Raw genomic sequence first — 98,430 nt, 5'->3', positions numbered from 1 at the left:
CCGGGCACGAGTGAGTTGCGTATGGACGGCGGGCCGCTGCGTTGCTGGGTGGTGGCGGGGACACCGGCGCGCGTGCTGCGGGGCTGGTCCGCGCTCACTGGTGCGCCCGTGCTCCCTCCGTCGTGGGCGCTGGGTCCGCAGGACGCGTGGCGGGGGTCCGGCGGCGAACGGGAGGTGCGGCGGATCGTCGCCGGTTACGGCGAGCGGGGGATGCCCCTGTCCGCACTGCACCTGGATATGGGCATGGGCCGGGGCGGCGGGCAGCAGGGCGCCGTCGCGGGGGATGGGCGGTTTCCCGGGATTGCCCGGCTCGATGCGGATCTCGGTGAGTCGGGGGTGCGGCTGGTCCCGGTCGTCCGTCCCGCTGTCAGAGCCGAGCCGGGGAGCGGGGTGTACGAGAGTGGAAGGGCCGCGGGGGCGTTCGTACGGGACGTACGCGGGAACGAGGTACGCGGAGCTTTCCGGTCCGGGAAGCACGTGTTTCCGGATTTCACCGATCCACGTGCTCGTGCCTGGTGGGGGTCGCTGCACGAAGAGCGCCTCGCTGAGGGTTTCTCGGGAGTCGGGCACGAAATGAACGAGCCGGCGGCCTTCTCCCCCTTCGGCGATCCGTCGTTGCCACGCTCCGCAAGGCACGATCTGGAAGGGCGCGGTGGCGATCACCGGGAGGCCCGCAACGTCTACGGCTTGGGGATGGCGCGTGCCGGTTACGAGGCACTGCGAAACCGGGGTTCCGGGGAACGGCCGTTTCTCTTCGCGGATTCCGGCTGGGCCGGCATACAGAGGTACTGCGGCACCTGTTCCGGGGATGTGCCGACGGGCTGGCCGGGGCTGCGTGCCTCGCTCTCCCTGGTGCTCGGTCTCGGGTTGTGCGGAGTACCGTACTCGGGAACGGATGTCGGAGGGTTCAGCGGCACGCCTTCACCCGAGCTGTATCTGCGCTGGTTTCAACTGGGCGCCCATCTCCCGCTGTTCCGTACGCGTGCGGCTGTCCCCTCGTGCCCCGGTGAGCCGTGGGAGTTCGGTCCGCGGGTGCTCGAACACGCGAAGGCCGCGCTCGCGGAACGGGAGCGGCTACGGCCCTATTTCGTGACGCTGTCCCATCTGGCCCGCCTCACCGGTGCGCCTTATGTGCGTCCCGTGTGGTGGGGTGCGCCTGAAGACCGGGCGTTGCGGGACTGTGAGGATGCCTTCCTGCTGGGGGACGCTCTGTTGGTCGCTCCCGTACTGGAGCGCGGCGCGGACCGCAGAGCGGTGCGCTTGCCGCACGGACGGTGGTACGACACGGCTACCGGCAAGGCCTACGAAGGCCAGGGCCAGGTGTTGCTGGAGGCGCCACTGTCGCGCATCCCTGTGCTGGCGCGGGCCGGCTCCGTGATTCCCGTGCGCGGTGACGACGGCGGGTTGACGCTCGAGGTGTGGGCACCGGCTGCCGGGCGTACCGGAGGAGGGCTGGTCGTGCGGGACGCGGAAGACGGCGGGGAGCGGGCGGAGGTCGAGCGGTTCACGACGCGGGTGAACGGTGGGCGGGTGCTGGTGGAGCGGGAGGGCGGCGGGGAAGTGGGGCTCCCGGTGCGGGTGCGGGGCTGCTGAGGTGAGTGCGGGGCTGCCGGGGTGAATGCGGTCCGCTGAGGTGGGTGCGGTGCGCTGGAGTGTGCGGTGCGCTGGGGCGACGTACCCGGGAACTTTGTTTCGACGTACCCGGGAACGGTTACTTCGTGTGGCTGTAGCTTCCCGCGAACCATCGGCGTACCGCTTCGGTGTGCAGGGGAAAAGCCAGCTCGGCGGGTGCGCGCAGGAGGTGCCGGCCTGTCGTTTCCTCGGTGGGGACGGAAGGCGGCAGGTCGGTGGCGGCGCGTTCGGGGAGCAGCCCGAAGAGGAGCAGGTGGCCGGCCGGGGAGCTCAGCGCGTCGGCGAGGCGCACCTGTCCGGCCGACGCTTGGATTCCCGTCTCCTCGCTCAGTTCGCGTACGACCGCTTGCCGCCAGTCCTCGCCGTGGTCGATGAAGCCGCCGGGCAGCGCGGTCCTGCCGAGCTGCGGTTCGATGGCACGGGTGATGACGACGAGTCCGCCACCCTCTTCGTCGCGTACGGGCAACAGGGCGACAGCGACGGGCAAGGGGTTGCGGTAGGCCGTGTCGCCGCAGACGGTACAGATGCGGGGCCAGTCGCCGGCCGGCCGGTACGGCGCTCCGCAACTGGAGCAGTGGGAGTCCCTGACGGGCTTCTTCGAAGGTGCGGCCACGCGCGGACTGTATCCGATGCCCCTTCCCCCAGGGGCGGTTGACCTGATAGATGGAGGGCCCATGACACGACTTGCCTCCGCACTGCGCGCCCTGGCCACCGCCGCGGTCGCCCTGCTCGCCGTCACCGCCGCCTCCCCCACGGCGCAGGCGAAGCCCGAGCCGAAGGCCCCCAGGGAGTTCGTGTCCCTGCGGTCCGTGGACTCGACGATCATTCAGGAGATGCACTACACGACGGCGCACAATTTCGTGGGTGTGCCCGTGGACGGCTATCGGCAGCCGGTCTGCATCCTGACCAGGCCCGCGGCGAACGCCCTGCACAAGGCGCAGACGAAGCTGTTGCGGCGCGGCTATTCGCTCAAGGTGTACGACTGCTACCGGCCGCAGCGGGCCGTCGACCACTTCGTGCGGTGGGCCAAGGACCTCGACGACGAGGCGATGAAGGCGGAGTTCTATCCGCATGTCGACAAGGCGCGGCTGTTCGCGGACGGTTACATCGCGGAGAAGTCAGGGCACAGCCGTGGCAGCACGGTTGACCTGACGATCGTGAAGCTTCCCGCGAAGGCGACCAGGCCGTACGTCCCCGGTGAGCAGCTCGTAGCCTGCTACGCGCCCAAGGCTGAGCGTTTCCCTGACAATTCAGTCGACATGGGGACCGGATATGACTGCTTCGACACGCTGTCCCATACGGACGACCCGCGTATCCAGGGCACTCAGCGTGCCAACCGGCAACTGCTGAAGGGACTGCTAGCTGAGGTCGGTTTCGTGAATCTCGCCGAGGAGTGGTGGCACTTCACGTACAAGCCCGAGCCCTTCCCGGACACGTACTTCGACTTCCCCGTCGCCCGCCGGTCGGTCGCCGGGCACTGACCTCCGACCTCAGGTGGACGCCTTCTGGCGCCGGTCCGCGGAGCGGGCCAGTGCGTGCTCGACCACCGCGATGAGCACCTCCTTGACCGTCTCGCGGTCCCGCGCGTCGCACAGCAGCAGGGGCACGCCCTCGTCGAGGTCGAGTGCCGCGCGTACCGTCTCCGCCGGATACCGGTCGGCGCCTTCGAAGCAGTTGACGGCCACGGTGAAAGGGATGCCCCGGCGCTCGAAGTAGTCGATGCCGGCGAAGCAGTCCTCCAGGCGGCGGGTGTCGGCGAGTACGACCGCGCCGAGGGCGCCCTGTGCCAGCTCGTCCCACAGAAACCAGAACCGGTCCTGGCCGGGCGTACCGAAGAGGTAGAGCACCAGGTCCTCGCGGAGTGTGATCCGCCCGAAGTCCATGGCCACGGTGGTGGTGTTCTTGTTCTCGACGCCCGCGATGTCGTCGACGGGGCGGCCCGCCTCGGTCAGCGCCTCCTCGGTGCGCAGCGGCCTGATCTCGCTGACCGCGCCCACCAGGGTGGTCTTGCCCACCCCGAAGCCACCCGCGACGAGGATTTTGAGCGTCACCGGTTCGACCAGTCGCTTCTTACGGCTAGAGCGCCCGAAGGCCATTGATTACCTCGCGAAGGATGCTCTCGTCCGGCAGCTCGGCCGGAGGTACGGGTCGGGTCACGTGTACCAGCTCGTCCTCGACGAGGTCGCCGACGAGCACTCTGACCACTCCTACAGGGAGGTCGAGACCCGCGGCGAGTTCGGCGATCGACTGCGGCGTCTCGCTGCACAGTTCGACGATCTCGACGTGCTCGGGAGCGAGCGTCTGGTCACGTCCGGGATCGTCGGCCGCGGGTTCGGGGACGACCAGCGCGATCAGGTCGAGCCGGTGCCGGCTCGCACTGCTCGTACGGCCGCGCGTCATCGCGTACGGGCGTACTACGGGGCCCGCGTCGTCGTCGTACCAGTGCGGCGATCCCTGCTGGCCTGCTTCGCTCATCTCAGCCCACTCACCCTCCGGCGGGCAGACCGGAGCGTGGCGCGGTCGTCAGGTGGACGCCGACCCGCTTGACCATCAACGTCATCTCGTACGCCACCTGTCCGACATCGGAGTCGGAGTCCGACAGCACGGCGAGACAGCTGCCGTCGCCCGCCGCGGTGACGAACAGGAAGGCGTCGTCCAGCTCCACGACGGTCTGCCGGACCCGGCCCGCGTCGAAGTGGCGGCCGACGCCCTTGGCAAGGCTGTGGAAGCCGGAGGCGACGGCGGCGAGGTGTTCGCCGTCCTCGCGCGTCAGGTCCTTGGACGTGCCGGTGGGGAGCCCGTCGCTGGAGAGCACCAAGGCCTTGCGGATGCTGCCGACGCGGTCGACCAGCTCGTCGAGGAGCCAGTTGAGCTCTCCGGAGTCCCGGACTGTGGTGTCGTGTGCTGTGGCGTTCGGTGCGGTCATCGACCGTCCCTCTCTGGTGTGGTTCCTGGTGCTGTTCCGCCGGTGCCCGGCTCGTCCTCGGCGTTCTGCCGGCGGCCGCGCTGCCAGCCGCGCTGGAGCGAAGCCATACGGCTGCGTACTTCCTCCGCCTCACGCTCGGCGTCCTGCTCGGTGGCCGGTACGCCGTTGGCGGGTTCGGTGCGACCGGTGGTGGCCTCGCGCAACTGCGGGGCGAGACTGGCCTGGCGGACACGGCGGGGCAGGCCGCCCAGCGGGAGGCCCTGAGCCTCGTCCGCGGGGGCGGGTTCCCGTGCGGGTGGTGCGTGGGGTGCGGTGCGTGCTGATTCGGACGGTGCTGTGCGCGCGTTGGGGGCGTGCCCGCGGCCGCTGACGCGGCGGCCGTTGTCGGCGACCAGGGTCGGAGCGTTGCGGCGGGGCAGCGGGACAGGGGCGCCGGGGCGTACGTTCTCGCCGCTGCCGGGAACGTGGTCGGACGCCTGCTGGTGTTGTTCACCGGCGGCTTCACGGGCACGGTCGCGGGAGCGTTCCCGGGAACGGTCGCGGGCCCGGAACAGTCCGCCGCGCTCGCTCTCTGTGTCCTCGATGTCGGCGATGTCCGCGACGCCGCCGAGCGGGCCCGCGAGGCCCAGTGCGCTCAGTGGCGGTTCGAGTTCGACGGGACCGTCCAGCACGGCCTGGGCGGCAAGTTCGGCGGGCAGGCGCGAAACCGTCGTCAGGGACTTGCGGCGTCCGCTCTGCCCCGCCTCCCCGGTGCCTCGTTCTCCGGTGGCGTACTTGCGGTCGAGCCGGAAGCCGGTGCCGTTCGTCTCGGGTGCGTCCGTGAGCAGGGCGGCCGGGATGAAGACGACCGCGGTGGTTCCGCCGTACGGCGACTGCTGGAGCGAAACGCGGACATTCTGGCGCTGGGCCAGCCGGCTGACCACGAACAGACCGAGCCGGTCGGTGTCCGACAGCTCGAACTCGGGGGTCTCGGCGAGCCGCAGATTGGCGTCGAGGAGGGCTTCGGGTGTCATGCCGAGGCCACGGTCGTGGATTTCGAGGGTGAAGCCGTTGGCGACCCGCTCGCCGTGCACCTGGACGGCGGTGTGCGGGGGCGAGAACACCGTGGCGTTCTCCAGGAGTTCGGCGATCAGGTGCGTGACGTCGGCGACGGCCGGGCCTCCGACGCCGACGCGCGGAAGGCGGCGTACCTCGATGCGCTCGTAGTCCTCGACCTCGGCGACGGCCGCCCGTACGACGTCCATGAGCTGGACGGGCTTGCGCCACTGCCGGGACGGAGCCGCGCCCGAGAGGATCACCAGGCCCTCGGCGTGGCGTCGCATTCGCGTGGTCAGGTGGTCGAGCCGGAACAGGTCGGCGAGCTCGTCGGTGTCCTCGGTACGGCGTTCCATGGTGTCGAGGAGTGTGAGCTGGCGGTGGAGCAGGACCTGGTTGCGGCGGGCCAGGTTGACGAAGACCTCGGAGACGCCGCGGCGCATGTCGGCCTGTTTGACGGCCGATTCGACGGCGGCGCGCTGAAGGGTGTTGAGGGCCTGGCCGACCTGGCCGATCTCGTTCTTTTCGTACTCCAGCCGGGGAGCCTCGGTCTCCACGTCGACCTCCTCGCCCGCGGCGAGCCGGCGCATGACGCTGGGCAGCCGGACGCCGGAGATCTCGTGGGCCTCCTTGCGCAGGCGGGAGAGGTCGCGGATGAGGCTGCGGCCGATCCGTACGGAGAGGAACAGCGAGACGATCAGGGCGAGGAAGCCGAGTACACCCGCGGCGCCGGCTTTGATAAGAACGCCGAAGGCGACGGGCTCGACGTTGTCCTGGTAGCGCTCCCCCGCTTCCTTGCCCTCGCGGGCGAGGTGGTCGAGCACGCCGGTCGCGGCCTCGTTCCAGCTCTTGGCGGTGACGGCGCGCGGGTCCCGGGTGGCGCCCGCGGTGATGAGGCGTTCCTCGGCGGTACGCAGTGGCTCGGTGGCCGGGCTGTCCCAGTAGTCCGCGAACGCGTGGCGCTCGGTGGCGGGGAGGACTTCGAGGTTGACGTCGTACAGCAGCTCGCGGTTGGCGGCCAGTGCCGAGATCTCACGGAGTTCGGGCGCGTTGAACTGCCCGGCGACGAGGCCGGACGCGATGAGTGCGTCTTCGCGGGAGAGCATCTCGCGGGCGCGGGTGAGGCCGACCAGCGCGCGCCCCTGCTTGTCCATCTCCACGTCTTCGAGGGCGTGGAGGGTGGTGAGGAAGGAGTAGCAGGGGTCGATGAGCCGGTTGTAGCGGTCGAGTGCCTGGCGTCGGGTGACGGTGCTGTTCTCGACGGAGCCGCGCAGTGTCTGGATGTCCTCGAAGGCTTCGAGGAGTGAGGCCAGGCGCTTCGCCGCCGAAGGGCGCAGGTCGTCGCGTACTCCGGACTCCTGTGCGCGGGCCTTGATCTTCGCGACGGACTCGTCGGTGGCGGCGCGCTCGCGGCGGAGGGTGGCGAGGGCGTCGGAGGCGCGGGGATCCGCCAGGTAGATCAGTGTCTGCCGGCGCTCGCGCTGGATGACCTCGACCGTGTCCTGGATCGGATAGCCGACCTGCTCGACGATGTAGGCGACATCCAGCAGCTGGTTTGCCTCACGGCCGGTGATCACGGTGGCGAATCCCCACAGCGAGGTGAGGGACACGAGCGGCACCAGCAGCAACGCCACGATCTTCCTGCGGATGGACTTTCCGCGAAAGCGCATGGCCTCCCCCAGCTCGACCCCCGCCGGGCGGGGATGGTGTTCCGTCAATAAACGGCGCGAGCCTACTACTGTCACTCGCGCAACTCGAAGACACGTCCGGACGATTTTCAGCCTTACCGAGGTGCGTTGATCACCAGTTGTCATGGAATTCCGGGAGTTGACGGGCGCCGTTGTGGCAAAGGACACCTGCGCGTACGCCCGTCGGCCAATCGGGGCAGATGGCTGGGATTCTCCTTTTCGCGGGAATCTTCGAAGCCGCCCATTCGTCCAGCTGTACGGGGAGCGGACCGGATGAGGCCGTAGGCATCACATCCGGCTCGCGGGGCACAGCGTAAAAGGGCGCAAGGCGGGCAGCCACTCCTGAAAGGCGATGTCCGCGCCCGAGTTGAGGGGCACGCAGGCGGCGGTGGGGAGTGAAGGTTCGATGGACACGGAAGAGCGCGGTACGGCGTCGCCCGTGGCGCCCGTAGCGTTCGAGGTTGCCGGCGATTCGCGGGAGCGGGCGACGGCCGGAGCTCAGCGGCAGTTGTGGGTCGAGGAGCCCGCGGTACGGCCACGGTTGCCCGATCCGGTCCGTACAGCCGCCGTCCGCGCCGTCATCCTCACGTCGCTGACGATGATCCAGGCGATAGTGGCCTACCTCTGCACGCTCGCGGGGTCGTGGCTGGCGTTCCCGATGGTGCTGAGCAGCGTGGGCAGCACGGTGGTCGCGACCTGGGGGGTGCTGGACGTATGGGTGACCCGCCAGGTGTGGAACCAGCGCCACGGCGTGGTGTCCGTCCCGAGCAGTACGGCGCGCCAACTGCGCCGCGAGCGGCGGAAGGCGCGCCGGGCGGCCCGCAGGTCGGCCCGGGCACGGCAACGGGAGGAGCGGACCCGGCGGGGCACGGGCCGGCTCTCCCAGGCCTGAGGCCGCTCGCCCCCGCAGGTGGTCGCCGCTACTCGGCAGGCGACGCCGGCGTGCGCTTGAACATCCGCGTCGCGGTGATCTCGCCGTGTACCGTCTCGCCGTCCGGGTCCTGTTGCGGCAGGCCCGGCCGCAAGTGCTCCTCCACGCTGATGTACTTCAGGCCCGCCCGGAGGTCGGCGTCATTGCGCAGCCGGATGACCAGCGGGAACTCCGCGAGTGCGGTCGTGTCGAACAGTCCGGTCGTATAGAGCAGCTGTACGCCGAGGGCGTCGGCCACCGCACGCTGGAGCTCCAGCAGATACGTGGCGTTGGCGCGGCCGATGGGGTTGTCGAGGAACAGCGTGCCCGCGTGCCGGTGCTTGTCGCGGCCCCGGTCGTTGCTGCGCAGCGCGGCCATTGTGCAGTACAGCGCGATCGCGGCGGTGAGCAGCTGGCCGCCCGAGAAGACGTCGCCCATCTGCCCGACCGGCACCCGCTCGGCGCGCAGCACGGCGTCCGGCTTGAGGATCTCGACCGAGATGCCCTTCGGCTGCAGCGCGGCCTGAACGCCCCTCAGCAGCAAGGACATTCCGTCCCTGCGCAGGTCGGAGTTCTTCTTGACAGCGGCGCTGGTCGCCTCGTCGATGACCTCGCCGAGCCGCTCGACGAGCGTCGCCTGGTCCGGCTCCTCGAAACGGATCCGCAGGAACTCCTGCCCTGACCACTCCCCGAGGCCTTCCGGCAGCTGGGACAGGCGCTGGGCGGAGCGGAGCGTCGCCAGGGCCGACTCCACGAGGCCCCGGAGCCGGTCGACGATGCTGTCGCGGTTGCGTTCCAGCTGCGCCAGCTCGTCGGTCAGTACGCGCAGCCGGGGCTCGAACGCCGCCGCCCACGCCGCCGCGTGCTCGGGCAGTGCGGCGGCCGGCAGCTCGCGGATCTGCTGGCGCGCGGGGGTGCGTACCTGCTCGTACCGCGTGGAGTTGGCATGCCGTACGAGTACGTCGCTCGCCTCGCGCACCGACGCCTCGGCGGCGGACAGCTCGGCCGCGCACCCGCGCAGCAGGCGGCGGGACTCGGCGGCGGACTGCCGAGCCTCTTCCAGGCTGCCGGGGTACGGGCCGAGCTCCTCCGTACCCTCGTCGTCCTGGTGGTGGTCCCTGAGCAGGTCGCGCAGGAGCGCCGCCGTCTCGTCGAAGCCGCCCGCCGCGTCCTCCGCCGCGCGGTGTGCCCGCAGCAGCTCGGCGTGGGCGGCGCGGGCCGAGTCCAGCGCGTCGGTGCGGGAGGCGAGTTGGGAGGTGGCGGTGCGCAGGAGCGTCTGCGCGTGCTCCGCGTCGGCGGGCACGAGGTCGTCGGGCAGCTCCGTGTGCGCCGTGCCGTCCTCGGGTGCGAGGCGCTCGGCCTCACCGCGCAGCCTGCCGAGCTGCTCGCTCGCGGCGGACGCCCGCGACTCCAGCATCTGTACGAGCGACTCGGCGCGGGCGACGGCGGCCTGGCGGGACGGACCGTCGGCGCCATCCGTGCCCTCCAGCAGCAGGGCGGCCCTGGTGCGCACCTTGTTGCTGAGCCGGTTGAGCTCGGTCAGGGCGGCGCTCTCATCGCTCTCCGCCCTGGCCTGTTCGGCGCGCAGGTCGGCGCCGACACCGACCTTCTCGTACAGCTGGGACGCGGCGCGGTACGCCTCGCGCAGCGCGGGCAGCGCGACGCGCGGTGCGTCCTCGTCCGGCTCCGGCAGGGTCTCGGGAGCCCCGGCGATCTCGGCCCGCTCGGCGCGCAGGGTGCGCGCGGTCCGGTGGGCGTCGTCAGCGGTGCGCTGAGCGGCCCGGCGGTCCTCGTCGGCCGCCTTGGCACGCTCCAGGCACACCGCGGCCCTGGCCTCCAGCTCTGCGGCCTCTTCGGTCAGTTCACGTACCTTGACCAGCCAGCCGGCGCGTTCTCTCAGGCGGTGGGCCAGGCCTGCGAGGGCGTCGGCGACGCGGCGGGCACGCTGGGCGGCGTCCTGCCGCTCGTCCCTGATGCGGGCGGCGTCGGCCGCCGCCTCGTCGGCCTCGGCGCGGACCGTACGGGCCTCGGCGAGCACGGCTTCGGCCGCTTCGGCCGCTTCACCTGCCGCCTCGGCTGCCTCCGCCAGTTCGGCGAGCATGCCGGGCGGGCAGTCGGCGCGCCAGGATCCGAGGCGGGCCGCGAGCGTACGGTCAGCGGTCAGCCGGGCGGCGAGCCTGCGAATCTCCTCGTCACGGGCGGTCGCCCTGGCACGCAGCGCCTGACGCTCCTCGTCGGCCGCGTGTTCGTCGTGCATCGCCGGGTTCGGCGGTACGAGGAAGACGTCGGCGCGGTCGGACGGGGCGTCACCCGGCGCCGGTACGGGCGCCAGGAGCGCGGCGGCGGTACCGACGGCGACGGCCGAGCGGGGCAGCAGCGCGGCGCCTGCGAGCGCTTCGCGGGCCCTGACATGCGCGTCGGGGTCGGTGATGACGACGCCGTCGACCAGCTCGGGGCGGGCGGCGAGCACGGCGGCGTGGTCGGCGGGGGCGACGGCCTGCGCGAGGTAACGCCAGCCGGGGAGGGCGGGGATGCCGTGCTCGCCGAGGAACTCGACGGTGGCCAGGACATCGGGGCCGGGGGGCAGCAGCCCTCCGTCGCCGAGCGCGCCGAGGATGCGCGCGTCGTCGGCGGCGGCGGTACGCAGCTCGAAGAGCTGCCGCTCGGCGGAGGTGACGGCCTGGTCGAGGAGGACGAGGAGGTCCTCCGCGTTACGGTCCAGCTCCTCGACGGTGAGCGGTCCTTCGGCGGTGCGCCGGGGCGTGCGGAGGGAGTGCGCGGACGCGGTGGCTGTGCCGTCCGCCGTGTTGCTCTGCTCGGGGGGGCCGGCGTGGGCGGTGTCCGTGCGGTCACCCGTACGCGCGTCTGTCGCGTCGGCCGCGCCGCCCTGGCCCGTTCCGCTGCTGGGGCCGGGGACGGTCGCGCCGCCGGATCCGTCCATCGGCCGGTCGTCCGCCAGGCGGTCGCCCCCGTCCTCCGTACGCGCCGCGTCCGTGTCCTCCGCCGGGTTCCCGACGGTGACGTGCACGCCTTGGCGCGCGGGACGGCCGTCTGCGCCGACGGCTCGCGCGGCGGACGCGCTGTCCGTCGCGGCCGTGCCCCGGCGGGGCTGCGGTACGGACACGGTGGTGACCGGTGCCGACGGCAGGCTGAGCAGTTCCGCCAGGCGGTCCTCCGCCGCCAGCGATTCCGCGGCCCGGCGCTCGGCTGCGTACGCGTGCTCGGCGCCCTGCGCGGCGTCCGCCGCGCGGGCCGCCGCCAGTTCGGCGCGCGCCTCCGCGCCCGCGGCCTCCTTCGCCCGGTCGGCCGTCGCACGGGCGGCTTCGCGCGCCGTCTCCCAGGCCGCGACCGCCGTCTTCTCCGCGTCGGTCGCCGCCAGCGCCGCCCGTGCCGGGTCGGCGTCCGGGGCCGTGTCGTCGAGCCAGCCGGCGCGTACCGCCTCCGCCGTCTCCTGTTCGACCTCGGACAGGCGCTGACGCAGGTGCCCGGCCTCACTGCGGGCGCGCTGTGCCTGGGTCGCGGCCGTGGTGGCGTCGCGGTGCGCCGCCTCGCCCGCCTCCTGGAGAGCGGCCGAGCGCTCTTCCTCCTCGGCGGCTACCCGCTCGCCGTCCTCGGCCGCCGCGTGCAGCGCCCGTACGAGCTCACCTGCGGCCGTGGCGCGGGCCGCCAGCGCCGGGGCGGCGTCCCGCTCCGCCTCGCGGATGGCGACGGCCACGCGCGCGGCCCGGTCGGCGGCGGCGCGGTGGCGCAGTACGGCCTCGGCGGCCTGCCAGGCGGCGTGCAGCGTACGGGCGTCGGCGAGCTCGCGGCGCTGGGCGCCTGCCGCCTTCTCGGCGGCGGCCAGGGCCAGCGAGGCGTGCCGGTAGGCGAGTTCGCCGGCGATCAGGGAGCTGCGGCTGCGTTCCTGTTCGGCCTCGGCGACGGTCTGCGCGGTGGCGGTGACCTGCTGGGCGAGCTCGGCGGTGCGGCCGCGCTCCTCGCCGGCCCGGGCGGAGAGCCTGCGGGCGAGCGTACGGGTCCTGCGCTCGGCGCCGGCGTGGACGTCGCGGGCGCGCACGCGTGTCTCCGCGGCGTCGACGATGCGGCCGAGCAGGTCGACGGAGCCTGCCGTGAAGTCGCGCTCGGCGGTGAGCTCGGCGCGGCGGCCGAGCTTGTTGCCGAAACCGTGGACGAGGTCGGCGAGGCCGTCGGTGTCCCTGGTGTCGGTGACGGCGCGCAGCAGCAGATCCGTGAAATCGGAGTCCTTCTTGACCGCGAAGAGGCCGGCCGCCTCGCCCTCGTCGGCGTTCATCTCCCGCTGGTAGCGGAAGAGCTCGGGGTCGAGTCCGAGGTCGCCGAGGTGTTCGTTCCAGCGGTCGTGGATCTCTTCCCAGTGGACGTCGAGGTGCGGGTAGGCCTTGCCGGCGTCGGTGATCGCGTCGCGGAAGCCCTTCATGGTGCGACGACGGCCCTGCGCGCCGGAAACGCCCTCGCCGTACGGGCGGACGGCGGTGGACTCGGCGACAGGCAGCGAGTCGAGGCTGAGCCCGGGGCCGGGGCGGAAGGAGTACCAGGCCTCGGCGAACTTCCGCGGGTCGTTGGACACCTGCCGCCCGCGCCACTCGCTCACCTTGCCGACGACCACACACTCGCCGGTGAGCGTGTGCTGCCATTCGAGCGCGACGTGGCCGCAGTCGTCGGCGAGCAGGAACTTGCGCAGTACGCCGGAACTCGCGCCGCCGAGCGTGTTGCGGTGGCCGGGGAGCATCACCGAGAAGATCAGCTTGAGCAGGACGGACTTGCCGCCGCCGTTCTCCAGGAAGAGCACGCCGGCGGGCGCGGGCCTGCGCGGCGGGCCGACCGGCTCCTCCTGGAAGAACTCCGCCTGCGTGGGGGCGGGGTTGGGCACTGGCTCACCGACTCCGCGCAGGTCAAGCACGGTGTCGGCGTAGCGCGCACCGGCGGGTCCGATGGAGTAGAGGCGGACCCGGGACAACTCGTACATGGCGGCGGACTCTCGTCGTAAGTCGTGAAGCGGCAGGTGTGCGGCGGCAGGTGCGGCGGCTGGGGTGCGGCGGCCGGGTGCGGCCGTCGGTCTTCGGCGGCCGGCCGGGTGTCAGGCGTGGAAGGGCAGGCCGGCCTCGGCGGTCAGTTCGAGGTCGTCGGCGTCCGAAGGCGGCACCAGCGTCGGGGTGCCGTCGGTCACCGGCACCACGCCCAGTTCCAGCAGCTCGGCCATGGCCGCGCTGCCCGCCATGTCGCGGACCTGCAACTGGTAGCGGGCGGTGGTGCGGTACGCCCCTCCCGCGTCGTCACCCGTGCGGTGCAGGAAGCCGGATTCGGTGAGGAAGGCGACGGCCTTGCCGACGATGCCGGTGGTGGAACCGGCCAGCCGTCGCGCGTCCTTGGTGGCGCCGGTCGCGCTGCGGCGGGCGTAGATCCGCCAGGCCGCTTCGAGGCCGGGGGCCTCGGTGGCCGGGTCGGTGTTCTCACCCTGCTCGTCGGCGCGCTCCTCCAGGCGGCGGCATGCCTGGCGCACGAAAGCGTCGACGCCGTTGACCGTTATGCGGCCGATGTACCCGTCGTCGGCGAGGTCTTCGGGGCGGGGGAACGCCAGCGCGGCGACGGCGAGGTGGGCGAGGCCGTGCAGGAACCGGTCGGCGGAGTCGGCCGAGGCCCGCCGGGCGTAGTCGCCCATGCGTACGGCGAAGACCGAGTCCTCCCCGGCGGAGACGGCCATGCCCGCGCGCGTGGAGACTTCCAGGACGACGAGCCCCAGGCCGGTCGCGACGGCGTCGGCGAGGCGCGCGAAAGCGGGCTCTTCGCGGTAGCGGCGGAGGAGGTCGGCGTACTCCACGTCGCGGGCAGGCAGCAGCTTGGGCTGGAGCCCGAAGGACACCAGCCGGGCGGCGTCGGCCGCGTCGGCGGGCGTGACGGCGCCGTGCGCGGCGGCAGCGGGAGCGGTCACGGGCAGCTCGCCGGATTCGGCCGCGGCAGTCGCGTCGGTCACCTCGGCCGCGTCGCTGGCGGTTCGCTCGCTCCACGCGTCGGCGTGCTCTGCGCGGTGGTCGCTCACGACTGCTGCTCCTCGGTACGGAAATTCTCGGATTCGGGTACGGACGGGATGGCGCGCCCCGGGCCTGGCGCGCCCGGAGTTCCGGCCGGTGCCCGCCCGGAGCCTCGCGCGGCCGGTGTCGCCATGGCCGGGTGCCGCGCAATCGCCGCACCGGTTGTGCTGGAGAGGGAACCGACGCCGTGTCTCTTCGTCATGCCGCCTCCGTCCGGTCCGCGGTCATCCCGGCGGCGTCCAGCAGTGCGATGCCCACTATCAGGTCGGCGCCGCCGAACTCCGGGTCGTCGAGTTCGGTGCCGTCGTCCACAGCGAACAGCAGCTGCTTCTCGCCCTGCCGGTAAGCGGTGCCGACCGGCGGGCTCGCCGCGTGCACGGCGAGCAGCGCGACGAGGTACGGGAGCTCGGGGTCACGGCGCCGCGCGTCGGCCAGCAGTCCGGACAGCCTGCGCGGCGCGTCGTGCGGCAGGTCGAGCAGCTCCATGGCGCTCGCCAGCTGCTCCTCGCTGAACCGGCTGTCGTCCGGGGTGGCGATCAGGTCCGGCTCCGGCATCTCGGCGCCCAGGTGCTCCCGCTCCAGCGGCGGTGTCAGCAGTATGTCGACCAGGTCCCCGACCCGTACGGCCACGGGCGTGCGCAGCCCGGCGCCGTGCGCGAAGAACGCGTCGGTGACGCGGATCGCCTGCTCCACCGGCAGGGGCAGCAGTGGCGCGACCAGCTGGCCGTACAGGTCGAGTCCGGCCCGCGCCGTGGGCGTGGCGAACGCCTGGCGGTCCTGCTCGGCGCGGAACAGCGGTCCGGCGTCCAGCAGCCGGGACTGCAACTGCGTGTGCCTGCGGATGCAGTCCTTGACGATGTCGACGAGCTCGGCCGCGCGCCGCTTGTGCTCGGGCTCCACGGCTTCGTCCCGCGCCTTGCGGATGTTGGTGAGGATCGCGTTCTCGTGCCGGTAGCGGTCGGCGACGTGGTCGAGCGCCTCGGCGATCATGTCGGGCACCGCGTTGAGCCAGTCGACGGCGCGCACGTTGCGCCGGGTCGCCTCCAGCGTCCTGCGGAGCGTCTCGGCGTACTGCACGGTCCGGTACCGGGCCTGCTCGGCGGCGAGCTGGGCGTCGGCGAGCCGGCCGCGGCTGATCAGCACTTCGAGCTTGACCTCGGCGGCGATCTGCGCGCTGGTGACGTCCGTGTCGAGGGCGCCGACAAGGACGTTGACCGCCTCGTCGGTGGTCCGCAGGTAGACGCTGCCGCCGCACCCGGGGACCTCCTCGATGAGCTTGAAGTCGTAATCCCTGCGCACATAAGCCCCATCAGGGCCGAATGTGCCATAAACCGCACGGAAGCCGCGGTCCACGCTTCCGACGTTGATCAGGTTCTCCAGGACCCAGCGCGCGACGCGCTCGTGGTCGGCGAGCGGGCGGTCGGGGGCCTGGGCCGCGACACGCGGAAGCAGCCTGGCCACTATCTGCTCGTGGTCGGCGCCCGTGTCGAAGTCCATGTTGAGAGTGACGAGGTCGATCGCGGCGAGCGCGATCTCCGCCATCGCGTAGACCGAGTATTCGCCCGCGAGATTCGCCTTGCGTACGTCGAGATCGTGCAGCGGCGCGGTGCAGGCGAGCGCGCGGAGCCGCCGCGCGAGCCCCTCGTCGGCGGCCGGGCCCTGTGCGGGCCGCGGCCCCGCGCTGAGCTGGGGCGGAACGAATTCCGTCGATGCAGGCGAAGTCACGTGGCACAGATTAGGTCCTCGCACTGACAACGGTCGAAACGGCGCAGAAGCGACCCCTCACTCAGGACCGGATCAGCGGGTGACGGCCATGGGCCAAAAGCCTCTCATGTACCCCAGTTCCCGGCCTCGATGTGGCGTGCGTACACCTCGACGAGCTGGGTTCGCGAGTCGTCCAGATAGTCGGCGAGGAGCTGTTCGCCGGCCGCGTTGTCGCCCGCCCGCAGGCGTTCCAGAATCTCCCGGTTCCGTACGAGATAAGGCTCGTGCAGCCGACGCGGATCGGCCACCACGTGGAAGGCGAGGCGCAGTTCGGCCAGGACACTGCGCATCAGCTCGTCGGTGCGGGGGCTGGCGGCGAGGGCGACGAGTTCCCGGTGGAAGTGGATGTTGGCGGTCGATACGCCTTTCCACTCCCGCCGGCCGGCCGCCCGCTCACCGTCGCTGACGGCCTTGTCGAGGCCGTCGAGGGGGAAGGGCGGCGCGCCGAGCCCGCGGACGACTGCACACTCGATCAGCCGCCGAATGCGGTAAATGTCCTCTACGTCCTCAACGGCCAGGACTCGGACGAAGACTCCGCGGTTGAGCTGGTGGACGAGCAGCCGCTCATGGGTCAGCAGCCGGAACGCCTCGCGCAGCGTGTTGCGCGAGACGCCGAGCGCCTTGCCGATGCCGTCCTCCGAAAGGCGTTCGCCCGGCGGGAAGTAGCCCTCGGCGATGCGGGTGCGGAGGATGTCCGCGACTCGCTCCGCCGTGCTGGTGCGGCCCAGCAGCGGGCGGTCGTCGGCCAGCCCGCCGGCCTCGGACTCCGTCGTCCTCACAGCGCCTGTCTCCCTACTGCTCTCCCGCCGGCCCACTGGTCGCCGTGCGCGCGCTGTCCATCGTAGAAGCAAGAACGAACCGACATGACTCTTGTCGGATCGTTCAACAATCCCCTACCTTGGCGTCACCGCACGGTCTCCAGCGCACTCCTCCCCTTCCGCGAGGTGCAGATGAGTACCACCCAGACACAGTCGAAGCAGGACGAACTGCCCGACGACAACGGCGCGTTCGCGTGGCTCCGCGCCCTCGGGCCGCGCGGCCGCCGCGCCTTCGGCGGAGCGTTCGGCGGATACGCCCTAGACTCCTACGACTTCTTCACCCTGCCGCTGAGCATGGTCGCGATCTCCGCGTACTTCAGCCTCAGCACCGGGCAGACGGGCCTCCTCACGACCGTCACGCTGGTCGTGTCCGCGATCGGCGGCGCGGTCGCCGGCATCGCGGCCGACCGCATAGGCCGGGTGAAGGCGCTGATGATCACGGTGATCACCTACGCGTTGTTCACCGTCCTGTGCGGGTTCGCCCCCAACTACGAGACGCTGCTCGTCTTCCGCGCTCTCCAGGGCCTCGGTTTCGGCGGCGAGTGGGCGGTCGGCGCGATCCTGGTCGCCGAGTACTCCTCGGCCAGGCATCGCGGCCGTACGCTCGGGGCGATCCAGAGTTCCTGGGCAGTCGGGTGGGCACTCGCGGTCATCGTCTACACGGTGGTCTTCCAGTACCTGGACCCGGACACGGCCTGGCGCGTGATGTTCTGGACCGGTGCGCTTCCCGCGCTTCTGGTGATCTGGGTACGCCGCCATGTCAGCGACGCACCGGAAGCGACGCGACGGCGTCTCGCGAGCAGCGACAAGGGTTCGTTCACGGCGATCTTCAAGAAGGACCTGCTGCGTACCACGCTCTTCGGTGTGCTGCTCTCCACCGGTGTCCAGGGCGGCTATTACACGCTCGCGACCTGGGTGCCCACCTACCTCAAGACGGAGCGGGGCCTCACCGTCGTCGGCACCGGCGGCTATCTGACGTTCCTCATCTCGGGCGCGTTCATCGGGTACCTCACCGGGGGGTATCTCACCGACAAGCTGGGCCGTAAGAAGAACATCGCGCTGTTCGCGTTCCTCTCGGCCGCCTGCATCCTCGCCTACACCAACATCCCCTCCGGGGCGAACAACGTGGTGCTCGTCCTGGGCTTCCCGCTGGGCTTCTGTATGTCGGCCATTTTCAGCGGCTTCGGTTCGTTCCTCAGTGAGCTCTATCCGACGGCTGTACGCGGGACCGGTCAGGGATTCACGTACAACACGGGCCGTGCCGTGGGCGCTTTCTTCCCGACCCTCGTCGGCTTCCTGGCCGGCAGTTGGGGAGTGGGGGGCGCACTGATCTTCGGTGCGGTCGGTTACGGGCTTGCCGTACTGGCACTGTTCGGTCTTCCCGAGACGCGCGGAAAGGAGCTCCGGTGAGGATCGATCTCAACGCCGACCTCGGGGAGGGCTTCGGACGCTGGCACCTGACCGATGACGAACAGCTGCTGTCCGTCGTCACCAGCGCCAACGTCGCCTGCGGCTTCCACGCCGGTGACGCGGCGACCATGCGCCGCGTCTGCGACCTCGCGGCCGAGCGCGGGGTGCGGATCGGAGCCCAGGTCTCGTACCGCGATCTGGCCGGCTTCGGGCGGCGCTCCATGGACGTCCCTTCCGACGAACTCGCCGCCGAAGTCGCCTACCAGATAGGCGCACTGGACGTGTTCGCGCGAGCGGCGGGTTCCCATGTGTCGTACGTCAAGCCGCACGGCGCGCTCTACAACCGTGTGGTGCACGACGAGGAACAGGCAGCCGCCGTGGTCGACGGTGTGCTGCTGGCGGGCGGCGGCCGGCCGGTCCTGGGACTGCCCGGATCACGGTTCCTCGACCTCGCCGCGAAGGCCGGGCTGCCGGTCGTCACCGAGGCGTTCGCGGACCGCGCGTACACGGCGGAAGGAACGCTCGTTCCGCGCGGACACGAGAACGCCGTCGTGACCGACCCGGGAACGGTCGTTGAACGCTCCGTCTCCATGGCCCGGTTCGGCGTCGTCACCTCCCACTGCGGCCGCCCTGTCCCCGTGCGTGCCCGCTCGCTGTGCCTGCACGGGGACACTCCGGGCGCCGTGGGCCTGGCCCGCCGCGTACGGGAACGTCTGGAGGCCGCAGGCGTCCGTGTGGAGGCCTTTGTATGAGCGACATGAGGGCGCTGCCGGTCGGTGACCGCGCCCTGCTGGTCGAACTCGGCAGCGGCGAGGAGGCGGAGGCCCTCCACGCCGAGCTGCTGCGGCGCCGAGCGGAGGGAACGCTCCCCGCCGTACGGGAGATCGTGCCCGCGGCACGCACCGTTCTCCTCGACGGCCTCGACGATCCCGCGCGCTTCGCGGAGCGGCTGGCCGGCTGGGAGATCCCGCCGCTCGCGTCCGGCGCACGGAGCGCGATCGAGATCCCGGTGCGTTACGACGGTCCCGACCTCGCGGCGGTGGCGGAGCTGTGGGGCGTACCGCCGGACGAGGTGGGGCGGATCCACTCCTCGACCGTGTTCCGGGTGGCCTTCTGCGGGTTCGCGCCCGGGTTCGGCTATCTGACGGGTCTCGCCGAGCGGTACGCCGTACCGCGCAGGACCACGCCTCGCACGGCCGTCCCCGCGGGTGCCGTGGCGCTGGCAGGCGCGTACACCGGGGTGTATCCGCGCTCGTCCCCCGGTGGCTGGCAGCTCATCGGTTCGACGCGGGCGGTGCTGTGGGACCACGCGCGCGTGCCCGCCGCGCTGCTCACACCGGGCGCGCGGGTGCGCTTCGTACCGGAGGAGCTGTGACGGACCGGGCTTTCGCGGTGGTACGGGCCGGTGCGCTGACGTCCGTGCAGGACCACGGGCGGTCCGGTCACGCGCATCTCGGGGTGCCGCGCTCCGGTGTGCTGGACCGGCCCGCGAGCGATCTCGCGAACCGGCTGGTGGGCAATCCGGTGGAGGCGGCCGTCCTGGAGACGACTCTGAACGGCTTTGCGGTGCGGCCGCGTTGCGACGTCACCGTGGCGGTCACCGGTGCGCCGTGCCGGGTCACCGTGGACGGACGCCCCGCGGCCTGGGGCGCGCCCGTGCGCGTGGCGGCGGGAGAGGTACTGGAACTGGGACGTGCGACGGGCGGCGTACGGAGCTATCTCGCGTTCGCCGGGGGGATCGCCTGCGAACCCGTGCTGGGCAGCCGCTCCACCGATCTGCTGTCGGGGCTGGGGCCCGCCCCTGTGACCGACGGTGCGGTGCTGCCGCTGGGCGGTGCATCGGGGCCACCGGTGTACGCCGATGCCGTGCCCTGGCAGGGCCCCCCGCGCGAACTGGTGCTGAGGGCCCGTCTGGGCCCGCGTGCGGACTGGTTCACGGCGCGGGCGCTGCACACCCTGGCCACGGCGGTCTACCGCGTCTCGTCCGCGAGCAACCGCATCGGGCTCCGCACGGAGGGTCCCCCTCTGGAACGCGCCGTACACGGCGAACTGCCCAGCGAGGGCATGGTCCTCGGCGCGGTGCAGGTGCCGCCGGACGGCCACCCCCTGGTCTTCCTGGCCGACCACCCCACCACGGGGGGATACCCGGTGATCGCGGTCGTCAGTGAGCGGGATCTCGGCGCGGCGGCGCAGGCCCCACCCGGTACGCCGATCCGTTTCGTTCCCGTGAGGAGGCGCTGAGGCCTCAAGAGGCTCGCAAGCCCGCCAGGAGCGCTCAGGAGCCGTCAGGAGCCGCCTGGGGTTCCGTACCCGCCCCCGCCCGGCGTCCGGATCTCCAGGACGTCCCCGGGACCCACGTCGGCCGTGTCGCAACCTTCCAGCCGCGCGACCGTGCCGTCGGCGCGCTCGACGAGGTTGCTGCCGGTCGCTCCCGGGCCGCCGCCCGCCATGCCGTACGGCGGGACGCGGCGGTGGCCGGAGAGCAGCGCCACCGTCATCGGTTCCAGGAACCGGATTCTGCGTACCACCCCGCAGCCGCCCCTCCACCGGCCCTCTCCCCCGCTGCCCTCGCGTACGGAGAAGCCCTCCAGGCGCACCGGGTAACGCCACTCCAGCACTTCGGGGTCGGTGAGGCGCGAGTTGGTCATATGGGTCTGCACCGCGTCGGCCCCGTCGAATCCGTCGCCCGCTCCGGAACCGCTTGCTACGGTCTCGTAGTACTGCACGCGGTCGTTTCCGAAGGTGACGTTGTTCATGGTTCCCGAGCCCTCGGCCTGGACGCCGAGCGCGGCGTACAGGGCCCCGGTCACCGCCTGCGAGGTCTCGACGTTGCCCGCCACGGTGGCCGCCGGATAGACGGGCGCCAGCATCGAGCCGTCAGGGACCCGCACCTCCAGTGGTGCGAGGCAGCCGCTGTTGAGCGGGATCTCTTCGGCCACGAGCGTCCTGAAGACGTACAGAACGGCTGCCATGACCACCGACTTGGGGGCGTTGAAGTTCCCCGCCTGCTGGGGTGCTGTGCCGGTGAAGTCCAGCACCGCGCCGCGTGCCTCCCGGTCCACGCGCAGGGCGACCCGGATCACGGCTCCGCTGTCCATCTCGTAGCGGTACTCGCCGTCCCGCAGTCCGGCGACGATACGGCGCACGGATTCCTCGGCGTTGTCCTGGACGTGCCGCATGTACGCCTGGACCACATCGAGTCCGAACTGGTCAACCGTGCGGCGCAGTTCGGCGATGCCCCTCTCGTTGGCGGCGATCTGCGCGCGCAGGTCGGCCAGGTTGGTGTCCGGGTCGCGCGACGGATACGCGGCGGCGGCCAGCAGTTCCCGCGTCTCGTCCTCGCGCAGTCTGCCGTCCCTCACCAGAAGCCAGTTGTCGAAAAGGACGCCCTCTTCATGCACGGTGCGGCTGAAGGCCGGCATCGAGCCGGGCGTGATGCCGCCGATCTCGGCATGGTGTCCGCGCGAGGCCACCAGGAAGCGCAACGGCCCGCCGTCGGCGTCGAACACGGGGGTCACCACGGTGATGTCCGGCAGGTGTGTACCGCCGTGGTACGGGTCGTTGATGGCGTACACGTCCCCGGGGCGCATGGCGCCCTCATTGCGCCGCAGTACCTCCTTGATGGACTCGCCCATCGAACCGAGGTGTACGGGAATGTGCGGGGCGTTCGCGATCAGATTGCCGTGCGCGTCGAAGAGCGCGCAGGAGAAGTCGAGCCGTTCCTTGATGTTGACGGAGTGGGCGGTGTTTTCGAGGCGTACGCCCATCTGCTCGGCGATGGCCATGAAGAGGCTGTTGAACACCTCCAGCATGACGGGGTCGACGTCCGTGCCGACCGCCGTTCTGCCGGGACGCGGGCGCACGCGCGTGAGCAGCAAGTGCCCTCGTTCTCCGGCGGCCGCGTGCCAGCCGGGGTCGACCACGGTGGTGGCGTCGTCCTCGGCGATGACGGCGGGGCCTTCGACGGTGCCGGCGGGCCGCAGGTCGTCGCGCCGGTACAGCGGGGTGTCCTGTCTCCGGTCCTCGGTGAACATCCGTACCGTCGCGCGGGGGGTCAGCGTTCCCGTGCGCGGGCGCACCGGGGTGACGTTCCCGGGAACGTCCCCCGCCGTTCCCACGGCCTCGACCGAGACGGCTTCGACGACCAGCGGCTTGTCCATCGTGAAGGCGTACCGCGCGCGGTGGTCCGCTTCGAAGGCGGCAGTCATGTCCCGGACGCTGCCCAGTGCTACCGGCAGGCTCGCGTCCGTACCGGCGTAGCGGATCAGCACGCGCGCGTGCGTGCTGATCGCGGTGTCCGCGATGCCGTCGGCGCGCAGATCGGCGCGGGTACGTCCGGCCAGCCGGTCGCACAGTTCGCGTACGCGCCCGACTGTCCCCTCGTCGAGTTCCGCCTCGACCGACTGCTCGCGCATGGCGGTGGCATCGGCCAGCCCGATGCCGTACGCGGAGAGCACACCGGCCAGCGGCGGCACGATCACCGTGTTGACACCCAGGGCGTCCGCGACAGCACACGCGTGCTGTCCGCCGGCCCCGCCGAAGCTGGTGAGGGCGTACCGGGTGATGTCGTGACCGCGCTGTACGGAGATCTTCTTGACGGCGTTCGCCATGTTGAGCACGGCGATGTCGAGAAAGCCCGACGCGACCTCCTCGGGGCTGCGGCGTACCCCGGTCGCTTCCGCGATGTCGTCGGCGAGCCGCGCGAACCGGTGGTGCACTGTCCGCGCGTCCAGAGGCTGGTCGCCGCGCGGCCCGAAGACGGCGGGGAAGTGTTCCGGCTGGACGCGTCCGAGCATCACGTTGGCGTCGGTGACGGTGAGGGGGCCGCCGCGCCGGTAACACGCGGGCCCGGGGACGGCGCCCGCCGAGTCGGGGCCGACCCGGTAGCGCCTGCCGTCGAAGTGGAGCAGTGAGCCGCCGCCCGCCGCGACGGTGTGGATGTTCATCATCGGAGCGCGCATGCGTACGCCCGCCACCTGGGTGCCGAAGTCCCTTTCGAACGCGCCCGCGTAGTGCGACACATCGGTGGACGTGCCGCCCATGTCGAATCCGATGACGCGCTCGTATCCGGCCTGTTCCGATGTACGGGCCATTCCGACGACGCCGCCCGCGGGGCCGGAAAGTACGGCGTCCTTGCCGCGGAAGTGTGCGGCCTCCCGGAGCCCGCCGTTGGACTGCATGAACATCAGGCGCACGCCCTGGAGTTCCGTGGCGACCTCGTCGACGTACCGGCGAAGGATCGGCGAGAGGTACGCGTCCACGACGGTCGTGTCGCCGCGTGGGACCAGCTTGATCAGCGGACTGACCTCGTGCGAGCAGCTCACCTGGGTGAACCCGAGTTCACGTGCCACGGCCGCGACGGCGGACTCGTGCGCCGGATGACGGTAGCCGTGCATCAGCACGACGGCGGCGCTGCGAAAACCGTCGCTCCGCGCGGCACGCAGTTTGTCGGTGACAGCCGCGAGGTCCAGCGGCCGTACGGTCGCTCCGTGGGCGTCGATCCGTTCCGGGACCTCGACGACGCGCTCGTACATCGCCTCGGGCAGGACGATGTGGCGGTCGAAGAGCCGGGGGCGGTTCTGGTAGGCGATGCGCAGGGCGTCCCTGAAGCCTTCGGTGATGACCAGCACGGTCGGCTCTCCGCGCCGTTCCAGGAGCGCGTTGGTGGCGACCGTCGTACCCATCTTGACGGCGTCGATCCGGTGGGCCGGGACCGGCTCGTCGGGCCTGAGCTCCAGCATCAGCCGGATCCCGGCGACGGCCGCGTCCCGGTAGCGCTCCGGGTTGTGCGAGAGCAGCTTGCGGGTGACGAGCCGCCCGTCGGGCCGTCGGCCCACGACATCGGTGAAGGTGCCGCCACGGTCGATCCAGAACTCCCAGCGCCTGCTCATTCCCCCATTCTGGCAAGGGGCGGGGCCGATACGGCGGCGAGCGCGGCCGAGAGCGCCTGCGCGGCACGCGTATCGAGCCGCGCGGTGGTGCCGCGTGCCCCGTGCCGTACCTCCGCGGCCGCCAGGCCGAGGAGTTGCGGCAGCAGGTCGGTGGAGCGGCGCGCCAGCCAGCCGGTGCCGGCCGTCAGGAGCCACAGGAGAGCGGCCGCGCGGGTGGGCGGGGGCCGCTCGGGTTCGTACCCCGGCGGCGTGCCTGCGGCGAGCCCCTCGGCGGCGAGCAGCGCGTGGAAGCGGGCGGCGATCAGCCGGTGACCGCGCTCGCCGGGGTGCAGCCTGTCCGCGCTCCAGAGGCCTCGGTCGCTCACCCAGCGGCCCTCGGCGACGTGCAGGTGTACGGCGCCGTAGCGGGCGGACAGTGCGTGTACCACGGCGTTGACGGCGCGCTGTCTGCGGGCCAGCGGACGGGCGAGCGGAGGCGGCAGGCCGAGCATGGTCCCGGGATCGGGCAGACACGCCGTCAGCAGCACCGCCCCGCTCTTGGTCAGATCGGCGCACACCGCGTCGAGCAGGACGGTGAAGTCGTGGATGTCGAAGGTGCGGCGGAGAGTGTCGTTGACGCCGACGACGACCGACGCGATGTCGGGGGCGTAGGCCAGGGCTTGGGGTGTTTGGCGGTCGGCGACAACCCGGGTGAGCGCGCCGCTCACGGCGAAGTTCCGGAACTCCGCCGTTTCGCCGCGGGGCGCGAGCCCGTCGGCCAGCAGCGCGGCCCAGCCGCGCCATCCGCCGTCCACGGGGTCTCCGACGCCCTCGGTGAGCGAGTCCCCCAGCGCCGCGAACCGGACCGCCCGGCCGGGGTCCGGGCCGGGGCGTGGCCCGTTGGGTTCTTCCCCACGCCGCCCCTTCCCGCTGTGGCACTTTGCGGCTCCGCCGCGTGCGGGGCTCCGCCCCGGACCCCGGTCGTCAGACGCCGGACAGGCTGCGTGGCCCCGGAGGGGCTCAGAAGGTGGAGCCGTGCGGGGCACATCGACCCCCTCCGGCGCTTGAGGACTCGCCCGAAGGGTGTTGAGGACGCTGGGAGCCTGCCCGCCGGGGCATGCGGCTGCCTGGGCTTCGAGGGTCATGCGGTCACCTCCGGCGACCGCGCCGGCGCCTTCGCGTCGTGCGCGGCCAGGAACGCGGCCACCGCCGCCGGCCACCCGAAGAGTTCCGCACGTGCCCTCGCCGCCGCGCGGCGCGCGTCTTCGGGGCGGGCGAGCAGCTGCCGTACGGCTTCTGCGAATGCCTCACCGGAACCGGCGGCCGCCAGGCCCGCGTCCCCGATGACCTCCGGCAGCGCCGAGGACGTACCGGCGACGACCGGAGTGCCGCAGGCCAGCGCCTCCAGTGCGGACAGTCCGAAGGTTTCGGCGGGTCCGGGCGCCAGACAGAGGTCCGCCGCCGCCTGAAGGTCCGCCAGTTCGCCGCGGTCCGCCAGGTGTCCCAGGAACACGGCGGGCAGCCGCTCCGTACGCACCCTGCGCACCAGCCTGTCCCGCAACGGCCCGTCCCCGGCGACCACCAGTGCCGCCCTCACGCCGTTCCCGCGAAGCGCCGCGAGGGCGTCCAGGGCCGTTGCCGGGTGCTTCTCGACCGACAGACGCGAGCACAGCAGGAGCAGTACGTCGTTCCCCCGCGCGTGCCGGGCGCGCAGCGCCGCGCTGCGGCGTTCCGGGCGGCACGCGTGCAGATCGACGCCCAGGGGAGCGCGCACCACATTGCGCGCGCCGATGCGTACGAACTCGCGCTCCGCCCACTCCGTCGTGCACACGATCCGCGAGTACGCCCACGCACTGCGCAGGTTCAGCCGGTCCGCCGTGCGTCCGGCGACCGTCTGCGGCACTCCCCAGGTCCGCAGTACGCCGTCCGCGGTCTCGTGCGACACCATCACCGACGGCACTCTGCTGCGCCGCGCCCACTCCCCCGTCCAGCGCAGCGACGTACGGTCGGAAACCTCCAGCCGGTCCGGTGCGAGCGTCTCCAGGAGCGCGCGCAGTCTCCGGCGGCCCGCGAGGACGCGATAGCCGCCGGTCCCGGGAAGCACCACGCCCGGCAGCGTGATCACACGCCCCTGTGCGGTGAGTTCGTCGCTCTCGCGCTCGCCCGGTACGACGAGTACCGGCTCGTGGCCGGCGGACAGGTATCCGCGGCCGAGTTCCCGCAGGGCGGTGCGCAGCCCGCCCGACGACGAGGTGACGAAATTGGCCAGCCGTACGATCCGAAGCCCACCACCGTTGCCTCTACCGCTCATGCCGCCACCGCCGCTCATGCCGCCACCGCTCATGCCGCCACCACCGTCCGGTCTCGCAGTACCTCCGTGTAATGGCCGAGCAGCTGATTGCCGACGGCGGCCCAGGTCCTGTTCTCGACGGCCGCCCGGCCCGCCCTCCCGTAGGCCGTTCGCAGTCCCGCGTCGTGGGCGAGCGCCGAGACAGCGGTCCGTACGGCCGTCGCGTCGCGCGGTTCGACGAGCAGCCCGGTGCTCCGGTGACGGACGAGGTCGAGCGGCCCGCCCGCCGCCGGAGCGATCACGGGAACGCCGCTCGCCATGGCCTCCTGCACGGTCTGGCAGAAGGTCTCGTACGGTCCGGTGTGCGCGAAGACGTCCAGGGAGGCGAAGATCCGGGCGAGTTCGTCGCCGGTCCTGCTCCCCATGAAGACCGCACCCGGCAGAGCGGCCCGCAGCGAGGGCTCACTCGGCCCGTCCCCGACGACCACGACGCGTACGCCCGGCAGCCCGCACACACCCGCGAGCAGCTCCACCTGCTTCTCGGGCGCCAGCCGCCCGACGTACCCGACGAGCAGCTCCCCGCCCGGCGCGAGAGCGCGCCGCAACGCCTCGTCCCGCAGGGACGGACTGAAGCGGGCCGTGTCGACCCCGCGCGCCCACAGCCGAACCCGCGGCACTCCGTGCTCCTCCAGGTCGCGCAGCGCCGCCGTGGAGGGCGCGAGGGTGCGGTCGGCCGCGCTGTGCACGGTCCGTATGCGCCGCCAAGCCGTCCCCTCCCCGGCGCCCATGTACGTACGGGCGTAGCCGGCGAGGTCGGTCTGGTAGACCGCGACGGCCGGGATGCCCAGCCGCGCGGCGGCCGCCATTCCGCGCACCCCGAGCACGAAGGGGCTCGCCAGGTGAACGATGTCGGCCCGGTGGGTGGTGAGCGTGGCGGCCACCCTCCGGCTGGGCAGCGCCACCCGTACCTGCGGATAGCCGGGCAGCGGAAGCGAGGGCACGCGCACCACGGGGTACGGCAGTCCACTGTCGGAGCCGGACCAGGAACCGGTGCCGGACCAGGAACGACTGCCGGACCAGGAGCCGGAGCCGGAATCGGCCCCCGCCGTCCCGGCCGCCGCCGGGGCTATGACGAGCGGGTCATGACCGCGGGCGGCGAGGTGCCGGGCGGTCTGCAGGGCGCAATGGGCAACGCCGTTGACGTCGGGCGGGAAGGACTCGGTGACGATGACGACACGCATACGCAGACGCATAACCGTGTTGTCGTCGCGCCACGAGTGTCCCGGCCGACTTGGATCTTTCCGGGCGAGGAACGTCCTATGAGCGTTTGGCCCCCGTCCCCGTCACGCCACCGTCACGCCACCCCCGGCGCCGCCCCCCGCCGGCTCAGACGGCTGGCGCGTCCGGCCCGATCCGGCTCCGTACGGCGGTCTGGACCTCGGCCTCCTCGGCCGGGTCGGCGGCGAGCCGCCGCAGTCGCTCCGCCACGCGCGCGTCGCCGGTCTCGGCGTGCAGGGCGGCCAGTTCCCTGGTGGTTTCCTCGCAGTCCCACAGGCACTCGACAGCGAATCCGGTGGGGAACGAGGGGTCGGTGGCGGCCAGGGCCCGCGCCGCGCGGCCGCGCAGGTGCGAGGAGGCCGTCTCCCGGTAGACGTGGCGCAGTACGGGCGCCGCGGCGCAGATACCGAGCCGCCCCGCGCCGTCCACGAGGGTCCACAGGAGCGGTGCGTCGGGCCCGTCGGCCCGTACGGTCTCGCGCAGCGCACCGAGCACGAGCGGGGCGTCCTGCGCCCCGCCCCGGCACGCGAGCACGCCGGCCGCCGACGCCCCGAGCGCGTCGGGACGGTGCACCCAGCCGCGCGCCCGGTCCACCGCGTCGGCGCCGCACATCCGCTCGAAGGAGGCGACGGCGGCGTCCGCGACGGTACGGGAGGGACCCTGCGCCGCCGCCTCGATGAGGTCGAGCACGACGGGGTCCCGCGATTCGGCGAGGTAGTGCAGTGCCGTGCAGCGCGCGCCGTCCTGACCGCCGCGTGCTGCCTCGACGATCGCGTGGCGGTCGGCGGGTCCCGCGACGGCCGTCAGGCACCTGGCGGCCGGCACATGGAGCGGCGTACCGCGCTCCAGGCCCTGCTGGGCCCAGTCGAACACGGCCTGGACGCTCCATCCGGGGCGCGGCCCCGTCGGCCGCATCTGCCGCTGCCAGCGGGTGAAGGAACCCTGTTCCTGTGCCGCTCGTACGCGGGCACCGACGCTTACGCGCGGGTCCTCGGACCAGAGCCGCCACGGCCGGGGCTCGAAGGCGTCCCGTACTGCGGCGGCCAGCTCGGCCTCGCCCTCGGGGGTGGCGGGGAACCGGGCGAGAACGGGCGCGGCGAGAGAGCGCAGAGCGGCGTCCTCATCCCGCAGGGCGAGCTCGTCGAGGGCCCACGCCCAGTTGGCGCCGGTCCTGGCGTACCGCCGCAGCAGCACGAGAGCGTCGTCCCTGCCGTACGAGGCGAGATGGCCCAGCACGGCGAGGGCGAGGCCGGTCCTGCCCTCGTCGTCGTCGACGAGGTCCTCCGGGTCGAAGAGGTGCTGCTCGATCGCTTCGAGCCCGCCGTCGAGATCCAGGTAAAGGCGCGCGTAGTACAGGGAGCGGTTCTCGACCTGCCAGTCGTGCCGGGGGTCGTCGAGAACGCAGTGGTTGAGGGCCGCGAGCGCTTCGGGGCGGGGCGCGGCGAGCGCGTGCAGCGTGCCGTCGCCGCGGCCCCTCTGCAGGAGGCCGAGCAACGTGCCGCTCGGCGCTATGACTGGATCGAACATGGAAAAAGCCTCACATCAAGCTGTCGACGCAACCGGGATACGTGCCTGTCTAGGCCGCGCGACAACATGCCGGGCCGTCCGCCGTCGACTTTTGCTCGCTGTAGACCATCTTCCTCTGCCTCTCGTCGGTGGGCCCGGAGCGGGCCCGCTCACATTCCCCGTGATCCGGCGACTTCTGCCCGTACCGCGTGCATGTGAATCCGACGTCATGATGACCCAGCCATTTCACCGACGCGACCACATTTACGGCGCCTCGGTCACTGGGCCCCGAAGAGCTCCAGCAGGTCCTTCTTGTCGAACATGCGCGCGGTGTCCACTGCGGACGGTGTTCCGGCGGCCGGGTCGGCGCCGCCCGCGACCAGTGCGCGGACCACCGCTTCCTCCCCCTTGAAGACGGCGCCGGCGAGCGGCGTCTGGCCCCGGTCGTTGGCCCGGTCGGGGTCGGCGCCACGGCTCAACAGGGCCTGCACGGCGGCGGCGTGGCCGTGGTAGGCGGCGAGCATCACGAGGGTGTCGCCCCGGTCGTTGGTGAGGTTCGCGGGCACGCCCGCGTCGACGTACGCGGCGAGCGCCTCGGTCTCTCCCTGGCGCGCCAGGTCGAAGACCTTGCCGGCCAGTTCGACCACCTCGGGATCCGGGGTTTCGCTCATCGGAGGGACCGCCTTCCACTGCCGTTCACTGCTGTGACCTGTGCGTACGGCACCAGCGCCGTACGAGTGAATCGACAGGGTACTGCCCGCTCACCGACATGACGCGGCCTGGCGGCGGCAAAGATCAGGGCGAACCGGACCTCTGGCCCACGCCCATGGGCCACACCAGTGAAAAAGCCGATAAATAACCCATTTGCACCTTTTGCCGTATAGATACATGCTGTGAGCCTGGAAGAACTCATGGTGACTGTCCCCTCAACCAGGGAGAACCTCATGATCCTGTCCATCTCGGGCGTCGTGCTTCTCGGCATCATCGTCTTCCTCTTCTTCCGGAAAGACGGCCTCAAGGCGTCGCACGCCCTCGTCTGCGCACTGTTCGGCTTCTACCTCGCGGGCACAGCCATCGCACCGAGCATCAAGGCCGGAGGCGCGAGCCTCGCCGGCCTTCTGGGCGGGATCAAGTTCTGACCTGCCGTAACCGCCTCAACACCACCCAGGAGACCGAAGTGGCCCGGCTTCCACTCCCCCGCATTCTGAGCAGCGGCAGTACCTCGATCACCCGCAGCCGCGAGATCGCCCGCACCGCAGCCGACAGCGCCACCGACGTCCTCCACCCGCTGATCACGCTCACCCGTGGCCTGCGGCAGCTGGCCGCCGCAGGCCGGCGCAAGTGGACCGATACGCCCAAGGACCGGCGTGGTTCCGTGCTTTTCCTGGTGGCGGCCGTCGTCCTGGTGGTCGCGCTCATCCCGTACGGGCCGCTGCTCGCCCTGATCACGGTGATGGCCGCGGCCGCCTGGAAAGGACGGGACCGCTCTCCCGCCCAGGCCGGCCCCACCGAGGCCGAGGCCGACCGGCTCAGGGCCCTCTACGAGGCTCTGGTGCCGTACTTCTCGGTGGCCGAGGACCCCACCCCGCTGTTCGCCCACGGCGGCGAGTGGGACAAGGCGTTCCCCGAGTACGACTTCGACGACGGCCGGCTCGTCCGCCTCCTGGTGCGCTACCCGGCGTACTTCACCGACGGCGAGGCCGCGTCCCGGGCCCGTGTCGAGCAGCTCCTGCACACCAAGTCGGGCCGCGGCCGCGAGTACCGCTTCGACTGGGACGAAGAGGGCAACCAGCTCGTCATGACCGTGCTCCCGCCGCTGCCCACCTCGCTCGCCGCCCAGCGCTTCGTCACCGCCCCCGGCGAGACCGTGCTGGGCTTCACCGACGCCGACGCCGTCCAGCGGACCGTGCCGGTCACCGAGGGCGACAGGACGTACGACGCTCCTCCGGTGATCTGGCGGACGGGCACCCGTTCCACGGAGCCGCACCTGCTCGTCGTGGGACAGCCGGGAAGCGGTACGAGCAGCCTGCTGCGCTCGATCGCGTTGCAGGCGCTCCAGCAGGGCGACGTGGTGATCGTCGAAGGCAGCGGCACCGGTGAGTACGCGTGCCTCACCGGGCGGGGCGGCGTACTGGCCGTCGAGTGCAGCCTGCCGGGAGCGCTCGCCAGTCTGGAATGGGCCGCGCACGAGACCGAGCGACGGCTGATCGCCGCGAACCGCGCCCGGCAGGCCGGTCACCCGGCCCCGGAGGACACCAGGCGCCCGCTGTGGATTCTGCTGGACCGCCCGAGCGTCTTCGGTCATCTGGCGGCCGCCGAAGGGCGCCCCGATCCGCAGCAACTGCTCCAGGTGCCACTGCGCCACGGCAGGGCGGCGAACGTGACCGTCGTGGTGGCCGAGCAGTTCGACGCCATGGACGCGCTCAGCGAGACCGTACGGTCCCACACACGCGCGCGCGTGGTGCTCGGTGCGGCCGTTCCCGGGCAGGTCGAATCCGTCCTCGGCGAGCCGCCGCACACGACGCCCACGCGCGACACCCCGCCCGGCCGCGGATACGCACGGCTCGGTACGGGTCCCGTGATGCGGCTCCAGGTTCCGGCGACGCCCGATCCGTACGACGACGCGACGAGCGAGGCGCACCGGCAGGCAGTCATTGAGCTGCTTCCCGATCCCGTTCTCCCGCCGGAGACGGCGCCCCCGGCACAGGCCCGGATCCAGCCCCCGGCGCAGGAGCCGGAGCCGGTGCCCGCCGAGGGCTGATCCCGCGGAGAGCGGGGAAGTCCGGTCAGGCGACGAACGTCCGCGGAGCCTCGGTGCCCGAGGTCGCTCCGCTCTCCACCAGCCTCGCCGCCGCGGCCAGCCGCACCGCCGCCTCGTCCGCCACCGGACCGCCGACCGTGAACGGCAGCCGTACGTACCCCTCGAAGGCCCCGTCGACCCCGAAGCGCGGCCCCGAAGGGACCCGTACACCGACGCGCTCGCCCATCTCGGCGAGCCGCGAACCGGACAGCCCTCCGGTACGGACCCACAGCGTGAGCCCACCGCTCGGAACGTCGAACTCCCACTCGGGCAGCTCCCTGCGGACCGCCGCCACGAGCGCGTCGCGGTTGTCGCGCGCCTGCGTGCGGCGGATCTCCACGGCCTCTTCCCAGCCGCCGGTGCTCATCAGCCACGTGATGGCGAGCTGCTCCAGAACGGGCGTACCGAGGTCGGCGTACGCACGGGCCGCCACCAGGCTGCGGATCACATCGGGCGCCGCCCGCACCCAGCCGATGCGCATGCCCGCCCAGAACGCCTTGCTCGCGGAGCCCACCGTCAGGACGGTGCTGCCCGACGGGTCGAAGGCGCAGACCGGCCGCGGCATGACGACGTCCGCGTCCAGGAACAGCTCGGTCATGGTCTCGTCCACGACGAGCACCGTCCCGGCCGAGCGCGCCGCGTCGACGAGCCCGCGCCGCTGGTCCTCGTCGGCCAGGGCGCCGGTCGGGTTGTGGAAGTCGGCGACGACGTACCCGAGTCGCGGGGCGGCGTCGCGCAGGACCTGTCGCCAGCGCGGCAGGTCCCAGCCCGTGAGGCCCTCGGCCATCGCGACGGGCACCAGCCGGGCGCCCGCCTCGCGCATCAGCTGGAGGATGTTGGCGTACGACGGCGACTCGACGGCGATACGTTCGCCGCGCCCCGCGAAGAGATGGCAGATGGCGTCGATCGCTCCCATGGCGCCGGTGGTGACCATGATCTGCTCGGGCATGGTCGGGATGCCGCGTGCGGTGTACCGGTCGGCGAGCATCTGGCGCAGCGCCGGCAGGCCCGCCGGGTAGTCGCCGTGGGTGTGCGCGTACGGCGGCAGCTCCTCCAGCGCGCCCTGCACGGCGCGGGTGAGCCACGGTTCGGGCGCGGGCAGGGAGGCGCAGCCGAGGTCGATCACGGAGCCGAGGGACTCGGGCGGCAGCGGCTCCAGGCCGCGCGCGGGCAGCGGGTTGCCGGCGGGGACGGCGGTCCAGCTGCCGGCTCCCCTGCGCGACTCCAGGAAGCCCTCGGCGCGCAGGGCCTCGTACGCCGCTGCCACGGTGGTACGGCTGACGGCCAGGGCCACCGCGAGTTCGCGCTCGGCGGGCAGCCGCGCGGCGACCGGCACACGCCCTTCGAGGACCAGCAGCCTTACGCCGTCGGCGAGGGCGCGGTAGGCAGGCGGCTTGCGCGTGCCGGGGCCCTGCGGGCGGGTCTGCTGGCCATTGAGCTGCCTGGCGAGCTGCGCCGTACCGACCGCCGAAGTCCACTGCGCCATGATTTCCAGTCCACCTAACTCGAATTGGCCATGGATGACATCTCCTGCCAAGCCACAGGGTGTCATGCGGCGGTCCACTACCGCCACTACCTCTATCCAGGGAGCACCAGTTGTCCAGGGAACTCACTCGTCGGCTGCTGCAGCTCTACATAGGTCTCGCGCTGTACGGAGTGAGTTCGGCGGTGCTGGTGCGCGCGGGCCTCGGTCTCGAACCCTGGGGGGTGCTGCACCAGGGCCTCGCCGGGAAGACCGGGCTGACGATCGGCGTGGTCTCGATCATCGTCGGCGCCGTCGTACTGCTGCTCTGGATCCCGATCCGGCAGCGCCCCGGTCTCGGCACCGTGTCCAATGTCGTGGTGATCGGCGTCGCGATGGACGGCACGCTCGCTCTCGTACCCGACGTACACGGCCTGGCGGGCCAGATCCCGCTGATGCTCGCCGGCATCGTGCTGAACGGCGCGGCGACCGGCCTGTACATCGCCGCCCGGTTCGGTCCTGGCCCGCGCGACGGGCTGATGACCGGGCTGCACCGTGTCACCGGGCGCTCCATCCGGCTCGTACGCACCGCGATCGAAGTGGCCGTCGTCGCCACTGGCTTCGCCCTGGGCGGCTCGCTCGGCGCCGGCACCGTTGTCTACGCCCTGGCCATCGGACCGCTCGCGCAGTTCTTCCTGCGCGTCTTCGCCGTCCCCGCGCCGGAGAACGGCAGTACGGTCGTCGCCGGCCGTATACGGGACCGGGCGATAATCCCCCGGTGAACCGCGACCGCGTACGCCATCCCTATCTGGACCACCCGGCGCCGCTCGCCTTCGCCCATCGCGGCGGGGCGGCCGACGGCCTGGAGAACACCGCGACGGCGTTCCGGCGCGCCGACGCGGCCGGGTACCGCTACTTCGAGACGGACGTGCACGCCACGGCGGACGGCCGCATCGTCGCGTTCCACGACGCGACCCTGGACCGGGTGACGGACCGGCGGGGCAGGATTTCGGCGCTTCCCTGGAACGACGTCAGCCGCGCGCGGGTGGCAGGGAAGGAACCACTGCCTCTCTTCGAGGAACTGCTCGAAGAGTTTCCCGACGCGCGCTGGAACGTCGACATCAAGGCAGAGCCCGCTCTTGCGCCGCTGGTCGGCCTGATCCGCAGGACCGGAGCGTGGGACCGGGTCTGCGTCGGGTCGTTCAACGAGAACCGGGTCGCCCGGGCGCAGCGCCTGGCGGGCCCCCGTCTCGCGACCTCCTTCGGCACCACGGGCGTCCTGGGACTGTGGCTGCGTGCGCGCGCTCTGCCCGCCGCCGTGCGCCGCAGCGCGGTGTGCGCCCAGGTTCCTGAGGTCCAGAACGGCATAAGGGTCGTCGATCACCGTTTCGTACGCACCGCACACGCGCTCGGCCTCCAGGTCCACGTCTGGACGGTCAACGATCCGGGCCGGATGGCAGCGCTTCTCGATCTCGGTGTGGATGGCATCATGACGGATCACATCGAGACGTTGCGCACGGTCCTGACCGAGCGGGGTGCCTGGGCCTGAGTCCACGCCACCCCGCACCGTGACCCGCGACGGCACGGGGACGAGCGAGGGGGCACCCGGTGAGCGCTGGCACCGTGGACCGTACGGACGGCACGGAGGGGGCGGGCGGTCCCGGCGGACCCGCCGGCCGAAGGCGCGAGCAACGCGGCTGGTACTTCTACGACTTCGCGTGCTCCGTCTATTCGACGAGTGTGCTCACCGTGTTCCTCGGCCCGTACCTGACGACGGTCGCGAAGGCCGCGGCGGACGCGAACGGCTTCGTCCATCCGCTGGGCATACCGGTACGGGCCGGCTCGGTGTTCGCGTACGCCGTCTCCGTGTCCGTCGTGGTGGCCGTCCTGGTCATGCCCCTGGTGGGCGCGGCAGCGGACCGTACGGTCCGCAAGAAGCCCCTGCTGGCGGCCGCCGCGTACGTCGGGGCGGGCGCGACGGCGGGCATGTTCTTCCTGGACGGGGACCGCTACCTGCTCGGCGCGTTCCTGCTGATCGTCGCGAACGCCGCGCAGTCCGTCTCGATGGTGCTCTACAACGCGTATCTGCCCCAGATCGCCGAGCCGCACGAGCGCGACAAGGTCTCCTCGCGCGGCTGGGCCTTCGGCTATACGTCCGGCGCCTTCGTTCTCGTCCTCAACCTGATCCTCTACTCGGGCCACGAGAGCTTCGGAATCTCGGAGTCCGCAGCCGTACGGATCTGTCTCGCCTCGGCGGGCCTGTGGTGGGGCGCCTTCACGCTCGTGCCGCTGCGCCGGCTGCGCGACCGGCGGGTGGTGGGCGGCGCGAGCGGCGGCCACGGTCCGGGCAGGGTCGGTGCGGGGTGGCGTCAACTGGTCGCCACCGTCAAGGACATGCGCCGCCATCCGCTGACGCTGTCCTTCCTGCTGGCCTATCTGGTCTACAACGACGGCGTCCAGACGGTGATCTCGCAGGCGTCGGTCTACGGATCCGAGGAGCTTGGCCTCGACCAGACGACCCTCATCACGGCCATCCTGCTGGTCCAGGTGCTCGCGGTCGCCGGGGCGCTCGGCATGGGCCGGCTGGCCCAGCGCTTCGGCGCCAAGCACACCATCCTCGGCTCGCTCGCCGCCTGGACACTGACGATCGGCGCGGGCTACTTCCTGCCGGCCGGGGAGCCGGTCTGGTTCTACGGCCTGGCGGCGACGATCGGGCTGGTTCTCGGCGGCAGCCAGGCCCTGTCCCGCTCCCTCTTCTCGCATCTGGTGCCGCGTGGCAAGGAGGCGGAGTACTTTTCGGTCTACGAGATGAGCGACCGGGGCATGAGCTGGCTGGGACCGCTGGTTTTCGGGCTCGCCTACCAGCTGACCGGCAGCTACCGGGACGCGATCATCTCGCTCGTGGCCTTCTTCGCGCTCGGATTCGTCCTGCTCGTACGGGTGCCCGTACGACGGGCCGTGGAGGCTGCGGGAAACCCCGTACCGGAGCGGATTTAGACCTTGAAGTGAAAGGCCGGTAGTGTACGCCTTTGGCCTGCCAGGCGGACCGTTACTGCGCGCTCGGGAATCGACAACGCTGGGTGACATCTGCTGCCATAAGTGACAAACCGGGCACTGGTGGGTACCCAACTTTTGGGAAAAAGCAGCGGCACGACGGGCGACGCATGACCCGCAACGGGAATCTTTACCGCCGACCGGACGTTGACCGGATGACGACGACAGCGACACCTGTCCTGTGGGCGACAAGCCCGGGAGGCACGATTCATGAGTGAGCGAGCTCTCCGCGGCACGCGACTCGTGGTTACAAGCTACGAGACCGACCGCGGCATCGATCTGGCCCCGCGCCAGGCGGTGGAGTACGCATGCCCGAACGGACATCGATTTGAGATGCCGTTCTCGGTAGAGGCCGAAATTCCGCCGGAGTGGGAGTGCAAGGCGTGCGGCGCCACGGCACTCCTGGTAGACGGCGACGGGCCTGAGGAGAAGAAGGGCAAGCCCGCGCGTACGCACTGGGACATGCTCATGGAAAGGCGCACCCGCGAGGAACTCGAAGAGGTCCTGGCCGAAAGGCTTGCGGTACTGCGATCCGGCGCCATGAACATTGCCGTGCACCCGCGGGACAGCCGCAAGTCCGCGTAACGCCCCGGCGTTGCGCCTGACGGCAGTCAGTACAACAGGCAAGAGCTGCGGGGGTGTGACACAGCGAGTCTGTGTCACACCCCCGCGGCTCTTGTCGTTCCACCGGGCCGGGCGCCCGGTCAGGGCGTCAGCGGCGGCTTCGGGCCGTCGTCGCGCCGAGGCGCGGGCGGCGCGTCCTGCCTGATGACCTCACCCTGCACGACCTTGCCGTCCGGGCGGTGAATGCGGGCCTGCTGGAAGGCGTCGCCCAGGCTGCCGGTACCCGCCGCGCTCATCCTGCGTTCCAGGGAACGCTCGGCGTACCTTCCCAGGGCCGACCGGACGGGCGGTACGAGGAGCAGCAGCCCCGCCACGTCCGAGACCATCCCGGGCAGCATCAGCAGCAGGCCGCCGAGCATCAGGAAGCCGCTGCCGCTGCCCATCCGGCGCTGCGCGGGCGTATCCCCCGCCTGCTGCCGCTGGAGCGTCTCGGTGAGGTTCTTGAACGCACGCCGGCCCGCCCGCTTGATGACCACGGCGCCGAGCACGGCACCCGCGACCAGCAGCAGGAAGACCGTGAAGCCGCCGGCGGCGTCGGCCACGACGGTCAGCAGCCAGATCTCGAGCACCAGCCAGGCGGCGACGCCAAGAGGTACGAACGTGCGTGCGCGTGAACGCTTGGGAACTGTCGGGGGCGGTGAGCCGGTCGTCATGCCCCCAGTGTGCCTGGACGGGCGCCTGGACGGCGTAAAGGGGAGATCAGGAGGGCTTGCGCCCCAGCAGCTTGTTCGCCCGGGAGCCGACGCCCCAGGCCGTTACCCGCCACAGGGCCTCGACGACGATGTCACGGCTCATCTTGCTGTCGCCCAGCTCCCGCTCGACGAAGGTGATGGGCACCTCGACGACGTTGTAGCCGGCCTCGACCGCGCGGCGGGCGAGGTCGACCTGGAAGCAGTACCCCTGCGAGGCGACGTCTTCCAGACCGAGGCCTTCCAGGGTCTGCGCGCGGAAGGCCCGGAAACCGCCCGTGACGTCGCGGATCGGTACGCCGAGGAGCACCCGCGAGTACGTGCTGCCGCCGCGGGAGAGCACCTCGCGGTGCTTGGGCCAGTTGACGACGCGTCCGCCCGGCACCCAGCGCGAGCCGAGCACCAGGTCGGCGCCCTTGAGCGCGGTCAGCAGGCGGGGAAGCTCCTCGGGCTGGTGCGAGCCGTCCGCGTCCATTTCCACGAGTACGCCGTAGTCGTGCTCGATGCCCCAGCGGAAGCCCGCCAGGTAGGCCGCGCCGAGCCCTTCCTTGCCCTTGCGGTGCAGGACGTGGACCTGATCGTCGACGGCAGCGATCTCGTCGGCGATCTTGCCGGTGCCGTCGGGGCTGTTGTCGTCGGCGACCAGGACGTGCGCGTCGGGCACCGCGGCACGCACGCGGGAGACGATCGGCTTGATGTTCTCGGCCTCGTTGTAGGTCGGAATGATCACCAAGGCTCTGCCGAGCGGGCCGTAACGCCTCTGACCGCCGTCGTTCACTGCTTCCCCTTATTGTCCGTACACCATTGCCCCACCGTTGCCCCACCATAGCGAGCGTGGTCAGCGGGCCTGCACGGATGTGGTCCGGAGGAAGCGACACGTCGCTTCTGCGGGTCGGGGCCCGGTGTCCTTCGGGCCGGCCCCGGGCCCGCCGGCTGCGGGTCGGCCGAGAGCCGTTGTCTACTGAACGTCCGGGCCCCACCCGGGTCCCACCTGCCGGTCGGCTGAAACCTTCCCTCGCCCCCGAGGCGCGGGCGCTGAACCTGGCTCCGAGTGCTGGTGCGCCGGTGCGGCACACCACCCCATGACCCAGCGGCGTTCGACGACTGCGTGGAGGTTTGCCGGTCGGACGTCTGCGGTGGACCCGCCGAACCTACCCGCCGGTGGCCGCTTTCTGTCAACAGTCGCTCGACCTGGGGTGTTTGTTCAAATCACCAGGTCAGTGCGGAAGACACGCCGCCGGCACGAGGCTGCGCGCGAACACCGATCGGCGGTACGCGGCCCGCGCACATCACCCGTTCGGCCGCTCGTAAACAGTTTGTCCGAAGACCACGGTCCGCAGGCAGACGGGGAGTTCGGCGCCGGGCGTGAGGTCCGGCAGGCCGGGCGTGCCCGAGCGCGGGTCGGTCGACCAGCGGGCGACCCGGTCGTCGGGCGCCTGCACCACCAGCTCGCCGGTGCGCCAGACCGCGTAGTCGGCGAGTGCGCCGGGGACCAGGGTGCCCGCGTCGTCACGGCCCACCGCCCGCCAGCCGCCGCGCGTGTGGGCGGTGAAGGCGGCGCGTACGGAGACGCGGTGCTCGGGGGTGCGGTGGAAGGCGGCGGCGCGGACCGTGCCCCACGGGTCGAGCGGGGTGACCGGGCTGTCGGAGCCGAAGGCCAGCGGCACACCGGCGCGCAGCAGGGCGGCGTACGGGTTGAGCGTACGGGCCCGTTCGGCGCCCAGGCGCTGCGCGTACATCCCGTCCTCGCCGCCCCAGGCGGCGTCGAAGGCGGGCTGCACCGAGGCGGTCAGGCCGAACTCGGCGAATGCGGCGATGGTGGCGGGCGTGAGCATCTCGGCGTGCTCGACGCGGTGGCGGGCGGCGCGGATCCGGGCGAGGCCGAGCTTCTCGGCGGCGGCGCGCACCCCGTCGACGACCGAGCTGAGCGCGGCGTCGCCGATGGCGTGGAAGCCGGCCTGGAGCCCGGCCTCGGTGCAGGCGGTGACATGGGCGGCGACGGCCGCGGTGTCGAGGTGGGCCGTGCCGGTGTGGGAGGCGTCGGCGTACGGGTCGTGCAGGCAGGCGGTGTGCGAGCCGAGCGATCCGTCGACGAAGAGGTCGCCCGCCGCGCCGGCCGCGCCCAGTTCGCGAATACGTTCGGCGTCCTTCGCACTCGCGACCTGCTCGGCCCAGTAACCGAAGACGCGGGGGCCGGGCCGCTCCGCCGCCAGCTTCAGCAGCCCGGTGAAGTCCTCCTCGGAGGAGATGTCGGGCCCCGCGCACTCGTGGACCGTACCGATGCCGAGCGAGGCGGCGTGCGCGAGGGCCGCGCGCTGCGCCTCGGCGCGCTGCTGAGGAGTGACGGCGCTGTGCGCCGCGGCGCGTACGGCGTGGTGGGCGGCGGCGGTGAGCGGGGCGTCCGGGTGGTAGCCGGCCAGGCCGGTGACGCCGGGAACCAGGTCCAGGAGGGCCGTGGTGACGACGGCCGAGTGGACGTCGATCCGGGGCAGGTACAGCGGTCGGCCGCCGGCCGCCTCGTCGAGTTCGGCGCGGGACGGGGGCCGCTGTTCGGGCCAGCGCGTGGCGTCCCAGCCGTGCCCGAGGAGCATCCGGCCCGCCGGTGCCGCGGCGGCGTGCGCCCGTACGAGCTCCAGCGCGCCGGCGAGACTCCGCGCGCCGCAGAGGTCGAGGCCGGTGAGCGCGAGGCCCGTGGACGTGGTGTGCACGTGTGCGTCCGTGAACGCGGGTGTGACCAGAGCCCCTTCGAGGTCGATCACCTCGTCGACGCCGGTGGCGAAGGCGTCGGCCGCCCCTTCTGAGCCCACCCAGGCGACATGTCCGCGCTCGACGACCATCGCGGTGGCGAAGGGGTCGGCGGGGCTGTGGACCTCTCCGCCACGCAGCAGCACGGTGCGGTGTTCGGCCTGGGGGGCGGGGGCGTTGTGCTCGGTCATGGTGAACAGTCTCGCCCCTCGCGCGGGACGTGCCGTGCGCGGGGGCGGAGCCGGGACGTCAGACCTGCGGCGGGCGGGCTTCGTACGGCGTCGAAAGAACCACCGTCGTACGCGTCGACACACCGGCCAGGGAACGGATCCGGGTCAGCAGGTGCTCCAGTTCGAGCGGGGTCGCGACGCGCACCTTGAGGATGTAGTTCTCTTCGCCCGCCACGCTGTGGCACGCCTCGATCTCGGGAACGCCCGCGAGCCGTTCCGAGATGTCGTCGGGGGCGCTGGGGTCGAACGGTTTCACCGAGATGAAAGCGGTGAGCGGCAGCCCGACGGCCTCGGGGTCGACCACCGCGGCATAGCCCCGGATGACACCCCGCTGCTCCAGCCTGCGCACGCGCTGGTGCACGGCCGAGGTGGACAGGCCCGTGGCCTTGCCCAGGTCGGTGTAGCTCATCCGCCCGTCCTTGACGAGCAAATCCACGATCTGACGATCCAGCTCCTCCATAGCGGATCAACCTATGCCCCGGAGGGGCTCAGGCACAGCCGGGAACCCTCCGGAAGGGCACCTGCGGGGGGCATGTGACGAACACCACAGGCTCGTGGCCGTGTCCGTCGGGCATGCGCGATTACCGCGCGTGCGCGACGGGAAGTGCTTGCTGTGGTCGAGGTCGCAGCGCCTTGTCGGCCCACCCGAGGGGGAGTGTCTCCATGCAGAGCCTGAAGCGCACCGGACGTACTGAACCGGAGCCTGTTGAATCCGTCGACGACGACGATCTCGAAGATTTCGACGCGTACGACACCTTTGAGATGTTCCGGGTGATCTGCCCGGACTGCGCCCAGCCGATCGCGCTGCTGGCGGACGAGAACGTCCTGCCCGAGCACGCCAAGTGCCCTACTCCGTGGAACCCGTTCGGGCTGACGGCGTGCGAGGGCACCGGCCGCCCGGCGGCGGACGCCAGGCCCGCCGACGAGACGCTGGAGGTCCAGGAGCAGGAAACAGCCCTGCTGTTGACGCTCCCTCAGGGACTCGACTGGCGGACGCAGCCGTTCTCGCACGTCGGCGGCCCGGGCTCGCGTCCCCTCAAGGTGTCGCAGCTGCGGCGCGCCGCCTAGGGCCTGTCCGGCGAATCAGGGCCGGGGCCGCGACGCCCACAGTGCGGGATCATCGCGTCCGGGTCCTCAGGGACCCGGACCCAGGGCCGTACGCGCGTCACCGGCCGGGGCGCCGCGGTTCACCGCGCGAACGGACGCCCGAATGGGGTCGGCGATAACCCGGGCGGCCTTGCGGCTGTTGGCCCGATATGACCCTGCAGTACACACAGCTCGGCGACGGACGCCGACGTCTCGCTTCTTCGTCCTCAGCTACCGGAGAATCGGTTCCGCATCCTGCGGATCCGCCCCTCTACCGGGCGCTCATGCACCAGTGGCACAGCCGCGGCCGCACCCTGCCGGGACGCCGCGACCCGGAGTGGTCCCGGCTCGTGGCGTCCCCCGCGTGGCCGGAGGCGGGGCGGCTCAGCGCGTCTCGGGACCCACGAGACGGCGGGCGATGACCATGCGCTGAATCTGGTTCGTACCCTCGACGATCTGGAGCACCTTCGCCTCGCGCATGAAGCGCTCGACGGGGAAGTCCAGCGTGTAGCCGTAGCCGCCGAGCACCTGGACGGCGTCGGTCGTCACGCGCATCGCCGCGTCCGTGCAGAACAGTTTCGCCATCGCGGCCTCCCGCGAGAACGGCCGCCCGGCGTCCCGCAGGCGCGCCGCCGCGAGGTACAGCGACCGGCCGGCCTCGATCTGGGTGGCCATGTCGGCGAGCATGAAGCGCAGCCCCTGGAAGTCGGCGATCGGCCGGCCGAACTGCTGCCGTCCGGTGGCGTACGAGACAGCCTCGTCCAGGGCCGCCTGGGCGACCCCGATCGCGCAGGCGGCGATCCCGAGCCGCCCCGAGTCGAGCGCGGACAGCGCTATGGCGAAGCCCTGCCCCTCCTCGCCGATGCGGCGGGAGTCGGGGACCCGTACGCCGTCGAAGTGGAGCTGAGCCGTGGGCGAGCCCTTCATGCCCATCTTCTTCTCGGGCGCCGCGGCGTTCAGCCCCTCGGCGTCGCCGGGCACCAGGAAGGCCGTGATGCCCCGTGCGCCCTCGCCGCCCGTACGGGCCAGGACGGTGTAGAAGTCGGCGACCCCGCCGTGCGTGATCCATGCCTTCGTACCGGTGATGACCCAGTCGTCGCCGTCGCGCACGGCCTTGGTGCGCAGCGAGGCGGCGTCGGATCCGGAGGAGGGCTCCGAGAGACAGTAGGCGCCGAGCAGGCCGCCGCCGAGCATGGCGGGCAGGTGCGTGGCCTGCTGTTCCTTGGTGCCGTAGCCGGCGAGGGCGTGGCAGGCGAGGCTGTGGACGCTGACGCCGAGGCCGACCGTGAGGCGGGCGGCGGCGAGCTCTTCGAGTACCTGGAGGTAGACCTCGTACGGCTGGTCTCCGCCGCCGTACTCGGCGTCGTACGGCAGACCGAGCAGACCGGATTCCGAGAGCAGCGCGAAGATCTCGCGCGGGAAGTGCCCGGCGTCCTCCTCGGCTGCGGCCCGGGGCGCGATCTCGCGCTGGATCATGTCGCGCACGAGCGCGAGCAGATCCCGGGACTCCTCGGTGGGCAGCTGACGTTCCACCGGCTGCGGGGCGCGGTCGGACATTGCGGCGCTCTCCTCCCTGTCGGGCGCTGCGGCGGTCGCGCGCGCAGGGTGTGGCGGCGCCGCCGGGTCTTGCCGCCTGGCCGCCGGCACTCCTCCGGGTCACGGAAGTCGCTGGCCAGCGGCTGTGGCGCGTTGAGTATGCCCGATGGAATGTCTTCCGTCACGGGGTGGCGGACGGCGCGGGGCAGCTCGGTTCCAGTTCCTCGATCGTACGGAGCGTGGCGCGCAGCAGCCTGGTGAGCAGGGCGCGGACGGTGGCGCGGTCGAGTTCCTGATGTCCCAGCCAGTCCAGCGTGATCCCTTCGACGCCCGTCATCCAGCCGATCAGGGCCAATCGGGCGGTCAGCGGGATGTCACGGCGCCCGTACGCGCCCTCCGCGATGGTGGCGATCAGCTCCTCGCGCACCGCGTCGCGGATGGCCTGCACCTCGGCGTCGAAGCCGACGCCGCCGGTGACGATCGTGCGGTACGCCGCCTGGTGGTGCTGGGCGTAGCGCAGATAGCCGTCGATGGTGCGCCGGACGCGCTCGGCGGTGGGAAGGTCCCGGTCGCTGCCTGCCCGTGCGACCAGTTCGGCGACCGATTCCTCGACGATGGCGAGGTAGTAGCCGCGTTTGCTCTTGAAGTAGTAGTAGATCAAGCCCTTGGCGACGCCCGCGTGCCGGGCGATGTCGTCCATCGACAGGGCGTCGTACGACGTGTCGGCGAACAACTTGCGTCCGGTCGCGATGAGTTCGGCGCGGCGCACCTGCGATCGCTCGCTGGAACCGCGCTGTTGACTAATATTCAATACCCGCCCTAGTCTCCAACTGCCACAGGATGTCCGCAGTATGGCAGACCTGCGCGAACTCCCTTTCCGCGTCAGCCTGTCGGCGGACTTCCACGCACTCCATGTACGGCACATGCACCTCCACGCACTTCCCCTGCGCACTGGAACGACGTACGGGAGGAACAAGTGAACGCAGCCAAGCAGCCGCCTGCCGAGGGCAGAACGGCATGGAAGAAGACAGCGGTCGTCGCGACGCCGGCGGTCCTCGCGGTCGGGGTGATGGCGTCGATGATGGGCCAGGGAGCGCTGGCCGCGTCGTTCGCCGTATCGGGTACGAGCTTCCAGGTGGCGTCGGGGAAGCTGACGAGCCAGGGCCTGTCCAGCTACGTGCAGACGGACCGGTCGGTGGACGGCAAGGGGCATCCCGTCGCGCTGCTCGGCATCGGCGACGCCAGGCTCAGTGACATCTGCCAGGCCGCCGAGGTCGCCACCCCGGTCGGCAAGGTCGTCTTCAGACTGACGGCCGGCGGCAAGGCCGGTGAGGTGACGGCCAGCAGCCTGGTCATCGACGCCGAGGATCTAGTCGGTGACGCCCGCTTCGGCACGGCGCAGATCGGCCGGGACGCGTCGACGCTGGACCAGGTGCCCGGGATCAAGGGCGAGGCCGGGAAGTTCGGCCTCCAGGCCGGGGACATCGAGGTCGCGGGCGTGAAGTCGCACGCCTGGTCCGCGACCGGCGGCAACTTCCGGCTGAAGGGGCTCAGCATCGACGTGAGCCTGGACGGCAAGAAGTGCTTCTGATCCGCGGCCGTCCGGCGAAGGGATGGCCGGCGGAGCGGCTGCCGTACCCGGACGCGCGGCGCAGGCTGCGGGCCTGGCGGCGGACCCGCCCGTTCTGGGGCGGGCTGCTGCTGATACTCGGCGGGACCGAGCTGCTGCTGGTGCCGCTGTCGCCGCTGACGGTGCTGGTGAGCCTCGGGCTCGGCGGTCTGGCGGCGATCGGGATCGGGCTCGCGCTGATCGCGGCGGGCCTGTTCCTGTGGTTCCTGCCGCACACCCGCCACTACGTGAGCGTCAACGCGCTGCTGCTGTCCGTCCTGTCCTTCGCCGCGACCAATCTCGGCGGCTTCGTGGTCGGGATGGGGCTGGGGATCGCGGGCAGCGCGATGGGGTTCGGCTGGACGCCCGTACGGGAGGAGCAGAGGGAGGCCGAGGTCTCGCCGCTGCGGGACGGGCAGGGGCCGCGGACGCTCGCGGCCGCGCTGCCGGTCGTGCTGCTCGCCGCGCTCGGGCAGGGCCCGGCCCCCCTGAAGGCGCCGGATCCCGGCCCGGTCGTCGCGGCCCGTACGCCGCCGACCGTGACCACCACCCTCTTCGCGCCGCACGGTTTCCTGGTCGCGGGGGTGCGGGAGGTGCCGACCGCCGGCGGTCCGGTGAAGGCGATGGTGCTGAAGATGCGGTCCGCCTCCCTCACCGACTACCGCCTCACGACCCGCGACGGCGGCGACGAACTCGCCCTGGGAGCGGACACCCTGGACCTGAGCGGCGATGTGACGCTCTACCTCACCAAGTTCAGCGGCTGCCTGGAGGGCCTTGTCTGCCTCACTTTCACCCCGGACGGCCTGCCCGTGCCGCCCGTGGTGCCGCCGTTCGTCTTCATGACCGATGTCAGCGCCGAACAGGCCCTGGTCACCTCGGACCTGATCGTCACGGACGGGCTGACCCTGGAGGCGTCGTGATCCAGGGCCCCCGCGGCCGTCCGGTGGGATCAGTGGATGCCGACGGCGGCGAGGGCACGCCGCTGGGCAAGTGTGGGATGGGCGGGCCAGTAGAGGTAACAGACGCCGCCGGTGCCGGACACCACTTTCCCGCTCGCGTTGTAGCGCTTCGTACGAAGCCAGATATTTTCCCATTCGCGGCGCTTGTACACACGGCGTACGGCCTCGTTGTCCGGCGAGGCGGGGTCGTTCGCGATCACGTCGCCGTCGGTCGTGAAGCCGATGACGGTCATGAGGTGCCCTGCCGTGCCGTAGCCCGCACCGGTCAGCTCCTCCTTGAGGAAGGACTGCGACGTTATGGCGGGGATACCCGCGCGGATCAGGGTCTCCAGATCGGTGAGCGAGTGGAGGCGGGTGACGACGGCGCTCATGTCCTCGTACGTCGCGGCGTACGCGGCGTTGAAGGGCCAGTTGCCGCACCCGCTGTACTGGTAGTCGAACGTGAACCGCGCCGCGTGGCAGACCTGCGGGTCCTCGAAGGCCGGATCGACCCACGCCAGGTCTTCGGCGGTGGGCCTGCGGCCCCAGTACTCGATGATCATCTGCGAGGAGGTGGGGCTGCACCAGGCCTCGCCGCCGTTGTCGTACTCGGGGTACTGGCCGATGTGGGTGTTCTGCGAGTAGCGCGGTACGGCGAGCTCCCGGGCGACGCGGGGCTGCGAGGCGGGCACGGTGAAGCGGTCGGGGATGTCGGACGCCATCGCGCCGAGGCGCCAGACCGTGGGGGTCAGGTCGGTGCCGGGCTTGCGGTGGAGCGTCAGACGCAGGCGGTACGAGGCCAGGCGCAGGGCCCCGGCTGAGCTGTTCATGGAGAACGTGTCGGTCCAGATGCTGCTGCGGCCGTCGCTCTGGTCGTCGACGGAGGTGCGCTTGATGTCGGCGTCGCCCGCCGCCCAGCGGCCCATCACGTACCAGGGCGTCGTGGTGCCGTCCGAGTAGGTGCCGTGCAGCTCGACCGCGAGCCAGGTGCCGGGCGGGGTGTGGGCGTTCCAGGAGGCGATGACCTCGGTCGCCGGGACGGTGGAGCGGTGGACCGGTGAGGTCCAGGTCGCGCTCTCCCAGGTGGAGGTGGTGCCGGTGTGCGGGTCGGTGTAGTCCGTGCGGCCCGACGGCGTACCGATGACCAGTCCTGGCCTGCGGCCCGCCACGGTTGTGGTGCCGGCGGCGGTGCCGGAGCGCCAGTCCTTGGCGGAGGACCAGAAACGGTTGTCTACGAGGCGGGGCGGGGCGGCGACGCCGGTGGTGACAGCGGCGGCGGGGGACGTGGATGCTGCGGTGGCGCCTACCGCCGCGGCGATCGCGGCGGTCAGGACGGTGCGGCGGGAGGTGGGTCTGGTCATGGTCATGGCCCCCGAGTCGGATGTGGATGCGCGGGCAGGTGCACGACAGTGCGCCAACTATGGCCGGTGGGGGCGGGCTTCTGCCAGCACTTGGGACCGCGTCGCCGCACCAATATTGGTTGGACCGGTGGCGTAGGCCGGGGCCGCTGCGCGGGGCCTTTCCCCACCCCGCCCCTTCCCGAACCGGGGCTCCGCCCCAGACCCCGCTCCTCAAACGCCGGAGGGGCTGGAAGGTGCAGGGCTTGGCCTGCCGGCCCGGCCGGCGTTTGAGGCCTTCGGGAAGGGGCGGGGTGGGGAAAGAAAAGGCCCGCTGCGCCGCCTAGGGTGGAGGCGTGGAACGTCTCGATCAGCTTGCCCGCGGCCTGCGCGCGCTGCCGCCCTCCTGCGGCCCCGTGCGGCTGGTCGCCGTCGACGGGCACGCCGGTTCGGGCAAGAGCACCTTCGCCGCCCGGCTCGCGGCGGCGCTCGGCGGAGCGCCCGTACTACACCTCGACGATCTGGCCACTCACGAGGAGCTCTTCGAGTGGACCGGACGGCTGCGCGAGCAGGTGACGGGTCCCTTCTCGCGCGGGGAGAGCGCGCGGTACGCGACGTACGACTGGAGGCTGCGCCGCTTCGGGCCCGCGTGCCCGCTGGCCCCCGCGCCCGTGGTGCTGATCGAGGGAGTCGGAGCCGGGCGGGCCGCCGTACGGCCGGATCTCGCGCGGCTGCTGTGGATGGATCTCGGCGCCCGGGAGTCGTGGGCGCGCGGGCGGCACAGGGACGGGCCGGCGCAGGCGGAGTTCTGGGACGGATGGACAGCGGCGGAGATGCGCCATTTCGCCACGGATCCCTCGCGGCCGTACGCCGATCTGCTGGTACGGCAGTGTCAGGAGGGGTACGAGTGGCGTCCGGGACCTTTCGCGACAGCGTTGCCGAACCACTCTGTCACGGTAGGTGACTACCTCCCCCCGCCCTCCTGAACGGCCGGAAAACCTCCCCGCTGAGTGCCTCAACTCCGCTTGACCCGGGGGCCGTACAGGTCTTACGTTCTCAATGTGCGGCTTTCCGAAGCCGCCGCAGGCGCGAAGCCCCCGGTTGTTCCCCCGTGATCGGGGGCTTCGTTCTGCCCACAGCGCCCCTCTTCGTGTGCCGGTGACGCCATTCGCTCACCCTCGGTCACCGTCATTCCCGCGCCTGCGGCGCCCTTAAGCCCGGGCCGCCCTCCCAGGTACGATGCCCTTCGGTGCGGTCAATTCCCGTCCGCGACACGGCGGTTCTGAGGCCTGCTGACGGGCGCATGCCCGGTGGCACATCACAGGGGGCACGGTTTCGTGGGGGACGTGACGGAATGCGGCACGCAGGGCGTCAACGCCCCGGCCGACCTAGCCTGGCTGCGTGGTGTCGACGCGTACACGATGGGCGCGTATCCGCAGGCCGAAGAGGAATTCAGGGCTGCCGTACGGATGGATCCCGGCATGGCCGACGGCTGGCTCGGCCTCCACGCGCTGCGCGTCGACACCACCACCGCGCTGCTGCGCATGTACCGCCACCGCGAGCGCTTCGGCGAGCAGCGCGCCCGGCACCGGCGGACCCTCAACTCCTGGTACTGGCTGGGCTGGTGGGTGCAGCCCGTCCTGGAGAAACCGCGCGACCTGCTCCTCGCGCACGCCTCCCACTGGCTCGACGGCCGCCATGTGCCCGAGCTGGACCGGGCGCTGGCCGGGCTGCCGCCGGTGGACGCCGACCCGCAGGTGCGGTTCCTGCACGCCTGCCGGGCGTACCTGGTCAAGGACTGGGAGCAGCTCGTACGCCACACCGATCCGCTCGTCGACGACCCGCTGCTCGGCATCGAGACCGGGCTCTTCGGCGGCATGGCGCGGGTGCGCCTGGAGATGTACGGGCAGGCCGAGCCGATGCTGTCGGCCGCCCTGATGCGCTGCCGCAGCGAGCAGCCGCAGCGCAAGGAGCTGCGCTACTGGCTGGCCAGGGCGCACGAGGGCACCGGGCGCAGCGCGGCCGCGCTGCCGCTCTACCGGGCCGTGCACCGGGTGGATCCGGCCTTCATGGACACCTCGGCGCGGCTCGCGGCGATCGCCGAGGGGGACGGGTACGAGGACTCCGCCGGCTTCGCCGCCGTGTCGCTGGCCGGGATCGGTCAGGACGCGGCGGACGCGGCGGGCGATACGGAGAGCCTGGCCGGACCGGAGGTTCCGGAGGGGGGCCGGGACCTGCTGTTCGGCGACGGGGGCCAGCCGCCGCTCGGCGGCGGTCCGGCGGCGGTGGCCGGGGACAGCGGCGTACGGGAGAAGGCTTCCGTTCCGCCCAGGCCGAAGGCGGGGCAGGCCTTTCCGGCCGGCCCCTCCGATCCCGAGCTGCTGGCCGAGGCGCTGGCGGAGCTGGAGCGCATGGTCGGTCTCGAACCGGTGAAGCGGCAAGTCAAGGCGCTGTCGGCGCAACTGAACATGGCCAGGCTGCGGGCCGGGCAGGGCCTTCCCGTGCAGCCGCCGAAACGCCACTTCGTCTTCTCCGGCCCCTCCGGCACCGGCAAGACCACGGTCGCGCGAATCCTCGGCCGGGTGTTCTACGCGCTCGGGCTGCTCGGCGGCGACCACCTGGTGGAGGCTCAGCGGGCCGACCTGGTGGGTGAGTTCCTCGGCCAGACCGCTGTCAAGGCCAATGAGCTGATCGACTCGGCGATCGGCGGGGTTCTCTTCGTCGACGAGGCGTACTCCCTCTCCAACTCCGGTTACAGCAAGGGCGACGCGTACGGCGACGAGGCCCTCCAGGTGCTGCTGAAGCGCGCCGAGGACAACCGGGACCACCTCGTCGTGATCCTCGCCGGCTACCCGGAGGGCATGGACCGGCTGCTCGCCGTCAACCCGGGCCTCTCCTCCCGCTTCACGACCAGGGTCGACTTCCCCAGCTACCGCCCGCTGGAGCTCACCGCCATCGGCGAGGTGCTGGCCGCCGAGAACGGCGACGCGTGGGACGAGGAGGCGCTGGACGAGCTGCGCAGCATCAGCGGGCACGTCGTCGACCAGGGCTGGATCGACGAGCTGGGCAACGGCCGCTTCCTGCGCACGCTGTACGAGAAGAGCTGCGCGTACCGGGACCTCCGGCTGTCCGGTTACGCCGGCACACCGACCCGCGACGACCTGGCGACGCTGCGCCTGCCGGACCTGATGCAGGCGTACGGTGAGGTCCTTTCGGGGCGCGGCCCGGCGAGTCGCGGGCGGCAGGAACCGCCCGCGCTCTGAGCGCGGACGGTCCGCCCGTCACCCCACCAGCGCCGCCGTTTCGTCCGCCGCCGTCGCCGCGTCGTCCGGCAGCCGGGGTACCACGACCCGGTGAGCGGGGTCGCGTACCTCACCCACCAGCATTTCCAGTACGTTCTCCAGCGCGACCAGGCCGAGCACCCGCCCCGCGCCGTCCGCGACCTGCGCCAGATGTGTCGCGGCACGGCGCATCACGGACAGGGCGTCGTCCAGGGGCAGTTCGGCGCTCAGCGTCGCCATCGGCCGCCAGACCTGCTGCGGAACGGCCCGCTCCCGTTCCTCCAGGTCGAGTACGTCCTTGACGTGCACGTACCCCATGAAGGCGCCGCCGCCGACGCACACCGGGAAGCGGGAGTAGCCGGTCCGTACCGTCAGCTCCTCGATCTCGCGCGGCGTGACCGACGGCTCCACGGTGACCAGGGACGCCCGGTCGAGCAGCACGTCGGTGACCGGCAGGCTGCCCAGCTCCAGTGCGTCCTCCAGCCGCTCCTGCTCCCCCGGCTCGAGCAGCCCGGCCTGGCCCGAGTCCTCGACGAGCCGGTTGAGCTGCTCACTGGTGAACACCGCCTCCACCTCGTCCCTGGCCTCGACGCCGAACAGCCGCAGCACGGCCCGCGCGCACGCGCCGAGCCCCGCCGTCACCGGACGGCACAGCCGGGCGAATCCGACGAGCCCCGGGCTCAGCCACAGCGCCGTCCTCTCGGGCGCGGCCATGGCGAGGTTCTTCGGCACCATCTCGCCGATGACCAGGTGCAGGAAGACGACCACGGCGAGCGCGATCACGTACCCGAGCGGATGGATCAGCCCCTCCGGCAGGTGCACGGCGTGGAAGACCGGCTCAAGGAGGTGCGCCACGGTGGGCTCCGCGACCGCACCGAGTGTCAGCGAGCAGACGGTGATCCCGAACTGCGCCGCCGCCATCATCTGCGGCAGGTTCTCCAGGCCTTGCATGACCTGCCCGGCGCGCGACGAGCCGGCCGCCGCGAGCGGTTCGATCTGGCTGCGGCGTACGGAGACGAGCGCGAACTCGGCGCCGACGAAGAAGCCGTTCGCGAGCACCAGCAGCAGGGCGAACAGCAGTTGGAGAACGCTCATCGCACGGCCTCCGTGACGGCCTGCGCGGTACGGACGAACCGCACCCGCTCGGCGCGGTAGCGGTCCACCTGCCGCACGGAGAGCCGCCAGCCGGGCAGTTCGGCGCGGTCGCCGGGGGCCGGGATGCGCCCCAGCAGGTCGGCGACCAGGCCCGCCACGGTCTCGTACGGTCCCTCGGGCACTTCGAGTCCTATGCGGCGCAGGGTCAGGACCCGGCAGCTGCCGTCCGCCTCCCAGGCGGGGCTGCCGTCCTCGGCGGGCGCGGCGGCCAGTTCGGGCCGCTCGGCGCCCTCGTCGTCGTGCTCGTCCCTGACCTCTCCGACGAGCTCCTCGACGATGTCCTCCAGGGTGACGACCCCGGCCGTGCCGCCGTACTCGTCGACGACTACGGCGATCGGCTGCTCGCTGCGCAGCCGTTCGAGTAGCTGCTGCACGGGGAGGGTCTCCGGGACCATCAGCGGCGGTACGGCGACCCTGGCCACCGGGGTCCGCAGTCGTGCGTGCACCGGAACGGCGAGCGCGTCCTTGAGGTGGACCATGCCCACGACCTCGTCGATGCGGTCCCGGTAGACGGGGAAGCGCGAGAGGCCGGTGGCGCGGGTGAGGTTGAGTACGTCGGCCGCGGTCGCCGTGGACTGCAGGGCGCTCACCTTCACGCGCGGCGTCATGACGTGCTGCGCGGTGAGCCCGCCGAGCGAGAGGCTGCGTACGAACAGGTCGGCGGTGTCCTGTTCGAGGGCGCCGGCCCGCGCGGAGTGGCGGGCGAGCGAGACGAGTTCACCGGGAGTGCGGGCGGAGGCCAGCTCGTCGGTGGGCTCGACGCCCAGCAGGCGTACGAGCCGGTTGGCGACCGCGTTCAGCAGAGAGATCACGGGCCGGAAGACGGTCGAGAAGAGGTGCTGCGGTCCCGCGACGAACCGCGCGACCTGCAACGGCCTGGACACCGCCCAGTTCTTCGGAACGAGCTCACCGATCACCATCTGCACGGCGGACGCGAGCAGCATGCCGACCATGACGGAGACGCCGGGGACGGCTCCTTCGGGTATGCCCGCCGCGGTGAAGGGACCGGACAGGAGGTGGGCCAGCGCGGGCTGGGCCAGCATGCCGACCACGAGCGAGGTGATGGTGATGCCGAGCTGAGTGCCCGAGAGCTGGAAGGACAGCTCGCGCAACGCCGCGACGACGGTGCGGGCGCGCCGGTCGCCTTCGGCGGCTGCGCGCTCGGCGTCCTGCTTCTCGACGGTGACCAGGCCGAATTCGGCGGCCACGAAGAAGCCGTTGGCGAGGATCAGGAGGAATGCTGCGGCGAGCAGCAGGAGGGGGATGGTCATGCCGCCGCCTCAGCAGAAGGGGCGGCGCAGATACTGCCGGACGATCCGTCCATTGCTGGAGGGAGTCACTCCTCGGGTCGCAGGTGCCCCGCGGGCCGGTGGGGGGCCCTGAAACGCGGAGCGGGGCGCACTCGGCGCCACCTCCCACAGAGTAAACGGGACCGGGGCGCGTCGGGCAGGGGCTCAGCCGGTGTGTGTGCCCGTGCCGCGGGATTCCGCGAGGGCGCGCAGGGCGCGGGCGTCGCGGATGGCCTGCTGCTTGGCGACACCGGGCTGGATGCCGAGGGCGGGCAGGCTGGTGCCGTCGCTGAGGTCGAGGAAGACCCACGCGTCACCCGGGCGCAGGTTGACCCGTACGATCTCGGCCCATTCCAGCCGGCGCCTGGTGGTCAGGTTGACCACGGTGACTCCGGCCTCGTCGGCCACGACCTTCGGGCGGCTCAGCAGCACCAGTACGCCGAAGAGCAGCAGCGCGGTGAAGATGAACGCCGCCCGCTCGGCGCCGCTCAGCGTGTCGAGCATCAGCGCGACGGCGGTGATGACGGCGAACATCGCCACCCCGACGGTCAGGAGGACGGCCCGGGTGCGGGTCGGCCGGAAGGTGACCGGCAGGGAGGGGAGCTCGGGCTGTGACACGGCGGTCGCGGTTCCTTAGAGGGGATGCGGGCGGCGGTACGACGGTCAGAGGCGGCAGGCGTGGATGGCCGTGGTGAGGATGGCGCGGGCGCCGAGCTCGTACAGGTCGTCCATGACGCGCTGGGACTCCTTGGCCGGGACCATGGAGCGGACGGCGACCCAGCCCTCGTTGTGCAGCGGCGAGATGGTCGGCGACTCCAGGCCGGGGGTGAGGGCGACGGCCGCTTCGAGGTGCTCGGCGCGGCAGTCGTAGTCCATCATCACGTAGCTGCGGGCGACCAGGACGCCCTGGAGGCGGCGCAGGAACTGGGCCACCTTCGGGTCGACGGCCTCCTCGGCGGACACGCCGGTGCGGCGGATCACGACGGCTTCGGACGTCATGATCGGCTCACCGATCACTTCGAGGCCCGCGTTGCGCAGGCTGGTGCCGGTCTCGACGACGTCGGCGATGACCTGCGCGACGCCCAGCTCGATGGCCGTCTCGACCGCGCCGTCCAGGTGGACGACGGCGGCGTCGATGCCCTCGTCGGCGAGGTGCTTGGCGACGATGCCCTCGTACGAGGTGGCCACCGTCATGCCGCCGAAGTCCTTGACGCCGGTCGCGGTGCCGGGCTTGGTGGCGTAACGGAAGGTCGAGCGGGCGAAGCCGAGCTGGAGGATCTCCTCGGCGTTGGCACCGGAGTCCAGCAGCAGGTCGCGGCCGGTGATGCCGATGTCGAGGCGGCCCGAGCTGACGTAGATCGCGATGTCGCGGGGACGCAGGTAGAAGAACTCGACCTCGTTCTCGGGGTCGACGAGGCGCAGCTCCTTCGACTCCTTGCGCTGCTGGTAACCGGCCTCATGGAGCATCTCCGACGCAGGTCCGGAGAGGGAGCCCTTGTTGGGGATGGCGATGCGCAGCATGAGGTCAGGTCCTTCTGTGCGGTGGGAGTCGTGGCTTTGTACGTACGTGGGGGGGCGTGCGGCTCAGAGGTGGGCGTAGACGTCGTCGAGCGAGATCCCGCGGGCGACCATCATCACCTGGACGTGGTACAGCAGCTGCGAGATCTCCTCGGCGGCGGCTTCCTTGCCCTCGTACTCGGCGGCCATCCAGACCTCGGCGGCCTCCTCGACGACCTTCTTGCCGATGGCATGCACGCCCTTGTCCACCAGCTCGGCGGTGCGGGAGGTGGAGGGGTCGCCGTTGGCGGCCTTGAGCTGGAGCTCGGTGAAGAGCTCTTCGAAGGTTTTGTTGGCCATGATGGTCCTAAGAGTACGGGGTGGCACGCTGCCACTCAGCGCCAGGGTTCGGCGACCGTGCGCAGTGTGGTCGCGGTGGCGACGGCGGCGGTGACCGCCTCGTGGCCCTTGTCCTCGTTCGAGCCTTCGATCCCGGCCCGGTCGAGCGCCTGCTCCTCGGTGTCGCAGGTCAGTACGCCGAAACCGATGGGGACACCGGTGTCGACGGAGACCTGGGTCAGGCCGTTCGTAACGCCCTGGCACACGTACTCGAAGTGCGGGGTGCCGCCCCGGATGACGACGCCCAGCGCGACGATGGCGTCGTAACCGCGGCCCGCGAGGACCTTCGCGACGACCGGGAGCTCGAAGCTGCCGGGGACGCGCAGGAGGGTCGGCTCGTCGATGCCCAGCTCGTGGAGGGCGCGCAGCGCGCCGTCGACGAGGCCGTCCATGACCTTCTCGTGCCACTGCGCCGCGATCACTGCCACCCGGAGGTCTCCGCAGTTCTTCACACTCAGTTCGGGTGCGCCCTTGCCGCTCACGCGTCTCTCCTTCTTACTGACGTACTGAATTGGTGACGTACTGAATTGGTGACGTGGTTACTGGTTGCCGCAGGTGGAGGCGGAGGCGCCGTCCAGCCACGGAAGGTCGTGTCCCATCCGGTCCCGCTTGGTCCGCAGGTACCGCAGGTTGTGCTCGCCGGCCTTGACGGGCATGGGCTCGCGCCCGATGACGGTCAGGCCGTGCCGTACGAGCGCGGCGGTCTTCTCGGGGTTGTTCGTCATCAGCCGCAGGCTCTGTACGCCGAGGTCCTCGAGGATCTGCGCACCGGCCGCGTAGTCGCGGGCGTCGGCGGGCAGGCCCAGCTCCAGGTTGGCGTCGAGGGTGTCGCGGCCGAGCTCCTGGAGTTCGTACGCGCGCAGCTTGGACAGCAGCCCGATGCCGCGCCCCTCGTGGCCGCGCAGGTAGACGACGACGCCGCGGCCGGTCTCGGTGATGCGCTGCATGGACGTTTCCAGCTGCGGCCCGCAGTCGCAGCGCTGCGAGTGGAAGATGTCGCCGGTCAGGCACTCGGAGTGGATCCGCACGAGGACGTCGTCGCCGTCGCCGATCTCACCGTGGACGAGCGCGACGTGCTCGACGCCGTCGACCGTGGAGCGGTAGCCGTACGCCGTGAAGTCCCCGAAGGACGTGGGGAGCTGGACGGTGGCCTCGCGGCGGACCTTGGGGTCCGAGGTGCGGCGGTAGGCGATCAGGTCCTCGATGGAGATGATCGTCAGACCGTGCTTGCGGGCGAACGGGATCAGCTCGGGCAGCCGCAGCATCACGCCGTCCTCGCCGGCGATCTCCACGATCGCGCCGGCCGGGCGCAGGCCCGCGAGCCTGGCGAGGTCCACGGCGGCTTCGGTGTGGCCGTTGCGGACGAGTACGCCGCCGGGCTTGGCACGCAGCGGGAAGATGTGGCCGGGGCGGACGAAGTCGCCCGCGGTGGAGCGGCCGCTCGCGAGGAGCCGGAGCGTGGCGGCGCGGTCGGCGGCCGAGATGCCGGTGGTGACGCCGTGCGCGGCGGAGGCGTCGACGGAGACGGTGAAGGCCGTGCTCATCGACTCGGTGTTGTTCTCGACCATCTGCGGGAGTTCGAGCCGCTCCAGCTCGTCGCCCTCCATGGGCGCGCAGATCAGGCCGCGGCACTCGCTCATCATGAACGCGACGATCTCGGGGGTGGCCATCTCTGCGGCGATCACCAGGTCGCCCTCGTTCTCCCGGTTCTCGTCGTCGACGACGACGACGGGACGGCCGGCCGCGATGTCGCGGATGGCCTGCTCGACGGGGTCGAGGGACAGGTCCTCGGCGTTGTCGGTGCTGTACCAGGTGGGCAGGGCGCTCATGCTGCTGCTCCTTCCATGGCGGGCTTCACGCTCGTACGCGAGCGCTGCCACCAGTCGTAGGCACCCCAGAGGACGAGGGCGAAGTAGACGACGTACACAAGACCGGAGAAGGCGAGACCGCTGCTGAAGGCGAGCGGTACGCCCACGAGGTCGACCAGCAGCCAGGCGAACCAGAACTCGACCAGGCCGCGGGCCTGGGCGACCATCGCGACGAGCGTGCCGACGAAGATGTACGCGTCGGCCCAGGGGCTCCAGGACAGCGAGGGGTACAGCGTGAAGAGGCCGCCGACGGCCAGCGTGCCGAGTACCGCTCCGGCGATCAGCAGTGCGCGCTCGCGCCAGGTGGCGAAGCGGACGGCGATCGAGCCGTCCTGGGCCTGCTGCCGGCCGAGCTGCCACTGCCGCCAGCCCCACAGGGCGACGCCGATGACCAGCAGCTGCTTGCCGACGCCGCCGCTGAGGTCCGCGGAATAGTACGCGGCGACGAGGATGACGCCGGACAGGAACTGGGTCGGCCAGGTCCATATGGAGCGCCGCCAGCCGAGCGCGAGGGCGATCAGGCCGATGGTGTTGCCGATCATGTCGGACCACATGATGTGCTGGTCGAAGGCCGTGAAGGCCTCGCTGTTCAGCCAGGACACGGCGCTCACTTCACGGTCTCCTTCTGGCCGGACTCCTTCTGGCCGGACCGGTCTGCGCCCATGAGCCGCTCGACGTACTTCGCGAGTACGTCCACTTCCAGGTTGACCTGGTCACCGGCCTGCTTGATGCCGAGGGTGGTGAGGTCGAGGGTGGTGGGGATGAGGCTGATGGTGAAGTAGTCGTCTCCGGCCTCGACGACGGTGAGGCTCACGCCGTCGACGGTGATGGAGCCCTTCTCGACGACGTAACGGGCGAGGTCCGCGGGGAGCGAGACCTTGACGATCTCCCAGTGCTCGGACGGCTCGCGGCCGGTGATCGTGCCGGTGCCGTCGACGTGCCCCTGGACGAGGTGTCCGCCGAGGCGGCCGCCGAGTGCCATGGGGCGCTCCAGGTTGACGCGGGAGCCGACGGTGAGGGCGCCGAGGCTGGAGCGCTTCAGCGTTTCGGCCATCACGTCGGCGGTGAACTCACCGTCCCCGCAGTCCACGACGGTGAGGCAGACGCCGTTGACGGCGATCGAGTCGCCGTGCTTGGCGTCCTCGGTGACCAGCGGCCCGCGCAGTCGGAAACGGGAGGCGTCACCGAGGTTCTCGACGGCGGTGACCTCACCCAGCTCTTCGACGATTCCGGTGAACACTCAGTGCTCCTTCGATACGGGGGTGGCGGGGACGGCGGTGATGCGCAGATCGGGGCCGACGCGGACGGTCTCGGTCACGTCGAGCCGCAACGCCTCGGTGATGGTGGTGATTCCGGCGTCGGCGAGGGCGGCGGGGCCCGCGCCGAGCAGTACGGGGGCGAGGTAACCAGTGACCGTGTCGACCGCCCCCGCGGCGACGAAGGCGCCGGCCAGCGTCGGCCCGCCTTCGAGGAGTACGGAGCGCACGCCGCGGGTGTGCAGGGCGGCGAGGAGCGCGTGGATGTCGAGTCCGGTGGCGGCGCGTGGCAGCCGTACGACGTCTGCTCCCGCTTCGGCCAGGTGCGCGGCGTCGGCGTCCTAGGCGACGGCGATCAGGGTGGGCGCGGCGTCGTCGAGGACGCGGGCGCCGGGCTTGACGGCGGTGGCGTTGGTGTCGACGACGACGCGCAGGGGCTGGCTGACGCCGTCCGTGTCCTCGGTACCGCGTACGGCAAGGTGCGGGTCGTCGGCGCGCATCGTGCCGGAGCCGACGATCACGGCGTCGGCCTCGGCGCGCAGCCGGTGGACGTCGGCGCGGGCCTCGGCGGAGGTGATCCAGCGGCTGGTGGAGTCGGCCGCGGCGATACGGCCGTCGAGCGTCGCGGCGTACTTCCACCGGACGTACGGGCGGCCGAGGCGTACGGACGTCAGCCAGGCGGCGTTGCCCGCCTGCGCCTCGTCGGCGAGCAGCCCGTGCTCCACCTGGACTCCGGCCGCGCGCAAGGTGTCCGCGCCGCCGGTGGCCTGCGGGTTCGGGTCGGCGACGGCGTAGACGACGCGGACGATTCCGGCGGCGACCAGGGCCTGGGCGCAGGGACCGGTGCGGCCGGTGTGGTTGCAGGGTTCGAGGGTGACGTACGCCGTACCGCCGCGCGCCCGCTCCCCCGCTTCCCGCAGGGCGTGACACCTCGGCGTGCGGGCCGCCCGCGCGCTGGTGGAATCCGGCGCCGGCGAGCTGCCCGTCGGCGTCCAGGACGACGCATCCGACGACCGGGTTGGGGCTGGTGGAACCGAGTCCACGGGCGGCGAGCGCGACGGCCCGGCGCATGGCGTTCGCGTCGGTCGTGGCTGCTTCGGCTGCGGTGGCCACCGGGTCCTCCTGCCTCTTCGGGCACGGACTCCGGGGCTGTCGATGACGACAGGAGCGGGAACAAACGCCAACGGGTACGGGGGCGCCGTAGCCGGAAAAAGAGGGGTCGCCCCTGGGGGACGAGCCGAACCGCCGACAGCGGCGTACCCATGACCTGTGACGGCCCGCCGCGCACTGCCTCCCATCCGGACTTTCACCGTCGGTACAGGAATTTCACCTGTTCAACCGGCCACTGGAGGTGACCGGGTCGCGGACTGTAACCGCCGGTTCGGAATTACACCGACCCCGGAGTGCGCTGCTGCTGGTACAGGGTCAGTGTGCCACGCCGGTGGAGTGCCATGCACACGATCGCCTGTGGTCCGACTCACAGCAATTGGTCCATACCTATTGACGCTCTGGTCTAGTCCTCTTAGCGTCTGCGTCACACGACGATCACCCCTCGTTCGTTGCGCCAGGCCGACCTCCCCAGGAGGAACAGACCGTGCTGTCCCCCACCCGAGCGAGAACCTCCCTGCTCGCCGCCGGCGCCACCGTCGCCGCACTTCTGATCAGTTCGCTCGCCGGAGGCGTCTCGCACGCCGCCGACCACGAGTCCTGCCGCCCCGACGGCCTGTACAAGACCCCGGGCGTCGACGTCCCGTACTGCGCGGCCTACGACGCCGAGGGCCGCGAGAAGATGGGCGCCGACCACCAGCGCCGCGTCATCGGCTACTTCACCGGCTGGCGTACGGGCAAGAACGGCGAGCCCGCCTACCTCGCCTCCGACATCCCGTGGGACAAGGTCACCCACCTCAACTACGCCTTCGCGCACATCGGGAGCGACCACAAGATCTCGGTCGGCTCCGACGGCGAGAAGAACGCCGCGACCGGGATGACCTGGCCGGGCGTGGCCGGTGCGGAAATGGACCCGGCGTACTCCTACAAGGGTCACTTCAACCTGCTGAGTAAATTCAAGAAGCAGCACCCGGATGTCAAGACGCTTGTCTCGGTGGGCGGTTGGGCCGAGACCGGCGGGTACTTCGCGGACAACGGCGACCGGGTGAATTCCGGCGGCTTCTATTCGATGGCGACGAACGCGGACGGCTCGGTCAACCAGGCGGGCATCGACACCTTCGCGGATTCGACGGTCGCGTTCATCAAGAAGTACGGCTTCAACGGCGTCGACATCGACTACGAGTACCCGACGACGATGAAGGACGCGGGCAACCCGCTGGACTTCTCCTACTCGAACGCGCGCCGGGCCGGGCTGGTCAAGGGCTACGCGGCGCTCATGAAGTCGCTGCGCGAGAAGCTCGACCGGGCGGGCGCCGCCGACGGCAGGCACTATCTGCTGACCGTGGCCGCGCCTTCGTCCGGCTATCTGCTGCGCGGGATGGAGACGTTCCAGGTCCAGAAGTACCTGGATTACGTCAACATCATGTCGTACGACCTCCATGGCGCCTGGAACGAATACGTCGGCCCCAACGCCTCGCTCTTCGACGACGGCAAGGACGCCGAACTGGCGGCGGCGGGCGTGTATTCGACGGCGCAGTACGGCGGGACCGGTTATCTCAATACCGACTGGGCCTATCACTACTTCCGCGGCTCCATGCCGGCCGGACGCATCAATATCGGCCTGCCCTATTACACCCGCGGACACAAGAACGTGCAGGGCGGGACGGACGGACTGTGGGGCAAGGCGCCCTCGACGAACTGTCCGGCCGGCGCGGGGCTGACCAAGTGCGGCGACGGAGCGTCCGGAATCGACAACCTGTGGCACGACAAGGACACGGCGGGCAAGGAGTCGCCGGCCGGGTCCAACCCGATGTGGCACGCGAAGAACCTGGAGAAGGGCGTCGTCGGGGACTACGTCACGCGGTACGGCTTCCCCGCCGACACTAGGCTGACCGGCACGTACGCCCGTAAGTACGACTCGACGCTCGTCGCGCCCTGGCTGTGGAACGCGGAGAAGAAGGTCTTCCTGTCGACCGAGGACGAGCAGTCGGTCAAGGCGAAGGCCGACTACGTGGTCGACAAGGGCATCGGCGGCACGATGGTCTGGGAGCTCGCGGGCGACTACGACTGGAACGCGGCCAAGGGCCAGTACGAGATCGGTGACTCGCTGACGACGGCGATGTACGAGAAGTTCAAGTCGGCCCCGCCGTACGGCGCGAAGCGCTCCACCGTCGAACTGCCGGCGAAGGCGCTGGACATCGGCGTGGACTTCGGACAGTTCCCGCTCGGAGACTCCAATTATCCCATCAGCCCCAAGCTGAAGATCACGAACAACTCGAAGGCGACACTGCCCGGCGGCACGGAGTTCCAGTTCGACTACGCGACCTCCGCACCCGCCAACGCCAAGGACCAGTCCGGCTTCAACACGAAGATCGTCCGCAGCGACCACACCGCCGCCAACAACATCGGCGGCCTCAGGAGCGACTACAACCGCGTCTCGCTGAAGCTGCCCGCCTGGCAGACGCTGGCGCCCGGCGCCTCGGTCGAGCTGGACTTCGTCTACTACCTGCCGACGTCGACCCCGTCCAACTGGACGGTGACCTTCGGCGGCCGGTCGTACGCCCTGACAGGGGACCTGGCGCGCGGTACGACGGTGGTGGACCCGGGGACGGGCCCCGGCCCCGGGCCGGACCCGAGCCCCACGCCGAGCCCGGGCGGGCCGTGCGCCGCGCCCGCGTGGAGCGCTTCGTCCGCGTACGGCAGCGGTACGACGGTCGCCCACAAGTCGCACCACTGGAAGTCCAAGTGGTGGACGAAGGGCGAAGAGCCGGGTACTACCGGTGAGTGGGGTGTCTGGCAGGACCTCGGAGCCTGCTGACCTGACCCCCAGTTGAACGCCCGGCGGCGGTGACCGGCCCTTCCCGCCGCCGGGTCCGTACTTCTCAGCTCTGAGGCGCGAATACGTCGTCCTGGGCCGCGTCCCGCGCCGCGAGCAGCGCGCCCTGGAGCACCGCCGCGTCGCCCAGCTCCCCGGCCCGCACCTCCGTGCGCAGCGGCGACATCGCGGCCAGCCTGTCGGCGACGCGGGCGGCGAGGGCCGCGCCGCCCGCGTGACCGCTCTCGCCGCCCAGGACCACGCAGCCCGGGTCGAGGATCGCGGTGACGGCCGCCGCGCCGACGGCCAGGTGGGCGGCGAGGGCGTCCAGGAACGGCTCGCCCGCCCGCCCCGCCGCGAGGGCCGCCCGTACACCGGCAGCGGCGGACGTGTCTCCTGCCGTCGGGATACCGTGCCGCGCGGCGAGTTCCCCGATCGCGACGGCGCCGGCCAGTGAGTGGAACCCACCGCCGCAGTCCGTCGCCGACGGCAGCCCCGCGGTGCCCGGCACCGGCAGGAAGCCGATCTCGCCCGCGCCGCCCGACGCGCCCCGGCGCAACTTGCCGTCAAGGACGAGCGCCGCGCCGACGCCATGGCCGAGCCGGAGCAGTACGAAGGTGTCGCGGTCGCGGGCCGCGCCGAGCCGCTGCTCCGCGACGGCGGCGAGGTTGGTCTCGTTCTCCACCAGCACCGTGGCGGGGAGCCGCTCCTGGAGGGCGGCGACCAGCCTGCGGTGCCAGGCGGGGAGGCCGGTGGTGGGGCGCAGTTCCCCGGTCGCCGGGTCGATCAGGCCGGGCGCGCCGATGCCGACGCTGTGCAGACGCCGTGCGCCGGCCTCGCGGGCGGTGCGCTCCAGGAGTGCCACCGCCTGCTCGACGGCGGGTTCGGTGCCGGTCGCGTCGCCGTCGATCGGCAGCGTCGCCTCGGCGAGGGTCGTACCGACCAGGTCGGCCACGACGACGGAGACCCCTTGGGTCCGTACGTCGAGCGCGGCGAGGTGCGCGCGGTCCGCGACGATCCCGTACAGCCGGGCATTGGGGCCGCGGCGCTGCGCTCCGGTCTCCCCCACGACGGTGATCAGGCCCGCGCCCTGGAGCCGTTCGACCAGGTCGGCGACGGAGGGGCGGGAGAGTCCGGTCAGTGTCTTGAGCTGTCCTGCCGTCAACGGGCCCTCGTCCTGGAGCAGCTTGAGGGCGAAGCGGTCGTTGATGGCCCGGGCGGTGCTCGGTGAGGCGGGCATGCCACGGATCCTCTCAGATGTGTCGCCCTATTTATCAGGCAGGCTTCCTGATATTTTCCTCCGGCACGCTGGAAGTGAGGGGCGAACGGGGAGGGCGCGACGCATGACGGGCGAAATGGTCTTCGGTCAGCGGGAGTTGAAGCGGGCACGGTACGCCGTGGCCGCCGTCTTCTGTGTGCACGGGGCGGTCACCGGCAGCTTCGCCACCCGTATCCCGTGGATCGTGGACCACACGGGTGTCAGCGCCGGTCAGCTCGGGCTCGCGCTGGCCTTCCCGGCGATCGGCGCGTCGGTGGCGATGCCGCTGGCCGGTGCGATCAGCCACCGGTTCGGGGCGCGGGGCGCTCTGCGCGGGCTGCTGGTGCTGTGGACGCTCGCGCTGACGCTGCCCGCGCTGGCGCCGAACCTGCTGACGCTGTGCGCCGCGCTGTTCGTGTACGGCGCTACGGCGGGGATGTCGGACGTCGCGATGAACGCGCTCGGTGTCGAGGTCGAGAACAGGCTCGACAAGTCGATCATGTCCGGGCTGCACGGCATGTGGAGTGCGGGCGCGCTGATCGGCTCGGCGGCGGGAACGCTCGCCGCGCACCTGGGCAGCGACGCGCGGCTGCACCACGCACTGGCCGCCGTCGCGCTGACCGTGCTCGGGCTCGTCGCCTGCCAGGGGGTCATCGACCTGCGCAGCGCACCGGACGCCGAGGCTCCGCCGCGTTTCGCGCTGCCGCCGAAGTCGGCATTGGTGATCGGCGCGATCGGGTTCTGCGCGGTCTTCGCGGAAGGCGCGAGCCTGGACTGGTCGGCGGTCTACCTGCGGGACGTGCTGGACACCTCGCCGGGCGTCGCGGCCGCGTCGACGACCGCGTTCGCGCTGACGATGGCGGTTGCGCGGCTGGCCGGGGACCGAGTGGTCGACCGGTTCGGTCCGGTGCGTACGGTCCGGGTGGGCGGCGTCGCGGCGACGGCCGGTGGCGTACTGGTCGTCGCCGCGCACCGTCCGGAGCTCGCCATGGCCGGCTTCGCGCTGATCGGGCTCGGCGTCGCGGTGGTCGTACCGCTGGCGTTCGCCGCGGCGGGGCGCTCCGGGCCGAACCCGAGCCAGGCGATCGCGGGCGTCGCGACGATCACGTACACCTCCGGCCTGATCGCCCCGTCGGCGATCGGCGCGGTCGCGGACGCGACGTCGCTGGTGGTGTCCTTCGGGGTGGTGACAGTGCTGGCGGCCGGGCTGGTGGTGGGAGCGGGGGTACTGCGCGGCGCGGGCCGGGTCTCGGCGGGCAGCGGGAGCGACGCCCCTGCCGGGACGACCGCGACGAAGGGCTAGTGGGCGGTTCGCCGCGCGGGCTTCTTTCCCCTACCCGCCCCCTTTCCCGGCAGTGACATTTCGCGGCTCCGCCGCGTGGGGCGCAGCCCCCAGCTGCGCCCACCCCGGCACTCCAGCCCCTCCGGCGTTTGAGGAGCGGGATCTGGGGCGGAGCCCCAGTTCGGGAAGGGGCGGGTAGGGGAAAGCCCCGCGCAGCGGCCGGTCCGTACGTCACCCCGCCTCACCCGCCCCCGCCCGGCCAGAGCGGATTCTTTTCGGCCTTAGCATGGCTTGGATCATTTTTGACCGAATCTGGATGTACTGGAGCCTCAATGAACCTCGGGGTGCGCTGGACCCTGCACGGCGACGGGCGGACCCCCGCCCCCGGAGCCGTCGTACGGCCCGACGAGCGCCTCTCCTGGCCCCGTACGGCCGGGCTCGGCGCCCAGCACGTGGTGGCCATGTTCGGGGCGTCGTTCGTCGCTCCGGTGCTCATGGGGCTCGACCCCAACCTCGCCATCATGATGTCCGGCGTCGCCACGGTCATCTTCCTGCTGGCCACCCGCGGCCGGGTGCCGAGCTACCTCGGCTGCTCGCTCTCCTTCGTCGGCGTGGCCGCCACGATCCGCGCCTCCGGCGGTGACAGCGCCACCGTCACCGGCGCGGTCCTCGTCGTCGGCGCGACGCTCTTCCTCGCCGGTCTCGCCGTACAGAAATTCGGCGCCCGCATCATCCACGCCGCGATGCCACCGGTCGTCACCGGTGCGGTCGTCATGCTGATCGGCTTCAACCTGGCCCCGGTCACGGCGTCGACGTACTGGCCGCAGGACCAGTGGACGGCCCTGCTGGTGATGCTCTTCACCGGGCTGGCCGTGGTCTGCCTGCGCGGTTTCTTCTCCCGCGTCGCGATCTTCCTCGGCCTGCTCTTCGGGTACGCCGTCTCCTGGGTCTTCGACCGGATCTTCGGCAAGATCCACTCGCCCATGGGCGGTCCGGAGGCCGTCGACCACTGGCGGCTCGACCTCTCGGCGGTCGGGCAGGCCGACTGGATCGGCCTCCCCTCCTTCCACGCGCCGAGCTTCGAGTGGTCGGCGATCCTCGTCGCGCTGCCCGTCGTCATCGCTCTGATCGCGGAGAACGCCGGGCACGTCAAGGCCGTCGGCGAGATGACCGGCGACTCCCTCGACGACAAGCTCGGCACCGCCATCGCCGCCGACGGCGCCGCGTCCATGCTGTCCACCGCCGTCGGCGGACCGCCCAACACGACGTACTCCGAGAACATCGGCGTCATGGCGGCCACCCGCGTCTACTCCACCGCCGCCTACTGGGCCGCCGCCGGTTTCGCGCTGCTCTTCGGCCTCTGCCCGAAGTTCGGCGCGGTGGTGGCCGCCATTCCCGGCGGCGTACTCGGCGGGATCACCGTCATCCTGTACGGCATGATCGGCCTGCTCGGCGCCCAGATCTGGCTGAACGCCCGCGTGGACCTGCGCAATCCGCTGAACCTGGTGCCGGCCGCCGCGGGCATCATCATCGGCGTCGGCGGCGTCAGCCTGAAGATCACGGAGAACTTCGAGCTCAGCGGTATCGCGCTCGGCACGATCGTCGTGATCACCGGCTACCACGCGCTCCGCGCTCTCGCCCCCGCCCATCTCAAGGAGCAGGAGCCGCTGCTGGACGCGGGCACGTCGACGTACGACACCACCAAGAGCCGGTAGGCGTCGGCCGGTTGGGCGCCGGCGCGGGCGGTCATCAGCTTCAGCTCAGCGCCTCCGGGCCGGCCCGGCTTCAGTCGCCCCGCGCCAGCTGATAGGCGTAGTCCGGTGTGAACGTACCCGCCGCTCCCTTGCAGCCGTCCGACTCCCCCGGCAGCTTGATCCAGAGGTAGGCGTCGACCCGCGCCTCGCCGGTCCGGGTCGTCGGTGCCCGGCCGAGGGCGCGGCCCGCCGGGTCGCACCACTGCCCCTCGGCCGGCGGGCCGTTGCCGTTCCTGCTGGTGTCGATGACCGCGCCAAGACCCGCCGGGCCGCCGAGCGCGGCCAGCACGCGCCGGGCGTAGGCGGCCTCGTCGGCGGTGCGGTGGAAGTTGGAGACGTTGGTGAAGATGCCGTCGCTGTCCGACCTGGCGCCCGCCGCGCGCAGGGCGGCGGCCTGTTTCCCGGCCGGGTGCCAGCCGGAGTGGCCCGCGTCGAAGTAGACCTTCGCCCGCGGGTTCGCGGCGTGCAGGGTGCGGCCCGCGCGTGCCAGCGAGGCGAAACGCGCCTGCCGTTCACCGTCGGAGAGGCAGTCGGACAGGGCGATCGAGTCGGGCTCCAGGATGACGATGACCTCGCCGCCGCCGAGCCCCGCCGCGAAGTCCCCGATCCAGTCGTCGTACGCCGCCAGGTCCGGCGCACCGCCCTGCGACGCGCCTCCGCAGTCGCGGTCTGGTATCGCGTACGGCACGAGGACCGGGATCCGCCCCGCCGTCGCCGCGGCCGAAGTCACGGACCTCACCTGTGCGGTGACGGCGCCCGGGTTGTACGCCGCGAACCAGACGGCGGCGGGCTGGTCGGCTATCCGGTTCTTGATGAGCGGGTGCCTGGGGTCGTCGCGGTTCGCCCTGACCCAGTCGAGGACCTGGGACTCCGGGTGCCGGTAGAGGGCGGCGGCGCCCGGCGGGGAGGACGGCGGCCGCGCCGAAGGCTCCCGTGCGGGCCTGCCCGACGACGGCTCGGCGCGCTTCGACGCCGGACGCGAGGGCGACGGACGCGAGGGCGAGGGCGTGGCCGTGCGCGACGCGGGCACCGAGGCCTGCGTGGAAGGCGTCGCCGAAGGGCTCGGCCGCGCGGTTAGCGGCCCCGGCACCGGCGTTCTGCTCGTCTGCGGCCTTGCGCTGTTCCTGTGGTCCCCCTCGCCCGTCACCGCGGACAGCACGCCCGTCACCGTACCGACGGCCACGACCGCCGAAGCCGCGAAGGCCATCGCGTTGCGGCGTTTGGCGCGCCGCCGCTCGGCGCGCTCGATCCGGCGCTGCGCACGTAAACCTGACACCCTGGTCTCTCCCCCCGGATGGCCGATCCCCCGGCGCCTGTGACGCGGTTCGTTCCCCCGTTCTGGGGAAGCCCGCATCTACGGCGCCCGGTGAAAAGCCTAGGGCTGCGACGCTGCCCGTATGGCGCAGATCGAGCACTTCCCAGCTCAGACGGACCGCTCCCGGACCTCGGTCGACACTGTCGTGGCGCGGATGCGTTCCTTCCGCTGCGACTGGCCGCCGTCGGACGGTCTCGCGGTCTTCAACCGCGTCTATCTGGCGGTCACCGAGGAGATCGACCGGCGTATCGACGGCGGCCTGTTCCCCGACGCCCGCACCGCCGCCACCCTCGATGTGCTCTTCGCCGAGCGCTACCTGACCGCCGTCGACGCCTCGTCGGCCGGGCGCCGGGGGCCCGCCTGCTGGCGGCCGCTGCTGCAGTACCGGCGCCATCCGGGCGTACGGCCGCTGCAGTTCGCCCTCGCCGGGATCAACGCGCACATCGGGCACGATCTCGCGCTTGCCGTGGTCGACACCTGCCATGCGCTCGGTTGCCGGCCGGCCGACCTGGAGGGGGACTTCGACCGGGTGGGCGACACACTCGTGGCGCTGGAGGAGCGCATCCGCGAGGAGCTGATGCCGGGCCCCGATCTGCTGGAGATCGCCGATCCGCTGACGCATCTGCTCGGCTCGTGGAGCCTGGAACGGGCCCGCGACGCCGCCTGGTCCGCCGCCCGGCTCCTGTGGGGTCTGCGCGAACTGCCCGAGCTGGCCGAGGACTTCACGCAGCGACTGGACGCGGGGGTGGGACTGGTCGGCCGGATGCTGCTGACCCCGCTGCCCGGCGGCGACTGATCCCCGGCCCGTGGCGCGGCCCCCGGTGAAGCCGCGGTGAACAGCGTCCGTCGGCCGGCCCGAGCCCGCGTTCCCGCCCCGCGCCTCGCCCTACCCTGACCCGCACAAGCGCGCGAACAGGCGTGCGCCGGCCGGCTGGGCGAGGACACAGGTGGAGTGGTTGAACCCCGAGAACGTCGTAGCGCTGATCACCGCCGTGGTCGGCGTGGCGGCCGCTGTCGGCCCCTTCTGGTACGAGCGCCGGGTCCCTCGCCGCAAACGCATCGGCTACCGGGTGCAGATGGACACCCCCATAGGCGGCGACGCGCAGGGCGGTCACGACACCGTGCGGCTCGGCCTGTTCGACGACTCCCCCGACATGTCCAACGCCACCCTCGTCCTGCTCCGTATCGAGAACGACGGCGCGCAGGGCATCTCGGCCACCGACTACACCGGACCCGACACCCACGGCCTCACCGTCCACTTCACCGACCACACGGTCCGAGGCGTCGCGGTCACCCAGCCCAACCCCGAACACGCCCACCTGATGGCGCACTTCACTCCCGAAGCCGGCATGCGGCACCACCAGAACCGGGTCCACCTGCCGAAGGTGCCGCTGAACCGGGGCCAGCACTACAAACTCCTCGTACTGCTCGGCGGAGGCGGCGTCGGCAGTACGGTCCGGGTGACGGGCGGCATCCAGGACGGCGCGGTGATGCCCAACGAGAGCACCACGCCGGACGACAAGCCGCCGCTCTTCAGCAGACCGGCCCGCGCCCTCATCCTCGCGCTCGCCGTCTGCGTCATCGCCCTCGCGACCCTCACCGTCGTACGCGACGACCAGGCCCCGCCGCCCATGGGCTGCGCCACCGGAGAGCTGACCGTCACCGGCTCGACCGCCTTCACGCCGGTCGCCGGGGAACTGGCCGAGAAGTACCAGGCGGAATGCCCCGGCTCGAAGATCACCGTGGACACGCACGGCAGCACCGCCGGAATCCGCGCGCTCGACGAGGCGGGCAGCGCCGCCGAGGACGGGTCGCCACCCCTCATCGCGCTCTCCGACGGCCGCAAACCGAACGGTTATCCCCAGTTGCGCGAGAGCCGGGTGGCCGTGTCCGCCTTCGCCCTGGTGCTCAATGACCAAGTACCGCTCAAGGGCCTGACGACCGCGCAGGTACGGAGGCTGTACGCCGGCACCGTCCGCAACTGGAAGGAGCTCGGCGGGCCCGATCTACGGGTCCGCCTCGTCAGCCGGGACGCCAACTCCGGTACCCGGCAGGTCTTCCAGCGCCGAGTGCTGGGCACGGGAGAGCCCGCCAACTCCTCCCAGGACTGCGCCGGCAGGGACGACGGTCGGGCCGGTGTCATCCGCTGCGAGCTCGACTCGACCGAGCAGGTGCTGGCCAAGGTGGCCTCGGTCCCCGGCGCCCTCGGCTACAGCGAACTGCGCTCGGGGTCCGGTGCCGGCCCCAAGGGCCTGCACCGCCTGCGCCTGGACGGCCGCGAGCCGAGCATCGAGGACATCGGGACCAGCGGATACCCGTACCACGAGATCGAGTACGCCTACACGTACGGCAGCCCGCCCGCCGACTCGCTGGTCTCCAGCTTCCTCGTCTACATGACACTCGGCAGCGGCCAGGGCATCATCCGCACGCACGGCCATCTGCCGTGCGCGGCGCCGGAGGCGGCGAAGCCCTGCGCCGGCGGGCAGGCGACAGGGCGGGTGTGATGACCGCCAGAGGCCGGCCGGATCGCGGCCGGCCCCTGGCGGTACGTTCTGCGGTCCCCCTGGTCAGTCCTCCGGCAGCTCGACCGGGGCGATCTCGTCGTAGAGGTCGCCGGGGCCCGGGTTCGTCGGGTCGGTCGTACCGCCGAAGTGGTGCATGACGCCCCACACCGCGTTCAGCGCGGTCTGCACGGCGCCCTCGGCCCACCCGGCCGTCCAGGAGATGTCGTCGCCCGCGAGGAAGATACCGCGCTTGTCCTCGGGGAGGCGGTCCTGCATGAAGTGGGTGAACAGGCGGCGCTGGTAGCGGTAGTGGCCGGGCAGGTTCGCCTTGAACGCGCCCATGAAGTACGGCTCGTTCTCCCACGACACGGTGACCGGGTTGCCGATGATGTGGCGGCGGATGTCGACCTTCGGGTAGATCTCGCCGAGGGACTTCAGCATGACTTCCATCCGCTCGTTCGCGGACAGCGGCAGCCACTTGAGGCTGTCGTCGCACCACGTGTACGAGAGGCAGATGGTGGCCGGCTTGTCCGGGCCGTCGTCCAGCAGGTACGTACCGCGCGTCATCCGGTCGGTGAGCGTCATCGACATGACGTCCCGGCCGGTCTCCTCGTCCTTGTCCAGCCAGAACGGCCGGTCGACCGGCACGAACAGCTTGGACGACTCCATGTAGTGGGTGCGCTCCATCGCCGTCCAGTGGTCGATGGGGAACAGCGAGTCGTCACAGGTGATCTTGGAGAGCAGCATCCAGGACTGCGCGGTGAAGATCGCCGCCGGGTACGTCCGGATGTCGCCGGAGGCGTCGGTGACGGTGATCCGGTTGCCGGCGGTGCGGTGCAGCCGCGTCACGGCGGGCTTGGGCTCGCCCTCGTGGAGGGACTTCAGCGACGTACCGAGCGGCCAGTGCACGAGCTTGACCGGCTCGCGCTCCCAGAGCCGGACGGGGAGCTGCTGGCTGCCGCCGACGATGCCGCGGTGGTGGTCGTCCGCCTCGGTGTAGACGACGCGCAGGATCTCGAGGATCGAGTTGGGGAAGTCGGTGTCCCAGCCACCCGTACCGAAGCCGACCTGGCCGAAGATCTCGCGGTGCCGGAAGGACTTGAAGGCCTCGGACTCGCAGAGAAAGCCGTAGAAGGTCTGGTTGTCGAGCTTCTCGACGAGCTTGGCCCAGATCTCACGGATGCGCGGTACGTCGCGCTCCCGCATGGCCTGGTTCATGTCGGAGAAGTCGGCGCCCTCTTCGAGGCAGGCGTTCCAGGCGTTCATCACGTCGCGGTAGACCTGCGGCAGGTCGTCGACGGTGACGGCGTAGTGCGACTCGCCCTTGAGGTCGACGACGGTCGACGGCGTCTCGGGAGCGAGGGGGTTCGGGAACGCCTTGGTCTCCAGCCCCACCAGGTCGATGTAGTGCTGGAGCGCCGTGGAGGACGGCGGGAAGCGCATCGCGCCCATCTCGGCGGTCAGGGACTCGTCGCAGCCCTCGAAGCCGACGGTGCGCAGCCGGCCGCCGATCTGGTCGGCCTCGTAGACGACGGGCTTGAGGCCCATCTTCATCAGCTCGTACGCCGCGATGATGCCGGACAGGCCGCCGCCGATGACCGCGACCTCGGTGCCGTGCTCGGTCGCCGGTATCTGGCCGAGGCCGGCCGGGTGCGCGAGGAAGTCGTCGTACGCGTAGGGGAAGTCCGGACCGAACATGGTGATCGGCGGCTGCGCGTCGGTGTGCTGGACGGCTGTGGGCACCGTGGACGTCATGGGGTACGGACTCCTTGCAAAGCGGGAAGAAAAGGGGGCGAGGCCGGGGAGGGCGTCAGATCAGCGACGCGTACAGGCCGGGGCGGCGGTCGCGCAGGTACGGGTTGTTCTCGCGCGAGGCCCGCAGGAACTCGGGGTCGGCGTCACCGAACACCAGCTCCTCGCCGCGCCCGGCGCGGGCACGGGAGGCCCCGTCGGGACCGGCCAGGCAGCTCAGCCCGACGAACTCGAACTCGCCTTCGGGGCCGGTCCGGTTCACGTACGCGACGTACATCTGGTTCTCGAAGGCCCGGACGGGCACGACGTTCTCGGCCACGAACTGGAACGGGTGCATCTGTGCGGTGGGCACCAGCAGCAGGTCGGTGCCCGCGAGCGCGTGGGCGCGGACGTTCTCCGGGAATTCGACGTCGTAACAGATCATGAGGCCGATGGTCAGGCCACCGAGCTCGGCCTGGACGACCGCGTCCTTGCCGGGGGTGAACCACTCCTGCTCGAAGCAGCCGAAGAGGTGCGTCTTGCGATAGTTCGCGAGCCGCGCGCCGTCGGGCCCGATGAGCTGGGCGGAGTTGTACACGACGTCCCCGTCGCGCTCCGGGTAGCCGTAGTGGACGGCGAGTCCGTGGCGTACGGCGATGTCCGCGACTGCGTCGGCGGCCTCTCCGTCGGCGGGCTCGGCCAGCCGGTGCACGTCGGCGCCGATGGCGTAGCCGGTCAGGAACATCTCCGGGCAGACCAGCAGCCCGGCCCCGGCAGCCGCCGCACGGCCCGCGGCCTCGTCGAGGGCCTTGAGGTTCTCGTCGACGGACCCGGGACGGCCGGAGCTCTGGAGGAGTGCGGTGCGCAACGGCGGCATGGCTGACCTCGGGCAGGTGGGGAGGGGTGTGCGGGAGACGTAATGACGGTACGTTCCACGCTCGTACCGGGACAAGGCGCGACCGTTGCGGACCGACCGTCGATCCGTTGCGCAATCGGGGCGGGCGACGGTGATTCATTGCGCGTACGCCGATGAGTCCGAGGTCGTACGGTCCGTAAGCCTGCCGGAGCACCCCTGGGCGGGGCCTCCCGCCCCCCTGCGCTCCGTACCCCTACGCCGGCGACCCCGACGAGAAGCGCCTCAGCAGCGGCGAAAGCACCAGCACCGACTTCGTCCGCTCCACAAACGGCTCCCCCGCGATCCGCTCCAGCACCCGCTCGAAGTGCCGCATATCGGAGGCGAAGATCTGAACGACGGCGTCCGCGTCACCGGTGACGGTCGACGCGGACACCACCTCGGGGTAGCGCGACAGGCCACGACGGATGTCCTCGGGGGACGTGTTGTGGCGGCAGTACATCTCGATGAAGCCCTCGGTTTCCCAGCCGAGCGCCGCCGGGTCGACACGGACGGTGAAGCCGGTGATGGCGCCTTCCGCCCGCAGCCTGTCCACGCGCCGCTTCACAGCGGGCGCGGACAGGCCGACCTCGGAGCCGATGTCCGCGTAGGAGCGGCGGGCATCCTCGGCGAGGGCGTGGACGATGCGTTCGTCGAGATCGTTCAGTCGCACGGGGGGTGAATCACTTCTATTCAGCGACCTCCGCGGCCGAAGCGGTCACGGCGGCCACACTGGCCAGACTGGAGCGGCGCAAGCCGTAGAAGAAGTAGAACACGAGCCCCGCGACCATCCAGCCACCGAAGTAGACCCACGTCTTGCCGGGCAGGCTGTACATCATGTATGCGCAGAAGGCGAAGCCCAGGATCGGCGTCACCGGGAACAGCGCCACGCGGAAGGTGCGCGGCATGTCCGGACGCTTGTACCGCAGGATCACCACGGCGACATTCACCAGGGCAAAGGCGAACAGCGTGCCGATGCTGGTGGCGTTGGCCAGCTCGCCGAGCGGGATGAAGGCCGCGAGGACGCCGCAGAAGAGCGACACGATCACCACGTTGGCCTTCGGCGTGCCGGTGCGCGCGTCGACCTTGGCGAAGACCTTGGGGACGAGGCCGTCGCGCGACATCGCGAAGAGGATGCGGGTCTGGCCGTACAGCACGGCGAAGACGACGCTCGCGATGGCCACGACAGCGCCGGCGGCGAGGACGACGCCCCAGAAGCTGTGACCCGTGACGTCCTTCATGATCTGCGCGAGGGCCGCCTCGGTGCCTTCGAAGTCCTGCCACGGCATGGCGCCGACGGCGACCAGGGCGACGAGGCAGTAGAGCACGGTGACGATCAGCAGCGACAGCATGATCGCGCGCGGCAGGTCCTTCTTCGGGTTCTTGGCTTCCTCACCGGCGGTGGAGGCAGCGTCGAAGCCGATGTACGAGAAGAACAGGGTGGCCGCGGCGGCGCTGATTCCGGTGACGCCGAGCGGGGCCAGGGGGGCGTAGTTGCCCGCCTTGATGCCCATGAAGCCAATGGCGCAGAAGAGCACCAGCGTGGCGATCTTGATCATGACCATGATCGTGTTGACGCGGGCGCTCTCCTTGGCGCCACCCATCAGGAAGACCATGGCGAGCAGGATGACGACGAGCGCCGGCAGGTTGATGAAGCCGCCCTCACCGAGCGGGGCGGAGACGGACTCGGGGATGGTGATGCCGATCGTGCCGTCGAGCAGCTCATTGAGGTACTCGCCCCAGCCGACGGCCACGGCCGCGACGGACACGCCATACTCCAGCACCAGACACCAGCCGCAGATCCATGCGATGACTTCGCCCATGGTTGCGTACGAGTAGGAGTACGAGGAGCCGGACACCGGTATGGATCCGGCCAGTTCCGCGTAGGAGAGCGCCGAGAAGAGGGCGGTGAGTCCGGCGATGACGAACGAGATCGCGACGGCGGGGCCGGCCAGCGGGGTGGCCTCACCGAGCACGACGAAGATCCCGGTGCCGAGCGTGGCACCGATGCTGATCATCGTCAGCTGCCACATGGTGAGCGAGCGGCGGAGCGAACCGCCCTCGCCCTGGCCGCCCTCGGCGACGAGCTGCTCAACGGGCTTGCGCCGCATCAGCCGGCTGCCAAGCGGCGGACGCTCAGATTCCGGTTGGGGAGTGACGGGTGGCGCTGCGTCCAACACTGGGGTGGCTCCTTATCGCTGCCGATCGGGAAGGCGGCGACCGCAGCGGTTCACTCGGGGCGTAAGAAATCAGCCCGGAGCTCGGGAACCGCCGAGCAGGCGGTCCCCGCCACTCCACGTACAGCGCGAAGCCTACGAGGTGTGCGTTCACATGCGTAATGCAGCAACCTTGCGTACCGACGGCCGATCATTGCGCACAACTCCGACACGTGACTCTTCGTTGCGCCCGACCTTTCGATATCCCTTTTGTCCGGTACGACGGACATCCTGTGACCGGCGTACGCACACCGGCGACCGGAGGCGATCATGACGACAACAGACCGGGCAGCCGACGCAGACCTGACGGGCTCGTCGGGATGGCTGGATCCCGCCCCCTACCTCCGCGGCGTCGCCTGGCGCGACGACGGCCGCCCCGTGCGCGCCGATCCCGCCGACCTGGACCGGCTGCCGTGGGACACCGCCGAGCGCGCCGCGGTCCCCGTCGGCGTACGGCTGGAGTTCACGGCGCGGGGCGCCACCGCCGTCGACATCCGCTACCGCGCCGCCCTCCCCACCCGCGCCGACGAGCTGCGCGACCTCGCGCACACCTTCGCGCTGTGGCACGACGGCGCCCTCGTGACGGAGGTCACCGAGGCCCCGGAGCGGGAGACGGTCGTACGGATCGGGCTGCCGGACCGGCGCGGACGGTTCACCGTCCACCCGCCGGAGAGCCAGTGCCCCGAGATCCTGGGCCTGCGTGCGGTCGGCGGCTCCATCGCGCCCGCCCCGCCGCAGCCGCGCTGGCTGGTGCACGGCGACTCCATCACCGAGGGCTGGTGGTCCACCCGCCCCGCCCACGCCTGGCCGGCGGCCGCGGGCCGGGCGCTCGCCCTGGACGCGGTGAACCTCGGCCACGCCGGCGCCGGCCGCGGCGAACTGGCCGTCGCCCAGCAGATGGCGGGCCTCCCGGCCGACGTCCTGACCCTCGCCTTCGGCACCAACTGCTGGTCCCGCACCCCGTTCTCGGCGCCCCTGCTGTACGAGACGGTCCGGGCCTTCGTCGGCCTCGTACGCCAGGGTCATCCGGACACCCCGATGCTCGTCCTCTCCCCCGTCCTGCGCCCCGAGGCGGAGCGGACGCCCAACGCCCTGGGCGCCACCCTCGCCGACCTCCGCACAGCCCTGGAGGAGGGCACGCGGGCCCGCGTGGCCGCGGGCGACGACCGGCTGGCGCTGCTCCCCGGCAGGGACATCCTCGGCCCGGAGCACCTGGCGGACGGGCTGCACCCGAACGACACGGGCCACGCCCTCATGGCCGAGGCGGTCACCGCCGCCCTGCGTGGGACGGGCTTCGTCACGCCGTCGGACAGGCCCTAGCCCCGCGCGCTGTTCGCCCACGGCGTGAGTACCGGTGGGGCCAGAGGGTCATGGGACGGCGAAGGGCGGGTAAGTGAGCCATTGCTGACTGAGGAGCCGCCCATGGTTGTCCTGGACTCACCCCTGGAAGACAGCGCGACGGCCCGGGAGGCCGCCGCCGACTACGTCGCCCGGCACTGCCCCTGGGCGGACCTCGACGCTGTGCTGCTCGTGGTCAGCGAGCTGGTGGCCAACGCCGTGCGGCACACCTCCGGCTGGTGGCGGCTCACCCTCCTCGCGGGACGCGAGGAGCTGGTGGTGGAGATCGACGACTCCAGCGACCAGCCGCCCGTGCCCCGGGAACCGGTCGGGGGCGGCGGCGGGTTCGGCTGGCACATGGTGCAGCGGCTCGCGGGCCGGGTCGAGGTCCGCCCCCTGCCCGAGGGCAAGCGGGTACGGGCGATCTGGCCGCGCCCGGCCGAGGCGAAGGCGAAGGCGAACTAGGCGACGCCCACACACGAGCTGGACGCCCACACACCAGCGGCCGGTCCCCGCACGAGCGGGAACCGGCCGGATGGTGACCACTGCCGGAGCGTCAGCTCCAGCTGGCGTGCAGCGGCTTGCCCTCGGCGTAACCGGCGGCGCTCTGCACCCCGACGATCGCCTTCTCGGCGAACTCCTCCAGGGAGCTCGCACCGGCGTACGTGCACGAGGAGCGGACACCCGCGATGATCGAGTCGATCAGGTCCTCGACGCCCGGACGGGTCGGGTCGAGGAACATGCGCGAGGTGGAGATGCCCTCCTCGAAGAGCGCCTTTCGCGCCCGGTCGTACGCCGACTCCTCGCTCGTACGGTTGCGCACGGCGCGCGCGGAGGCCATGCCGAACGACTCCTTGTACGCGCGGCCGTCGGCCGAGTGCTGGAGGTCGCCGGGCGACTCGTACGTACCGGCGAACCAGGAGCCCACCATGACGTTGGACGCGCCCGCGGCGAGCGCCATCGCGACGTCACGCGGGTGACGGACACCGCCGTCGGCCCAGACGTGCTTGCCGAACTTCTTGGCCTCGGCCGCGCACTCCATGACGGCGGAGAACTGCGGGCGGCCCACGCCGGTCATCATGCGGGTGGTGCACATGGCGCCGGGGCCCACACCGACCTTGATGATGTCCGCGCCGGCCTCGATGAGGTCGCGCACGCCCTCGGCGGCGACGATGTTGCCCGCGACGATCGGGACCTGCGGGTCGAGCGCCCGCACGGCCCTGACCGCGGCGATCATCGACTCCTGGTGACCGTGCGCGGTGTCCACGACGAGGGTGTCCACACCGGCGTCGAGGAGCTGCTTGGCCTTGCCCGCGACGTCGCCGTTGATGCCGACCGCGGCCGCGATGCGCAGCTTGCCGTCGGCGTCGGTGGCGGGCGTGTAGAGGGTCGCGCGCAGGGCGCCCTTGCGGGTCAGGACACCGGCGAGGCGGCCGTCCTTGTCGACGGCGGGCGCGTACTTGTGGTTGGCGGCGTCGAGCCGGTTGAAGGCCTCGCGCGGGTCGATGCCGGCGTCCAGCAGGACCAGGTCGCGGGTCATGACCTCGGACAGCTGCGTGAAGCGGTCGACGCCGGTCAGGTCGTGGTCGGTGACGACACCGACGGGACGGCGCTCGGCGTCCACGACGACGCCCGCGCCGTGCGCGCGCTTGGACAGCAGCGACAGCGCGTCGGCGACGGTCTGCGAGGGGGTCAGGACGATCGGGGTGTCGAGCACGAGGTGGCGGGACTTCACCCAGGAGACGACCTCGGTGACGACATCGATCGGAATGTCCTGCGGAATGACGACGAGCCCGCCGCGGCGGGCCACGGTCTCGGCCATCCGGCGGCCGGCGATCGCGGTCATGTTCGCGACGACCAGCGGGATGGTGGTGCCGGAGCCGTCGGGCGACGTGAGGTCCACGGCCTGACGGGAGCCGACGGCCGAACGGCTCGGCACCATGAATACGTCGTCGTACGTGAGGTCGTACGGCGGCTTCAGATCGTTGAGGAAACGCACGTGCTGAACATCCCAGTCGTTCGGAGTTGGCCCCCGGGCATTTCAGCCGGGGAAAAACGCACGTACTTCAGTGTCCCATGCCCATGCCGATACACCCTCCAGGCCGATCGTCCAGGCCACAGGGGGTGCACTCGTCGGATCCTCCGAAGCGAAGGGGCCGTGCTCAGAAGGTGCCGCGCTCAGCGGCCGCCATCGACGCCGCTCAGTCGTCAGGGTCTGCCCGGTCCAGCGCGGGCCGCGGCGCCGTGCCCGTCTCGCTCAGCAGAAAGTCGGCCGCGGCGGTGTCCGTGACCAGGCTGGTGACCAGGCCCGATCTGAGTACGGCGTCGATGGCGGCCGCCTTGCGCAGTCCGCCCGCGATGGCCACCACCTCGGGGATACGCCGCAGCCGGTCCGCCTCGACGGTGATGCACCGCTCGCCCAGGTCGCGCCCGACCCGGCGGCCCTCGGCGTCGAAGAGGTGCGCGGACATCTCGGCGGCGACCCCCAGGGAGGCGTAGTGCGCGCGCTCCTCGTCGGAGAGCATGTCGTGGACGGTCGAGATGCCCGGTTCCCACGAGCCGATGGACACGGCCGCGACGGTGACCTTGTCGAAGTACTCGAAGGCGCGTGCGATGCCGGTCTGGTTGCGCAGCGCCGCCGCGGTCGCCGGGTCGGGCAGCAGCATCGGCGCGTAGATCGGGTGCGCCTCGCCGCCGGACACCTGCGCCGCGCGCCGTACGGCTTCCACGGATCCGCGCTCCGCCGTCCCCGCGTCGTACACACCGGTCAGCTGGACGACCGTGCACGGCGGCAGCTGGTGCAGGGCGGCCGCCATGTGGATCGTGGAGCGGCCCCACGCCAGGCCCAGTACGTCACCCTCGTTCACCAGCTCGCCGAGGAGGTCGGCGGCGACCTCGCCCAGGTTCTCCGGGTCGGTGGGCGCGCTGCCGGCGAAACCGGGAGATCCGGGGAGGGCGTCCTCGGTGGCGTCGGCCGGGGATTCGACGACGACCGCGTGCCGCAGGCCGTAGCGAGCGCGCAGCGCGTCGGAGCGCTCCGCGTCCAGCTCGGCGGGCACCCTGATCTCGATCCGTACGAGATCGCGTTCGAGGGCGGTCTCCAGGACCCTGGCCACCTTGAAGCGGCTGACGCCGAACTCCTCGGCGATCTGGATCTTGGACTTGCCCTCCAGGTAGAAGCGGCGGGCCATGGCCGCCGCCTGGACCAGCTCTGCGGGTCCCATCCGCAGGGCTGACCGGCCCGCCGACATTGCAGACACCGCGATCTCCTCACTGCTGTTCACACTCTGGGCTCGCTGTTCATCCTGTCAGATCAGCAAGACCTTGATCAGCCCCGAAGGGCGGCGTTCACCGAGCCGTGGCTCAGTGGTCGCATGCCCATCCGGCTGCCGTGGTGGCCCCGGTCGCCTGGTCGCGCAGCATGCGTACCGCGGCGGCCGGGTCGTCGGTCCCGTAAACGGCGGAACCCGCGACGAAGACGTCGGCGCCCGCCTCCGCGCAGCGCTCGATCGTCGACGCCGATACGCCGCCGTCGACCTGGAGCCACAGCTCCAGTCCGTGCTTGGAGATCAGCTCACGGGTGCGGCGGATCTTCGGCAGCATGATGTCGAGGAACGCCTGGCCGCCGAAGCCGGGTTCAACGGTCATGATCAGCAGCATGTCGAGCTCGGGGAGCAGGTCCTCGTACGGCTCGATGGGCGTGGCCGGCTTCAGCGCCATGGAGGCGCGGGCGCCCTTGGCGCGGATCTCGCGCGCGGTCCGTACCGGGGCGGCGCACGCCTCGGCGTGGAAGGTGACCGATCCGGCGCCCGCCTCGACGTACTGCGGGGCCCAGCGATCGGCGTCCTCGATCATCAGGTGGCAGTCCAGCGGGATGTCCGTCGCCCGGCTCAGCGACTCCACGATCGGGACGCCCAGCGTGAGGTTGGGGACGAAGTGATTGTCCATCACGTCGACGTGGAGCCAGTCGGCACCTTCGACGGCCTTCGCCTCCTCCGCCAGTCGGGAGAAGTCTGCGGAGAGGATACTGGGATTGATCTGAACAGCCATGGGCCAAGCCTGCCACGTCCCGGGGCCTTTCCACTCCCCGGTAGGTCCCTCGGTACGGACCAGAGGCGCACGGGATGAGCGCAGTCCTCGCAATCCTGGCTATTCGGCCCGCGGCAAGGGTCATTGGGGCGCGGAGCTGCGGGCTCACCACTCGATGTCGTCGCCGGACACGATCTCGGCATGCATGTTGCGGCGCATCATCTCCAGGGCCGCCTCGGCCAGCGGGGAGTGGATGTGCGCCACGGCGTCCTTCGGGACGGTCACCCGCAGATGCCGGATGTGCGCGTCGAGCGCCGAGTACAGGACGCACTGCTCGGTGACCTGGCCGCAGAGCACCACGTGATCGATCTTCAGCGAACTCAGCAGGTAGCCGAGCGGTGTCTCGTAGAAGATCGAATGGCGTGCCCTTGACCACGAAGAGCGAGTCGTCGTCCGGCTGGAGGGGCCGCACCAGCTCCGCGTGCGGCCCCGACAGCGCCGTATCGACGATCTCACCGTGGTGGGAGCGCCATTCGCCGAAGTTGTCGTTGGCGTAGACGACCGGAACGCCGCTCTCCCTGGCGCGCTTGAGCAGCCGGACGATTGCCGGTACGGCCTCGCGCGCCGAGGGGAGCAGCAGGTCCGCGTCGTCATGGTCATAGGTGTTGATCATGTCGATGACGATGAGAGCGGTCTTTCCCATACGCCCCAGGGTTCCCGAAAACCAGCGGTCGCCCCACTCGGGGAGCGCCGCCTACGCGGTCCGGCGCAGGAGTGCGAGGTACATCGCGTCCGTGCCGTGCAGGTGCGGCCACAGCTGTACGTCGGGCCCGTCGCCCAGCGCCGGAACCCCGGGCATCAGCGGCCTGGCGTCGATCCACTCGACCTCGACCGGCTGGTGTCCGCCGCGCCCCTTGGCACCGCGCCCTTTGATCACGTCGTCCACGACGATCCGGGTCTCGGCGAGGTGCGGTGAGCAGGTCGCGTACCCCACCACTCCGCCCACGCGCACCGCGTTCAGCGCCTCGCGCAGCAGCCCGCGCTGGAGCGGGGCGAAACCCTCCAGGTCCTCGGCGCGGCGGCGCCAGCGCGCCTCGGGGCGGCGGCGCAGCGCGCCGAGCCCCGAGCACGGAACGTCCATCAGGACGCGGTCGAAGGAGCCCGGCAGCCAGGGCGGGTTCAGGCCGTCGGCGGCGACGACCTGGTACGGGCCGGGGTTGCCCACGAGTGCCCGCTCCACGAGGCGGGCGCGGTGCGGCTGCTTCTCGGCGGCCAGCAGCGCTGCGCCGCACTGGGCGGCGAGTCCGGCCAGCATGGCCGCCTTGCCGCCGGGCCCGGCGCAGCCGTCGAGCCAGCGCTCGTCCCGCCCCTCCACGGGCGCGTTGGCGAGCGCGACGGCGACCAGCTGACTGCCCTCGTCCTGGACTCCCGCGCGGCCCTCGTGGACGGCGGCGATGGCCCCCGGCTCGCCGCCCTCGGTCAGCCGTACGGCGTACGGGGACCAGCGGCCGGGCAGCCCCGAGTCCTCACCCAGTACGTCCAGCAACTCGTCGGCGGTGGAGCGGCCGGGGCGGGCGACGAGCGTCACCTCGGGCCGCTCGTTGTCGGCCTCCAGCAGATCCTCGATGCCGGCCCGGCCGCCGCCCAGGGCGTCCCACAGCGCGGAGACGATCCAGCGCGGGTGGGAGTGGACGACGGACAGGTGCTGCTCGGCGTCGTCGTCGTACGGCGGAGCGACCTGCTCCACCCAGGCGTCGAGGTCCTTCGCGGAGATCTTCCGCAGCACGGCGTTGACGAACTTCGCGCGCCCCTCGCCGAGCACCACGCGCGCCAGTTCCACGCTCGCCGAGACGGCGGCGTGCGTCGGGATGCGGGTGCCGAGCAGCTGGTGCGCGCCGAGCGCCAGTACGTCCAGGACCGGCGGGTCCACCTCGCGCAGCGGCCGGTCGATGCAGGCGGCGATGACCGCGTCGTACGTGCCCTGGCGGCGCAGCGTCCCGTACACCAGCTCGGTCGCGAGCGCCGCGTCGCGCTCGTCGAAGTTGCCCTTGGCGCGGGCCTTCTTGAGCAGCGGCGGCAGGACGAGGTTCGCGTACGCGTCGCGCTCGTCGACGGCGCGCAGCGCCTCGAAGGCGAGGAAGCGGACCGGGTCCTTCTGGGGGCGCCGGTGCGGCTTGGCGGGACGCTTGGAGGCTCGCTTGGCCGGGCTGCTGCTTGGCTGGTCACTCACGAAAAAGGTGCTCCGCTTGAGAGGGGGACGAACCCTCTCAGCGTACGTCCGCCGGGCCGAGGTGTTCGCCCGGGGCGATCCGCACGCCGCGGGCCCAGTCGGCGGCGAGCATCGGCTTCTTGCCCTGCGGCTGGACCCAGAGCAGCTCGACGGGGTGCGATCCGGTCCCGACGTACACATTCTTCTTCGACGCGGCCAGCTCGCCGGGCGCCAGGCCCAGGTCCGTCCGCTCCGGCAGCGGCTTCACGGCGACCAGCTTGAGCCGCTCGCCGCGCAGCAGCGTCCAGGCGCCCGGTGCGGGCGTGCAGCCGCGCACGACGCGGTCGACACGCAGCGCGGGCGCCGCCCAGTCGATCTTGGCGTCCTCGACGGTGATCTTGGGTGCGAGCGTGATGCCCTCGGCGGGCTGCGGTACGGCGTGCAGCGTGCCGTCCTCGATGCCGTCCATGGTGGCGGCGAGCAGCCCGGAGCCGGCGAAGGCGAGCCGGGTGAGCAGGTCGCCGCTGGTATCGGTGGGCCGCACCTGCTCCGTGAGCACTCCGTACACAGGACCCGAGTCGAGGCCTTCCTCGATCAGGAACGTCGACGCGCCCGTGACCTCGTCGCCCGCGAGGATCGCGTGCTGCACGGGGGCGGCGCCGCGCCAGGCCGGCAGCAGCGAGAAGTGCAGGTTGACCCACCCCTTGGCCGGGATGTCGAGGGCGGCCTTGGGCAGCAGCGCACCGTACGCCACGACAGGGCAGCAGTCCGGCGCGATCTCGCGCAGCCGCGCGAGGAAGTCCTCGTCGCGCGGCCTGGCCGGCTTGAGCACCTCGATCCCGGCCTCTTCGGCGCGCGCGGCGACGGGGCTGGCGACGAGCCTTCGGCCGCGTCCCGCGGGGGCGTCGGGCCGGGTGACGACGGCGACGACTTCATGCCGGTCGGAGGCGATCAGGGCGTCCAGGGCGGGTACGGCGACCTCGGGGGTGCCTGCGAAGACGAGCTTCATCGGTGGCGCGGGCCTCTCGGGCAGGAAGGGCGGAACAGGGTGCGGCGTCAAGAGGCGCACCAGTCTATGGGCCGCCGGGGGCCCCGTCCTCAGGGGGCGTACGCCCATCTGCGCGCCCCGCGCAGAGGCGGACACGCCCCCGCAGCGTGACCCCGGCGCCGGGTGACGCGTTGGTCAAGAGAGATTGACCGAAACGGTCCGCACACGCGGCCCCGACCCCTTTCCACTTCCCTCCTGTTTCCCTTCTTCCGCCCCTTCTTTCACGCCGGTTCGAGAGGCTTGTTCATGGCCGACCACGCAACCCACGACGCCCAAGCACGGGCCAGCCTGCATCTGTTGGTACGGGACATCGAGCGGGTCCGCCGGCAGGTGGACGCACTGCGCACCCTCACCGCCCAGCTCGGCAACGTCTACCGCCCGCGTCGCTCCGGCCCTTCCACGGGCTTCGTCGTCTACGGGCGGGCCCCGGCGCCGACCGTCCGCCTCGCGCAGGAGCTGCGGGACAGCGTCGAGACACTGGTGACCGCCGCCGTGGACTTCGACCGTTCGCTCGGTTTCTCCTGGGACGCGGTCGGTTCGGCGCTCGGAGTGACCAAGCAGGCGGTGCACCGCCGTTACGGCGCGCGGCGGGCCGCGACGCAGGCGAGCTCCCCCGCCGAAGCCGAGCTCACGGTCGAGACGGCGACCGCCACCCGCACGCTGGCTGCCCCACCGTCCCTGCCGTCCGTGCCCGCCGCCCGCTCCATGCCGCCGCAGCCGACGGCCGCCGCGCAATCGCTCCGCGAGGAGATCCGCCCGAACGCCTTCCCGGGCCCCCGCAACGGCTGACCTCCTCGCACACGCCCTACGGGCGTGTCCTCAAACGCCGGACGGGCTGGATTTGTGCACCCCGCACACCCAGCCCCTCCAGCGTTTGAGGAGCGGGGCCTGGGGCGGAGCCCCAGCGCTCCCCCGGCATCATCCAGCCCCTCCGGCGCTTGAGGAGCGGGGTCTGGGGCAGCGCCCCACGCGGCGGAGCCGCACAATGTCGCAGGCGGGAAGGGGGCGGGCAAAGCGCCGCAGGCAACCCGCACGCCCCCCACTCACCCGATGTCCGGCGGATCGATCCTGATCCGCACCGGATCGCCGCCCCCACGGGCCAGCCGCGCCGCCTGCGCCGCCTTCAGCGCCGCAGCCAGTGCCGCCCCGCTCCCCGGCGGCACCCTCAGCAGCGCCCGCTCCCACACCTCACCCACCGGCGGGTCGCCGGGCCTGCGGGGCCGCCCGGGCTCCGCCACCCGCAGCGGCACGGGCCCGAGGACCTCCGCGTCGTCCGGCAGCTCCGCCGCCGCCAGAAACGCGGCGATCGCCTCCGGCCGGCCGCTCACCGCCGCCATCCGCGACACCGGCGGAAAGCCCAGCTCCGCCCGCTCCGCCAGCTCCCGCTGCGCGTGCCCCACCGGGTCCCACCGCACCAGCGCCTGCACCGGCCGCAGCGTCGGCTCGGCGACCACGACCACCGTGCCGCCCTCCCCCTGCCCCCTGACCAGCGCTGCCGCGCTTATCCAGCGCCGCAGCGCCTCCTCCCCGACGCGCAGGTCCTGCCGCCCGAGCATCGCCCAGCCGTCGAGCAGCAGCGCCGCGGCGTAACCGCCTTCGGCCACGGGCTCGGCCCCCGGCGTGCTGACGACGAGCGCGGGCACCCCCGGCACGCTCTCCAGCACGTGGTCGCGCCCGGACGTACGCACCGGCACGGCGGGAAACGCCCGGCCCAGCTCCTCCGCCGTACGCCGCGCCCCGACGACCTGCGCCCGCAGCCGCACGCTCCCGCACTCACCGCACCGCCATCCGGCCGCGTCCCGGCCGCACCACCCGCAGTGCAGTTCCTGCTGGTCGGCGGCTTCGAGCGGCCCGGCGCAGTGCCGGCACCTGGCGGGCGTACGACACCGCTCGCAGGCCAGGCTCGGTACGTACCCGCGCCGGGGCACCTGCACCAGCACCGGACCGGACTTGAGTCCGTCCCGCACGGTCTGCCACGCCAGGCTGGGCAGCCGCGCGGCCCGCGCGGCACCGTCGCGGGCCACCTCCTCGTCCCCCACCGTCCGGATCAGCGGCGCCGCGGCGCGCACCTGCTCACGCCCCGCCCGCAACGGCGCGGCCCACTTGCTCTCGACCAGCTGGGCCGCCTCGACGGTGCAGCTCGTGGCCCCCAGCAGGAACCCGCATTTGCTGTGCTGCGCCCGCAGCTCCAGCACCTCCCGCACATGCGGAAACGGCGCGTGGTCGTCGCTGTGGCTCGAATCCCCGTCGTCCCACACCGCCACGAGCCCCAGATCCGTCACCGGGGCGAACATCGCGGCCCGCGTCCCGATCACCGCCCGGACCGACCCCCGCCGCGCGGCCAGCCACTGCCGGTACCGCTTCTGGGGGCCGGCATCGGCGGTCAGCAGCGTGTGATGTCCCTTCCCCACCAGCGCGGTGAGCGCGGCGTCCACCCGGGCCGCACCGCGCCCGTCCGGCAGCACGACCAGCGCCCCCCGCCCGGAGGCCAGCGTCGCGGCCACCGCACGCGCCAGCTCGTCCGGCCAGTGCGGCCCCGGCAGCGCGTTCCACACGGCTCGCGGCGCCCCGCCCGCGGCCAACTCCCGCAGAAACGCGGGCCCGTGCGCGTACCGCTCCCACGTCCCGGCCTCCGGCGCACCGGGCGGCGGCAGCGGCTCGGGCGAGGGCTTCTGCTCGGCCGAGCCGTTCCTCGGCGGAACAGCCAGCTGCAGTACGTCGGCGAGGCTCCCCGCGTACCGGTCGGCGATCGCCCGCGACAGCGCCAGCAGCTCCGGGCTCAGCACGGGCTCCGGGGACACCACATAGGCGAGCGCCGCCAGCGGCCCGGCGTAGTCCGACTCGGCCCGCCGCTCGATGAGGAAGCCGTCAATCATCCCCCCGCCCTCACGACGCCCCTCGCGTACGTTGTGCGCCCCGGCCCCGAACCGCACCCGGACCCGCACCCCCGGCTGCGCGACAGCGTCCAGCTCCTCGGTCACGGCATAGTCGAAGTACTGGTCGAGATGCAGCACCCCCTTGTTGACCATCACCCGGGCAACGGGCAGCTCCTTCGCCAGCGGCGCCCCACGCCAGGTCCGCGGCTTGGCCTTCAAAACCTTCGCCTTCCGCACGGTCTCCCGAATGAGCGCAAGCTGCTCCGGCACCCCGCCCCCGGGCTCTTCGGGCCGCTCATCGTTCCTGCTCACAGCAAAATTCCTACCAGACGCCACTGACAGTGCGACATGCCGAAGGCCCCGGACCGATACGGTCCGGGGCCTTCGGCCGAGCAGAGAGGCGGGGCCGGTCAGAGACCCGCCGCCGCGCGCAGCGCGTCCACGCGGTCCGTGCGCTCCCACGTGAAGTCGGGAAGCTCGCGGCCGAAGTGGCCGTACGCCGCGGTCTGGGCGTAGATCGGCCGGAGCAGATCGAGGTCGCGGATGATCGCGGCCGGGCGGAGGTCGAAGACCTCGCCGATGGCGTTCTCGATCCTCTCGGAGTCGATCGTCGCGGTGCCGAACGTCTCGACGAAGAGACCCACCGGCTCGGCCTTGCCGATCGCGTACGCGACCTGGACCTCGCAGCGCGCGGCGAGACCCGCGGCCACGACGTTCTTGGCGACCCAGCGCATCGCGTACGCCGCCGAGCGGTCGACCTTGGACGGGTCCTTGCCCGAGAAGGCGCCGCCGCCGTGGCGGGCCATGCCGCCGTACGTGTCGATGATGATCTTGCGACCGGTGAGGCCGGCGTCGCCCATGGGGCCGCCGATCTCGAAACGCCCGGTCGGGTTGACCAGCAGGCGGTAGCCCTCGGTGTCCAGCTTGATGCCGTCCTCGAGAAGGCCGCTCAGGACGTGCTCGACGACGAACTCGCGGATGTCGGGAGCGAGCAGCGAGTCGAGGTCGATGTCCGAGGCGTGCTGCGAGGAGACGACGACCGTGTCGAGGCGGACGGCCTTGTCACCGTCGTACTCGATGGTGACCTGGGTCTTGCCGTCGGGACGCAGGTACGGGATCGTCCCGTTCTTGCGGACCTCGGACAGCCGGCGCGAGAGCCGGTGCGCCAGGTGGATCGGCAGCGGCATCAGCTCGGGCGTCTCGTCGCACGCGTAACCGAACATCAGGCCCTGGTCGCCCGCGCCCTGCTTGTCGAGCTCGTCCTCATCGCCCTCGACCCGGGTCTCGTACGCCGTGTCGACACCCTGCGCGATGTCGGGGGACTGCGCGCCGATGGACACCGAAACGCCGCACGAGGCGCCGTCGAAGCCCTTCTTCGAGGAGTCGTACCCGATCTCGAGGATCTTGTTGCGTACGAGCGTGGGAATGTCTGCGTAGGCCTTGGTCGTCACCTCGCCGGCGACGTGCACCAGGCCGGTGGTGATCAAGGTCTCCACGGCGACCCGGGAAGCCGGGTCCTCCCGCAGGAGCGCGTCGAGGATCGTGTCGCTGATCTGGTCAGCGATCTTGTCGGGGTGGCCCTCGGTCACGGACTCCGAGGTGAACAGGCGGCGGGACACATCGCTCCCTGGGGTTGCAGCGGCTGCTGGCTGAGCATTGATGGAACGAGCCGGGAGCTGCGCCCGGCGTCGTTCCGGGACCAGTTTATCGGTCGCTTCCGGTCGGCGGACCACGCGTCTCGCTTGTTGGGAGCCCTGTGACCAGCGGCACTGCATTGTGCAGCACGGCCAACGCCCTCCGCCAGAGGGCGAAACGCCGGATTCGCAAGGACTTGGGGCACCCAGTGAAGCACACCAAGAATTAACCGAGCCGACGTGTCACCAGGTCCCAGACCGTGTCGGCCAGGGCCTCCTTGGGTCCGTACGGCACCGGAGTCTCGCCCCCGTCGGCGTCGAGCACGACGGCTTCGTTCTCCTCGGAGCCGAACGTCTTCCGCTCCCCCACCTCATTGACAACCAGCAGGTCACAGCCCTTGCGGCGGAGCTTGTCGCGCCCATTGGCCAGGACGTTGTCGGTCTCGGCGGCGAAGCCGACGACCACCTGCCCGGGCCGTGCGCGCTCGGCCGAGATCTCCGCGAGGATGTCGGGATTACGGACCAGCTCGACGGCGGCGGGCTCCTGGCCGTCCTTCTTCTTGATCTTCCCCTCGGCGTACGCCGCCGGCCGGAAATCGGCCACGGCGGCCGCCATGACCACCACGTCCGCGTCCGCCGCCGCCTTCAGCACGGCCTCGCGCAGCTGCACCGCCGTGCCGGCGCGGACGACATCGGCGCCCGCCGGATCGGGCAAACCCGTGTTGGCCTCGACGAGGGTGACCCGGGCGCCGCGTGCGACGGCGGTACGGGCCAGGGCGTACCCCTGCTTGCCGGAGGAACGGTTCCCCAGGTAGCGGACCGGGTCGAGCGGCTCGCGCGTACCGCCCGCGCTGATCACGACGTGCCGACCCGCGAGGTCGGGCTCGGCCACACCCCGTGCGAGGACCCGGCGGCAGACTTCGAAGATCTCGTCGGGGTCGGGCAGCCGGCCCTTGCCGGTGTCGACGCCGGTCAGCCGGCCCACCGCGGGCTCGATGACGACCGCGCCGCGGCGGCGCAGCGTGGCGACGTTCTCCTGGGTGGCCGGGTGCTCCCACATCTCGGTGTGCATCGCGGGCGCGAAGATCACCGGACAGCGGGCGGTGAGCAGGGTGTTCGTGAGGAGGTCGTCGGCCAGCCCGTGGGCGGCCTTCGCCAGCATGTCGGCGGTGGCGGGGGCCACCACGACCAGATCGGCGGCCTGCCCGATCCGTACGTGCGGTACCTCGTGGACGTCGTCCCAGACCTCGGCCGAGACGGGGTTGCCGGACAGCGCCGACCAGGTGGCGGCGCCGACGAAGTGGAGCGACGCCGCGGTCGGCACGACCCGCACATCATGGCCGGATTCCGTCAGCCGGCGCAGCAGCTCGCACGCCTTGTACGCGGCGATGCCTCCGCTGACCCCCAGCACGACCTTGGGCTTGTCCACTGCGTCTCCCCGCTTCGTACGACGGTTACGTCCCCTATGACACACCACAGGCCAGGCAGTCTCACTGCCGGGCCTGTGCTGAAAAGATTCCTGCGCCTGCTGACTACTGCGCCGGGCCCTCAATGGCCTCGGAGGTCAGCAGACCCGCGTTGATCTCGCGCAGGGCGATCGAGAGCGGCTTCTCGTGGACGTGGGTGTCCACCAGAGGGCCGACGTACTCGAGCAGGCCCTCACCGAGCTGCGAGTAGTACGCGTTGATCTGACGCGCACGCTTCGCCGCGTAGATCACGAGGCTGTACTTCGAGTCAGTAGCCTCGAGCAGCTCGTCGATCGGCGGGTTGATGATGCCCTCGGGCGTGGAAATGGAAGAGGACACGCTCTACCTTCCGATAAGTGAACAGAGATCAAGCAACTTCCATCAAGGCTAGCAGCTCGCGCGCCACGTCCTCGACGGAGGTGTTGACCAGGGTGGTGTCGAACTCCGCCTCCGCGGCGAGTTCGATCTTCGCGGCCTCAAGTCGGCGCTCGATCACATCGGGCGCCTCCGTGCCGCGACCGGTCAGCCTGCGGACCAGCTCGTCCCAGCTGGGCGGGGCCAGGAAGACCAGTTGAGCCTCCGGCATCGATTCACGGACCAGCCGTGCGCCCTGGAGATCGATCTCCAGGAGCACGGGCTCGCCCGCTTCGAGCCGGTCGACCACGGCACGCCGGGGCGTGCCGTAACGATTACCGGCGAACTCGGCCCATTCCAGCAGCTCACCGTTGGCGACGAGCTTGTCGAACTCCTCGTCGCTCACGAAGAAGTACTGGATGCCGTGGCGCTCGCCGGGTCGCGGCTTGCGTGTGGTGGCCGACACCGAGAGCCATACCTCGGGGTGGACCTTGCGCATATGGGCGACGACCGTGCTCTTGCCGACACCCGAGGGGCCGGAGAGCACGGTCAGCCGCGGACGTACGTCCGGGGGTACGGGGGTCGTCCCCCGGGATGTTGCAGCCATGGATGCGATTATCCAGGTTCTCGGGGGTGCCCGAGAACGTCAGGCGGCGCCGCCGCCGAACTCGCGCTCCAAAGAGGCGATCTGGTTGGAGCCGAGACCGCGCACACGACGGCTCTCGGAGATCCCGAGCCGCTCCATGATCTGCTTCGCGCGGACCTTGCCCACGCCGGGCAGAGACTCGAGCAGGGCGGAGACCTTCATCTTGCCGACGACGTCATTCTCCTGTCCCTGCTTGATGACCTCGTGGAGCGAGGCGCCGGAGTGCTTGAGTCGATTCTTGACCTCGGCCCGCTCCCGGCGAGCCGCGGCGGCCTTTTCGAGCGCGGCTGCGCGCTGTTCAGGGGTAAGGGGCGGAAGAGCCACGCCTACGTCACCTCGGATGTCGAACTGTCGGATACGGACCGGTGAGGAACCTAGTCGCCCCACACCAGGCGAGCAACGAACAGCGAGCTGCGAAACAACGAGCTGCACGTTTCTCTCGACGGAGACTAGCGGCCATGGCCGCTCCAGTCAGCGAGAAGCGGCGAAAAGTCCTGGTCAGCCTCTGTCGACTAAGGCATATCAGACATAACACCCCGGTTTTCGGTCAGGATTCCGTCAACATGAATCGCCGGGCCACCGTCAAGCCCCCGCGACCGCCGCCCTGACCTCGTCGGCGAAGCGAGAAGCGGACTCCCGCAGTCCGGCTACGTCGGGCCCGAAGCGGAGCACACCGCGGCTCACACTCGGTACGACATTGCCGACGGCGGACCCGAAGACGCCCGGCAGATCGGCCGGCGTCGCGCCCTGCGCCCCGATGCCGGGAGCCAGCAGCGGACCGTTGATGGCCAGATCGACGCCCGCGTCCCCGAGCGTCGCGCCGACCACCGCGCCGACCGACCCGAGCGGCTCGGCGCCCTCGTTCTCGGCCGCCATGTGGTCGAGCATCAGCTGGGCGAGCGACCGGCCACCGGCGGCGGTGGCCCGCTGGACCTCGGCGCCCTCCGGATTGGAGGTGAGCGCGAGTACGAACACGCCGCAGCCGTTGATCACAGCCGCGTCCAGCGCCGGACGCAGCGAGCCGAAGCCGAGGTACGGCGACACGGTGACGGCGTCCGAGAAGAGCGGCGAGCCCTTGTGGAGGTAGGTATCCGCGTACGCACCCATCGTGGAGCCGATGTCGCCGCGCTTGGCGTCCATGAGCACCAGCGCGCCGGCCGCCCTGGCCTCCTCGACCGCCTTCTCCAGTACGGCGATGCCGCGCGAGCCGAAGCGCTCGAAGAACGCCGACTGCGGCTTCAGTACGGCGACCCGGTCGGCCAGCGCCTCGACGACGGTGCGGGTGAAGGTCTCCAGGCCCTTGATGTCGTCATTGAGGCCCCACGCGCTCAGCAGCGAGGCGTGCGGGTCGATGCCGACACACAGCGGCCCACGGGTGTCCATGGCGCGGCGCAGACGGGCGCCGAAGGGTTCGACAGTCACTGCCGTCACTTGGAGGTCTCCCGGGTCTCGGCGCCGACCGCGTCGGCGAGGGTGGCGTACGGGCTGGCGGCGAGGCGCTCGGCGAGGCCCTGGTGGATCGCGCGGGCCCAGAACGGGCCCTCGTAGATGAAGGCGCTGTAACCCTGCACGAGCGTCGCGCCCGCCAGGATCCGCTGCCAGGCGTCGTCGGCGTTCTCGATGCCCCCGACGCCGACCAGGGTGATCCGGTCGCCGACACGGGCGTACAGGCGGCGCAGGACCTCCAGGGAGCGCGCCTTGACGGGCGCTCCGGACAGTCCGCCGGTCTCCTTGACCAGGGCCGGGTCGGACTTCAGGCCGAGGCCCTCGCGGGCGATGGTGGTGTTGGTGGCGATGATGCCGTCCAGGCCGAGCTCCAGCGCCAGGTCGGCGACGGCGTCGACGTCCTCGTCGGCCAGGTCGGGCGCGATCTTGACGAGGAGCGGGACGCGGCGGTCCGTCACCGTACGGTCGGCCGCCTCACGCACCGCCGTCAGCAGCGGGCGCAGCGACTCGGTGGCCTGGAGGTTGCGCAGTCCGGGGGTGTTCGGGGACGAGACGTTGACGACCAGGTAGTCGGCGTGGGCGGCCAGGCGCTCGGTGGAGGTGACGTAGTCGGCGACGGCCTCCTCCTCCGCAACGACCTTGGTCTTGCCGATGTTGACGCCGACGACGGTCTTGAAGACAGGGTTACGGGCCGCCAGGCGGGCCGCCACGGCCTCGGAGCCCTCGTTGTTGAACCCCATGCGGTTGATGAGCGCGCGGTCCTTCACGAGGCGGAAGAGGCGCTTCTTGGGGTTGCCCGGCTGCGGCTGGGCGGTGACCGTACCGATTTCGATGTGGTCGAAGCCGAGCATCGACATCCCGTCGACGGCGACCGCGTTCTTGTCGAAACCGGCGGCGAGGCCGAAGGGGCCGTGCATGCGCAGGCCGAGCGCCTCCGTGCGGAGCGAGGTGTGGCGGGGCGCGAGGACGGCGGCGACGAAGGTGCGCAGGACCGGGACGCGGGCGGCGAGGCGGATCCAGCGGAAGGCCAGGTAGTGGGCCTGCTCGGGGTCCATGCGCTTGAAGACGAGGTTGAAGAAGAGTTTGTACATGGGTGCTTTCCTCAGGAGGGCCGGGGGGGCTGGGCACGAAGAGGGGGACACCGCATCCGGTGTCCCCCTCCTGGCCGCTAGACCTCGCGGGCCGCTGTCAGGTGTTGTGCGTGTTCCTGAAGGGAACGGACCCCGACATCGCCGTGGGTGAGCGCGTCGATGCCCTGGACGGCGGCCGCGAGGGCCTGGACCGTCGTGAGGCAGGGGACGCCGCGGGACACGGCGGCCGTACGGATCTCGTAGCCGTCGAGGCGGCCGCCCGTGCCGTACGGCGTGTTGACGATGAGGTCGACCTGGCCGTCGTGGATGAGCTTGACGATGGTCTTCTCACCGTGCGGGCCTTCGCCCTCGCTCTGCTTGCGTACGACGGTGGCGTTGATGCCGTTGCGCTTGAGCACCTCGGCCGTGCCGGACGTCGCGAGCAATTCGAAGCCGTGGGCGACCAGTTCGCGCGCCGGGAAGATCATGGAGCGCTTGTCGCGGTTGGCGACCGAGATGAACGCGCGGCCCTTCGTCGGCAGCGGACCGTACGCCCCGGCCTGCGACTTGGCGTACGCCGTGCCGAAGACCGAGTCGATGCCCATGACTTCACCGGTGGAGCGCATCTCCGGGCCGAGGACGGTGTCCACGCCGCGGCCCTGGATGTCGCGGAAGCGGCTCCACGGCATCACGGCCTCCTTGACGGAGATCGGCGCGTCCAGCGGCAGCGTGCCGCCGTCGCCGGTCTTCGGCAGCATGCCCTCCGCGCGCAGCTCGGCGACGGTCGCGCCCAGCGAGATGCGGGCGGCGGCCTTCGCGAGCGGCACCGCGGTCGCCTTCGAGGTGAAGGGGACGGTGCGCGAGGCGCGCGGGTTGGCTTCCAGGACGTACAGGATGTCGCCGGCCATCGCGAACTGGATGTTGATCAGTCCGCGTACGCCGACGCCCTTGGCGATGGCCTCGGTGGAGATCCGCAGCCGCTTGATGTCGAAGCCGCCGAGGGTGATCGGGGGCAGCGCGCAGGCGGAGTCGCCGGAGTGGATGCCGGCTTCCTCGATGTGCTCCATGACGCCGCCGAGGTAGAGCTCGGTGCCGTCGTAGAGCGCGTCGACGTCGATCTCGATCGCGTCGTCGAGGAAGCGGTCGACCAGGACCGGCCGGGTGGGGCTGATCTCGGTGGACTCCGCGATGTACGAGGACAGGCGCGTCTCGTCGTACACGATCTCCATGCCACGTCCGCCGAGCACGTACGACGGGCGTACGAGCACCGGGTAGCCGATCTCGTCGGCGATGGCCTTGGCCTCGTCGAAGGTGGTCGCCGTGCCGTGCTTGGGGGCCGGGAGACCGGCCTCGGCGAGGACGCGGCCGAAGGCGCCGCGGTCCTCGGCGGCGTGGATGGCCTCCGGCGGGGTGCCGACGACCGGTACGCCGTTGTCCTTGAGCGCCTGGGCCAGGCCCAGCGGGGTCTGGCCGCCGAGCTGGACGATGACGCCCGCGATCGGGCCCGCGAGGGTCTCGGCGTGGACGATCTCCAGCACGTCTTCGAGCGTCAGCGGCTCGAAGTACAGGCGGTCGGAGGTGTCGTAGTCGGTGGAGACGGTCTCCGGGTTGCAGTTGACCATCACGGTCTCGTAGCCCGCGTCGCTGAGCGCGAAGGAGGCGTGGACGCACGAGTAGTCGAACTCGATGCCCTGGCCGATGCGGTTCGGGCCGGAGCCCAGGATGATCACCGCGGGCTTCTCGCGCGGCGCGACCTCGGACTCCTCGTCGTACGAGGAGTAGAAGTACGGCGTCTTCGCGGCGAACTCGGCGGCGCAGGTGTCGACCGTCTTGTAGACCGGGCGGACGCCGAGCGCGTGCCTGACCTCGCGTACGACGTCCTCGCGCAGGCCGCGGATGTCGGCGATCTGGGCGTCGGAGAAGCCGTGGCGCTTTGCTTCCGCGAGCAGGTCGGGGTCGAGCTTGTCGGCGGCGGCGAGCTCGTCCGCGTGCTCCTTGATGAGGAACATCTGGTCGACGAACCACGGGTCGATCTTCGTGGCGTCGAAGATCTCCTCGGGGGTGGCGCCGGCCCGGATGGCCTGCATGACGGTGTTGATGCGGCCGTCGGTGGGGACCTTGGCGATCTCCAGGAGGTCGGCCTTGTCGCCGGGTTCGCCGGTGAAGGCGAACTGGCTGCCCTTCTTCTCCAGCGAGCGCAGGGCCTTCTGGAGCGCCTCGGTGAAGTTGCGGCCGATCGCCATGGCCTCGCCCACCGACTTCATGGTGGTGGTGAGGGTGGCGTCGGCGAGCGGGAACTTCTCGAAGGCGAAGCGCGGCACCTTGACGACGACGTAGTCGAGCGCGGGCTCGAAGGACGCCGGGGTCTTCTCGGTGATGTCGTTCGGGATCTCGTCCAGCGTGTAGCCGACGGCGAGACGCGCGGCGATCTTCGCGATCGGGAAGCCGGTGGCCTTGGAGGCCAGCGCGGACGACCGCGAGACGCGCGGGTTCATCTCGATGACGATGATGCGGCCGTCGTCGGGGTTGACGGCGAACTGGATGTTGCAGCCGCCGGTGTCGACGCCGACCTCGCGGATGATCGCGATTCCGACGTCGCGCAGGCGCTGGTACTCGCGGTCGGTCAGCGTCATCGCCGGGGCGACGGTGATCGAGTCACCGGTGTGCACGCCCATCGGGTCGAAGTTCTCGATGGAGCAGACGACCACGACGTTGTCGTTCTTGTCGCGCATCAGCTCCAGCTCGTACTCCTTCCAGCCGAGGATGGACTCCTCCAGGAGCACCTCGGTGGTCGGCGAGAGCGTGAGGCCCTGTCCGGCGATGCGGCGCAGCTCGTCCTCGTTGTGCGCGAAGCCGGAGCCGGCGCCGCCCATGGTGAAGGAGGGGCGTACGACGACGGGGTAGCCGCCGAGCGTCTCGACGCCCGCGAGGACGTCGTCCATGGAGTGGCAGATGACGGAGCGGGCGGACTCGCCGTAACCGATCTTGGCCTTGACGGCCTCGACGACGCCCTTGAAGAGGTCGCGGTCCTCGCCCTTGTGGATGGCCTCGACGTTGGCGCCGATGAGCTCGACGCCGTACTTCTCCAGCACACCCTGCTCGTGCATGGAGATCGCGGTGTTGAGCGCGGTCTGGCCGCCGAGGGTCGGCAGCAGCGCGTCGGGGCGCTCCTTGGCGATGATCTTCTCGACGAACTCCGGGGTGATCGGCTCGACGTACGTGGCGTCGGCGATCTCCGGGTCGGTCATGATCGTCGCCGGGTTGGAGTTGACCAGGATGACGCGCAGGCCCTCGGCCTTGAGGACGCGGCAGGCCTGCGTGCCGGAGTAGTCGAACTCCGCGGCCTGGCCGATGACGATCGGACCGGAGCCGATGACCAGGACGGACTGGATATCGGTGCGCTTAGGCACGCTGGCCCTCCATGAGAGTCACGAAGCGGTCGAACAGGTACGCGGCGTCGTGCGGGCCGGCAGCCGCTTCGGGGTGGTACTGGACGCTGAACGCGGGCTGGTCGAGCAGCTGGAGGCCCTCGACCACGTCGTCGTTCAGGCAGACGTGGGACACCTCGGCGCGCCCGTACGGGGTCTCGGAGACCTGGTCGAGCGGGGCGTCGACGGCGAAGCCGTGGTTGTGCGCGGTGACCTCGACCTTGCCGGTCGTGCGGTCCTGCACGGGCTGGTTGATGCCGCGGTGGCCGTACTTCAGCTTGTACGTGCCGAAGCCGAGCGCCCGGCCCAGGATCTGGTTGCCGAAACAGATACCGAAGAGCGGCGTCTTGCGGTCCAGGACGGCCTTGACGACGGTGAGGTCGACCGTGGACGGGTCGCCGGGGCCGTTGGAGAGGAACACTCCGTCGGGGGCGACGGCGTACACGTCCTCGGCCGTGGCGGTGGCGGGCAGGACGTGCACCTCTATGCCGCGCTCGGCCATCAGGTGCGGGGTCATGCCCTTGATGCCGAGGTCGATCGCGGCGACGGTGAACTTCTTCTCACCGATCGCGGGGACGACGTACGGCTCCTTGGTGGAGACCTCGGCGGCGAGCGAGGCGCCCACCATCTGGGGGGCCTCCTTCACGCGGGCGAGCAGCGTGTCCTCGTCGGCCAGTGCCTCGCCGGAGAAGATGCCGACGCGCATCGCGCCGCGCTCGCGCAGGTGACGGGTCAGGGCGCGGGTGTCGATGCCGCTGATGCCCACGATGCCCTGGTCGACGAGCTGCTCGTCGAGGGAGCGGCTGGAGCGCCAGTTGGAGGGGATGCGGGCGGGGTCGCGTACGACGTAACCGGCGACCCAGATCTTCGCCGACTCGTCGTCCTCGTCGTTCACACCGGTGTTGCCGACGTGCGGGGCCGTCATCACGACGACCTGACGGTGGTACGAGGGGTCGGTGAGGGTCTCCTGGTAGCCGGTCATGCCGGTGTTGAACACCGCCTCGCCGAAGGTCTCCCCCACGGCCCCGTAGGCACGGCCGCGGAAGCTGCGGCCGTCCTCCAGGACGAGTACGGCGGGAGACGCCCCCTTCCTCTGCGAGGCGTTCCCCGGCTTGGAGATCGTCATCGTGCGGTGCCTTCCGTCGTAATGAACTGCTTCATGGAGTTGATCGCCTCGACCCAGGCCGTGTGCTCGGCCGCGCGGTCGGAGCGGAAGCCGGAGTCGATCTGCTTGTCGCCGTGCTGCCAGGTGACGACCAGCAGACCGCCCTCGGCGAGGACCTTGCCCGCGATGCCCTTGTCGAGCCTGGCCTCGCGCAGCTGCCCGGCCGGTACGAAGAAGTCGGCCGCTCCGGGGCGTACGACATCGAGACCGGCGTCGGTGAGCGTCAGCTCAACCCTGCTGCGCGTGCCGAGGCCGTGGGCCACGATCCGGTCGAGCCACTGCCCGGCGGTCGTCGAGCCGTGGTAGCGGCCGCTCATCCTCAGCTTCGCCTCACCCGGCGTCTCGGGCGCGGTGGGCAGCTCGGGGATGTCCGACTGGAGGGTGGCGCGCCACTTCCAGCCCTGGCGCATCAGCCAGTACAGGAGCGCGATGAAGAGCAGCAGTCCGACGACCCAGCCGATGCGGGCGGCCCAGTCGGTCACTTCGGCCGACTTGCGCTCCGCGGCGGCGGCCTCGGCGGCCAGATGGATGAAAGGTGTCACGCCAGATTCCCGTCGACGACCGTTGCGTGGCCCCGCAGCCAGGTGTGGGTGACGCGTCCCGGCAGCTCACGGCCCTCGTAGGGGGTGTTGCGGCTGCGGGAGGCGAAGCCCGAGGGGTCCACGGCTCCACGGTAAGCCGGATCGACCAGCGTGAGGTTGGCGGGCTCGCCTGCCGAGACGGGGCGGCCGTGGCCCTCCAGCCGGCCGATGGCCGCCGGGCGGAACGACATGCGGTCCGCGACGCCCGCCCAGTCGAGGAGGCCGCTGTCGACCATC

General features: G+C 71.4%; 83 protein-coding genes, 2 pseudogenes and 1 riboswitch (1 of these 86 running past the window's edge). Of the genes and pseudogenes, 27 read left to right on the top strand and 58 right to left on the bottom strand.

What is annotated here, in order from left to right; translation table 11 throughout:
• Positions 1–1,593, top strand: a 1,593-nt coding sequence (locus J7E91_RS18835; RefSeq protein ID WP_251015852.1) for a glycoside hydrolase family 31 protein, incomplete at its 5' end; no start/stop codon positions are given.
• A 118-nt stretch (positions 1,594–1,711) separates the two neighbouring features.
• Here J7E91_RS18835 and J7E91_RS18830 read toward each other — a convergent pair.
• Positions 1,712–2,308: an NUDIX domain-containing protein gene (locus J7E91_RS18830; RefSeq protein WP_214905986.1), complete on the bottom strand. Its 597-nt coding sequence runs from the start codon at positions 2,306–2,308 to the stop codon at positions 1,712–1,714.
• Here J7E91_RS18830 and J7E91_RS18825 point away from each other — a divergent pair.
• Positions 2,307–3,113, top strand: coding sequence for a M15 family metallopeptidase (locus J7E91_RS18825; RefSeq protein WP_214905984.1), 807 nt, complete (start codon positions 2,307–2,309; stop codon positions 3,111–3,113). The genes J7E91_RS18830 and J7E91_RS18825 overlap by 2 nt on opposite strands.
• Positions 3,114–3,122: 9 nt before the next feature.
• On the opposite strand, the gene J7E91_RS18820 is transcribed toward J7E91_RS18825, so the two are convergent.
• The 4 genes from J7E91_RS18820 to J7E91_RS18805 are packed head-to-tail and all read right to left on the bottom strand — an operon-like array spanning position 3,123 to position 7,263.
• Complete coding sequence (locus J7E91_RS18820) at positions 3,123–3,728, bottom strand: ATP/GTP-binding protein (RefSeq protein ID WP_214905979.1); 606 nt, start codon at positions 3,726–3,728, stop codon at positions 3,123–3,125.
• Complete coding sequence (locus J7E91_RS18815; protein ID WP_214905976.1) at positions 3,709–4,107, bottom strand: DUF742 domain-containing protein; 399 nt, start codon at positions 4,105–4,107, stop codon at positions 3,709–3,711. The genes J7E91_RS18820 and J7E91_RS18815 overlap by 20 nt, the downstream gene beginning before the upstream one ends.
• Before the next feature lie 10 nt (positions 4,108–4,117).
• Positions 4,118–4,558, bottom strand: a complete 441-nt coding sequence (locus J7E91_RS18810; RefSeq protein WP_214905973.1) for a roadblock/LC7 domain-containing protein — start codon at positions 4,556–4,558, stop codon at positions 4,118–4,120.
• Positions 4,555–7,263: a nitrate- and nitrite sensing domain-containing protein gene (locus tag J7E91_RS18805; protein WP_214905970.1), complete on the bottom strand. Its 2,709-nt coding sequence runs from the start codon at positions 7,261–7,263 to the stop codon at positions 4,555–4,557. The genes J7E91_RS18810 and J7E91_RS18805 overlap by 4 nt, the downstream gene beginning before the upstream one ends.
• A 424-nt stretch (positions 7,264–7,687) precedes the next feature.
• Between J7E91_RS18805 and J7E91_RS18800 the strand changes: the two genes are divergently transcribed.
• A complete protein-coding gene (locus tag J7E91_RS18800; RefSeq protein WP_214905968.1) occupies positions 7,688–8,173 on the top strand; it encodes a hypothetical protein in 486 nt (161 codons plus the stop codon).
• A gap of 28 nt (positions 8,174–8,201) precedes the next feature.
• Here J7E91_RS18800 and J7E91_RS18795 read toward each other — a convergent pair whose 3' ends face one another.
• From J7E91_RS18795 to J7E91_RS18775, 5 genes are all read right to left on the bottom strand, one after another.
• Complete coding sequence (locus tag J7E91_RS18795; protein WP_214905966.1) at positions 8,202–13,175, bottom strand: hypothetical protein; 4,974 nt, start codon at positions 13,173–13,175, stop codon at positions 8,202–8,204.
• Between the two features lie 111 nt (positions 13,176–13,286).
• Positions 13,287–14,246: a hypothetical protein gene (locus J7E91_RS18790; RefSeq protein ID WP_214905964.1), complete on the bottom strand. Its 960-nt coding sequence runs from the start codon at positions 14,244–14,246 to the stop codon at positions 13,287–13,289.
• Complete coding sequence (locus tag J7E91_RS18785) at positions 14,243–14,440, bottom strand: hypothetical protein (protein WP_214905963.1); 198 nt, start codon at positions 14,438–14,440, stop codon at positions 14,243–14,245. The genes J7E91_RS18790 and J7E91_RS18785 overlap by 4 nt, the downstream gene beginning before the upstream one ends.
• Positions 14,437–15,963, bottom strand: a complete 1,527-nt coding sequence (locus tag J7E91_RS18780) for a hypothetical protein (protein WP_214905961.1) — start codon at positions 15,961–15,963, stop codon at positions 14,437–14,439. Before J7E91_RS18780 ends, J7E91_RS18785 begins: the two co-directional genes overlap by 4 nt.
• Before the next feature lie 104 nt (positions 15,964–16,067).
• A complete protein-coding gene (locus tag J7E91_RS18775) occupies positions 16,068–16,781 on the bottom strand; it encodes a GntR family transcriptional regulator (RefSeq protein ID WP_214905959.1) in 714 nt (237 codons plus the stop codon).
• Between the two features lie 171 nt (positions 16,782–16,952).
• Here J7E91_RS18775 and J7E91_RS18770 point away from each other — a divergent pair, with 171 nt between their 5' ends.
• From J7E91_RS18770 to J7E91_RS18755, 4 genes are read left to right on the top strand one after another with little or no spacing between them, the layout of a single operon-like run.
• Positions 16,953–18,230, top strand: coding sequence for an MFS transporter (locus J7E91_RS18770; RefSeq protein WP_214905957.1), 1,278 nt, complete (start codon positions 16,953–16,955; stop codon positions 18,228–18,230).
• Positions 18,227–18,982: a LamB/YcsF family protein gene (locus J7E91_RS18765; RefSeq protein ID WP_214905955.1), complete on the top strand. Its 756-nt coding sequence runs from the start codon at positions 18,227–18,229 to the stop codon at positions 18,980–18,982. The genes J7E91_RS18770 and J7E91_RS18765 overlap by 4 nt, the downstream gene beginning before the upstream one ends.
• 5 nt (positions 18,983–18,987) lie before the next feature.
• Positions 18,988–19,605, top strand: a complete 618-nt coding sequence (locus J7E91_RS18760; RefSeq protein ID WP_214906045.1) for an allophanate hydrolase subunit 1 — start codon at positions 18,988–18,990, stop codon at positions 19,603–19,605.
• Positions 19,602–20,471, top strand: a complete 870-nt coding sequence (locus J7E91_RS18755; RefSeq protein ID WP_214905953.1) for a biotin-dependent carboxyltransferase family protein — start codon at positions 19,602–19,604, stop codon at positions 20,469–20,471. Before J7E91_RS18760 ends, J7E91_RS18755 begins: the two co-directional genes overlap by 4 nt.
• Positions 20,472–20,515: 44 nt before the next feature.
• Here J7E91_RS18755 and J7E91_RS18750 read toward each other — a convergent pair whose 3' ends face one another.
• The 6 genes from J7E91_RS18750 to J7E91_RS18725 all read right to left on the bottom strand — a co-directional run bounded on the left by J7E91_RS18750 (position 20,516) and on the right by J7E91_RS18725 (position 29,845).
• Complete coding sequence (locus J7E91_RS18750) at positions 20,516–24,121, bottom strand: hydantoinase B/oxoprolinase family protein (RefSeq protein WP_214905951.1); 3,606 nt, start codon at positions 24,119–24,121, stop codon at positions 20,516–20,518.
• Positions 24,118–24,951: an SGNH/GDSL hydrolase family protein gene (locus J7E91_RS18745; RefSeq protein WP_251015904.1), complete on the bottom strand. Its 834-nt coding sequence runs from the start codon at positions 24,949–24,951 to the stop codon at positions 24,118–24,120. Before J7E91_RS18745 ends, J7E91_RS18750 begins: the two co-directional genes overlap by 4 nt.
• A 290-nt stretch (positions 24,952–25,241) precedes the next feature.
• A complete protein-coding gene (locus J7E91_RS18740; RefSeq protein WP_214905947.1) occupies positions 25,242–26,444 on the bottom strand; it encodes a glycosyltransferase in 1,203 nt (400 codons plus the stop codon).
• Positions 26,441–27,631, bottom strand: a complete 1,191-nt coding sequence (locus tag J7E91_RS18735) for a glycosyltransferase family 1 protein (protein ID WP_214905944.1) — start codon at positions 27,629–27,631, stop codon at positions 26,441–26,443. The genes J7E91_RS18740 and J7E91_RS18735 overlap by 4 nt, the downstream gene beginning before the upstream one ends.
• Before the next feature lie 145 nt (positions 27,632–27,776).
• Positions 27,777–29,195, bottom strand: coding sequence for a HEAT repeat domain-containing protein (locus J7E91_RS18730; RefSeq protein ID WP_214905941.1), 1,419 nt, complete (start codon positions 29,193–29,195; stop codon positions 27,777–27,779).
• 257 nt (positions 29,196–29,452) lie between these two features.
• The gene (locus J7E91_RS18725; RefSeq protein WP_214905938.1) at positions 29,453–29,845 is read right to left on the bottom strand and encodes an ankyrin repeat domain-containing protein; all 393 of its coding nucleotides are present in this window, start codon (positions 29,843–29,845) and stop codon (positions 29,453–29,455) included.
• Positions 29,846–30,118: 273 nt separating this feature from the next.
• Here J7E91_RS18725 and J7E91_RS18720 point away from each other — a divergent pair, with 273 nt between their 5' ends.
• Together J7E91_RS18720 and J7E91_RS18715 are read left to right on the top strand one after the other, a co-directional pair.
• Complete coding sequence (locus J7E91_RS18720) at positions 30,119–30,313, top strand: hypothetical protein (protein ID WP_028814016.1); 195 nt, start codon at positions 30,119–30,121, stop codon at positions 30,311–30,313.
• A gap of 38 nt (positions 30,314–30,351) precedes the next feature.
• Entirely contained in the window at positions 30,352–31,935 is a 1,584-nt protein-coding gene (locus J7E91_RS18715) for an ATP-binding protein (RefSeq protein WP_214905935.1), read from the top strand.
• A gap of 25 nt (positions 31,936–31,960) precedes the next feature.
• On the opposite strand, the gene J7E91_RS18710 is transcribed toward J7E91_RS18715, so the two are convergent.
• On the bottom strand, positions 31,961–33,460 hold the full coding sequence (locus J7E91_RS18710) for a PLP-dependent aminotransferase family protein (protein ID WP_214905932.1): 1,500 nt from the start codon (positions 33,458–33,460) through the stop codon (positions 31,961–31,963).
• Between the two features lie 110 nt (positions 33,461–33,570).
• Between J7E91_RS18710 and J7E91_RS18705 the strand changes: the two genes are divergently transcribed.
• The 4 genes from J7E91_RS18705 (at position 33,571) to J7E91_RS18690 (ending at position 37,075) form a co-directional block, all read left to right on the top strand.
• Positions 33,571–34,218, top strand: coding sequence for a YitT family protein (locus J7E91_RS18705; protein ID WP_214905929.1), 648 nt, complete (start codon positions 33,571–33,573; stop codon positions 34,216–34,218).
• On the top strand, positions 34,215–34,985 hold the full coding sequence (locus tag J7E91_RS18700) for a glycerophosphodiester phosphodiesterase family protein (protein WP_214905927.1): 771 nt from the start codon (positions 34,215–34,217) through the stop codon (positions 34,983–34,985). The genes J7E91_RS18705 and J7E91_RS18700 overlap by 4 nt, the downstream gene beginning before the upstream one ends.
• Before the next feature lie 59 nt (positions 34,986–35,044).
• The gene (locus tag J7E91_RS18695; protein ID WP_214905924.1) at positions 35,045–36,433 is read left to right on the top strand and encodes an MFS transporter; all 1,389 of its coding nucleotides are present in this window, start codon (positions 35,045–35,047) and stop codon (positions 36,431–36,433) included.
• A 267-nt stretch (positions 36,434–36,700) separates the two neighbouring features.
• Positions 36,701–37,075 carry an RNA polymerase-binding protein RbpA gene (locus J7E91_RS18690; protein WP_014044757.1) on the top strand — a complete coding sequence of 125 codons (375 nt, stop codon included), beginning with the start codon at positions 36,701–36,703 and terminating at the stop codon, positions 37,073–37,075.
• A 119-nt stretch (positions 37,076–37,194) separates the two neighbouring features.
• Here J7E91_RS18690 and fxsA read toward each other — a convergent pair whose 3' ends face one another.
• The 4 genes from fxsA to J7E91_RS18670 form a co-directional block, all read right to left on the bottom strand.
• A complete protein-coding gene (gene fxsA / locus J7E91_RS18685) occupies positions 37,195–37,767 on the bottom strand; it encodes an FxsA family membrane protein (RefSeq protein WP_214905921.1) in 573 nt (190 codons plus the stop codon).
• Between the two features lie 46 nt (positions 37,768–37,813).
• Complete coding sequence (locus J7E91_RS18680; protein ID WP_069929762.1) at positions 37,814–38,581, bottom strand: polyprenol monophosphomannose synthase; 768 nt, start codon at positions 38,579–38,581, stop codon at positions 37,814–37,816.
• Positions 38,582–39,092: 511 nt separating this feature from the next.
• A complete protein-coding gene (locus J7E91_RS18675; protein ID WP_214905918.1) occupies positions 39,093–40,739 on the bottom strand; it encodes an amidohydrolase in 1,647 nt (548 codons plus the stop codon).
• A gap of 58 nt (positions 40,740–40,797) precedes the next feature.
• Positions 40,798–41,238: an Lrp/AsnC family transcriptional regulator gene (locus J7E91_RS18670; RefSeq protein WP_028814025.1), complete on the bottom strand. Its 441-nt coding sequence runs from the start codon at positions 41,236–41,238 to the stop codon at positions 40,798–40,800.
• 203 nt (positions 41,239–41,441) lie between these two features.
• Here J7E91_RS18670 and J7E91_RS18665 point away from each other — a divergent pair, with 203 nt between their 5' ends.
• Positions 41,442–41,846 (top strand): hypothetical protein, encoded by a 405-nt coding sequence (locus J7E91_RS18665; RefSeq protein ID WP_214905915.1) that lies wholly within the window; start codon positions 41,442–41,444, stop codon positions 41,844–41,846.
• 402 nt (positions 41,847–42,248) lie between these two features.
• Here the strand turns inward: J7E91_RS18665 and J7E91_RS18660 are convergent, their stop codons facing one another.
• Together J7E91_RS18660 and J7E91_RS18655 are read right to left on the bottom strand one after the other, a co-directional pair.
• Positions 42,249–43,421 carry an acyl-CoA dehydrogenase family protein gene (locus tag J7E91_RS18660; protein WP_214905912.1) on the bottom strand — a complete coding sequence of 391 codons (1,173 nt, stop codon included), beginning with the start codon at positions 43,419–43,421 and terminating at the stop codon, positions 42,249–42,251.
• Positions 43,422–43,581: 160 nt separating this feature from the next.
• Positions 43,582–44,211, bottom strand: coding sequence for a TetR/AcrR family transcriptional regulator (locus J7E91_RS18655; RefSeq protein WP_251015851.1), 630 nt, complete (start codon positions 44,209–44,211; stop codon positions 43,582–43,584).
• Positions 44,212–44,251: 40 nt separating this feature from the next.
• Here J7E91_RS18655 and J7E91_RS36785 point away from each other — a divergent pair, with 40 nt between their 5' ends.
• The 3 genes from J7E91_RS36785 (at position 44,252) to J7E91_RS18645 (ending at position 45,929) form a co-directional block, all read left to right on the top strand.
• Positions 44,252–44,380, top strand: coding sequence for a hypothetical protein (locus J7E91_RS36785; RefSeq protein ID WP_285439098.1), 129 nt, complete (start codon positions 44,252–44,254; stop codon positions 44,378–44,380).
• Positions 44,381–44,469: 89 nt separating this feature from the next.
• A complete protein-coding gene (locus tag J7E91_RS18650) occupies positions 44,470–44,991 on the top strand; it encodes a DUF6230 family protein (protein ID WP_251015900.1) in 522 nt (173 codons plus the stop codon).
• Positions 44,988–45,929: a DUF6114 domain-containing protein gene (locus J7E91_RS18645; protein ID WP_251015899.1), complete on the top strand. Its 942-nt coding sequence runs from the start codon at positions 44,988–44,990 to the stop codon at positions 45,927–45,929. Before J7E91_RS18650 ends, J7E91_RS18645 begins: the two co-directional genes overlap by 4 nt.
• Before the next feature lie 29 nt (positions 45,930–45,958).
• Here the strand turns inward: J7E91_RS18645 and J7E91_RS18640 are convergent, their stop codons facing one another.
• Positions 45,959–47,308: a peptidase C39 family protein gene (locus tag J7E91_RS18640; protein ID WP_214905902.1), complete on the bottom strand. Its 1,350-nt coding sequence runs from the start codon at positions 47,306–47,308 to the stop codon at positions 45,959–45,961.
• 332 nt (positions 47,309–47,640) lie between these two features.
• On the opposite strand from J7E91_RS18640, the gene J7E91_RS18635 reads away from it, so the two are divergent.
• Positions 47,641–48,270 (top strand): uridine kinase, encoded by a 630-nt coding sequence (locus tag J7E91_RS18635; protein WP_214905899.1) that lies wholly within the window; start codon positions 47,641–47,643, stop codon positions 48,268–48,270.
• A gap of 351 nt (positions 48,271–48,621) precedes the next feature.
• The gene (locus J7E91_RS18630; RefSeq protein ID WP_214905896.1) at positions 48,622–50,547 is read left to right on the top strand and encodes an AAA family ATPase; all 1,926 of its coding nucleotides are present in this window, start codon (positions 48,622–48,624) and stop codon (positions 50,545–50,547) included.
• An 18-nt stretch (positions 50,548–50,565) separates the two neighbouring features.
• Here the strand turns inward: J7E91_RS18630 and J7E91_RS18625 are convergent, their stop codons facing one another.
• The 10 genes and pseudogenes from J7E91_RS18625 to ribD all read right to left on the bottom strand — a co-directional run bounded on the left by J7E91_RS18625 (position 50,566) and on the right by ribD (position 59,100).
• Positions 50,566–51,660 (bottom strand): hemolysin family protein, encoded by a 1,095-nt coding sequence (locus J7E91_RS18625; protein WP_214905895.1) that lies wholly within the window; start codon positions 51,658–51,660, stop codon positions 50,566–50,568.
• Positions 51,657–52,991: a hemolysin family protein gene (locus tag J7E91_RS18620; protein ID WP_214905890.1), complete on the bottom strand. Its 1,335-nt coding sequence runs from the start codon at positions 52,989–52,991 to the stop codon at positions 51,657–51,659. Before J7E91_RS18620 ends, J7E91_RS18625 begins: the two co-directional genes overlap by 4 nt.
• Positions 52,992–53,174: 183 nt before the next feature.
• On the bottom strand, positions 53,175–53,627 hold the full coding sequence (locus J7E91_RS18615) for a PH domain-containing protein (protein WP_214905887.1): 453 nt from the start codon (positions 53,625–53,627) through the stop codon (positions 53,175–53,177).
• A 45-nt stretch (positions 53,628–53,672) separates the two neighbouring features.
• The gene (hisG, locus tag J7E91_RS18610; RefSeq protein WP_214905883.1) at positions 53,673–54,530 is read right to left on the bottom strand and encodes an ATP phosphoribosyltransferase; all 858 of its coding nucleotides are present in this window, start codon (positions 54,528–54,530) and stop codon (positions 53,673–53,675) included.
• A 63-nt stretch (positions 54,531–54,593) separates the two neighbouring features.
• The gene (locus tag J7E91_RS18605) at positions 54,594–54,866 is read right to left on the bottom strand and encodes a phosphoribosyl-ATP diphosphatase (protein ID WP_214905880.1); all 273 of its coding nucleotides are present in this window, start codon (positions 54,864–54,866) and stop codon (positions 54,594–54,596) included.
• 35 nt (positions 54,867–54,901) lie between these two features.
• On the bottom strand, positions 54,902–55,387 hold the full coding sequence (gene ribH / locus J7E91_RS18600) for a 6,7-dimethyl-8-ribityllumazine synthase (RefSeq protein ID WP_028814037.1): 486 nt from the start codon (positions 55,385–55,387) through the stop codon (positions 54,902–54,904).
• A 57-nt stretch (positions 55,388–55,444) separates the two neighbouring features.
• Complete coding sequence (locus J7E91_RS18595) at positions 55,445–56,734, bottom strand: bifunctional 3,4-dihydroxy-2-butanone-4-phosphate synthase/GTP cyclohydrolase II (RefSeq protein WP_214905877.1); 1,290 nt, start codon at positions 56,732–56,734, stop codon at positions 55,445–55,447.
• A complete protein-coding gene (locus J7E91_RS18590) occupies positions 56,731–57,384 on the bottom strand; it encodes a nicotinamide mononucleotide transporter family protein (RefSeq protein ID WP_214905874.1) in 654 nt (217 codons plus the stop codon). The genes J7E91_RS18595 and J7E91_RS18590 overlap by 4 nt, the downstream gene beginning before the upstream one ends.
• On the bottom strand, positions 57,381–58,013 hold the full coding sequence (locus J7E91_RS18585) for a riboflavin synthase (protein WP_214905871.1): 633 nt from the start codon (positions 58,011–58,013) through the stop codon (positions 57,381–57,383). The genes J7E91_RS18590 and J7E91_RS18585 overlap by 4 nt, the downstream gene beginning before the upstream one ends.
• Positions 58,014–59,100 (bottom strand): annotated as a pseudogene (gene ribD / locus J7E91_RS18580) (bifunctional diaminohydroxyphosphoribosylaminopyrimidine deaminase/5-amino-6-(5-phosphoribosylamino)uracil reductase RibD). It abuts the gene before it with no gap.
• A 209-nt stretch (positions 59,101–59,309) separates the two neighbouring features.
• Positions 59,310–59,440, bottom strand: a riboswitch (FMN riboswitch).
• 183 nt (positions 59,441–59,623) lie between these two features.
• On the opposite strand from ribD, the gene J7E91_RS18575 reads away from it, so the two are divergent.
• The gene (locus J7E91_RS18575) at positions 59,624–61,954 is read left to right on the top strand and encodes a chitinase C-terminal domain-containing protein (protein ID WP_214905868.1); all 2,331 of its coding nucleotides are present in this window, start codon (positions 59,624–59,626) and stop codon (positions 61,952–61,954) included.
• Positions 61,955–62,018: 64 nt separating this feature from the next.
• Here the strand turns inward: J7E91_RS18575 and J7E91_RS18570 are convergent, their stop codons facing one another.
• Positions 62,019–63,191, bottom strand: coding sequence for an ROK family transcriptional regulator (locus tag J7E91_RS18570; RefSeq protein WP_214905865.1), 1,173 nt, complete (start codon positions 63,189–63,191; stop codon positions 62,019–62,021).
• A 103-nt stretch (positions 63,192–63,294) separates the two neighbouring features.
• On the opposite strand from J7E91_RS18570, the gene J7E91_RS18565 reads away from it, so the two are divergent.
• Positions 63,295–64,512 (top strand): MFS transporter, encoded by a 1,218-nt coding sequence (locus J7E91_RS18565; RefSeq protein WP_214905861.1) that lies wholly within the window; start codon positions 63,295–63,297, stop codon positions 64,510–64,512.
• A gap of 311 nt (positions 64,513–64,823) precedes the next feature.
• Positions 64,824–66,206, top strand: coding sequence for a uracil-xanthine permease family protein (locus J7E91_RS18560; protein ID WP_214905858.1), 1,383 nt, complete (start codon positions 64,824–64,826; stop codon positions 66,204–66,206).
• A 70-nt stretch (positions 66,207–66,276) separates the two neighbouring features.
• On the opposite strand, the gene J7E91_RS18555 is transcribed toward J7E91_RS18560, so the two are convergent.
• Complete coding sequence (locus J7E91_RS18555; protein WP_308376746.1) at positions 66,277–67,521, bottom strand: glycoside hydrolase family 6 protein; 1,245 nt, start codon at positions 67,519–67,521, stop codon at positions 66,277–66,279.
• Between the two features lie 121 nt (positions 67,522–67,642).
• On the opposite strand from J7E91_RS18555, the gene J7E91_RS18550 reads away from it, so the two are divergent.
• Both J7E91_RS18550 and J7E91_RS18545 read left to right on the top strand, forming a co-directional pair.
• Positions 67,643–68,356, top strand: coding sequence for a DUF5995 family protein (locus J7E91_RS18550; RefSeq protein ID WP_214905855.1), 714 nt, complete (start codon positions 67,643–67,645; stop codon positions 68,354–68,356).
• Positions 68,357–68,507: 151 nt separating this feature from the next.
• Positions 68,508–70,064, top strand: a complete 1,557-nt coding sequence (locus J7E91_RS18545) for a substrate-binding domain-containing protein (RefSeq protein WP_214905851.1) — start codon at positions 68,508–68,510, stop codon at positions 70,062–70,064.
• Between the two features lie 63 nt (positions 70,065–70,127).
• On the opposite strand, the gene J7E91_RS18540 is transcribed toward J7E91_RS18545, so the two are convergent.
• The 4 genes from J7E91_RS18540 to J7E91_RS18525 form a co-directional block, all read right to left on the bottom strand.
• Positions 70,128–71,819: an NAD(P)/FAD-dependent oxidoreductase gene (locus tag J7E91_RS18540; protein WP_214905849.1), complete on the bottom strand. Its 1,692-nt coding sequence runs from the start codon at positions 71,817–71,819 to the stop codon at positions 70,128–70,130.
• Positions 71,820–71,874: 55 nt separating this feature from the next.
• Complete coding sequence (locus J7E91_RS18535; protein ID WP_214905836.1) at positions 71,875–72,672, bottom strand: carbon-nitrogen hydrolase family protein; 798 nt, start codon at positions 72,670–72,672, stop codon at positions 71,875–71,877.
• 232 nt (positions 72,673–72,904) lie between these two features.
• Positions 72,905–73,360 (bottom strand): Lrp/AsnC family transcriptional regulator, encoded by a 456-nt coding sequence (locus tag J7E91_RS18530; RefSeq protein WP_069929730.1) that lies wholly within the window; start codon positions 73,358–73,360, stop codon positions 72,905–72,907.
• Positions 73,361–73,376: 16 nt separating this feature from the next.
• Positions 73,377–74,798, bottom strand: a complete 1,422-nt coding sequence (locus J7E91_RS18525) for an amino acid permease (RefSeq protein ID WP_251015849.1) — start codon at positions 74,796–74,798, stop codon at positions 73,377–73,379.
• A 375-nt stretch (positions 74,799–75,173) separates the two neighbouring features.
• Between J7E91_RS18525 and J7E91_RS18520 the strand changes: the two genes are divergently transcribed.
• Together J7E91_RS18520 and J7E91_RS18515 are read left to right on the top strand one after the other, a co-directional pair.
• Positions 75,174–76,223, top strand: a complete 1,050-nt coding sequence (locus J7E91_RS18520) for a GDSL-type esterase/lipase family protein (RefSeq protein ID WP_214905831.1) — start codon at positions 75,174–75,176, stop codon at positions 76,221–76,223.
• A gap of 102 nt (positions 76,224–76,325) precedes the next feature.
• Positions 76,326–76,706 carry an ATP-binding protein gene (locus J7E91_RS18515; protein WP_251015848.1) on the top strand — a complete coding sequence of 127 codons (381 nt, stop codon included), beginning with the start codon at positions 76,326–76,328 and terminating at the stop codon, positions 76,704–76,706.
• Between the two features lie 91 nt (positions 76,707–76,797).
• Here the strand turns inward: J7E91_RS18515 and J7E91_RS18510 are convergent, their stop codons facing one another.
• From J7E91_RS18510 to fmt, 6 genes and pseudogenes are all read right to left on the bottom strand, one after another.
• Positions 76,798–78,240 (bottom strand): GuaB1 family IMP dehydrogenase-related protein, encoded by a 1,443-nt coding sequence (locus J7E91_RS18510; RefSeq protein WP_214905828.1) that lies wholly within the window; start codon positions 78,238–78,240, stop codon positions 76,798–76,800.
• A 202-nt stretch (positions 78,241–78,442) separates the two neighbouring features.
• Complete coding sequence (locus tag J7E91_RS18505; RefSeq protein ID WP_214905826.1) at positions 78,443–79,525, bottom strand: sugar-binding transcriptional regulator; 1,083 nt, start codon at positions 79,523–79,525, stop codon at positions 78,443–78,445.
• 79 nt (positions 79,526–79,604) lie between these two features.
• Entirely contained in the window at positions 79,605–80,291 is a 687-nt protein-coding gene (rpe, locus tag J7E91_RS18500; protein WP_028814056.1) for a ribulose-phosphate 3-epimerase, read from the bottom strand.
• A gap of 144 nt (positions 80,292–80,435) precedes the next feature.
• Positions 80,436–80,973, bottom strand: a pseudogene (locus J7E91_RS18495) (cysteine hydrolase family protein).
• A gap of 51 nt (positions 80,974–81,024) precedes the next feature.
• Positions 81,025–82,500 carry an RsmB/NOP family class I SAM-dependent RNA methyltransferase gene (locus J7E91_RS18490; protein WP_214905823.1) on the bottom strand — a complete coding sequence of 492 codons (1,476 nt, stop codon included), beginning with the start codon at positions 82,498–82,500 and terminating at the stop codon, positions 81,025–81,027.
• 37 nt (positions 82,501–82,537) lie between these two features.
• On the bottom strand, positions 82,538–83,488 hold the full coding sequence (fmt, locus tag J7E91_RS18485) for a methionyl-tRNA formyltransferase (RefSeq protein WP_214906031.1): 951 nt from the start codon (positions 83,486–83,488) through the stop codon (positions 82,538–82,540).
• A 285-nt stretch (positions 83,489–83,773) separates the two neighbouring features.
• On the opposite strand from fmt, the gene J7E91_RS18480 reads away from it, so the two are divergent.
• Positions 83,774–84,316 carry a hypothetical protein gene (locus tag J7E91_RS18480; protein ID WP_214905820.1) on the top strand — a complete coding sequence of 181 codons (543 nt, stop codon included), beginning with the start codon at positions 83,774–83,776 and terminating at the stop codon, positions 84,314–84,316.
• Between the two features lie 254 nt (positions 84,317–84,570).
• Here the strand turns inward: J7E91_RS18480 and J7E91_RS18475 are convergent, their stop codons facing one another.
• The 12 genes from J7E91_RS18475 to J7E91_RS18420 form a co-directional block, all read right to left on the bottom strand.
• Positions 84,571–86,715 carry a primosomal protein N' gene (locus tag J7E91_RS18475; RefSeq protein ID WP_214905817.1) on the bottom strand — a complete coding sequence of 715 codons (2,145 nt, stop codon included), beginning with the start codon at positions 86,713–86,715 and terminating at the stop codon, positions 84,571–84,573.
• 98 nt (positions 86,716–86,813) lie between these two features.
• Positions 86,814–88,022 carry a methionine adenosyltransferase gene (metK, locus tag J7E91_RS18470; RefSeq protein WP_214905814.1) on the bottom strand — a complete coding sequence of 403 codons (1,209 nt, stop codon included), beginning with the start codon at positions 88,020–88,022 and terminating at the stop codon, positions 86,814–86,816.
• 241 nt (positions 88,023–88,263) lie between these two features.
• Positions 88,264–89,466, bottom strand: a complete 1,203-nt coding sequence (gene coaBC, locus J7E91_RS18465) for a bifunctional phosphopantothenoylcysteine decarboxylase/phosphopantothenate--cysteine ligase CoaBC (RefSeq protein WP_214905811.1) — start codon at positions 89,464–89,466, stop codon at positions 88,264–88,266.
• A gap of 103 nt (positions 89,467–89,569) precedes the next feature.
• Positions 89,570–89,842, bottom strand: a complete 273-nt coding sequence (rpoZ, locus tag J7E91_RS18460; RefSeq protein ID WP_028814064.1) for a DNA-directed RNA polymerase subunit omega — start codon at positions 89,840–89,842, stop codon at positions 89,570–89,572.
• A gap of 28 nt (positions 89,843–89,870) precedes the next feature.
• Positions 89,871–90,464 carry a guanylate kinase gene (gmk, locus tag J7E91_RS18455; protein WP_214905809.1) on the bottom strand — a complete coding sequence of 198 codons (594 nt, stop codon included), beginning with the start codon at positions 90,462–90,464 and terminating at the stop codon, positions 89,871–89,873.
• A gap of 39 nt (positions 90,465–90,503) precedes the next feature.
• Entirely contained in the window at positions 90,504–90,827 is a 324-nt protein-coding gene (locus tag J7E91_RS18450; protein WP_028814066.1) for an integration host factor, read from the bottom strand.
• A gap of 258 nt (positions 90,828–91,085) precedes the next feature.
• A complete protein-coding gene (gene pyrF / locus J7E91_RS18445) occupies positions 91,086–91,925 on the bottom strand; it encodes an orotidine-5'-phosphate decarboxylase (RefSeq protein WP_214906029.1) in 840 nt (279 codons plus the stop codon).
• A 5-nt stretch (positions 91,926–91,930) separates the two neighbouring features.
• Complete coding sequence (locus tag J7E91_RS18440) at positions 91,931–93,040, bottom strand: quinone-dependent dihydroorotate dehydrogenase (protein ID WP_214905806.1); 1,110 nt, start codon at positions 93,038–93,040, stop codon at positions 91,931–91,933.
• A 77-nt stretch (positions 93,041–93,117) separates the two neighbouring features.
• Positions 93,118–96,429: a carbamoyl-phosphate synthase large subunit gene (gene carB, locus J7E91_RS18435; protein ID WP_214905803.1), complete on the bottom strand. Its 3,312-nt coding sequence runs from the start codon at positions 96,427–96,429 to the stop codon at positions 93,118–93,120.
• Entirely contained in the window at positions 96,422–97,573 is a 1,152-nt protein-coding gene (gene carA, locus J7E91_RS18430; protein ID WP_214905800.1) for a glutamine-hydrolyzing carbamoyl-phosphate synthase small subunit, read from the bottom strand. The genes carB and carA overlap by 8 nt, the downstream gene beginning before the upstream one ends.
• Complete coding sequence (locus tag J7E91_RS18425; RefSeq protein ID WP_214905797.1) at positions 97,570–98,154, bottom strand: hypothetical protein; 585 nt, start codon at positions 98,152–98,154, stop codon at positions 97,570–97,572. The genes carA and J7E91_RS18425 overlap by 4 nt, the downstream gene beginning before the upstream one ends.
• Positions 98,151–98,430, bottom strand: the 3' portion of a protein-coding gene (locus J7E91_RS18420) for a dihydroorotase (protein WP_214905794.1). The gene runs 1,007 nt beyond the window's last position; only the last 280 of its 1,287 coding nucleotides appear in the window; the start codon falls outside the window, past its right edge — the gene reads right to left on this strand; it ends in the stop codon at positions 98,151–98,153. The genes J7E91_RS18425 and J7E91_RS18420 overlap by 4 nt, the downstream gene beginning before the upstream one ends.

Source organism: Streptomyces sp. ISL-99, from assembly GCF_018614005.1.
Classification (GTDB): domain Bacteria; phylum Actinomycetota; class Actinomycetes; order Streptomycetales; family Streptomycetaceae; genus Streptomyces; species Streptomyces flavidovirens.
This window is presented reverse-complemented; position numbering and strand designations above follow the sequence as displayed.

Coding starts and splice junctions, on each gene's coding strand:
- J7E91_RS18480 (WP_214905820.1), top strand. CDS start 83,774: ATGGCCGACCACGCAACCCACGACGCCCAAGCACGGGCCAGCCTGCAT.
- J7E91_RS18800 (WP_214905968.1), top strand. CDS start 7,688: ATGGACACGGAAGAGCGCGGTACGGCGTCGCCCGTGGCGCCCGTAGCG.
- gmk (WP_214905809.1), bottom strand. CDS start 90,464: ATGGCTGCAACATCCCGGGGGACGACCCCCGTACCCCCGGACGTACGT.
- J7E91_RS18565 (WP_214905861.1), top strand. CDS start 63,295: ATGACGGGCGAAATGGTCTTCGGTCAGCGGGAGTTGAAGCGGGCACGG.
- J7E91_RS18805 (WP_214905970.1), bottom strand. CDS start 7,263: ATGCGCTTTCGCGGAAAGTCCATCCGCAGGAAGATCGTGGCGTTGCTG.
- J7E91_RS18440 (WP_214905806.1), bottom strand. CDS start 93,040: ATGTACAAACTCTTCTTCAACCTCGTCTTCAAGCGCATGGACCCCGAG.
- J7E91_RS18525 (WP_251015849.1), bottom strand. CDS start 74,798: ATGCGGCGCAAGCCCGTTGAGCAGCTCGTCGCCGAGGGCGGCCAGGGC.
- rpe (WP_028814056.1), bottom strand. CDS start 80,291: ATGGCTGTTCAGATCAATCCCAGTATCCTCTCCGCAGACTTCTCCCGA.
- J7E91_RS18785 (WP_214905963.1), bottom strand. CDS start 14,440: ATGACGAAGAGACACGGCGTCGGTTCCCTCTCCAGCACAACCGGTGCG.
- J7E91_RS18825 (WP_214905984.1), top strand. CDS start 2,307: ATGACACGACTTGCCTCCGCACTGCGCGCCCTGGCCACCGCCGCGGTC.
- J7E91_RS18710 (WP_214905932.1), bottom strand. CDS start 33,460: ATGGCGCAGTGGACTTCGGCGGTCGGTACGGCGCAGCTCGCCAGGCAG.
- J7E91_RS18620 (WP_214905890.1), bottom strand. CDS start 52,991: ATGACCATCCCCCTCCTGCTGCTCGCCGCAGCATTCCTCCTGATCCTC.
- J7E91_RS18750 (WP_214905951.1), bottom strand. CDS start 24,121: ATGAGCAGGCGCTGGGAGTTCTGGATCGACCGTGGCGGCACCTTCACC.
- J7E91_RS18625 (WP_214905895.1), bottom strand. CDS start 51,660: ATGAGCGTTCTCCAACTGCTGTTCGCCCTGCTGCTGGTGCTCGCGAAC.
- J7E91_RS18770 (WP_214905957.1), top strand. CDS start 16,953: ATGAGTACCACCCAGACACAGTCGAAGCAGGACGAACTGCCCGACGAC.
- J7E91_RS18760 (WP_214906045.1), top strand. CDS start 18,988: ATGAGGGCGCTGCCGGTCGGTGACCGCGCCCTGCTGGTCGAACTCGGC.
- J7E91_RS18550 (WP_214905855.1), top strand. CDS start 67,643: ATGGCGCAGATCGAGCACTTCCCAGCTCAGACGGACCGCTCCCGGACC.
- J7E91_RS18830 (WP_214905986.1), bottom strand. CDS start 2,308: ATGGGCCCTCCATCTATCAGGTCAACCGCCCCTGGGGGAAGGGGCATC.
- J7E91_RS18795 (WP_214905966.1), bottom strand. CDS start 13,175: ATGTACGAGTTGTCCCGGGTCCGCCTCTACTCCATCGGACCCGCCGGT.
- J7E91_RS18570 (WP_214905865.1), bottom strand. CDS start 63,191: ATGCCCGCCTCACCGAGCACCGCCCGGGCCATCAACGACCGCTTCGCC.
- J7E91_RS18605 (WP_214905880.1), bottom strand. CDS start 54,866: ATGGCCAACAAAACCTTCGAAGAGCTCTTCACCGAGCTCCAGCTCAAG.
- J7E91_RS18815 (WP_214905976.1), bottom strand. CDS start 4,107: ATGAGCGAAGCAGGCCAGCAGGGATCGCCGCACTGGTACGACGACGAC.
- J7E91_RS18520 (WP_214905831.1), top strand. CDS start 75,174: ATGACGACAACAGACCGGGCAGCCGACGCAGACCTGACGGGCTCGTCG.
- J7E91_RS18640 (WP_214905902.1), bottom strand. CDS start 47,308: ATGACCAGACCCACCTCCCGCCGCACCGTCCTGACCGCCGCGATCGCC.
- J7E91_RS18730 (WP_214905941.1), bottom strand. CDS start 29,195: ATGTTCGATCCAGTCATAGCGCCGAGCGGCACGTTGCTCGGCCTCCTG.
- hisG (WP_214905883.1), bottom strand. CDS start 54,530: ATGCTGCGCATCGCCATCCCCAACAAGGGCTCCCTCTCCGGACCTGCG.
- J7E91_RS18515 (WP_251015848.1), top strand. CDS start 76,326: ATGGTTGTCCTGGACTCACCCCTGGAAGACAGCGCGACGGCCCGGGAG.
- J7E91_RS36785 (WP_285439098.1), top strand. CDS start 44,252: ATGGCAGACCTGCGCGAACTCCCTTTCCGCGTCAGCCTGTCGGCGGAC.
- J7E91_RS18670 (WP_028814025.1), bottom strand. CDS start 41,238: ATGGAGGAGCTGGATCGTCAGATCGTGGATTTGCTCGTCAAGGACGGG.
- J7E91_RS18535 (WP_214905836.1), bottom strand. CDS start 72,672: ATGCCGCCGTTGCGCACCGCACTCCTCCAGAGCTCCGGCCGTCCCGGG.
- J7E91_RS18665 (WP_214905915.1), top strand. CDS start 41,442: ATGCAGAGCCTGAAGCGCACCGGACGTACTGAACCGGAGCCTGTTGAA.
- J7E91_RS18690 (WP_014044757.1), top strand. CDS start 36,701: ATGAGTGAGCGAGCTCTCCGCGGCACGCGACTCGTGGTTACAAGCTAC.
- J7E91_RS18725 (WP_214905938.1), bottom strand. CDS start 29,845: ATGAGCGAAACCCCGGATCCCGAGGTGGTCGAACTGGCCGGCAAGGTC.
- J7E91_RS18675 (WP_214905918.1), bottom strand. CDS start 40,739: ATGACCGAGCACAACGCCCCCGCCCCCCAGGCCGAACACCGCACCGTG.
- fxsA (WP_214905921.1), bottom strand. CDS start 37,767: ATGACGACCGGCTCACCGCCCCCGACAGTTCCCAAGCGTTCACGCGCA.
- J7E91_RS18735 (WP_214905944.1), bottom strand. CDS start 27,631: ATGCGTGTCGTCATCGTCACCGAGTCCTTCCCGCCCGACGTCAACGGC.
- carA (WP_214905800.1), bottom strand. CDS start 97,573: ATGACGATCTCCAAGCCGGGGAACGCCTCGCAGAGGAAGGGGGCGTCT.
- J7E91_RS18540 (WP_214905849.1), bottom strand. CDS start 71,819: ATGACGTCCACGGTGCCCACAGCCGTCCAGCACACCGACGCGCAGCCG.
- J7E91_RS18740 (WP_214905947.1), bottom strand. CDS start 26,444: ATGAGCGGTGGCGGCATGAGCGGCGGTGGCGGCATGAGCGGTAGAGGC.
- J7E91_RS18720 (WP_028814016.1), top strand. CDS start 30,119: ATGATCCTGTCCATCTCGGGCGTCGTGCTTCTCGGCATCATCGTCTTC.
- J7E91_RS18810 (WP_214905973.1), bottom strand. CDS start 4,558: ATGACCGCACCGAACGCCACAGCACACGACACCACAGTCCGGGACTCC.
- J7E91_RS18660 (WP_214905912.1), bottom strand. CDS start 43,421: ATGTCCGACCGCGCCCCGCAGCCGGTGGAACGTCAGCTGCCCACCGAG.
- J7E91_RS18595 (WP_214905877.1), bottom strand. CDS start 56,734: ATGAGCGCCCTGCCCACCTGGTACAGCACCGACAACGCCGAGGACCTG.
- J7E91_RS18650 (WP_251015900.1), top strand. CDS start 44,470: ATGGCGTCGATGATGGGCCAGGGAGCGCTGGCCGCGTCGTTCGCCGTA.
- J7E91_RS18820 (WP_214905979.1), bottom strand. CDS start 3,728: ATGGCCTTCGGGCGCTCTAGCCGTAAGAAGCGACTGGTCGAACCGGTG.
- fmt (WP_214906031.1), bottom strand. CDS start 83,488: ATGAAGCTCGTCTTCGCAGGCACCCCCGAGGTCGCCGTACCCGCCCTG.
- J7E91_RS18560 (WP_214905858.1), top strand. CDS start 64,824: ATGAACCTCGGGGTGCGCTGGACCCTGCACGGCGACGGGCGGACCCCC.